Origin of the sequence: Pusillimonas sp. T2 (genome assembly GCF_002236805.1) — a bacterium.
Classification (GTDB): domain Bacteria; phylum Pseudomonadota; class Gammaproteobacteria; order Burkholderiales; family Burkholderiaceae_B; genus Neopusillimonas.
This window is the reverse complement of the sequence record NZ_NIQA01000009.1, coordinates 1-115,343: the sequence shown is the minus strand read 5'-3', so window position 1 is coordinate 115,343 and position 115,343 is coordinate 1. Positions and strand designations below refer to the sequence as shown.

At 56.6% G+C, this 115,343-nt stretch carries 107 protein-coding genes, 2 tRNA genes, 1 pseudogene and 1 riboswitch (1 of these 111 running past the window's edge); of the genes and pseudogenes, 47 read left to right on the top strand and 63 right to left on the bottom strand.

Annotated elements, in window-relative coordinates:
• From PuT2_RS13270 to PuT2_RS13255, 4 genes are all read left to right on the top strand, one after another.
• On the top strand, positions 1-862 hold the 3' portion of the coding sequence (locus PuT2_RS13270) for a TrkH family potassium uptake protein (RefSeq protein WP_093971468.1). It extends 506 nt beyond the left edge of the window; 862 of the gene's 1,368 nt are visible here — the last part of the coding sequence; the start codon falls outside the window, past its left edge; its stop codon occupies positions 860-862.
• Positions 863-934: 72 nt separating this feature from the next.
• Entirely contained in the window at positions 935-3,262 is a 2,328-nt protein-coding gene (locus tag PuT2_RS13265) for an EAL domain-containing protein (RefSeq protein ID WP_216820820.1), read from the top strand.
• A complete protein-coding gene (locus PuT2_RS13260; RefSeq protein WP_093971467.1) occupies positions 3,262-4,131 on the top strand; it encodes a phosphate/phosphite/phosphonate ABC transporter substrate-binding protein in 870 nt (289 codons plus the stop codon). The genes PuT2_RS13265 and PuT2_RS13260 overlap by 1 nt, the downstream gene beginning before the upstream one ends.
• 80 nt (positions 4,132-4,211) lie before the next feature.
• Positions 4,212-6,308: a CocE/NonD family hydrolase gene (locus PuT2_RS13255; protein ID WP_093971466.1), complete on the top strand. Its 2,097-nt coding sequence runs from the start codon at positions 4,212-4,214 to the stop codon at positions 6,306-6,308.
• Between the two features lie 152 nt (positions 6,309-6,460).
• On the opposite strand, the gene PuT2_RS13250 is transcribed toward PuT2_RS13255, so the two are convergent.
• Positions 6,461-6,537, bottom strand: a tRNA-Pro gene (locus tag PuT2_RS13250).
• A gap of 200 nt (positions 6,538-6,737) precedes the next feature.
• On the opposite strand from PuT2_RS13250, the gene pgaA reads away from it, so the two are divergent.
• From pgaA to PuT2_RS13200, 10 genes are all read left to right on the top strand, one after another.
• Positions 6,738-8,756, top strand: a complete 2,019-nt coding sequence (gene pgaA, locus PuT2_RS13245) for a poly-beta-1,6 N-acetyl-D-glucosamine export porin PgaA (protein ID WP_093971465.1) — start codon at positions 6,738-6,740, stop codon at positions 8,754-8,756.
• A gap of 9 nt (positions 8,757-8,765) precedes the next feature.
• Positions 8,766-10,550: a poly-beta-1,6-N-acetyl-D-glucosamine N-deacetylase PgaB gene (pgaB, locus tag PuT2_RS13240; protein ID WP_093971464.1), complete on the top strand. Its 1,785-nt coding sequence runs from the start codon at positions 8,766-8,768 to the stop codon at positions 10,548-10,550.
• The gene (gene pgaC, locus PuT2_RS13235) at positions 10,547-11,878 is read left to right on the top strand and encodes a poly-beta-1,6-N-acetyl-D-glucosamine synthase (RefSeq protein ID WP_093971463.1); all 1,332 of its coding nucleotides are present in this window, start codon (positions 10,547-10,549) and stop codon (positions 11,876-11,878) included. Before pgaB ends, pgaC begins: the two co-directional genes overlap by 4 nt.
• Positions 11,875-12,321, top strand: coding sequence for a poly-beta-1,6-N-acetyl-D-glucosamine biosynthesis protein PgaD (gene pgaD / locus PuT2_RS13230; RefSeq protein WP_093971462.1), 447 nt, complete (start codon positions 11,875-11,877; stop codon positions 12,319-12,321). The genes pgaC and pgaD overlap by 4 nt, the downstream gene beginning before the upstream one ends.
• 198 nt (positions 12,322-12,519) lie before the next feature.
• Positions 12,520-13,134 (top strand): curli production assembly/transport protein CsgE, encoded by a 615-nt coding sequence (locus PuT2_RS13225; RefSeq protein ID WP_254047006.1) that lies wholly within the window; start codon positions 12,520-12,522, stop codon positions 13,132-13,134.
• 14 nt (positions 13,135-13,148) lie between these two features.
• A complete protein-coding gene (locus PuT2_RS13220) occupies positions 13,149-13,601 on the top strand; it encodes a curli assembly protein CsgF (protein WP_093971461.1) in 453 nt (150 codons plus the stop codon).
• The gene (locus PuT2_RS13215; RefSeq protein WP_093971460.1) at positions 13,598-14,575 is read left to right on the top strand and encodes a CsgG/HfaB family protein; all 978 of its coding nucleotides are present in this window, start codon (positions 13,598-13,600) and stop codon (positions 14,573-14,575) included. Before PuT2_RS13220 ends, PuT2_RS13215 begins: the two co-directional genes overlap by 4 nt.
• Before the next feature lie 116 nt (positions 14,576-14,691).
• Positions 14,692-15,450 carry a hypothetical protein gene (locus PuT2_RS13210; RefSeq protein ID WP_093971459.1) on the top strand — a complete coding sequence of 253 codons (759 nt, stop codon included), beginning with the start codon at positions 14,692-14,694 and terminating at the stop codon, positions 15,448-15,450.
• Positions 15,451-15,558: 108 nt separating this feature from the next.
• Positions 15,559-15,882, top strand: coding sequence for a curli-like amyloid fiber formation chaperone CsgH (gene csgH, locus PuT2_RS13205; protein ID WP_093971458.1), 324 nt, complete (start codon positions 15,559-15,561; stop codon positions 15,880-15,882).
• Between the two features lie 144 nt (positions 15,883-16,026).
• On the top strand, positions 16,027-16,839 hold the full coding sequence (locus tag PuT2_RS13200) for a response regulator transcription factor (RefSeq protein WP_093971457.1): 813 nt from the start codon (positions 16,027-16,029) through the stop codon (positions 16,837-16,839).
• Positions 16,840-16,845: 6 nt separating this feature from the next.
• On the opposite strand, the gene PuT2_RS13195 is transcribed toward PuT2_RS13200, so the two are convergent.
• Positions 16,846-18,636, bottom strand: coding sequence for an ABC transporter ATP-binding protein/permease (locus PuT2_RS13195; protein ID WP_093971492.1), 1,791 nt, complete (start codon positions 18,634-18,636; stop codon positions 16,846-16,848).
• A gap of 170 nt (positions 18,637-18,806) precedes the next feature.
• On the opposite strand from PuT2_RS13195, the gene PuT2_RS13190 reads away from it, so the two are divergent.
• Entirely contained in the window at positions 18,807-20,444 is a 1,638-nt protein-coding gene (locus PuT2_RS13190) for a sigma factor (protein ID WP_093971456.1), read from the top strand.
• Here the strand turns inward: PuT2_RS13190 and PuT2_RS13185 are convergent.
• The 10 genes from PuT2_RS13185 to PuT2_RS13140 form a co-directional block, all read right to left on the bottom strand.
• Positions 20,386-21,186: a ferritin-like domain-containing protein gene (locus PuT2_RS13185; protein WP_093971455.1), complete on the bottom strand. Its 801-nt coding sequence runs from the start codon at positions 21,184-21,186 to the stop codon at positions 20,386-20,388. The genes PuT2_RS13190 and PuT2_RS13185 overlap by 59 nt on opposite strands.
• On the bottom strand, positions 21,186-21,578 hold the full coding sequence (locus PuT2_RS13180; RefSeq protein ID WP_093971454.1) for a MerR family transcriptional regulator: 393 nt from the start codon (positions 21,576-21,578) through the stop codon (positions 21,186-21,188). The genes PuT2_RS13185 and PuT2_RS13180 overlap by 1 nt, the downstream gene beginning before the upstream one ends.
• Before the next feature lie 79 nt (positions 21,579-21,657).
• Positions 21,658-21,987 (bottom strand): integration host factor subunit alpha, encoded by a 330-nt coding sequence (locus PuT2_RS13175; RefSeq protein WP_093971453.1) that lies wholly within the window; start codon positions 21,985-21,987, stop codon positions 21,658-21,660.
• A 14-nt stretch (positions 21,988-22,001) separates the two neighbouring features.
• The gene (pheT, locus tag PuT2_RS13170; RefSeq protein WP_093971452.1) at positions 22,002-24,422 is read right to left on the bottom strand and encodes a phenylalanine--tRNA ligase subunit beta; all 2,421 of its coding nucleotides are present in this window, start codon (positions 24,420-24,422) and stop codon (positions 22,002-22,004) included.
• 26 nt (positions 24,423-24,448) lie between these two features.
• Positions 24,449-25,471 carry a phenylalanine--tRNA ligase subunit alpha gene (gene pheS / locus PuT2_RS13165; protein ID WP_093971451.1) on the bottom strand — a complete coding sequence of 341 codons (1,023 nt, stop codon included), beginning with the start codon at positions 25,469-25,471 and terminating at the stop codon, positions 24,449-24,451.
• Between the two features lie 74 nt (positions 25,472-25,545).
• Positions 25,546-25,905 (bottom strand): 50S ribosomal protein L20, encoded by a 360-nt coding sequence (gene rplT / locus PuT2_RS13160; RefSeq protein WP_093971450.1) that lies wholly within the window; start codon positions 25,903-25,905, stop codon positions 25,546-25,548.
• A gap of 17 nt (positions 25,906-25,922) precedes the next feature.
• Entirely contained in the window at positions 25,923-26,120 is a 198-nt protein-coding gene (gene rpmI / locus PuT2_RS13155; protein WP_093971449.1) for a 50S ribosomal protein L35, read from the bottom strand.
• 231 nt (positions 26,121-26,351) lie between these two features.
• Complete coding sequence (locus PuT2_RS13150; protein WP_093971448.1) at positions 26,352-27,869, bottom strand: YifB family Mg chelatase-like AAA ATPase; 1,518 nt, start codon at positions 27,867-27,869, stop codon at positions 26,352-26,354.
• A 118-nt stretch (positions 27,870-27,987) separates the two neighbouring features.
• Complete coding sequence (locus PuT2_RS13145; protein ID WP_093971447.1) at positions 27,988-28,230, bottom strand: accessory factor UbiK family protein; 243 nt, start codon at positions 28,228-28,230, stop codon at positions 27,988-27,990.
• Between the two features lie 96 nt (positions 28,231-28,326).
• Positions 28,327-28,734, bottom strand: coding sequence for a hypothetical protein (locus PuT2_RS13140; RefSeq protein WP_093971446.1), 408 nt, complete (start codon positions 28,732-28,734; stop codon positions 28,327-28,329).
• A 584-nt stretch (positions 28,735-29,318) separates the two neighbouring features.
• Here PuT2_RS13140 and glnK point away from each other — a divergent pair.
• Positions 29,319-29,657, top strand: a complete 339-nt coding sequence (glnK, locus tag PuT2_RS13135; RefSeq protein WP_093971445.1) for a P-II family nitrogen regulator — start codon at positions 29,319-29,321, stop codon at positions 29,655-29,657.
• Positions 29,658-29,668: 11 nt separating this feature from the next.
• Positions 29,669-30,895 (top strand): ammonium transporter, encoded by a 1,227-nt coding sequence (locus tag PuT2_RS13130; RefSeq protein WP_093971444.1) that lies wholly within the window; start codon positions 29,669-29,671, stop codon positions 30,893-30,895.
• A gap of 24 nt (positions 30,896-30,919) precedes the next feature.
• On the opposite strand, the gene ptsP is transcribed toward PuT2_RS13130, so the two are convergent.
• The 6 genes from ptsP to thrS all read right to left on the bottom strand — a co-directional run bounded on the left by ptsP (position 30,920) and on the right by thrS (position 36,962).
• On the bottom strand, positions 30,920-32,674 hold the full coding sequence (gene ptsP, locus PuT2_RS13125; RefSeq protein WP_233574987.1) for a phosphoenolpyruvate--protein phosphotransferase: 1,755 nt from the start codon (positions 32,672-32,674) through the stop codon (positions 30,920-30,922).
• A gap of 19 nt (positions 32,675-32,693) precedes the next feature.
• Positions 32,694-32,966 (bottom strand): HPr family phosphocarrier protein, encoded by a 273-nt coding sequence (locus PuT2_RS13120; RefSeq protein ID WP_093971442.1) that lies wholly within the window; start codon positions 32,964-32,966, stop codon positions 32,694-32,696.
• A gap of 60 nt (positions 32,967-33,026) precedes the next feature.
• Positions 33,027-33,428 (bottom strand): PTS sugar transporter subunit IIA, encoded by a 402-nt coding sequence (locus PuT2_RS13115; RefSeq protein ID WP_093971441.1) that lies wholly within the window; start codon positions 33,426-33,428, stop codon positions 33,027-33,029.
• A 3-nt stretch (positions 33,429-33,431) separates the two neighbouring features.
• Complete coding sequence (gene gshB / locus PuT2_RS13110) at positions 33,432-34,391, bottom strand: glutathione synthase (protein ID WP_093971440.1); 960 nt, start codon at positions 34,389-34,391, stop codon at positions 33,432-33,434.
• Positions 34,392-34,452: 61 nt separating this feature from the next.
• Positions 34,453-35,025 carry a translation initiation factor IF-3 gene (infC, locus tag PuT2_RS13105; RefSeq protein WP_233574992.1) on the bottom strand — a complete coding sequence of 191 codons (573 nt, stop codon included), beginning with the start codon at positions 35,023-35,025 and terminating at the stop codon, positions 34,453-34,455.
• A complete protein-coding gene (gene thrS, locus PuT2_RS13100) occupies positions 35,025-36,962 on the bottom strand; it encodes a threonine--tRNA ligase (RefSeq protein ID WP_093971438.1) in 1,938 nt (645 codons plus the stop codon). The genes infC and thrS overlap by 1 nt, the downstream gene beginning before the upstream one ends.
• A 223-nt stretch (positions 36,963-37,185) precedes the next feature.
• Here thrS and PuT2_RS13095 point away from each other — a divergent pair.
• The 6 genes from PuT2_RS13095 (at position 37,186) to PuT2_RS13070 (ending at position 42,910) form a co-directional block, all read left to right on the top strand.
• A tRNA-Val gene (locus PuT2_RS13095) sits at positions 37,186-37,262 on the top strand.
• A gap of 201 nt (positions 37,263-37,463) precedes the next feature.
• A riboswitch (cobalamin riboswitch) is annotated at positions 37,464-37,668 on the top strand.
• A 123-nt stretch (positions 37,669-37,791) separates the two neighbouring features.
• A complete protein-coding gene (locus PuT2_RS13090; protein WP_093971437.1) occupies positions 37,792-39,759 on the top strand; it encodes a TonB-dependent receptor in 1,968 nt (655 codons plus the stop codon).
• Complete coding sequence (locus PuT2_RS13085; protein ID WP_143516174.1) at positions 39,734-40,594, top strand: ABC transporter substrate-binding protein; 861 nt, start codon at positions 39,734-39,736, stop codon at positions 40,592-40,594. The genes PuT2_RS13090 and PuT2_RS13085 overlap by 26 nt, the downstream gene beginning before the upstream one ends.
• Positions 40,591-41,568, top strand: a complete 978-nt coding sequence (locus PuT2_RS13080) for an iron ABC transporter permease (RefSeq protein ID WP_093971435.1) — start codon at positions 40,591-40,593, stop codon at positions 41,566-41,568. Before PuT2_RS13085 ends, PuT2_RS13080 begins: the two co-directional genes overlap by 4 nt.
• Positions 41,559-42,302: an ABC transporter ATP-binding protein gene (locus tag PuT2_RS13075; protein WP_093971434.1), complete on the top strand. Its 744-nt coding sequence runs from the start codon at positions 41,559-41,561 to the stop codon at positions 42,300-42,302. Before PuT2_RS13080 ends, PuT2_RS13075 begins: the two co-directional genes overlap by 10 nt.
• A gap of 53 nt (positions 42,303-42,355) precedes the next feature.
• Positions 42,356-42,910: an ATP--cob(I)alamin adenosyltransferase gene (locus tag PuT2_RS13070; protein ID WP_158214046.1), complete on the top strand. Its 555-nt coding sequence runs from the start codon at positions 42,356-42,358 to the stop codon at positions 42,908-42,910.
• Here PuT2_RS13070 and PuT2_RS13065 read toward each other — a convergent pair.
• The 13 genes from PuT2_RS13065 to PuT2_RS13005 form a co-directional block, all read right to left on the bottom strand.
• A complete protein-coding gene (locus PuT2_RS13065) occupies positions 42,861-43,535 on the bottom strand; it encodes a phosphoribosylanthranilate isomerase (RefSeq protein ID WP_173862546.1) in 675 nt (224 codons plus the stop codon). The two genes, PuT2_RS13070 and PuT2_RS13065, sit on opposite strands and share 50 nt — an antisense overlap.
• Positions 43,536-43,560: 25 nt before the next feature.
• Positions 43,561-45,240: a TRAP transporter large permease subunit gene (locus tag PuT2_RS13060; protein WP_093971431.1), complete on the bottom strand. Its 1,680-nt coding sequence runs from the start codon at positions 45,238-45,240 to the stop codon at positions 43,561-43,563.
• Positions 45,237-45,833, bottom strand: a complete 597-nt coding sequence (locus tag PuT2_RS13055) for a TRAP transporter small permease subunit (RefSeq protein ID WP_093971430.1) — start codon at positions 45,831-45,833, stop codon at positions 45,237-45,239. The genes PuT2_RS13060 and PuT2_RS13055 overlap by 4 nt, the downstream gene beginning before the upstream one ends.
• 127 nt (positions 45,834-45,960) lie before the next feature.
• Positions 45,961-46,785, bottom strand: a complete 825-nt coding sequence (gene truA, locus PuT2_RS13050; protein ID WP_093971429.1) for a tRNA pseudouridine(38-40) synthase TruA — start codon at positions 46,783-46,785, stop codon at positions 45,961-45,963.
• 5 nt (positions 46,786-46,790) lie between these two features.
• The gene (locus tag PuT2_RS13045) at positions 46,791-48,443 is read right to left on the bottom strand and encodes a FimV family protein (protein WP_093971428.1); all 1,653 of its coding nucleotides are present in this window, start codon (positions 48,441-48,443) and stop codon (positions 46,791-46,793) included.
• A 1-nt stretch (position 48,444) separates the two neighbouring features.
• The gene (asd, locus tag PuT2_RS13040; RefSeq protein WP_093971427.1) at positions 48,445-49,575 is read right to left on the bottom strand and encodes an aspartate-semialdehyde dehydrogenase; all 1,131 of its coding nucleotides are present in this window, start codon (positions 49,573-49,575) and stop codon (positions 48,445-48,447) included.
• A gap of 33 nt (positions 49,576-49,608) precedes the next feature.
• Positions 49,609-50,685, bottom strand: coding sequence for a 3-isopropylmalate dehydrogenase (gene leuB, locus PuT2_RS13035; RefSeq protein WP_093971426.1), 1,077 nt, complete (start codon positions 50,683-50,685; stop codon positions 49,609-49,611).
• Between the two features lie 130 nt (positions 50,686-50,815).
• Positions 50,816-51,466: a 3-isopropylmalate dehydratase small subunit gene (gene leuD, locus PuT2_RS13030; protein ID WP_093971425.1), complete on the bottom strand. Its 651-nt coding sequence runs from the start codon at positions 51,464-51,466 to the stop codon at positions 50,816-50,818.
• Between the two features lie 12 nt (positions 51,467-51,478).
• The gene (leuC, locus tag PuT2_RS13025) at positions 51,479-52,879 is read right to left on the bottom strand and encodes a 3-isopropylmalate dehydratase large subunit (protein ID WP_093971424.1); all 1,401 of its coding nucleotides are present in this window, start codon (positions 52,877-52,879) and stop codon (positions 51,479-51,481) included.
• Between the two features lie 101 nt (positions 52,880-52,980).
• Positions 52,981-53,811: a M48 family metallopeptidase gene (locus tag PuT2_RS13020; protein ID WP_093971423.1), complete on the bottom strand. Its 831-nt coding sequence runs from the start codon at positions 53,809-53,811 to the stop codon at positions 52,981-52,983.
• 43 nt (positions 53,812-53,854) lie between these two features.
• Entirely contained in the window at positions 53,855-54,913 is a 1,059-nt protein-coding gene (gene aroC, locus PuT2_RS13015; protein WP_093971422.1) for a chorismate synthase, read from the bottom strand.
• Positions 54,914-54,996: 83 nt separating this feature from the next.
• The gene (locus PuT2_RS13010; protein WP_093971421.1) at positions 54,997-56,499 is read right to left on the bottom strand and encodes a YdiU family protein; all 1,503 of its coding nucleotides are present in this window, start codon (positions 56,497-56,499) and stop codon (positions 54,997-54,999) included.
• Complete coding sequence (locus PuT2_RS13005) at positions 56,496-56,927, bottom strand: DUF2069 domain-containing protein (RefSeq protein WP_093971420.1); 432 nt, start codon at positions 56,925-56,927, stop codon at positions 56,496-56,498. Before PuT2_RS13005 ends, PuT2_RS13010 begins: the two co-directional genes overlap by 4 nt.
• A gap of 50 nt (positions 56,928-56,977) precedes the next feature.
• On the opposite strand from PuT2_RS13005, the gene PuT2_RS13000 reads away from it, so the two are divergent.
• Both PuT2_RS13000 and PuT2_RS12995 read left to right on the top strand, forming a co-directional pair.
• The gene (locus tag PuT2_RS13000; protein WP_254047005.1) at positions 56,978-58,318 is read left to right on the top strand and encodes a YihY family inner membrane protein; all 1,341 of its coding nucleotides are present in this window, start codon (positions 56,978-56,980) and stop codon (positions 58,316-58,318) included.
• On the top strand, positions 58,311-58,778 hold the full coding sequence (locus PuT2_RS12995) for a CBS domain-containing protein (protein ID WP_093971419.1): 468 nt from the start codon (positions 58,311-58,313) through the stop codon (positions 58,776-58,778). The genes PuT2_RS13000 and PuT2_RS12995 overlap by 8 nt, the downstream gene beginning before the upstream one ends.
• 100 nt (positions 58,779-58,878) lie before the next feature.
• On the opposite strand, the gene dusA is transcribed toward PuT2_RS12995, so the two are convergent.
• Positions 58,879-59,823, bottom strand: a complete 945-nt coding sequence (gene dusA, locus PuT2_RS12990; protein WP_093971418.1) for a tRNA dihydrouridine(20/20a) synthase DusA — start codon at positions 59,821-59,823, stop codon at positions 58,879-58,881.
• Between the two features lie 179 nt (positions 59,824-60,002).
• Between dusA and PuT2_RS12985 the strand changes: the two genes are divergently transcribed.
• Both PuT2_RS12985 and PuT2_RS12980 read left to right on the top strand, forming a co-directional pair.
• Positions 60,003-60,971, top strand: a complete 969-nt coding sequence (locus tag PuT2_RS12985; RefSeq protein WP_093971417.1) for a homoserine kinase — start codon at positions 60,003-60,005, stop codon at positions 60,969-60,971.
• A gap of 87 nt (positions 60,972-61,058) precedes the next feature.
• On the top strand, positions 61,059-61,874 hold the full coding sequence (locus PuT2_RS12980; protein WP_173862545.1) for a BPSS1780 family membrane protein: 816 nt from the start codon (positions 61,059-61,061) through the stop codon (positions 61,872-61,874).
• A gap of 27 nt (positions 61,875-61,901) precedes the next feature.
• On the opposite strand, the gene PuT2_RS12975 is transcribed toward PuT2_RS12980, so the two are convergent.
• The gene (locus tag PuT2_RS12975) at positions 61,902-62,750 is read right to left on the bottom strand and encodes a PHP domain-containing protein (RefSeq protein WP_093971416.1); all 849 of its coding nucleotides are present in this window, start codon (positions 62,748-62,750) and stop codon (positions 61,902-61,904) included.
• 36 nt (positions 62,751-62,786) lie between these two features.
• Here PuT2_RS12975 and PuT2_RS16175 point away from each other — a divergent pair, with 36 nt between their 5' ends.
• On the top strand, positions 62,787-62,918 hold the full coding sequence (locus PuT2_RS16175; RefSeq protein ID WP_256387485.1) for a hypothetical protein: 132 nt from the start codon (positions 62,787-62,789) through the stop codon (positions 62,916-62,918).
• Between the two features lie 295 nt (positions 62,919-63,213).
• Here the strand turns inward: PuT2_RS16175 and PuT2_RS12970 are convergent, their stop codons facing one another.
• On the bottom strand, positions 63,214-64,008 hold the full coding sequence (locus PuT2_RS12970) for a GntR family transcriptional regulator (RefSeq protein WP_093971415.1): 795 nt from the start codon (positions 64,006-64,008) through the stop codon (positions 63,214-63,216).
• 195 nt (positions 64,009-64,203) lie between these two features.
• On the opposite strand from PuT2_RS12970, the gene PuT2_RS12965 reads away from it, so the two are divergent.
• The 5 genes from PuT2_RS12965 (at position 64,204) to PuT2_RS12945 (ending at position 68,404) form a co-directional block, all read left to right on the top strand.
• Positions 64,204-64,818 carry a DUF1989 domain-containing protein gene (locus PuT2_RS12965; RefSeq protein ID WP_158214045.1) on the top strand — a complete coding sequence of 205 codons (615 nt, stop codon included), beginning with the start codon at positions 64,204-64,206 and terminating at the stop codon, positions 64,816-64,818.
• Between the two features lie 31 nt (positions 64,819-64,849).
• On the top strand, positions 64,850-65,239 hold the full coding sequence (locus PuT2_RS12960) for a RidA family protein (protein WP_093971413.1): 390 nt from the start codon (positions 64,850-64,852) through the stop codon (positions 65,237-65,239).
• A 71-nt stretch (positions 65,240-65,310) separates the two neighbouring features.
• A complete protein-coding gene (locus PuT2_RS12955) occupies positions 65,311-66,414 on the top strand; it encodes a TRAP transporter substrate-binding protein (protein ID WP_254047008.1) in 1,104 nt (367 codons plus the stop codon).
• Between the two features lie 143 nt (positions 66,415-66,557).
• Complete coding sequence (locus PuT2_RS12950; RefSeq protein WP_093971411.1) at positions 66,558-67,076, top strand: TRAP transporter small permease subunit; 519 nt, start codon at positions 66,558-66,560, stop codon at positions 67,074-67,076.
• Entirely contained in the window at positions 67,073-68,404 is a 1,332-nt protein-coding gene (locus PuT2_RS12945; RefSeq protein WP_093971410.1) for a TRAP transporter large permease subunit, read from the top strand. The genes PuT2_RS12950 and PuT2_RS12945 overlap by 4 nt, the downstream gene beginning before the upstream one ends.
• A gap of 442 nt (positions 68,405-68,846) precedes the next feature.
• On the opposite strand, the gene PuT2_RS12940 is transcribed toward PuT2_RS12945, so the two are convergent.
• On the bottom strand, positions 68,847-71,315 hold the full coding sequence (locus tag PuT2_RS12940) for a DNA internalization-related competence protein ComEC/Rec2 (RefSeq protein ID WP_173862544.1): 2,469 nt from the start codon (positions 71,313-71,315) through the stop codon (positions 68,847-68,849).
• 197 nt (positions 71,316-71,512) lie between these two features.
• On the opposite strand from PuT2_RS12940, the gene PuT2_RS12935 reads away from it, so the two are divergent.
• Complete coding sequence (locus tag PuT2_RS12935) at positions 71,513-72,763, top strand: flavin-dependent oxidoreductase (RefSeq protein WP_093971408.1); 1,251 nt, start codon at positions 71,513-71,515, stop codon at positions 72,761-72,763.
• A gap of 10 nt (positions 72,764-72,773) precedes the next feature.
• Here PuT2_RS12935 and PuT2_RS12930 read toward each other — a convergent pair whose 3' ends face one another.
• The 3 genes from PuT2_RS12930 to PuT2_RS12920 are packed head-to-tail and all read right to left on the bottom strand — an operon-like array spanning position 72,774 to position 75,599.
• Complete coding sequence (locus tag PuT2_RS12930; protein ID WP_093971407.1) at positions 72,774-73,592, bottom strand: TatD family hydrolase; 819 nt, start codon at positions 73,590-73,592, stop codon at positions 72,774-72,776.
• A 23-nt stretch (positions 73,593-73,615) separates the two neighbouring features.
• Positions 73,616-74,332 (bottom strand): ABC transporter ATP-binding protein, encoded by a 717-nt coding sequence (locus PuT2_RS12925; protein ID WP_093971406.1) that lies wholly within the window; start codon positions 74,330-74,332, stop codon positions 73,616-73,618.
• Complete coding sequence (locus PuT2_RS12920) at positions 74,325-75,599, bottom strand: lipoprotein-releasing ABC transporter permease subunit (protein ID WP_093971405.1); 1,275 nt, start codon at positions 75,597-75,599, stop codon at positions 74,325-74,327. The genes PuT2_RS12925 and PuT2_RS12920 overlap by 8 nt, the downstream gene beginning before the upstream one ends.
• Before the next feature lie 41 nt (positions 75,600-75,640).
• Between PuT2_RS12920 and PuT2_RS12915 the strand changes: the two genes are divergently transcribed.
• The 4 genes from PuT2_RS12915 to lon (PuT2_RS12900) all read left to right on the top strand — a co-directional run bounded on the left by PuT2_RS12915 (position 75,641) and on the right by lon (PuT2_RS12900) (position 81,391).
• Positions 75,641-76,570: a hypothetical protein gene (locus PuT2_RS12915; protein ID WP_093971404.1), complete on the top strand. Its 930-nt coding sequence runs from the start codon at positions 75,641-75,643 to the stop codon at positions 76,568-76,570.
• Positions 76,549-78,267 (top strand): single-stranded-DNA-specific exonuclease RecJ, encoded by a 1,719-nt coding sequence (recJ, locus tag PuT2_RS12910; protein ID WP_093971403.1) that lies wholly within the window; start codon positions 76,549-76,551, stop codon positions 78,265-78,267. Before PuT2_RS12915 ends, recJ begins: the two co-directional genes overlap by 22 nt.
• A gap of 221 nt (positions 78,268-78,488) precedes the next feature.
• Positions 78,489-78,893, top strand: a complete 405-nt coding sequence (locus PuT2_RS12905) for an Hsp20/alpha crystallin family protein (protein WP_093971402.1) — start codon at positions 78,489-78,491, stop codon at positions 78,891-78,893.
• Positions 78,894-78,907: 14 nt separating this feature from the next.
• A complete protein-coding gene (gene lon / locus PuT2_RS12900; RefSeq protein WP_093971401.1) occupies positions 78,908-81,391 on the top strand; it encodes an endopeptidase La in 2,484 nt (827 codons plus the stop codon).
• A gap of 71 nt (positions 81,392-81,462) precedes the next feature.
• Here the strand turns inward: lon (PuT2_RS12900) and PuT2_RS12895 are convergent, their stop codons facing one another.
• From PuT2_RS12895 to PuT2_RS12885, 3 genes are read right to left on the bottom strand one after another with little or no spacing between them, the layout of a single operon-like run.
• The gene (locus PuT2_RS12895) at positions 81,463-82,413 is read right to left on the bottom strand and encodes a 3-hydroxyacyl-CoA dehydrogenase NAD-binding domain-containing protein (protein WP_093971400.1); all 951 of its coding nucleotides are present in this window, start codon (positions 82,411-82,413) and stop codon (positions 81,463-81,465) included.
• Entirely contained in the window at positions 82,410-83,324 is a 915-nt protein-coding gene (locus PuT2_RS12890; protein WP_093971399.1) for a helix-turn-helix transcriptional regulator, read from the bottom strand. Before PuT2_RS12890 ends, PuT2_RS12895 begins: the two co-directional genes overlap by 4 nt.
• 13 nt (positions 83,325-83,337) lie before the next feature.
• Positions 83,338-85,188: a feruloyl-CoA synthase gene (locus PuT2_RS12885; protein ID WP_093971398.1), complete on the bottom strand. Its 1,851-nt coding sequence runs from the start codon at positions 85,186-85,188 to the stop codon at positions 83,338-83,340.
• 260 nt (positions 85,189-85,448) lie between these two features.
• On the opposite strand from PuT2_RS12885, the gene PuT2_RS12880 reads away from it, so the two are divergent.
• Positions 85,449-86,063 (top strand): LON peptidase substrate-binding domain-containing protein, encoded by a 615-nt coding sequence (locus PuT2_RS12880; protein ID WP_093971489.1) that lies wholly within the window; start codon positions 85,449-85,451, stop codon positions 86,061-86,063.
• On the top strand, positions 86,060-87,004 hold the full coding sequence (gene rssA, locus PuT2_RS12875) for a patatin-like phospholipase RssA (RefSeq protein ID WP_093971397.1): 945 nt from the start codon (positions 86,060-86,062) through the stop codon (positions 87,002-87,004). The genes PuT2_RS12880 and rssA overlap by 4 nt, the downstream gene beginning before the upstream one ends.
• Here rssA and PuT2_RS12870 read toward each other — a convergent pair.
• Complete coding sequence (locus PuT2_RS12870) at positions 87,001-87,825, bottom strand: ferritin-like domain-containing protein (RefSeq protein WP_093971396.1); 825 nt, start codon at positions 87,823-87,825, stop codon at positions 87,001-87,003. The two genes, rssA and PuT2_RS12870, sit on opposite strands and share 4 nt — an antisense overlap.
• Positions 87,826-88,100: 275 nt before the next feature.
• On the opposite strand from PuT2_RS12870, the gene PuT2_RS12865 reads away from it, so the two are divergent.
• The gene (locus PuT2_RS12865) at positions 88,101-88,640 is read left to right on the top strand and encodes a cytochrome b (protein WP_093971488.1); all 540 of its coding nucleotides are present in this window, start codon (positions 88,101-88,103) and stop codon (positions 88,638-88,640) included.
• A 285-nt stretch (positions 88,641-88,925) separates the two neighbouring features.
• Positions 88,926-89,186: a translation initiation factor IF-1 gene (gene infA / locus PuT2_RS12860; RefSeq protein ID WP_093971395.1), complete on the top strand. Its 261-nt coding sequence runs from the start codon at positions 88,926-88,928 to the stop codon at positions 89,184-89,186.
• Positions 89,187-89,195: 9 nt separating this feature from the next.
• Here infA and PuT2_RS12855 read toward each other — a convergent pair whose 3' ends face one another.
• The 4 genes from PuT2_RS12855 to ahpC all read right to left on the bottom strand — a co-directional run bounded on the left by PuT2_RS12855 (position 89,196) and on the right by ahpC (position 92,549).
• Entirely contained in the window at positions 89,196-89,720 is a 525-nt protein-coding gene (locus PuT2_RS12855) for a histidine phosphatase family protein (protein WP_093971394.1), read from the bottom strand.
• 21 nt (positions 89,721-89,741) lie between these two features.
• Positions 89,742-90,236, bottom strand: coding sequence for an RNA 2',3'-cyclic phosphodiesterase (gene thpR, locus PuT2_RS12850; RefSeq protein ID WP_093971393.1), 495 nt, complete (start codon positions 90,234-90,236; stop codon positions 89,742-89,744).
• A gap of 35 nt (positions 90,237-90,271) precedes the next feature.
• On the bottom strand, positions 90,272-91,858 hold the full coding sequence (gene ahpF, locus PuT2_RS12845) for an alkyl hydroperoxide reductase subunit F (RefSeq protein ID WP_093971392.1): 1,587 nt from the start codon (positions 91,856-91,858) through the stop codon (positions 90,272-90,274).
• Positions 91,859-91,985: 127 nt separating this feature from the next.
• Positions 91,986-92,549, bottom strand: coding sequence for an alkyl hydroperoxide reductase subunit C (gene ahpC, locus PuT2_RS12840; protein ID WP_093971391.1), 564 nt, complete (start codon positions 92,547-92,549; stop codon positions 91,986-91,988).
• Positions 92,550-92,794: 245 nt separating this feature from the next.
• Between ahpC and prfB the strand changes: the two genes are divergently transcribed.
• Together prfB and lysS are read left to right on the top strand one after the other, a co-directional pair.
• A protein-coding gene (gene prfB, locus PuT2_RS12835) for a peptide chain release factor 2 (RefSeq protein WP_143516169.1) occupies positions 92,795-93,899 on the top strand; the annotation gives its coding sequence in 2 pieces (ribosomal slippage) (positions 92,795-92,875 and positions 92,877-93,899; 1,104 coding nt in all).
• A gap of 81 nt (positions 93,900-93,980) precedes the next feature.
• Entirely contained in the window at positions 93,981-95,501 is a 1,521-nt protein-coding gene (gene lysS / locus PuT2_RS12830) for a lysine--tRNA ligase (protein ID WP_093971390.1), read from the top strand.
• 108 nt (positions 95,502-95,609) lie between these two features.
• On the opposite strand, the gene iscX is transcribed toward lysS, so the two are convergent.
• From iscX to uvrB, 10 genes are all read right to left on the bottom strand, one after another.
• Complete coding sequence (gene iscX, locus PuT2_RS12825) at positions 95,610-95,801, bottom strand: Fe-S cluster assembly protein IscX (protein ID WP_093971389.1); 192 nt, start codon at positions 95,799-95,801, stop codon at positions 95,610-95,612.
• On the bottom strand, positions 95,801-96,142 hold the full coding sequence (gene fdx / locus PuT2_RS12820; RefSeq protein WP_093971388.1) for an ISC system 2Fe-2S type ferredoxin: 342 nt from the start codon (positions 96,140-96,142) through the stop codon (positions 95,801-95,803). Before fdx ends, iscX begins: the two co-directional genes overlap by 1 nt.
• A gap of 20 nt (positions 96,143-96,162) precedes the next feature.
• Positions 96,163-98,061, bottom strand: a complete 1,899-nt coding sequence (gene hscA, locus PuT2_RS12815) for a Fe-S protein assembly chaperone HscA (protein ID WP_093971387.1) — start codon at positions 98,059-98,061, stop codon at positions 96,163-96,165.
• A 46-nt stretch (positions 98,062-98,107) separates the two neighbouring features.
• Positions 98,108-98,638 carry a Fe-S protein assembly co-chaperone HscB gene (hscB, locus tag PuT2_RS12810; protein ID WP_093971386.1) on the bottom strand — a complete coding sequence of 177 codons (531 nt, stop codon included), beginning with the start codon at positions 98,636-98,638 and terminating at the stop codon, positions 98,108-98,110.
• Position 98,639: 1 nt separating this feature from the next.
• Positions 98,640-98,963 (bottom strand): iron-sulfur cluster assembly protein IscA, encoded by a 324-nt coding sequence (gene iscA, locus PuT2_RS12805; RefSeq protein WP_093971385.1) that lies wholly within the window; start codon positions 98,961-98,963, stop codon positions 98,640-98,642.
• Positions 98,964-98,973: 10 nt separating this feature from the next.
• Positions 98,974-99,357 (bottom strand): Fe-S cluster assembly scaffold IscU, encoded by a 384-nt coding sequence (gene iscU, locus PuT2_RS12800; protein ID WP_093971384.1) that lies wholly within the window; start codon positions 99,355-99,357, stop codon positions 98,974-98,976.
• 36 nt (positions 99,358-99,393) lie between these two features.
• Complete coding sequence (locus PuT2_RS12795) at positions 99,394-100,605, bottom strand: IscS subfamily cysteine desulfurase (protein WP_093971383.1); 1,212 nt, start codon at positions 100,603-100,605, stop codon at positions 99,394-99,396.
• Positions 100,606-100,626: 21 nt separating this feature from the next.
• Positions 100,627-101,133 carry a Fe-S cluster assembly transcriptional regulator IscR gene (gene iscR / locus PuT2_RS12790; RefSeq protein ID WP_093971382.1) on the bottom strand — a complete coding sequence of 169 codons (507 nt, stop codon included), beginning with the start codon at positions 101,131-101,133 and terminating at the stop codon, positions 100,627-100,629.
• A 141-nt stretch (positions 101,134-101,274) separates the two neighbouring features.
• The gene (locus tag PuT2_RS12785) at positions 101,275-101,766 is read right to left on the bottom strand and encodes a low molecular weight protein-tyrosine-phosphatase (protein WP_093971381.1); all 492 of its coding nucleotides are present in this window, start codon (positions 101,764-101,766) and stop codon (positions 101,275-101,277) included.
• 348 nt (positions 101,767-102,114) lie between these two features.
• Positions 102,115-104,157, bottom strand: a complete 2,043-nt coding sequence (gene uvrB / locus PuT2_RS12780; RefSeq protein ID WP_093971380.1) for an excinuclease ABC subunit UvrB — start codon at positions 104,155-104,157, stop codon at positions 102,115-102,117.
• A gap of 87 nt (positions 104,158-104,244) precedes the next feature.
• On the opposite strand from uvrB, the gene PuT2_RS12775 reads away from it, so the two are divergent.
• Both PuT2_RS12775 and lexA read left to right on the top strand, forming a co-directional pair.
• Positions 104,245-105,447: an amino acid aminotransferase gene (locus tag PuT2_RS12775; protein ID WP_093971379.1), complete on the top strand. Its 1,203-nt coding sequence runs from the start codon at positions 104,245-104,247 to the stop codon at positions 105,445-105,447.
• Positions 105,448-105,516: 69 nt separating this feature from the next.
• Positions 105,517-106,287 (top strand): transcriptional repressor LexA, encoded by a 771-nt coding sequence (gene lexA / locus PuT2_RS12770; protein WP_093971378.1) that lies wholly within the window; start codon positions 105,517-105,519, stop codon positions 106,285-106,287.
• A 203-nt stretch (positions 106,288-106,490) separates the two neighbouring features.
• Here lexA and lon (PuT2_RS12765) read toward each other — a convergent pair whose 3' ends face one another.
• The 7 genes and pseudogenes from lon (PuT2_RS12765) to PuT2_RS16140 form a co-directional block, all read right to left on the bottom strand.
• Complete coding sequence (lon, locus tag PuT2_RS12765) at positions 106,491-108,965, bottom strand: endopeptidase La (RefSeq protein WP_093971377.1); 2,475 nt, start codon at positions 108,963-108,965, stop codon at positions 106,491-106,493.
• 114 nt (positions 108,966-109,079) lie between these two features.
• On the bottom strand, positions 109,080-110,390 hold the full coding sequence (gene clpX / locus PuT2_RS12760) for an ATP-dependent Clp protease ATP-binding subunit ClpX (protein WP_093971376.1): 1,311 nt from the start codon (positions 110,388-110,390) through the stop codon (positions 109,080-109,082).
• Between the two features lie 33 nt (positions 110,391-110,423).
• Positions 110,424-111,077, bottom strand: coding sequence for an ATP-dependent Clp endopeptidase proteolytic subunit ClpP (gene clpP, locus PuT2_RS12755; protein WP_093971375.1), 654 nt, complete (start codon positions 111,075-111,077; stop codon positions 110,424-110,426).
• The gene (gene tig, locus PuT2_RS12750; RefSeq protein WP_093971374.1) at positions 111,078-112,388 is read right to left on the bottom strand and encodes a trigger factor; all 1,311 of its coding nucleotides are present in this window, start codon (positions 112,386-112,388) and stop codon (positions 111,078-111,080) included. It abuts the gene before it with no gap.
• A gap of 135 nt (positions 112,389-112,523) precedes the next feature.
• Entirely contained in the window at positions 112,524-113,306 is a 783-nt protein-coding gene (locus PuT2_RS12745) for a hypothetical protein (protein ID WP_093971373.1), read from the bottom strand.
• A gap of 145 nt (positions 113,307-113,451) precedes the next feature.
• Positions 113,452-113,760 (bottom strand): methyl-accepting chemotaxis protein, encoded by a 309-nt coding sequence (locus PuT2_RS12740; RefSeq protein ID WP_371596876.1) that lies wholly within the window; start codon positions 113,758-113,760, stop codon positions 113,452-113,454.
• Positions 113,761-113,816: 56 nt separating this feature from the next.
• Positions 113,817-113,981: pseudogene (locus PuT2_RS16140) on the bottom strand (IS3 family transposase); the annotation flags it as partial.
• A 136-nt stretch (positions 113,982-114,117) separates the two neighbouring features.
• Here PuT2_RS16140 and PuT2_RS12730 point away from each other — a divergent pair.
• Complete coding sequence (locus tag PuT2_RS12730; RefSeq protein ID WP_093971370.1) at positions 114,118-115,080, top strand: helix-turn-helix domain-containing protein; 963 nt, start codon at positions 114,118-114,120, stop codon at positions 115,078-115,080.
• Positions 115,081-115,343: the final 263 nt, after the last annotated feature.

The window sequence follows — 115,343 nt, the reverse complement described above, 5'->3', positions numbered from 1 at the left end:
GAGCGCCCTGGGTCACGGCATATTTCATACCCTGGCTGCGTTCAACAACGCCGGCATCTCGTTGACTGCAACCCACCTTTCAAACTATGTCAGTGACCCGGTCGTCATCCTGGGTACTACCGCCCTGATCATTCTGGGCGGCATCGGGTTTCCCGTACTAAACGATATCCGGCAGAAAAAGTCCTGGAAGGCCCTCTCTCCGTATAGCAAAATCGTGCTTATTGGTACGGCCATCATGAACCTGATCGGTTTTGTGATGATCTGGCTGTTTGAATACGACAACCCCTTTACGCTTGGGCCGCTGGATATTGGCGGCCAAGCCTTGGGCGCCTGGCTGCAAAATGTCACGACACGCACTGCCGGCTTCAATAGCGTCGATATTGCCAGCCTTGAAGACAGCACGACCCTGCTGATGATGCTTTACATGTTTATTGGCGGCGGCTCGCTCAGCCTGGCCAGCGGCATCAAGATCGGGACGTTTATCGTGCTGATGGCGGCGGCCTATTCTTATATTTTCCAACGCCCGCAAGTCGTACTGCTCAAGCGCGCCATTTCGGCAGACACCGTGCAAAAATCGCTGGCGCTGCTGCTGATTACCGCAACACTTATCTTTTCGGCCACGCTCATCATGACGATGATCGAAGACGCGCCATTTATCAGCATTCTTTTCGAGGTCGTTTCGGCCGTCAGCACCACGGGCCTCAGCCGCGACCTGACGTCAACATTATCGTGGCCCAGCCAGTTTTTGGTGATCTTGCTCATGTTTGTTGGCCGACTTGGGCCCCTGACCCTCATATATAGCCTGAGTACCCAGCATCGCGGGCGGGTGCGCTACCCCGAGACCAGCTTCCAGATCGGTTAGGCGCGTCATAATCACGTCATCTTAGCGTGACAAAATTTCGGGACATCTGCATTTACCCCCGGAATCAATGCCTTGACCCGCCTCAAATCGTCTGTTTCACCCGGCTTCATTCAAGCGGCCATTGTCATCATGGGGTTGGTGACGATTGCATTTATCTGGCTGCTTGATCACCGGCAATACTCGGCGGCGCATGCCGAAGCATTGGATTCAAAGGCAAACGAGCACCTGAACCTGGCCACCATTGCCGCCGAACACCTGAAGCAGTTGGCAGATCGTTCGTTAGCGGTCAGTGCAGTCGTAAACTCGACCGCAAACACTTTGGGCAACAGCCCATCAGATGCCTCGCGCGCCCTGGCCAAAGACCCGGTATTCAACCGCTTTAGCATCTATGACGCGCGGGGAAACTGGCAATTCCACAGCCACGACAATCTGCCGGCGATCTTGCCGCAGCACTGGCTGGAGCAGGTTTACGCGCAAATCGAGAACCACGGCTTTGTGCCTTTTTTGCCCGTCAGCGACATCAGCGGGCCAAAAATTGCGGCCCCGAAATGGCACTTACCCCTTTTGCTGCCCGTTGCCGATCCGCAAACCCGAGGTCAGTTGGATCGCATTATGTTGGTTGAAATGGACGTCGGGTATTTGGCCAGCCTGTATCAAAACATTGAAATGGGCTATTCCGGTATTATCCAGTTGCTCGATGCTGCTGGTCAGGAACGGCTTCGCGCAGACACCAGCGGCGTTATATTCAATGGCGGTGCACTGATTGCCGGCCCGGAGCAAGCCAAAGATCCGCGGCGAGGCGGATACCGATCGGTGGCCAATGACAAGGTGTATCAAAGTATTTACGTGACTGCGCCTGAACACGGATGGCGCATTGTCGTCAGTCAGCAACTCGACGAGATTCTTACCCCGGTACAAACACGACAAACCAACCAGACGTGGTTGGGCATTATCATGAGCGTCGCCATACTGCTGGCGATTTCATGGTTTTTTACCGTGCTGCGTCGCCAGCAGGCCTCACTGAAAGCCTTACAAAACTCCGAGCAAGAGAAACAGCGTCTGATTGAAAGCCTGGAAACCGCCCATCGGCGTAGCAGCCATGCCGCATCAACCGACCATCTCAGTGGGCTGTTCAATCGCCGAGAATTCATCCGGATTGCATCGGACTGCCTGACGCAACAGCGCGCAAAACGACGCCTGTTGGCGATACTGTTCATTGACCTGGACCGCTTCAAATCCATTAACGACACCCTGGGCCATAAGGTTGGTGACATGCTGCTCCAAGCCGTTGCCGGACGTATCCAGCGCATGCTGGGCCCGGAAGATCAGGCCGCGCGCTTTGGCGGCGACGAATTTGTCGTCATGCTGGCCGACAACCGTAGCGAACAGCAAATTACAGAATGGGTCAAAGCGCTGACCGAAAAGCTGTCGGCAACCTATTCGCTTGAGGGCGTTGAGTTGAACACCAGCCCCAGCGTGGGCATTTCGATTTGCCCGCGCGATGCCCAGGACATCGATGAAATGATTCGTTGCGCTGACGCCGCCATGTACTCGGCCAAACGCGCCGGCCGCGGCCAGTACCGCTTCTTCGACCCGTCGTTGAATACCTCGCGCATCGAAGAATTCCATATCGAGCAGGCCTTGGGCGAGGCTTTGCGCAAACGTCAATTTATCTTGCATTACCAGCCGCAAGTCAGGCTGGATACACTGACCATCAGCGGCTACGAGGCCCTGGTACGCTGGCGCCATCCGGAGTTTGGTCTGGTGTATCCGGACCGCTTCATTGCCATTGCCGAGCGCAGCGGTTTTATCATTGACCTGGGTAAAGAAGTGCTGCGTCTAGCCTGCGAGCAACTTAAAAAATGGAAGGCCCAAGGCATCCGTACTACCGTTAGTGTGAATGTGTCGGCCTTACAGCTAGGGCAAGAAGATTTTGCCGACTCGGTACTTCGCGAGCTGGCCCTGCATGACATTGCCCCGGACCAGCTCGAACTGGAAATTACGGAAACCGCGATTCTAGATCGCGAACAACTGGCGATTGAGCATCTGGAACGGCTGAAAAAGGCCGGTATCACCATTAGCCTGGACGACTTCGGTCTAGGCTATGCCGGGTTTGCGCATCTGTACGCCTTGCCCATCAATAAGCTGAAGATTGATCGTGGTTTGATTGCACAGCTTTCAAACACCCACGATGACAGCCCAATTGTGTCTTCGACTATTGCCCTGGCCAAACGGCTACAGCTGCAAGTCGTTGCCGAGGGGGTCGAAACACGCGAGCAACTGGTTTATTTAAAAATTTCGGGATGCGATTACGGGCAAGGCTATCACTTTAGCCGACCCCTATCGGTTGAACAGCTACCGGAATTTGACGAAGCTTTTAAACTCAAAGAAGTGGCCTGATGCTGCGCTTTATCATGTTGTTAATTGCAGTGTTGGCTGGCCCGATTGCCCAGGCCGATACCACCTGCCGCGATACCGACTTGCGTATCGCCGTGATCCCAAAAAAAAGCATGGATGCACTGATCAAGGACTACGCGCCCTTGCTTCGCCATCTAAGCAAACATCTGGACATGCCCGTCGAAATCATACGGGCCGGCTCGTACGACGCCGTTGCCGATGCGGTTGTTTCGGGTGGGGTGGATATTGCCTGGCTTGGCCCCGCAGGCTACTTAACCGCCCACTTGCGCGACCCAGGCGTTGAGCCCTTTGCTAATCTCGTCCTGGAAAAAGGCGCGTACACACCGGCCGGCAACCATTATCAAGCGCTGTTGGTGGTGCGCGCCGATACCGGCGCCAAAACGCTCAAAGACCTTGCCGGCCAACGGGTCGCCCTGAACGACCCTTTAAGCACTTCGGGCAGCATTTTGCCTAATCGGGCGTTCCCCGACGCGGCGGGCATGCCGCTATCCGAGTTCTTTGAAAGCCAGGTGTACACCGGTTCGCACGACCGTTCACTGGACGCCTTGCTTAACAAGCGCGTCGATGCCGCCTTTGTCGCCAGCGTCAGGGCTGATGACTACATCAAGCACGGCAAAATGAGCCCTGACACGCTGCGCGTGCTGTGGCGTTCTGCGCCGATTTACTACGATCCGTTCGTGTTCAGCCCTATGGTGTGCCCGGCGCTTAAAGGCAAAATTCGCCACTTAATGCTTAACGAACCCACCGCGCTTAGTGGCTTTTTTAAATCACAACAAGCCACCGGTTTGATGCCAGCCAGCCACAGCGACTACGCGCCGCTGATCCCATTGATGGGCGAGACCACGAAATAGGGAAAAAACGTGTTACAACCGCCCCAGAAAAATCAGCATGCCTGGGGCTCGGCACAGAGCTCGCCATTGGAGACACCTTGATGTACGGGATAAAAAACACGTTAAAAAAACTGACGTTTAGCTTTTTGGTTATAGCTGGTGTGGCCGGCTGCACGGCCCAAATAACACAGCCCACAAACAGCCCGCAAAAAGAAACCGCACAAGCAGCAGCTTACGAATTCACGCTCGAGTATGAAACCCTAGAAATGAAAGACGGCGTCAAGCTAGCCGTCACTTTCTACCGGCCTGTTGCCAAAAAGCCCGGCGAAACTTTCCCGGCCCTGATCGAAATGGTGCCCTACCGTAAAGACGACTTCTTTGCCCTGAGCGACTACGGCTATGGCGCATACTTTGCCAAAAATGGCTATGTCGTTGCCCGAGTGGATGTTCGAGGAACGGGCGGCAGCGATGGCCCTGTACCCGTCAGCGAATATTCGGCCGCCGAAATTTCGGATGCCGAACAAATCATTGACCAGCTTTCCAAAAAAGAATGGTCCAACGGCAATGTCGGGATGTATGGCCTGTCATGGAGCGCCTTCAACTCGCTCATGACCGCCCACAGAAAGCCGCCAGCATTGAAAGCCATCATTGCTGCACACGGTTCGATCGACCTGTTTTACAACGACGTCCATTACAACAGCGGTGCGCTGACGCTCGATTACTACAGCCATCAAATCAGCACCGATAACGCCCTGCCCCAGAGCCCCGATTATCGAATTGACGAAACTTACTTCAAGAATCGTTTCGACAAAAAGCCCTGGATCTTTACCTGGATGCGCGAACAGCAAGACAGCGAATTCTGGCGTCAGGAATCGATCAAGTTCAAAGAGCCTCTATCGGTGCCTGCTTATGTGATTGGCGGATTGCTGGATGGTTATCGGGACTTTGTACTCGATGTCAAACAGCACTCGACCGCCCCGGTGATCGCCGAAATCGGGCCATGGAATCACGCATGGCCCGAATATGGTGCGCCCGGACCTAATTACGAATGGCGCCAAAGGGCCCTGCGCTGGTGGGACTATTGGCTCAAGGGCGTAGAAAACAACGTGCTTGATGAGCCCCGCTGGATGGCGTTCATGCGTACAGGGCAACCGCCGACAGCAGACCCGGCTATCGTGCCTGGCTACTGGCGCTGCGAGAAAAACTGGCCTGTTCAAGGAAGCACCGTTCAGCGCCTATACCCGCAAACACAACAGAAACTGACTGGCGCACCGACAAGCAAAACGACCAGCGACTCGCTGAAGTATGTGGCGGGCGCAGGTATGGCAGCGGGTGGCTGGTGGGGCGAACAAACCGGCGACATGTCGACCGACGATCGCAATAGCCTGGTGTATGACTCGGCCCCACTGACGCAAGCCATGGAGATCATGGGCAACCCGCTAGTGCATTTGCGGGTTGCAGCCGACGCACCTTTTTACCAGTGGAGTGTACGCCTTGAAGACGTCGCGCCAGATGGCACGGTGTCTCTGGTCAGTGGCGTGTCCATTAACCCTTCGCAGCGCCATTCGCGACTTTCACCGCAGGCCCTGACACCAGGCGAACCCGCGACCCTGACTGCACCGATTCACTTCACAACCTGGCGCTTCAAGCCTGGGCACCGGATTCGTCTGGCGATTTCTAACGCCCAATTCCCTATGCTTTGGCCTAGCCCGACACCCGGCACTACCCGCCTGATTCTGGGGAAAAACACGTGGTTCGAACTGCCTGTGGTGCCCACGCGCGATGCGACTGATGCTACCTGCCCCCTGCCGGCACCCGAACCCAGTGACGAGGCCCCCTTTGGCAAGACACTGGAAGATACCGGTACTGTGTTTACACGGCAGCGCGACGATGAAAAAGGCGAATCCACCTTTACGACCACTAGCAGTGTGGCGTGGACGCAGTACGACAACGAGTTCCGCTCTGCCGAATCGTATGAGTGGCACGTTAAGGATGCCTCCCCTGCCAATGCCCACTTCAAGGGCAAACGCAGAAATACATTCACGATCGACGGCGTAAAAATCGACCTGCTCGGTGAAATCAAGGTTGAGTCAGATGCCACTCACTTCGACGTGACATTTACCAAAACACTGCACAAAGACGGCACCCTGATCAGGGAAAAGACCTGGATCGAGCGTATTCCGCGACGCTTCCAGTAATACTAGGCTGTTGGCGCTGTTTATTGCAAACAGTGCCCGCCCCCTGGCAGACCCACGTTTGCCAGGGGTGCGCGCCTTACAAGCAAGCCAGACTAGGACCGCAAATAGAAAAAGGGTGACAGCAAAAAATGCTGTCACCCTTTTGAATTTATTGGTCGGGACGGAAGGATTCGAACCTTCGACCCCTTGCACCCCATGCAAGTGCGCTACCAGGCTGCGCTACGCCCCGACTAAAGAACGCTATTCTAGCACGTAAATTTTGCCGTAGTCAAAACGAAAACTAAAAAATATTTAACAGCCTAGACCGGGCGCCGCACGGCCTGCGCCACCCGACTTACGTCATCTCGCGCATATTCGTATTGGCGCGCCGTTTTTATAGTTTGCCCTACCAGCTGTATCTAGCCGTAAAAAAATGGACCGGGGCAAACCATGGGATCGGAAAAAAAGCGCAGTTCAAGTATTTTTCGGGCATCGGTACAGGCCGGCTGCGTGCTCGCGCTAGCCACTTCTGCTGCCCACGGTACAACCCCCGAAATTTACCAGGCGCTGCGACAGGCGCAGAACGCATACCAACTGGCCCCCGACAACACGCAAGCGCGACGTCAATATATCTTTGCGTTGCGCGACGCCCGCTTAAGCAACGCAGCACTGGCAATGGCACAGCGCTACCCGAATGCAGTCAGCAGCGACGAACTGCGTGTCCTCCAAGCCGACGAAGCCGCCGAACTCACGCGCCTGGCCAGCACGCCATCACGCAACCAGGAAGAACGCTACCGTCTGGCAGATCAGGCATTACAGCGCTATGACCAGTACCTGAACGACTGGCAGAAACAGGGACTAAGCGATACCGCTATTTATAGGCGCATTGAGCTGGACCGCCTGCAGGCCTTGCATGCTCGCCAGTCCATGCAGACCCTGGTTGACACCTACGAAGCAATGCAGCGTCGCGGCGTTACGATTCCGTCGTACCTGCTCAATGAAATAGCCTCGGCCTACCTGTACCTGAAACAGCCCGAGAAAGCGACGGCACTATTCCAGGCGGCACTGAACGCCGAGCGCTTGGACAGTGCGGAAGTCAATGACGACGAGCTGGCCTACTACTACGCACTGCAGGAAAGTGGTGAACACGCCGCCGCCCGGGCCCATTTAACCGCCCTATCCAACCGCCAGGGGCCATGGCGTCGGGTTGCCGGCAACCCCCAGCCTTTGCCCAACGAGAACTTTCTGAATACGGCACGCACATCGGCTATCGACCCGATTTATGCTGGACAAGTCGGTAACGCTATAGATCAATTGCAACAATTGGCCGATGAAGCACCTCGTGATGCGGGTCTGCGCATCGCACTGGGCAACGCCCAATACCTGCAAGGCTTTCATCGTCAGGCCGAAGTCACCTTGAAGCAAGCCGAGTCGTTGGAACCGCAGAATCCGGAACTCATCAGTGCGCAAGGCATGAATGCGCTGTCTTTACACGAATGGGAGCAGGCGCGCCTGCTGAAAGACTATGCCGTTACCCACTACCCCGAGTCGCCGGCAACACAGCGTTTAAAAGAAGAGTGGGAGACGCAGCAAAAATACGAGTTGCAGATCAGCGCAGTGCGCGGACACGCTACCGACAGCCCCGTTACGGGCGGCAAGGATTTTCGGACTGAAGCGACGCTTTATACGCCAACCAGTGACAACGGCATGCGCTATTTTAGTGGCGCAGGGTACGCCCAGGGCGACTTTGAAGAAGGTGAGCTCAACCAACGCTGGCTGCGCGCCGGTGCCCAATGGCGGACACGCGACCTCATTATCGAGAGTGATGTGTCGTCTCAGCAGTATGGCTATGGCACCAAAATGGGCGCACGTGCAGCCGTCACGGCGTGGCTGAACGACCAATGGCAAGTCGGTGCGCAAGCCGCATGGCGCCCGGTATCCACCCCCATGCGCGCACTGAAAAACAATATCTGGGGCAAGCGCCTTGACCTTTGGGTGCAGCGCAATGGCAAAGACGACAGCCAATGGTTGCTCGCCTTTGCGCCTACACGATTCAGTGACGGCAATCAGCGGTTTGAAGCCCGGCTGTCAGGCCGTGAGCGGCTATACAGCAGCGCTGAATTCACCGCCCACCTGGAACTGGATGTCAGCGCCTCGCGCAACAGCCGCACCGACGTCCCCTATTTCAGCCCCCGTCAAGACCTGGAGGTATTGCCCGGCCTGGTGCTGACACAAACCCTGTACCAACGCTATGACACCGTCGTCACGCACAGCCTTCAGTTAAGGGCAGGCCTGTACAAGCAGCGCGACTACAGCGCCGGCAGTGTGATGGCCGTGGGCTATGGCGTGCGCTACCAAACCGGCAAAAACGTCGACATTCAAGCCAACGTGCTAGGTGTCAGGCGCCCTTATGACGGCAAGCAAGAGCGCGAACTGCGCTTTCAGCTTGAACTCAATCTGCGCTTCTAGGAGCCCTTCATGCCTCACGCCCACGTCTTGACGCCGTTTGGCGGCAACACCCGACACGCTTACGGCGCAAGCCGGGTTGCCCATGTATTGCGTTTTGCCGCCCTACTGCTTTTTTCGCTGCTCTTGGCGGCTTGCAGCAGTATCGATCGAGGCGTGCCATTTGTGCCGCCGGCGCAAAGACAGGCGTCGCCGGCCACCCTGGCCTGGCCCACAAACCACTACCTGGCGCTGGCCTACCACGATGTCGAAGACGAAAACCCCGACCAGACCTTTGTCAGCGTCGGCACGACGCATCTTCAAGAGCAATTTGCCTGGCTGCACGCGAACGGCTATCAACCCGTCAGCGTTGACCAGATTTTCGCGGCAGCGGACGGTGGCCCCGCATTGCCGTCACGCGCCGTACTGCTGAGCTTCGACGACGGCTACCGCAGCTTCTACGAACGCGTATACCCATTGTTGCGAGCCTATGACTGGCCGGCTGTATTGGCCCCGGTAGGTGTATGGGTCGATCCGCCAGACAATGGCGGCACCGTCAGCTTTGGCGGGAAGCCAGTACCCCGCGAAAAGTTTTTAACTTGGGGGCAGATTACTGAAATGGCCGCATCGGGCCTGGTTGAAGTAGCCGCCCACACCAACAACCTTCACTACGGTATTACGGCCAACCCGCAGGGCAATCAGCAACCGGCCGCCGCTGCGCGCCGGTACGATCCTGCAACCGGCCGATACGAAAACGACGCCGAATTCAGTGTACGGATCAGGGATGATGTTCGGGCAATAAGCCAAAAGATCACTCAGGCGACCGGTAAAGCGCCCCGGGTGTGGGTATGGCCGTATGGCACCACGAGCGGCATGGCCGCAAGCATTATTCAGTCTGAAGGCTATCGGCTACTGCTAACCCTGGACGACGGTCTGGCATCGATGCAGCAAATGGACCGCGCCCCGCGTTTATTGGTATCAAACGACCCGGCACTGACCGGCTTTGCCAACGCGGTCGTGGCCCAAGAGCGCCCCGAAGTCATGCGCGGCGTGCACGTACGCCTGGCAGACCTCTACGACCCTGATCCAGCCAAGACCGATGAGAACCTGGGCGCACTGGTGCAGCGCATTGCCGATCTGCAGATTACGACGGTATTCCTCGAGGCCGCCGACGCAGCAACGCCGGACAACACCCAGCCGGCAGTCTACTTTCCTAATAGCCAACGACCTGTACGCGCTGATTTGTTCAATCGGGTAGCGTGGCAATTAAGAAGTCGTGCGTTTGTGGATGTGTACGCGTATTTGCCGCAACCGACCAACACGGCGCTATACGAAGACCTGGCCCGGTACGCTATTTTTGCCGGCCTGGCGCTGGATGACAGCGCTTCGAACCCGACGGCAGATCAGGCATTGCGCGATCACGACATCATCCAGCGCGTCAAAGCCATCCGGGGCCAGGACACCCGTGTTGCCCGCGTACTGAAAGTGGATGACGGCGCAACCGCCGAGCACATGCAGCGCCGCCTCGACCTGGCGCTGGCATCGGCCGACTGGGTGCTACTGGCGCCAAGCCGCCAAACCGACACCCTTCAACTTAATGTGCTGGCCGATGCCGTCCAGCGCAGCGCTGCGCCTTCTCGCGCAGCCATTACCTTATCTGCCGGCACCGACGACACCCTTCTGGCCGGCCAGATGAAGCACCTTCAAACACGGGGCGTACGCAGCTACACCTATCGCACCGACGACCACAACCCCGACACACCGCGCCTTAGCGTGATCCGGCCGGTCTTGTCCAACGCTTGGTATCCCTTCAAATGATAGACAGACTCATTGCCCTGCTTGCCCTGGCCATGGTTGTGGGCGCCCCCGTTAGTGTAGCCCTGGGCTGGACCAGCACACTGTTGCTGAACTACGTTTTTTATTACCCGCTGGTGATGTCGGCACTGTGGATGAGTGGCGGCGTGTATTTCTGGTGGCGCTGGGAACGTCACTGGCCCTGGGGCCCTAACCAGCCCCCGCCAAATCTCGCGGGTCATCCACGGATCAGCATTTTGATCCCTTGTTACAACGAGGGTCGAAACGCCAATGACACGATCCTGGCTGCGCTGGCGCAAGACTACGACAACCTGGAGGTCATCGTCATCAATGATGGATCGAGCGATGACACCGGCGCGGTATGCGATGCGCTGGCTGAACAACACCCGAACCTGCGCGTACTGCATCTGGCGCACAACCAGGGTAAAGCCATGGCGTTGCGCATGGGTGCCATGGCGGCCAACAGCGAATACCTGGTGTGTATTGATGGCGATGCCATGCTGACGCCCGAAGCATGCCGTTATCTGGTCGCCCCGCTGGTCGACAACCCACGCGTGGGTGCGGTCACCGGCAACCCGCGTATTCGTACCCGCTCAACCCTGATCGGACAAATCCAGGTAGGCGAATTTTCTTCCATTATCGGCCTGATCAAACGCACCCAACGCGTATACGGACGCATCTTCAGCGTGTCCGGCGTCGTGGCTGCCTTCCGGCGCAGCGCCCTGGACGAGGTCGGTTACTGGAGCCTGGACATGATCACCGAGGACATCGATATCACCTGGAAACTGCAGATGAAGCAGTGGCAGGTGTTCTATGAGCCGCGAGCCTTGTGCTGGATCTTGATGCCAGAAACGCTGCGGGGGCTCTGGAAGCAGCGGTCGCGTTGGGCCCAGGGCGGTGCCGAGGTCTTCTTGAAAAACCTGACCGCCATCGTCGCGTGGGATCAGCGTCGCATGTGGCTGTTGATGATCGATTACGCCTTGTCGGTGCTGTGGGCCTTTGCTTTGGCAATTTCTATCTTGCTGTGGGTACTCGGTTCACTGGCCGAGCTGCCCGAACCGGCCCAGGTTGCAGCATTTTTGCCGCCCACATACACCGGCCTGGCGCTGGCCGCAGTATGCCTGCTGCAGTTCACGATCAGCATCTTGATTGACCACCGCTATGAGCCCGGGCTGACGAAATCTTTGTACTGGATCGTCTGGTACCCGTTCTTGTACTGGCTTATCAGTTTCACCACCACGTTGTACAGCTTTCCTAAAGTCATGCTTCGCCTGCGACGCCGACGTGCCCGCTGGACTAGCCCTGACCGCGGGATCAAGGAGCTCACATGACCACACTGATTCATACCCCCTGTTCCCGTATCCACAAAATTATGGACCGAGGCACAACCGCACTGGGCTGGACGGGCTTTGCCTACCTGCTCGCGCCAGACTCTATTGCCTATGCCTCAGTACAGACGCTCGCGCTGGATATGAACGCCGTCAGCCTTTTTTCGGCAACCCTGGTTTGCAGCAGCCTCGGGCTGACGGCCTGGTCGCTCTACAACAAATGGCTATATCAACGTGGCCTGACGGCGGAGGCTGCAGCCTATCACCCGCTCGTTGACGACCGGGTTGTTGCTGATCATTTCCTGATTGCGCCAGAAGACCTGGAAAGTGTTCACGAAAGCCGTCGTACGGTGATTTACCACACCGAAGAAGGCACCATCGTCAGGCTGGAAACCGATGACGACGGACGCGCAAAGCATGCTGGCCATTTGCGCCTTATAGCCTAGCCATACGGGGGAAACCCTTCCCCCTTGCAGCCGAATACGACACGCCAAAGCCTACGTTCAAAAACCTTTCCGGCCTAAGACTTTTATCTCATGTTTGTGACTGTCCCCGTCTCTATCATGGTTTTCAAGGTGTTAGCAAAACGTAGTGATGTTCACGATTGTGTAAAGCATGTTTCAGAAACGCCCGGAGGCGCTGCCATGAGTAACCGTGTTTCAGATCGCAAAACACTGCCGGCCAGAATGCTGACCGCAGTGGTATGCGCCCTGTATGCAACCGTTGCCCAGGTAGCCGCCGCGGCGCCTCTGAAAACTACCGAGAGCGCCAGCCGACCCGTGGGTACGACATCAAAAATCGATAAGCCCGCACGCTCAGGTACATCGAACGGTGCAACAAACGGCAATGGCAACGGCAATGGCAATGGCACGCTGAACGGAAAGCTTAATGGGAGCCTGGATGCAGACCGGGAAAGCCGCAAGCGCCTGGAAGACCCGCTGACCGGAATTGTCATCAACCGCACCATCACCGTGCTGGGCAAAGACTTCTACAACTATTTTGTGACTGCTTGGCGTCATCTGGATGGCGACAACAAATACACCATCACCATATTCGAGCGCCCATCGGCCCGTTGGGGCAGCGAGATCTGGATCGAATTCCGCCGTACCCGAATGTTCCACACTTTTTTATCGCCGGCTCGTCAGGCCGCGCGCGAAGCCAGCGAGCAGGCTGCTGACCTTGTTTACCAGAACATCATGGAAAACGAAGTGCGGCGTGCGTTGTTCAAAAGCCCTGATCTGGGCGAAGAAGAACTGTAATCAAGGAGACCATCATGTCCAGCAAGCCAGGAATTCAGCGTGTCGCTATTGCGGCCCTGATCGCCGCAATCGGAATGTCGCCGCCACTTAAAGCCAGCGAACTGATCTATTACCCCATCAACCCATCTTTTGGGGGCAACCCGCTGAATGGTTCGTGGATGCTGAACTCGGCCCTGGCCACCAACAAACACAAAGACCCTGCCCTGGATGACACCAGCGGCATAGAAAGCACACAGCAAACGCCATTGCAAGCTTTTCAGGAAAGTCTTGAGCGCGCGGTACTGTCGCGCCTGACCTCGGCCGCAACGTCGAACCTGTTTGACCCCGTCACCGGCAAGCTTGTACCCGGTACGGTCGAAACCGGCAACTTCACGATCACGATTGCCGACAGCGGTGGCGGCATCCTGACGATCACCACAATGGACAAAGCCACCGGCGCAGTGACAACTTTCGAGGTCAGCCAATGAACACCGCCCTGACATCCGTGGCGCCTGTGGCCACAAAATCGTATAGCAACCGCTTGGCCAAACTGGGGCCCGTGCTGGCCGTCTGTGCTGCGCTGGCGGCCTGCGCTCCGCTGCAAAAACCCGCCGAAGTCGCCAATCAGGCACAACTGACGCCGGCTACGCCTTCGACGCACGACTTGCTGAAACTGCCGCCGCCTAAAGGCAAGATTGTGGTGGCCGTCTATGGCTTTCGCGACCAGACCGGGCAGTACAAGCCGGCGCCCGACAGCTCGTTTTCGACCTCGGTCACGCAAGGCGCCGCGTCGATGCTGATCAAGGCGCTGAAAGATTCGGGCTGGTTTACCCCGGTTGAGCGCGAAAGCCTGCAAGAACTGCTGACCGAACGCCGTATTGTGCGGGCGCTGGATGGCTCACAAGACAAGAATACGCCGCAGATTTATATCCCCCCGTTGGTGCCGGCTTCCATTCTGATCGATGGCGGGATCATTTCTTACGAAAGCAATGTCCGGACCGGTGGCCTTGGTGCGCGATTCCTGGGAGTTGGCGCTTCGACGCTGTACCGCGTCGACCAGGTCACCATCGGTCTGCGCAGTGTCGACATCCGTACCGGGCAAATCCTGCAAACCGTGTCCACGACAAAAACCATTTTCTCGTACGAAATCAGGCCCAGTGTCTTCAAGTTTGTGAATTTCAAAGACCTGCTTGAAATTGAAGGCGGGATCACGCGTAACGAACCTGCCCAGTTGGCGGTGAAAGAAGCCATTGAGGCGGCGGTGATCTACCTCACGGTTCGTGGGCTGAAAGACGGCCAGTGGGCACTGCGCAATGAGGCCGACTGGAATCAGCCGGTCATCCAGAGCTACCTGCAGGAAGAAACCAATTATGCGGCGGTTGCTGCCGACATGGGTCCGGGAGGCGTAGGCATGGGCGCTGACGCCGGCACCATCGTCAATACCGACACGTCGAACCCATAGCGCGCACTAAACGATTATCGCGATACGAATAAACAGAAGGGACGGGTACCGGGTTCTGAAGGCCGCCAGGTACGCGAGAGAAGCAGTGTTGGCCTTCATCAACGAGGAGAAGCAAAATGAGTATCAAACTTACTGCAGTCGCATTGGGCGTCACACTGGCCTTTGGCGCCGCTTCAGGCGCCATGGCGGCCAACAACGCCACCATTTACCAGAACGGCTGGGGCAACGATTCGTCGATCGAGCAGTACGGCAATATCAATGCCACCGCCACGGTGAACACCTACGGCAACATGAACGACAACGTCGTGGTGCAACAGGATACGATGGCCACAACGGCGACCATCAACACCAACTGGGGCAACAACAATGACAACTACATCAGCCAACGTGACGTCACCGGCTCGAGTGCCACCGTTTATCAGGCTGCCAGCTTCAGCGATGTCGTCATTGAACAAGGTGGCACCACGTCGACGGTTGGTGGTGGGTGCAACTGGTTCGGCTGCTGGCCCGGTCATCCGGTTACCGTTGACGGCACGAACCAGGTGGCTGCGGTCAACCAGTTAAGCGGCTGGGGCCATGACGCCTATATTGGCCAAACCGGCCATAACGTAACCGGCACCATCAATCAGAGCGGCCACAAAAATGAAGCTGTCATCCTTCAGCGCGGCACAGGCGGCGACCCCGACAGTGCCATCATTACGCAATCCGGCGGCCACAACAAGGCCTCGGTTGACCAGTACGGCAAAGGCCTGAACGCCACCGTACTGCAGCAAGGCAGCTACAACGTGGCTACCGTCACCCAGCGTAATTCCGGCCAAAACGCTTCTGTGACACAAGTAGGCAACTTCAACAAAGCCAACGTCGTACAACACTAAACGACGGTTACGCGGCAGGCACGCCCGGCATGCCTGCCGCAAACCGGCCATAAACAACCCAAAGGGCATCGCCGATGCGTTCTGGCATGACGGGTTGAGGAGACAACTGTGAACATCGACGCGGACATTCAAGTGTGGTTAGAGACGGCTCAACGCACGCAACCCCAGATTATTGTGCCGTACGTAAAGAGCTCGACAGAAACGACACTGAAATATGTCGTCGAGGCCCACCGCAGCGCTGCGCAAGGCAATAGCCGCTTACGCCAAGGCGGAACTATTCACCTGACGGCCGACCAGGCCACTGCCCTAGGGACGCTCGCGCTGACACGCAGTGCTCAAGATACGTGTGAGGTGACCCTGACTTTGCGATCGGCCGACAACACCGAGCGAAAGTTTCAATTGCCCTGCCCCGGCTTTACGCCCGAAACATAAAAAAACTATTTAAATCAGAAAATTGAAAGAAATATTTAAACGGAATCTTTATTGACCCTGTCGGCAACCGTTATTACTATTGCAATACGTTGCATACCCCGGGTGCCATAGACAAGCTGCCGACATCATTCGAAGGATGTAGAAATGGCAAACATCATGATCATCGAGCCCCATGCGTTACTCCGGCTTGGCCTGGTACAACTTCTGGCCGACCTGGGCCCTGACGTTACACTGCAAAGCCAAGACTATCCGTTGGTTTCGGCACAGCCGCAAACCCAGTGGGCCACCGATCTGGTCTTGCTGTCACTGTATAACCCCGACGAAATCGCGCGTCAGGTGGCCGCCGTCGAGGCCGCGTTCAAACCGGTCTCCATCATTGCCATGGGCGAAGAGAAAGTTATGCCGGCCCAATTGGCCGCCCTCTCGGGGCGTCTGGCCGGTTATTTATGCATCAGCTGTGCGCCCGAAATGCTTCTGGCGGCAGTTCGCCTGGTATTGGCGGGCGGGAAATGCTTTCCGCCGATATCTGCCCCCCCTATCGCGTCGCAGGCAACCACGCCGGCAGCCGTATCCAATACCCTGCCTGCCAGCGCCGCGACAACCGACGACCTGATGCGCCCATATACGCCGCCACGCTGGCCGCCGGTGGCCGAAACCTCACCACCACCCAAAGCACCACCCAAAAAAGAAATGGCCGAACACGAAATGTTGGGTCTGACGCCCCGCCAATACGAAGTGCTCGTTTTGCTAGCCCGTGGGTACCCCATGAAAACCGTTGGGCGGTGCCTGAATATTTCGGTGGCCACGGCCAAAGCGCACACCGAAACCCTGTATCAGCGGCTTGATGTCCACAATCGCAACGCGGCGGTGTATGCCGCTGTGTCGCGTGGCGCAAAGCTGGGCTGGGCCTGCATGGGGGGCGATGCCGACCCCGGGTCGGTCAACTGTAACCGATGACAACAATCAAATGGGGGCCTCCGGGCTTTCAGCCTGCTGCAGCGCCCACATTTGCGCATAACGCCCGTTCTGCGCCAATAGTTGTCGGTGTGTTCCCTGCTCAATTACCCGACCATGATCCATCACCAGTATTTCATCGGCGTCGGCAACTGTCGACAAGCGATGAGCAATAATCAGCGTGGTGCGATCACGCGAAATTTCGCCTAGTTCGTCCTGAATGGCCTTTTCGGTCTGGGTGTCGAGCGCACTGGTGGCTTCGTCGAGAATAAGAATTGGCGGGTTTTTAAGCAGCGTACGTGCAATCGCCACCCGCTGCTTTTCGCCGCCCGACAACTTCAGGCCGCGCTCACCCACCTGGGTGTCGTAACCATCGGGCAATCGCGAAACAAAATCGTGTATGCGGGCGGCCTTGGCAGCCTGCACAATTTGTTCCTGCGTGGCATTGGGGTTGCCGTAAGCAATGTTGTAGCCAATGGTGTCATTGAACAGCACGGTATCTTGCGGCACGATACCGATATGCTGGCGCAGGCTGTCTTGCGTCAGTTGGCGGATATCGGTGCCATTGACCTTAATAACGCCGCCGGTTACGTCATAAAACCTGAAAAGCAATCGGGACAGCGTTGACTTACCTGCGCCCGAGGCGCCCACAACCGCTAATGTTTTGCCCGCTGGAATAGTAAACGAGACCCCAAACAAAATTTGCCGGTTCGATTCGTACGAAAAATCCACGTTCTCGAAACGAATTTCGGCCTGACGCGTACTCAGGGGCCTGGCATCGGGCGCGTCGGCCACTTCGCGATCTTGCGCCATCAGACCAAACATGCGCTCCATATCGGCCAGAGCATGCTTGATTTCACGATAGACAAAGCCCAGAAAATTAAGCGGTGCATAAAGCTGGGTTAAATACGCCGACACCAGAACCACATCGCCTACTGTCATGGTTTGCGCCACCACGCCCTTGGCCGACAACCACAGTAACAGGGTAATGCCCACCGTGATGATGACGCCCTGCCCCATGTTCAGGAAATTGAGCGACACCTGATTCTTTACGGCCGAATCAACCCACTTGCCCAGATTGCTGTCGTAGCGATTAAGCTCGTAGCGCTCGTTGCCAAAGTACTTAACAGTTTCATAGTTGATGAGCGCATCGATAGCCTTACTGTTGGCCTTGCTGTCCAGATCGTTCATGCTGCGCCGATACACCATACGCTTCTCGGTGACCACCAGCGTAAAGATGATGTAGGCCGCGATGGTGCCCAGGGTAATGACGGCAAACCAGAAGTCATAACGCCAGAACAAAATGATCGCCACCATGCCGATTTCAAGCAAGGTCGGCAAAATATTGAAGACCGTGAAATTGAGTAAGAAACCAATGCCTTTGGTACCACGCTCGATATCTCGACTCAGCCCGCCTGTTTGGCGTTGCAAATGAAATCGCATCGACAAGGTAAACAGATGCTGATAAAGCCGGGTCGCAATGGTGCGGATCGAGCCTTGGGTTACCCGCGCAAACAGTGCATCGCGCAGTTCGCCAAACACACTGGTGGCCAACCGGGCAAACCCATACCCCAGCAATGCCGCGACCGGCAGCACCATAAGCGTTTGCGGCACGCTGAGCTGATCAACCAGATCTTTCAGGTAGAGCGGCAACGTAACGCTGGCCACCTTGGCGGCCACCAGGCAACCCATGGCCAGCAACACCCGCCATTTAAACTGCCATACATAGGGCAGCAGCGACTTGAGGGTCTGGATGTCGTTACGGTCGGCAGGCGCCGGGCCTCGGGCAGAAAATCTCATGGCATGGAGTACGGCGTATAAAGACGCCTGATAGACGGGGCCCCATTTTACGCCGGGGCGAAAGTCCTTGCCTGTTTGTACAGAACGCATGCCGCAGGCTCATTTTTTATGCCAAGCCCGCATACAATTATCAACTGCACATTCTTGAACCCGAAACAAACAGAGGTCTCATGGCGGTCAGCCACTTCAATTACAACCACACGCTGATACAGTGCGGGCAGGGTAATGCCCAGGCATTGTCTTCGTTGTACCAGCAGGAAGCAGCCGTCATGCTGGCGCTTGCCGATCAGGTGCTTGAAGACCACGGCAAAGCGCAACAAGCCCTTCACGATGTTTGCGTCATGGTCTGGAAACATGCCGACCAGTTCGACCCGTCGGCAGGCAGCGCGCGCGCCTGGATATACAGCATCTTGCGTTACCGCCTGATGCGTGAACTACGGCACAACCCAGTACCGATCGACACGGCACGCATCAATCAGTTGCATACCTGGCTCGACGACAACACCCGACTGATGCACGAAGACTTGCACGACGGGCTTGAACGCGTCGAACCCCTAGCCGCAGATGCTCTGGGCCTGGCCTACTACAAAGGACTGCACACCGCACAAATAACGCGCGTGCTCGAACAGCCCGAGCATGAAATCAGGCAGCTCCTGAATCAGGCCTTGCAGTATCTGGAAAAAAAGACGGCCTATGGGGGGCCCCTTCCCCAGGCCCAGCGTCTTGCCATTGCGCAATACACCCTGGGCACTTTGCAAGATCACGAAGAACAAAACGCCCGGGAGCTTATCAGTAAAAATGACGACGCCGTGCAGCAGGCGCTGCATTGGGAAACTGTCTTGCTGGCGCTGGCCGATCGGTTGACGCCGGTCATCCCGGATCCGGTCATCTATGGGCGTGTTCAAAAAACACTTGGCCTGCCCCGTATTGACCCCGACATACAACCTTTGGCCCGCCCCGAAACACCGGCACCGGCAGCCTCCGCAGCCACTGCATCTGCCGCCAGTACACCGGGCGCATCGGCCGCTAAAACAGGCGCCTTTGCCACGACGGCCTCGCCCAAAGGCGCAAGCCACACCATCACGTCAGCAAACACAGCGCCCGCGTCCAGCCGGGGCAATGCCCCAGCGCAAACACCAAACTTGTCTTCTGACGCCAATACCTCGCATGCGCCGGCAAATGCTTCGGCAGCGTCATCTGCCGCAGCGTCTAACGCGGTAGCCGGTACGCTTAAAACGACCGGACCAGGTGCAGGCATTCAGCGAAGCGCACGCAATAAGCCTCGTAGCAAACCCGCTATTTTGCTTGCAACCTTACTGATTGGCGCGGCGCTGGGTTACGTTTCGGCCAGCACCGGCATCTTCATGACGGCATCCACACCCGAACCCACTGTACCTGCTGCCCCACCCCAACCCGAAACGCTGTTCATCGCCATACTCCAACCCCCCGGCAGCACCTCGACCCCTGGCTGGGTAGTCACCCGTCCGGCTAGCCATACACTCAAACTTGAGTCTCTGATCAGCAGCGACAACGAGGCAGGTAAAGGCCTGGCACTCTGGACACGCGCCCCGGCACAAGCCGAAGCGACGTTTTTAGGGTGGTTGAATGACGGCACCAAAAATAACGTTACCCTGCCGGCAAACACAATGCTGACCAACAATCAATTGTTTGAAATTACGCTGGAAGACACCAGCCGAAGCAGCAACGCCCAGCCCGACGGTACCGTTTTGTTTATTGGTCAGGCGGTTATTACGACGTTGCCGGGGCCTGATCTTGCGCCTGCAGCGCCTCAAGCTCAGCCTGGGTGAACCCGGCAGCACGACGTGCGTCCAGATTAAATGGCCCTTTAAGCCGGGGCGCACGATACTGTTTAGCCAAAACAGCGTAATGCGCCACGGGGTCTAACCCGCGCTGGTCGCACAAATAGCGGTACCACTGGTTGCCAATGGCTACGTGGGTAATTTCGTCGCGCAAAATAATGTCGATGATGCCGGCCCCGGTAGCGTCACCGGCAGCCTGCAACTTGGCGCGTACTGGCGGCGACGCGTCCAGCCCTCGCGCCTCTAGGGTGCGGGGAACCAGAGCCAGACGCCCCAGCAAATCGGCCGACGTTCGTTCGGCCATATCCCACAACCCGTCATGGGCCGGAAAGTCGCCATAGGCGTACCCCATCGACTGCAAGTGGGCACTCAACAACCCAAAGTGGTAGGCCTCTTCGCGCGCGACCCTTAACCAATCCACATAGAACGCAACCGGCATCCCGGCAAATCGCCAGATGATGTCTAGCGCCAGATTGATAGCGTTGAATTCGATATGGGCCAGGGCGTGAATAAGCGCTGCCAAGCCTTGCGGGCTGTGCGGCGAACGCTGTTTAACCTTGAATGGACCGACCAGCTCGGGCTTGGCCGGCCGCCCCGGAATAGCGGCCGTGGCCGCCAGTTGAACCTGGGTATCGATGCCTTGGGCAAGCGCCGCCTGAAGGGTTTGTACTGCAGCAACTTTTTGCGTTGGGTCGTCTAGACAAAGTGCGTGCAGCGCCTGCAAGCGCATTATCGGCTGGTGCCGTCGAGCGCCTCGGCCAGGGCGTCGCGGATATCGGAAAGCTCGGACCGCAGCGCCTGAAACTCGGCACCTGTCAGCCGGACGGCCGCATCTTGGTCGTGGGGTACGTCGCGGGCGTCACCCAAACGATTGCGCGCACCGCTAATGGTGAAACCTTGCTCGTAGAGCAAGTCGCGAATGCGACGAATGAGCAAAACTTCGTGGTGCTGGTAATAGCGACGGTTACCGCGTCGCTTGACCGGCTTGAGTTGTGTGAACTCTTGCTCCCAGTAACGCAAAACATGGGGTTTGACGCAACACAGGTCGCTGACCTCACCAATCGTGAAGTAACGCTTGGCGGGGATCGGCGGCAAAATGACGGACGGTTCGTTCGTAGTCATGGGCGAGGGTCTGACCTATTGGGAAAGGTAAACTCAATTCAGGCGTTCGATAATAACAAACGCAGGACAGAACTCAAATTCAATTGGACGAGACGTCGGCCGGCACCGGTACGGCCTGCTCGACGGCGCTTTTAAGCTTCTGGCTGGCATGAAACGTCACCACGCGCCGGGCCTCGATCGGAATCACCTCGCCGGTTTTCGGGTTGCGCCCCGGGCGCGGCGGCTTGTCGCGCACCTGGAAATTACCAAAGCCCGACAATTTGACCTCGACGCCGCGCGCCAGCGCATCGCGGATTTCTTCAAAAAAAGTATCGACTAGATCTTTGGCTTCGCGCTTGTTCAACCCTACGCGGTCGAACAGAAGTTCGGCAAGTTCTGCTTTGGTCAGCGTACGTGTTTCCTGGACCATATGGGTACCCCTAATTAAGCGCGTTGACGAACGCCGTGAACCTTGACCAATGCGTCGAGCAACGTGGCCATACATGCCTCGACCTGTGCGTCGTCGAGCGTGACATCGGCATCTTGCAACCAGAAACGCAAAGCCAGACTGGTTTCGGGCGACTGCCCGGCCTGTACTGCGTTTTTATCACGCCAGACGTCAAACAGGCGAATGTCTTTGACAATAGCCAGTTTTGGATCGGCCGAAATAGCTTGACGCAAGGTGTGCAACAAGTCGCCGTAAGCCACGCCGGCCCCAATCCAAACGGCCAGATCGCGAATGACGATAGGCTGACGCGACAGCTCAGTCGGCGCGGGCATGGGACTTACTGAAATGGCCTCGACATCGACCTCAAAGACTACAGGCGCGTGCGCCAGTTCGAGCTGTTGAACCCAGCGAGGATGCACCTCACCCAACCAGCCGATGGGCTTGCCGTCGAGTACCAACCGGGCTGCCCGACCAGGGTGAAGCGCGGGGTGTTCGGCGGCCTCGCAAACCAGCGTCGCGGCACGAGTGCCCAGCAAAGCTTCGAGATCGCTTTTTACGTCGTAGAAATCGACCTGCCGAACCGGCACGCCCCACTGCTCGGGCGCGGCCGGGCCCCAAGCAGCGACTGCCAGACGCTGCGGCTGGTTCACACCCTTGACGGTGAGGTCGCCGTCGGACACGGCGGCGTCGCGCGCAAAAACCCGGCCCAGCTCGAACACTCGGACGCGCGACTGCTTACGATTGGCGTTATGGCGGATATTGGCCAACAAGCCCCCGATCAGACTGGAGCGCATCACGGCCAACTGACTGGCGATCGGATTCAGCAATCGAATAGGATCGGTATTACCCGCGTAGTTGTGTTCCCACGTCTCTTCAACAAATGAAAAGTTGATGACTTCCTGGTAGTCGCGCGCCGCAATACGCTCGCGCAACAAATGCGGGCCGTGGCGGGCCTCGGGGGCGGCCGTCATGACGGCAGGCGCCATCGGGGCAACATCTGGAATTTGCTCGAAACCGTAGACACGCGCAACTTCTTCGATCAGATCTTCTTCAATGGAGAGATCGAAACGATAGGACGGTGGCGACACACGGAATACATTACCGCTGACTTCGAAAGGCAAGTTCAGTCGCGAGAAAATATCTTCAACTTGCGATTGGGACACGTCGATGCCCAGCACGCGCCGGCAGCGATCGAGACGCAACTCGACGGGGTTGCGCGAAGGCAGGTTCAGAATCTGATCGTCGAGCGGGCCAACCTCACCGCCGCAAATATCGACGATCATGCGTGTCATGACCTCGAGATCTTCAGGAATATTGGCAAAGTCGACGCCACGCTCGAAACGATGGCTGGCTTCGGAACTGAACTTGAACCGGCGGGCGCGGCCCATGATGGCCTCGGGCCACCAGAAAGCGCCTTCCAGATAAATGTCGGTGGTGTCGAGCGTTACGGCGCTGGCATCACCGCCCATAATCCCGGCCAGACTTTCAAGCTGGTCGCCACTGGCAATCACACCCACGTCCGGTTGTAGGCTAACAGTTTGCTCGTTCAGCAACTTAAGGGTTTCACCCTCGCGTGCCCAACGTACGGTCAGCCCCTGACTGATGGTTTTAAGATCGAACACGTGGGTTGGGCGCCCCAGTTCAAGCATGATGTAGTTCGAAATGTCGACCAATGCCGAAATAGAACGCTGACCCGCACGTTCGAGACGAGACTTCATCCAGGCCGGCGTTTGGGCGCGCGCGTTGACACCGCGAATAACGCGACCGGCAAAGCGACCACACAAGTCGGCGGCCTGAACATCGACCGGCAAGCGATCGGCCAGCGTAACGGGAACAGGTGTTACCTGCGGACGACGCAACGGGGCGCCGGTAAGTGCCGCCACTTCGCGCGCCACGCCCAAAATAGACAAGCAGTCGGCACGGTTAGGCGTCAGCTTAAGCGTGAACAATGTATCGTCGAGGTCGAGCAAGTCGCGCAGCGACTGACCCGGCTGCGCATCAGCCGCCAGTTCGAGCAAGCCCGCATGATCTTGCGACAGACCCAGTTCGCGTGCCGAACACAACATGCCGAACGACTCGACGCCGCGCATTTTGGCCTTGCCGATTTTCATGCCGCCAGGCAAGACGGCGCCAATGCGGGCCAGCGGTACCTTGAGGCCGGCGGCTGCGTTAGGGGCGCCGCACACAATTTGCAACGGCGTGCCCGAACCATCGTCGACCTGGCACACGCGCAACTTGTCGGCGTCGGGATGAGGTGCAATATCGGTGATATGGGCAACCACAATACCGCTGAACGGCGGCGCTACCGGCTGAGTCTCTTCGACCTCGAGGCCGGCCATGGTCAGTTGGTGCGACAGTGCGTCGGTCGTCAGGTCAGGGTCGGTGAACGAACGCAGCCAAGATTCTGGGAATAGCATGATAAAAAACCTGATCCGTATTCGGGTTAGCGATTGAACTGACGCAGGAAGCGCAGGTCACCTTCGTAAAACTGACGCAAATCGTTTACGCCATAGCGCAGCATGGTCAGACGCTCAAGACCAGAACCGAAAGCAAAGCCGATGTATTGCTCGGGGTCGAGACCGAAGTTGCGAATAACCTGCGGATGCACCTGCCCGGAACCCGAGATTTCGAGCCAGCGGCCCTGATTGGGGCCGGACGTGAACATCATGTCGATCTCGGCTGAAGGTTCGGTAAAGGGGAAAAACGAGGGGCGAAAGCGAACACAAAGGTCGTCGGTTTCGAAGAAGGCACGCAAAAAATTGGTGTACACGCCTTTGAGATCGGCGAACGAGATGTTCTCGGCAACCCATAACCCTTCGACTTGATGAAACATAGGCGAATGGGTAGCGTCACTGTCGACACGATACGTACGGCCAGGCGCAATCACCTTGATAGGCGGCTTGTTCATGCGCGCGTAACGCACCTGCATGGGGCTGGTATGCGTGCGCAACAAGAACGGCAACCCTTGTTCGTCGTTCATGTCGACATAAAAGGTGTCTTGCATGGAACGCGCTGGGTGATTTTCGGGGTTATTAAGCGCGGTGAAGTTGGTCCAGTCGTTTTCGATTTCGGGGCCGTCGGCCACTTCGAAACCAATCGAACGGAAAATAGCTTCGACACGCTGCCAGGTTTGAATAACCGGGTGTATACCACCCACCGAGGCACCACGGCCGGGTAAAGAGACATCGATGGTTTCTGCGGCCAGACGCTTGTCGAGCTCGGCTTGTGCCAGTTCGGCGCGCCGGGCGGCAAGCAGGCTTTCGACCTGTTGCTTTAGCTGATTAATACGCGCCCCTTCGGCACGTTTCTGCTCGGGCTCGAGCTGGGCCAGGCTTTTCATCATGGCCGTCAGCGCGCCCTGCTTACCTAAAAAGCGGGCTTTGGCGTTTTCAAGCGCGGTCACATCAGCGGACTGCGCAAATGCTTCTTGGGCCTGAACAATCAGGTCATCAACCGGGGAAGTCATGGATATCGCTTTTCCAAATACAAACGGAGCCCAGAACGAGCCCCGTTTTTGTCACAACACAGTCGGTATACCGATCAGGAAGCTAGTGCAGCTTGAGCCTGAGCGACGACAGCGGCAAAACCTGCCTTGTCGTTAACAGCCATGTCGGCCAATACCTTGCGATCGAGTTCGATCGATGCCTTTTTCGTACCGGCAATGAAGACGCTGTAAGTAACGCCCAATTCGCGGCAAGCGGCATTGATACGAGTGATCCAGAGCGCACGGAAAGTACGCTTTTTGTTGCGACGGTCGCGGTAGGCGTATTGGCCTGCACGCATGACCGCCTGTTTGGCTATCCGGAATACATTACCGCGGCGACCGCGATAACCTTTGGCAGCTTTAAGGACTTTTTTATGACGGGCGCGGGCGGTAACGCCGCGTTTTACGCGTGGCATATTAGATCTCCGTTAAATCAAGCGTAAGGCATCATGCTGCGTACAGACGCAACATCAGACTTGTGAACCGCTGCAGAACCGCGCAACTGACGCTTGCTCTTGGTGGTTTTTTTGGTGAGGATGTGACGCTTGAACGCCTGACCCCGCTTGATCGACCCGCTACCGCGGACCTGGAAACGCTTGGCTGCGCCCCGTTTGGTCTTCATTTTTGGCATGATATAAAACCTGTGATTAACGCCAGCAGGTGGCCACCCCTAAGTAAGGCAACACTTTACAACCTGCAAAACGTAAAAATAAGCCCGCCTGGCTAACAGGGGCCAGGCCAAGCTGCTTTTGCGGTTAAACCCCTGCACAACGGTTAAACGAGGCACAGCGGTTAAACCGCAAACTTTTAAGCGGGCAAACCGCGAAAAGCCCTTGATTATATGATGATTTGGCAAAGAAGTCTACCAACCCGGTCGGTATTGTGCAGCCTCGGCAATGTGGTCGCGCCCCACGTCGGCGCACGCCGCCAGGTCGGCCAGCGTGCGCGCAACCCGCAACACTCGGTGCACCACCCTACCCGACCAGCACTGCTGATGCGCAATGTGGTCGAGCAAGCCCAACGCTTCGGTGGTCGCCTGGACGGCCCCAGGTAACTGCGACGGCAGCAACGCTGCGTTGGTACAGCCTTGCCTGGCCATCTGTCGCTCGCGGCACATCATTACGCGCGCCCTGACCACGGCCGACGGTTCGCCTGCCGGCAAATCGGACCACCCTTTGTCAATAGCGCCCAGCATCACCTGCAGATCTATGCGATCGAGCAAAGGACCCGACAGCCGAGCACGATACCGATCAATGCGCTCGGGCGTGCACTGACACGGCTTGCGACTGTGCCCCAGCCAGCCACAGGGGCAAGGGTTCATGGCCGCCACCAGCTGAAAACCTGCCGGAAACACGACCGACTGCGCCGCCCGCGCAATGCAGACCGAGCCGGTTTCCAGCGGTTCGCGCAGCGACTCGAGAACGCGCCGGTCGAACTCGGGCAATTCGTCGAGAAACAAGACACCATGGTGCGCCAGACTGATTTCGCCTGGCCTTGGAACAACGCCACCCCCAACCAGCGCCGCCACCGAACTGGAATGGTGCGGCGCCCGAAATGGCGGCGTCAGGCAAACACTCGCAGGCTGACCGCCCAAGCTGGCCAAAGCGACGACCTCCAGGGCTTGGGCCGTACATAAATCGGGCAGTAAAGTCGGCAACCTTTGTGCCAGCATGCTTTTGCCGGCACCAGGCGGACCCGACATTAGAAGACTATGGGCGCCTGCCGCGGCCACTTCAAGCACCCGCCGAGCCATCGCCTGGCCCTTGACCTCGGACAGACAGACTTGCGCGGGGGCCAGCGCAGTAGCCACGTGTGCCTGAGCAACCGGCATGGTCACTTCGCCAGACAAGTGCGCCACTACGTCTTGCAGCGTGCCGGCCGAAAATACCGTCAGACCCGGCACGGCGGCAGCCGTTGCAGCAGAGTGACGTGGCAACACCAACTGCAACGACGCGGCATCTTGCGCCACGCCCAACGCAATGGCTAAGGCGGCATCTATTGCCACTACAGCACCTGTCAGGGACAGTTCACCAGCAAAAACCAACGACGACACATCGACAGCCGCCGACCCGCCGCGCGCGCCGGTAGCGGCAATTTGGCCGGAGGCCAGCAAAACGCCCAGGGCGATGGGTAAATCGAACCGGCCAGACGACTTGGGTAAATCGGCCGGCGCAAGATTGACCGTCACACGCCCTGCCGGAAACGCGTAGCCGCTGCTGACAATGGCAGACCGCACACGATCGCGACTCTCGCGCACGCCAGTGCCAGGCAAACCGACCAGATTAAAAGCCGGCAACCCCGAACCGACATGCACTTCGACCCTGACCGGCACAGCCTGCAGGCCACGCAAGGCACGGGTTGCCACGACTGCCAGCGACATAACAGGCCCCTTTGGGATGAATGAACAGCCCCAAAGGTTATCGCTATCTATTACAGAATGGCGGCAAACAGGACAGTTCAGGCCACGCCGGAAAGCCCCTGATCAAGCCGCCTAGAAATCAAGAACCTTGACGCTCTTCCAGTGCTTTGACGCGCGCTTCTAGCGCGGCCAGACGGGCCAGTGCCTTTTCAAGCACGGCGGCTTGCACATCGAACTCTTCGCGCGTGACCAGATCGAGACGTGAAAACGTCTGGGTCATCATCGCCTTGACGTTGCGTTCGATATCGGCGGCCGGGCTGTTCTTGATCAGCTCCGACACATTTTTCTGCATGTCTTCAAACCAATCGGTACGGCTTTTCATAAAAACTCCTGATTATCGATAAACAACACCAGTGTAATTAAAAACATAAAAAACGGGCGCCGAAGCGCCCGAAATTGCTGGAGAACCAACGTTGACTTAGTTAGTGGCCGGCGTAGGCTGTGTGGGCGTAGTGGCCGGCTCGGTGGCGGGCGCTTGTTGGCCATTGCCAATCGCGTTCTGGATGGCTTTGTCGGCGTCGGCAGCGCCCTGCTTGATGGCATCGCCCACTTTATTGGCGGCGGCGGCAGCCTCGTCACGCACCTCTGCAGCCTTCTCGACAATAGCGTCTTGTGTTGACTGCGCGCTGCCGGTGGTTGATTCTGGCGCAGGCGTAGGTGCAACCGGTGTAGGCTCGGTGACGGGCGCAGCAGACGTGGGCGCGGGCTGCTCAACGGCGGGCGCGGCTACAGGCGCGGGCGCCTCTTCTTCTTTCGAGCAAGCGGCAAGTACGCCCATAGAAGCAACTAAAGCGACGATAGCGAGTTGTTTACGTTGAGTTTTCATGCGTTTCCTTCGAGGGGTTATTGGAGACAGTTACAATTCTAGCGAGACAGCTAAAACTGTCGACCCACCTAGTGTAAGCCCTAATTACAAAAATAATAAAAATAGACTCCGAAAAAACAAAAATATGCCGGAATCTCAATGGCTTCCGGACGGCAAGCCGCTTAATGTGATGTACATCACGACACATCTCACCCTGTCAGCACGCGGTTTGTTACAAATTTACCCCGGCATAACCGACCACGCTACCTGAAACCGCTTTGGTCAATGCTGCAGGTGCATAGCGTGACGCCCACCCCGCCATAACATCCACAGCCCAGCCCGTCTCGAAACGGTGCGGCGCGATGCACCGCGATAACGCCGACGCCATGACACCCACCCAATAACGCACACCTCTGGTGCGCACCTTCGTCGACGCACCAGTTTTGGGCGGAAGAACTGGCGAATGCGGCCAACGCCCACTGTTTTACCCGCGTGTCGTTGTGACTTTCTGACTTTTTTATGCCAACTCGCGCAACCCGCATCACAAAAGTTGGCACGCTAATTGCTTTGTATCGGTCGATCGCCCTCTACATAGGAAGCACATCATGAAATTGATCACCGCAATCATCAAGCCCTTCAAACTGGATGAAGTCCGCGAAGCGCTAGCCGAAGTTGGCATTCAGGGTATGACCGTGACCGAAGTCAAAGGCTTTGGTCGACAAAAAGGCCATACCGAGCTCTACCGGGGCGCTGAATACACCGTCGATTTCTTGCCCAAGTTGCGCATTGAGCTGGCCGTGTCCGATGCGCAGGTTGAAACCGCTATAGAAAGCCTGTGTGCCGCAGCACACACAGGAAAAATCGGTGACGGCAAGATATTTGTTATGCCACTTGAACAAGTCATCCGTATTCGCACCGGCGAAGACGGCGAAGCCGCTATCTAGGAGCACAAAACATGAATGCAGCTGATTTCGTCTGGGTAAGCGTCTCTACCCTGCTTGTATTAATGATGGTCGTCCCGGGCCTGGCCCTGTTTTACGGCGGCCTGGTGCGATCCAAAAACGTCCTGTCGGTGCTCATTCAAGTACTGGCCACGTTCTCGCTCGCGATCGTCGTCTGGTTTGTTTATGGCTATTCGATTGCCTTTACTGAAGGCAACGCCTTCTTCGGCGGATTCTCACGTGTGTTTTTCAATGGCATCGCCAATTTGTCCAACGGCGAATTCGCATTGTCGGGCTCGATTCCGGAAATAAGCTTTGCCGCATTCCAGGCTACTTTCGCCGGCATTACGTGCGCGCTGATCGTCGGCGGGCTCGCCGAACGCGTGCGCTTTTCGGCAGTACTGCTGTTCACGCTCATCTGGGTCACATTTGCCTATCTGCCCATTGCGCACATGGTCTGGTCGCCCGGCGGCTGGCTGTTCGAAAAAGGCGCCCTTGATTTTGCCGGGGGCACGGTGGTGCACATCAATGCCGGTGTCGCTGGACTCGTCGGCGCCTACTACCTTGGCCCGCGCCTGGGCTATGGCCGCGAAGCCATGCCCCCGCACAACCTGCCCATGACGATGATTGGCGGCGCCCTGCTGTGGGTGGGCTGGTTTGGCTTTAACGCTGGTTCTGCGCTCGGCGCCAACGAAATAGCTGCACTGGCGTTCTTCAATACGCTTGTTGCCACTGCGGGTGCAGTGCTGGCCTGGTTGTTCGTCGAATGGGCCGTCAAAGGCAAGCCATCTTTGCTGGGTGCCGTATCGGGCGCAGTCGCTGGTCTGGTAGGTATTACCCCCGCCGCCGGTCTGGTTGGTCCCTTGGGAGCGCTGGTGATTGGTGTGGTGACGGGTGCCGCATGCGTCTGGGGTGTCAATGGCCTTAAGCGTATGTTACGTGCCGATGACTCGCTGGACGTATTCGGTATTCATGCCCTGGGCGGGATTGTCGGCGCCATCCTGACCGGTATTCTGAATGCCAAGGCGCTGGGCGGCCCCGGCCTTGAAAGCGCCGCTGACATCTTGCCCCAGCTGTGGGTACAGATCGAAGGTATTTTGATTACCTTTGTCTGGACAGGTGTGGTTGCCGTCGTCGCTTATTTCATTGCCGACAAAGTGTGCGGGCTGCGTGTCAGCGCCGAAGCTGAACGCGAGGGCTTGGACATCAGCACTCACGGTGAATCGGCCTACTCAAGGTAAATGAAACGGCCGGCGGGGTGTTATTTACCCCGCCAGTACCGATAAATCGATGCGCTCGGCCCGATTCAGGGCTGATGCCACCTTGACCCGAAGTGCGTTAGTGTGAGACTGACGCACTTCTTTTTTGATGTCGAGCAATTGCTGGGGATGCATGGAGAACTCTTTCAGCCCCAACCCCAGCAACATGCGAGTCACACGACTGTCGCCGGCCATTTCGCCGCACACCGCCACCGACTTGCCGGCACGATCAGCCGCGTTGATGGTATGCGCAATAAGACGCAACACAGCCGGATGCATCGGATCATACAGGTCGGCAACTGCATTGTCGGCGCGATCGATAGCCAGCGTGTACTGAATCAGGTCGTTGGTGCCAATCGACAAAAAATCGAGCTGCTCGATAAAAGGTTCGATGGCAATGGCAATGGCTGGAATTTCCACCATGGCACCAATTTCTACGCTGTTACCGTAGGCCTTACCCTTGGCATCAAGCTCGCGACGCGCCGTCTCGAGCGCCCGTTTGACCGCATGCACCTCGTGCATGTGCGAAATCATCGGCACCAGAATACGTACCCGCCCATGCGCCGACGCGCGTAACAAGGCACGTAGCTGCGTGTGGAACAAGTCGGGATTGGCCAGGCAATACCGTATGGCCCGCAAGCCAAGCGCCGGGTTTGTGGCCACGGTCGTTTCGCCATCAAGGGTTTTGTCAGAGCCGATATCGAGCGTTCGAATGGTGACAGGCTTGCCCTGCATGGCTTTAACCACAGCAGCGTAGGCCTCATACTGCTCTTCCTCATCGGGCAAATTGCTGCGCCCCATGAACAAAAACTCGCTGCGAAACAAGCCAATACCATCGGCACCAGCAGCTACAGCCGCGTGGGCCTCTTCCGGCAGTTCGATATTGGCTTCAAGCAAGATACGAACGCCATCAAGCGTGACGGCATCGGCGTCACGCAACAAGCCGAGCTCAGCGCGATCGTCGGCATACGCTGCCTGCCGGCGACGATATTCTTCGAGAACGAAATCGGGCGGGTTGATCAGTACGCTGCCGCTCATACCATCGACGATAAGCAAATCGCCGTCACGTACCAGCGAACGCACGTTGCCCATACCCACCACGGCAGGCACATTCATGCTGCGGGCTACGATAGCCGTGTGAGATGTCGGGCCGCCCAGGTCTGTTAGAAATGCACCGAAGCGCGCACCGCGCAAACGCAGCATGTCGGCAGGCGAAATATCGCGGGCCACGACAATAAGCTCTTCCGACAAACCTTCGTCGAAGCTGGGTAGTACCACGGGCCGCCCCGACAGCACACGCAGCACGCGCTCTATGACCTGACGGATATCGGCCCCGCGCTCACGCAAATACTCGTCTTCCATGGCGGCAAATTGCTCGGCCAAAGACTGCCCTTGCGTGGTTAGCGCCCATTCGGCGTTGTAATGTCGCTCGGCGATCAGCTCGCAGGCATGGTCAGACAACATCGGGTCGTCGAGCAGCATGCAATGCACGGTAAGCAAGGGCCCCATTTCGCGAGGCGCGTCTTCGGGTAAGTGATCGACCATGTGCTGAAGTTCGTCGCGCGCCTGTATCACGGCCTCTTTCAGGCGAGTACATTCTGACGCAACGTCTTCGGGCTGAATACGGTAGTGGACGACTTCGAGGGCCGCCGCACCCATGACAACAGCACGGCCAATAGCGTAACCCTTGACTACCCCCTGCCCCCGCAGAGACAGCATGGCACTGTAGTGGTGTGGAACCAATGGAGCAGATTGGGTCATACGCACCCGGAAAATAAAATTATTCGGGTTCGCCGAACTTGTTGTCGAAAAGTGCCTTGATTTCGGTCAGGGCTGCATCGGCATCGGCGCCTTCGGCGTCGACAGTTACCGTTACCCCCAGACCGGCCGCCAACATCATGACCCCCATAATGCTTTTGGCGTTTACTCGCTGGGCGCCCCGGGCGATAAACACTTCAGTTTGGCCAAAACGCGAGGCCAATTGGGTAAGTTTGGCGGCTGCTCGAGCATGCAAGCCCAGTTTGTTGCTGATGACGATATCGATAGAAGGCATATAGTATTTTTGTGTTGTCGGAGCCGGTACGCGACAGGGCGCACACTATTTTATTAAATATTACGGTGCCTCACCTGCCCGCACAATACCCCGCTCTGCACTGGCACGCACCGACCGCACCAAAGCGCGAAAATCGTCACGCGGCCCAGTAAGCGCCTTCAATACCATGCATAAATTTGCGCCGGTCAGCAGCTCGACGTCATAGCCTTGCGAGCGCGCCATATCAAGCGCCTTGCGCGCCGTATTGTAGGGCGTCGCCCCATAAATATCGGCAAGCATGAGGGTTTGGGCCGGTGGCGCGGCACACACCGCAGCAAGAATGTCGGGCAGACGTTTCTCGGGCGTGTCAGTGGGCTTGATGTCAAATAGTGTCAGCTCGGGTTCCTGGCCAAGCACGTGGCGAGCGCAAGATACCAACGCGGCACCCAGCGGCTCGTGCATGACCAGAATGATCCGGATCACGGCTCAGACTCCAACCGCTTTTTCAAGCGCCTGCGCAAAACAATCGGCCACATCGAAGCCCGTTTGCTCGGTAATTTCGACAAAGCAGGTTGGACTGGTCACATTGACTTCGGTCAGGTAGTCGCCAATGACGTCGAGGCCGACCAACAACAAGCCGCGAGCGCGCAAGACCGGGCCGATGGTCTCGGCGATGGCGCGATCGCGCTCGGACAGGGGCTGCGCGACACCACGACCGCCGGCCGCCAGGTTGCCGCGGGTTTCGCCTGCCAATGGAATGCGTGCCAAGGCGTACGGAACAGGCTTGCCGTCGATGATCAGAATACGTTTATCGCCCTTGACGATATCGGGGATATAACGCTGCGCCATAATGGTGCGCTCGCCGTTGAGCGTCAGCGTCTCAAGAATGGCGCCCAAATTCGGCTCTTCGGGCTGCAGCCTGAAAATACCTGTACCGCCCATACCGTCGAGGGGTTTGACGATGACATCTTTGTACTTGGCATGAAACGCACGCAAACGAGCATTGTTGCCTGTCACGATGGTGGGCGAAGTAAATTGCGCGAACTCGGTAATCGTGAGTTTCTCGGGGTGATTACGAATAGCCGCACCCGAGTTGAACACTTTCGCGCCCTGCTTCTCGGCGTACTCAAGCAAGTGCGTGGAATAGACATATTCCATATCGAACGGCGGATCTTTGCGCATGACCACCGCATCGAAATGCGTCAGCGGCTGTGCCACCTTGACACCATTAGCTTTCCACCAGTCTTTACCATGCAGGTCAGCATCGTCGACCAGCGTAATTGACGAGCTGTCGGCCATGACGACGCCCTCGTCTATGAAAAGATCATCTTGCAAGGCAACACTGATGTCATGCCCCCGCGCTTTAAGCGCGCGCATCATGGCGACAGAGGAGTCTTTGTAGGCCTTGAGCGAAGGCAGCGGATCGATAATGAAAAGGACGTGCATGATGTACCTGCGAAAACAATCCCCACCAGACTAGGCCTGATGGGGATGCGAATGGGTAAGATCAGGAGGCCGAGTCGCCTTTTTGGGGTACCTTCTTGCGAGGCGCCAGCACCATGACCATCTGGCGACCTTCAAGTTTAGGCATGGCCTCGACCTGACAGAGCTCGGACAGATCGTCGCGAACGCGTTCGAGGACGCGCATGCCTAGCTCTTGGTGCGCCATTTCGCGGCCACGGAACCGCAGCGTTACCTTGGCTTTGTCGCCATCTTCGATGAAGCGGCGCAAGTTACGCAGCTTGACCTGGTAGTCGCCTTCGTCGGTACCCGGACGGAACTTGACTTCTTTGACCTGAATGACTTTTTGCTTGGCCTTGGCTTCGGCCTGGCGTTTTTGTTCTTGGTACTTGAACTTGCCGTAGTCCATCAGGCGGCAAACCGGCGGATCGGCGTTGGGCGCAATCTCGACCAGGTCTACTTCGTGATCTTCAGCCAATTGCAATGCATCGGCTACTTTTACGATGCCTAACTGCTCACCGTCTACGCCAATAAGTCGCACCTCGGGGACACGAATTTCGCCGTTGATGCGATTGTTTTTATCGGTTGCGATATCTAGAACTCCTTGATAATTAACAATTATTCCTGCCCGGCCTGACGCCGGGAGGTGATATCTTCTTGCAGGCGCTGAGCGAAATCGGAAAGGGGCATCACGCCCAGATCGACATTGCCGCGACTGCGTACTGCCACCGTACCGTTGTCGCGCTCTTTTTCGCCAACGACAAGAATGTACGGAATTTTCTGCATACTGTGCTCTCTGATTTTACGAGTGATTTTTTCACCACGCAAATCTGCAGAGGCCCTGAAGCCTTGTTTTTTAAGCTGTTGAGCGATTTCGGCGGCATAATCGGCGAAATTCTCGGAAATACAACAGACCACGACTTGCTCGGGCGCCAGCCACGGCGGCATAGCACCAGCATGGTTTTCGATGAGAATACCGATAAAACGCTCGAAAGAGCCCAGAATAGCCCGGTGCAACATAACCGGTGTTCGACGCTGGTCGGACGCATCGACGTATTCGGCGCCCAGACGCGCAGGCATGGAAAAATCGACCTGGATCGTGCCGCACTGCCAGTGACGGCCAATCGCGTCTTTCAGGGTGTATTCGATTTTAGGGCCGTAGAACGCACCATCGCCTTCGCTGACTTCGTATTGGCAACCCGTACGGTTCAGACTTTCCATCAGCGCCTGTTCGGCCTTGTCCCAGACCTCGTCACTGCCAATACGCTTCTCGGGGCGTGTAGCCACTTTGTACAAAATTTCGGTAAAGCCAAAGTCGGCATAGACCTTTTGCAGCAATGCGGTAAACGCAGCGCACTCGTCTTGCAATTGGTCTTCGGTACAAAATATGTGGCCGTCGTCTTGCGTAAAACCACGAACGCGCATCATGCCGTGCAACGAACCCGACGGTTCGTTTCGGTGACACTGGCCGAATTCGCCATAACGAATGGGTAGCTCACGATAGGAGTGCAAGCCGGCATTGAAAATTTGCACGTGACCTGGGCAGTTCATGGGCTTCAAGCCGTAGACACGGTTCTCGGACTCGGTCGTGAACATGTTCTCGGAATAGTTGTCCCAGTGACCGGTTTTCTTCCAGAGCGACAGATCGAGAATTTGTGGCGCCTTGATCTCTTGGTAACCGTTATCACGATACACGCCACGCATGTATTGCTCGACCTGCTGCCAGAGTGTCCAGCCTTTGGGGTGCCAGAAAATAAGACCGGGTGCTTCGTCTTGAAAGTGGAACAAGCCCAGCTCGCGGCCTAGTTTGCGATGGTCGCGTTTTTCGGCCTCTTCTAACATGGTCAGGTAGGCCTGCTGGTCGTCTTTGGTGGCCCAGGCTGTCCCGTAGATGCGTTGAAGCATTTCGTTGTTGCTGTCGCCGCGCCAGTAGGCGCCAGCCACCTTCATGAGCTTGAATACTTTCAGCTTGCCGGTTGACGGCACGTGAGGGCCGCGGCACAAGTCGATAAAGTCGCCTTCACGATAAAGGCTGATAGGCTCGTTTGAAGGGATGGACGCGATGATCTCGGCTTTGTAGGTTTCGCCGATGCTCTTGAAAAACGCTACTGCGTCGTCGCGCAACCACTCTTCACGCGTCACCGTCTCGTCTTTGCGGACCAGTTCGGCCATTTTCTTTTCGATGGCGGCCAAGTCGTCGGGGGTGAACGGACGCTTGTACGAAAAGTCGTAGTAAAAACCGTTGTCGATCACCGGCCCAATTGTTACCTGGGCATCAGGAAACAGGCTTTTTACGGCGTAGGCCAGCAAATGCGCCGTCGAGTGACGGATAAGGTCAAGACCGTCGGCATCTTTGGCGGTAACGATAGCGAGCTTCGCATCGCGTTCAATGACGTAACTGGTGTCAACCAGTTTGCCCTCGTCGTTGTCGAACGACACACGCCCGGCCAATGCGGCTTTACCTAGCCCCGTACCAATAGAGTACGCAACATCGTTAACAGAAACGGGACCGGGGAATTCGCGCTGCGAACCATCGGGCAACGTAATTTGAACCATAAAAACCTATCCTGAAAAAACCCGGCACACGCCGCGTTTTTGATTATGCTTGCCAGGTACCGCAGCTAAAAAACCTTGCACGCGCAATAATACCGAGCTTATCGACCCCTAGTGTAACATTGCAGGCAATCCACTCGACGACAGATATTTTTAAAAAAACACACACGCAACAGCGCTTTTGGCTTGACAAGCCATTTTTTAATGCGCTATAGTAGCGTTCTTTAGGCGGTTAGCTCAGTTGGTTAGAGCGCTACGTTGACATCGTAGAGGTCGCTGGTTCGAATCCAGTACTGCCTACCATTTTTATGTTGCCGATATTTTTTAATCGGTGGCCACACTAAAAACCCGCAGCCAGTTTGGCTCTGCGGGTTTTTTGTTGTCTGCAACAATGTTGGCTCGTTCCCATTAACGGGGCTGGGCTCTACCCCATTTTCGGGATACACACGCTTTAACCAAGCCTCACTTCCCGACACAATATCGGGACAACCCTGGCAAAGATGTATAATTCGCCCCGTTTCAGGTGCCGTTGTCAGTCTTGATGATGGTTAAACGGGAAAGCGGTGCGTCTTTTAATCAGACAAACCCGCTGCTGCCCCCGCAACGGTAAGCAAGTGCGGGCGTACCACAATGCCACTGGGTTCTACCCGGGAAGGCGGTACGTCAAAACTTGTGAGCCCGGATACCGGCCTGCTACGCCCAGCGATATGCCACGGGGACCTGGCACCGGCTGTTGCGGCCCGTGCGGTCGCCATGGTCTGCGCACATTTCCCTTTGGTATTGTCATTTCATTACACCGACATGCGGGGTCGCTTGTCGCAAAGGGAACACCATGCAAACTCGTCTTACCCCCCTGGCAGCCTTGCTGTCAGCGGCCATCTTTACGCCCGTTCACGCCGAACGCCTGCTCGAACCCGTTGTTGTTACGGCTTCGCGTTTTGAGTCCGCCCAGCAAGACCGCCCTATCGCAGCCCAGGTCATTACCGCCCAGGAAATCCGCGACAGCTCGGCCACTAATGTGTCCGAAGTGCTGAGTAAACTGGGTGGGGTTTACACTCGCACGAATCTTGCGGGCTTACCCGACGCCAATCTGGATTTGCGCGGCTTTGGCATGACAGGCGACCAAAACACGCTGGTACTGCTCAACGGTCAGCGCATTTCAGAAAATGAAAATGCACCGGCACGCCTTTCGTCCATCCCCATCGAAACCATTGAACGCATCGAAATTTTGCGAGGTTCGGGCGCGGTGCAGTATGGCGGCGGCGCCAGCGCCGGCACCATCAATATCATCACTAAATCTCCTGTTGGCACACCGCTATCCGGGTATGTGTTTACCCAAGCCGGTAGTCATAAGTCACGCGATGTACGAGGCGGCTTGCAAGTCGGCGGCGAGCATTGGGGCGGGCGTTTGGATGCTCAACGCTACGAATCGGATAACTACCGCGCCAACAACCGCGCCACAAGTAACAACGTCAATGGCGAAGCCCGTTTCGGCAATCAAAATGATTTTGTGGCCTTGTCGTTCATGGCCGACGAGCAGAAGTCGGGTTTGGCCGGCGACCGCACCGAAGCACAACTTGACTCCGACCGGCGAGGTACAAAATCGCCTGATGACTACTTGAACAGCCGAAGCCACATGTTTGCCTTGCGTGGCGAAAAAGCGCTGGGTGCGGTCACGCTAGCGATGGACACCAGCTATCGCGAGAAAAAAACCCGTTTTATGTACACCGGCTGGGATTACAAGTCTGAAGACGATATCGACGTGTTCAGCATCTCACCGCGCGCAATCTGGCAAACCGAATTCAACACCATCAAGAACAGCCTTAGCGTCGGACTCGACTGGAGTGACTGGTCTGCCAAAAAGAATACTTTCACAGCGTCGACCGGCACACAAAGCGGCGACGAACGTGGCAAGCAGACCAACAAAGCGGTGTATTTACGCAACGAAATGGATTTTGCGACAGGAACACGTGTCAGTCTCGGCGTGCGTCGTGAAGCTGTCGAGCAGCATCAATGGCAAAAAATCGGCACGCGCTCAGACCGCCGCGCCAATCACCATTTGACGGCACACGAAATTGCGATCCAGCAAACCCTAGGCGCAGGCCTCTCGGCCTACGCCAGAACGGGGCGTAGCTTCCGGGTTGCAAACATCAATGACAACAACTGTTTTTCAGCCCCGTGCGCCGACTTGCTCAGGCCGCAGCAGTCGCGAGACACTGAAGTTGGTATTGAGTGGCAAAATGCCGTGGCTGGCCTGCGCGTTGGGCTCTTCAATATGGATGTGACCGACGAAATCCATTACAACGCGCTAACCTTCACCAACATGAACTTATCGCCTACCCGCCACCGCGGCCTTGAGCTGGAAGGTCGCGTCGCCTTATGGGATAGCGTCGATGTTGCCGTCAACTACACCCGGACACAAGCGACCTTCCGTGAAGGCACCTACAACGGTATTAATGTGGCAGGCAACCGGGTACCGCTCGTACCCAAAGACCGCATTGGCGTCAACCTGGGCTGGCAAGTGACGGCCGCGACCCGGGCCACGCTGTACGTGCAGTATGTTGGCAGCCAACGCTACGACAATGACCAGGCCAATCGCTTCAGAAGCATGCCCTCTTATACGATTACCGACTTCAAAATCAGCCACCAGATCAACAACTGGCGACTGGCGGCGGGCGTAAACAATTTGTTTGACGAAAAATACTATTCATACGGTATCGTGAATGGTTCAAACACTTCATTCAATGCCTACCCCGAAGACCGGCGCAACTTCTATGCCAGTGCCGAGTATCGTTTCTAAGCGAATACTTTCAGCCGCCTTGTGCTTCGGGGTGTGCCTGGGCAGCTTGCTGCCCGGGCTGGCCACCGCTCAAGCAGCGGCACAAGCCTTGCCGGCGGCCGTACCGCCGCAGCGTATTGTGTCGCTCGACCTGTGCACTGACTGGATTTTGGCGCGTCATGCCGATGCAGCACAGGTCGCGGCATTGTCACCCGTCAACCCACCCTATCAGCCCAAAGGGCTACAGCGCGACTGGCCGCGCCACGACGGCACACTCGAACGCATTATTGAACTCAAGCCCGACCTGATCATTACCGGCGAATACAACGCTATTACGCTGCGCAACCGCTTGAAAACCCTGGGCTTCAGGGTCGAAATACTGCCCTTGCCAACCAGTCTGGACGGCATTCGAACCTACGAACACCTTGCGCTTTCCTTACTGAATAAACCTGCCGGGCGTGCACATCCCGGCGCAGCGCCGCATCCCCAACCTGAAAAAAACGCAGAAGCCGAGACCAACACGGCACCACGACTGCTGTTACTGGGTGCCAACGGAGTCGGGACTGGCACAAACACATTCGAACACGATGTGCTGACGCAGGCCGGCTGGCGCAATTATCTGGACGCGCCCGGCTACCAACAACTTGATTTGGAACGCGTTGTCACCGACCCGCCCGAGGCCATACTGTGGGCGTCTACCGAGGGAAATGCTTTGGCCAACGCTTTCTCGGCGCACCCCGCACTGCGCAACGCCCTGCCGCCAAACCGATGGCTGTCGACCGATTACTGGCGCTGGCAGTGTCCTGGCCCCTGGACGTGGGAATTGATAGACGACTTGCACAGGTGGCTTGAATGACGACATTAGTCTGTCTGGCCGTCATGCTGGCAGCGGCAATCACATCGCTGACAGTGGGGTCTACACCCGTTGGCGTGGTAAGCGGACTGCTCGACTGGATACGAGGAGACGCCACGCCGGCAGCCGTGATTATTGGCGACATTCGTTTGCCACGGACCCTGCTGGCGCTTGCTGTGGGCGCAGCCCTTGGTCTGAGCGGCGCCGCCCTGCAAGGGCTGTTGCGCAACCCGCTTGCTGACCCCAGCATTACCGGAGCCAGTCAGGGCGCTGCGCTGGGCGCGGCCGCCGTCTTTTATTTTGGCCTGCTGCCCCAATTGGGGGGACTCGCTCCGGCGGTAGCCGGACTGGCCGGGGCCGGGCTGGCGCTGATGCTCATGCTATGGCTTGCCGGCACAGCACAAGCGGCCACTGTTATTCTGGCTGGGCTAGCGGTATCGACCCTGGCCGGAGCTGCCCTGGCCGCTGTGCTTAATTTCGCGCCCAACCCCTACGCCATGCAAGAGTTGGTCTTCTGGCTGCTGGGCTCAGTGTCCGAACGCGGCATGAGTCATTTAGCCATATTGATTCCTGCATTGGCTGCGGGCACCCTCTTGATCTGGCGGCAACGCCAACTGCTGTCGGCATTGAGTCTGGGCGAGCAAGTGGCACAAAGTATGGGGCTGAGTTTTGCACAAGGCAGCCGCCATATCGTGTTGGGTGCCGCATTGCTGGTGGGGTCTTCCGTCGCGGTGGCAGGCAATATCGGCTTCGTGGGCCTGCTGGTGCCGCACATTGTGCGCCCGTTCGTCGCGCATCGGCCCGACCGGCTGCTGATTCCTTCCGCACTGGCCGGTGCCGCACTGGTCTGCATCGCCGATATTTTTGTACGCTTGATGCCAGCCGGCCGAGAAATAAAGATCGGTGTTTTGACGGCCTTATTAGGCGCCCCGCTACTGCTGTGGCTGATCTGGAGAGGACGCAAGCAATGGCAGTGATCGATGTCCGTCATTTATCGCTTCCCGATCGGCTAAATGACATCAATTTCTCGGCCCATGCCGGCCAATTAATCGGTGTCATTGGCCCCAACGGGGCAGGTAAATCAACACTGCTTCACTGCCTTGCCGGCTTGCTGCCTTACCACGGCAAAAACCTTTTCAACGGGACCAATATAGCCGCCATGGCGCCGCGTGAACGCGCACGCCGCATTGGCCTGCTTCCTCAACAAGGCGATAGCGTCTGGCCATTATCGGTGCAAGACATCGTGGCCATGGGTCGTTTACCCTGGGGCGACAACGATGCCGCTGCCATTACCGAAGCAATGACGGCGGCGGGCATCGCACACATGCGCCGTCGACGTATCGACAAACTGTCAGGTGGCGAACGCGCCCGTGTTTGGCTCGCACGTGTCCTGGCAGGCCGCCCCGATGTGCTAATTGCCGACGAGCCCACCGCAAGCCTTGATTTGTTCTACCAACGCAGCGTAATGAACAGCTTGCGCACCTACGCCAACCAAGGGCATGTCGTCATTATTGCCTTGCACGACTTCGCCTTAGCCGCCCATTACTGCGACCAGATTTGCCTGATGCACGAGGGCCAAAGCGAATGCGTAGGCACACCGGCCGAAGTCCTGACACAAGAGCAGCTCAGCCGCGTGTTTCGTACCTCTATTCGCGTGGACCTGGACGCCGACCCACCCGTAATTGCGGCATGCTATGCCGCGTCGCGTTAACGGGTACGACCCGACCCAGACCCCTGGCTTTAGATCAAACGCACATAGAACCTATGAAACCCGGCCAAAATATTGACGAGCTCTGTTACCCGTTCATTTACGAAACATCGGTATTGTGTGATTTTGAAGTCGTGACCGATGAGCTGTGCGGGCATATTGGCGCGGCGCTGTCTTATATGCCGACCGACATGCCCGACCTGATCGCCGACCTCGACCGTCTGCAACCGCTGGCCTTTCATGTCAATGGCTCAATTCGAGGCCGGCTGGCAGTCGACGACCTCGATATTGCGTGGTTGCAATCCAGGTTGACCCACTATCGGGCGCAGATAAAAGACCGCGTCAACGGCTTTGTATTGCCACGTGGCATTGCGCCCATCCCCCAGCTTCATCTGGCGCGATCAGCCGCCAAAAAAGCTATCAGGGCCATGGTGCGTGTAGAACAAGAAGGTAGGGATGTACCCATGATTTTGCCGCGCTTGTGCAACCTGATGTGCAACTTCTTTTTTACATTGACGTTAGTCATTAACCAAAGACGAGGGGTTGAAGAAGTAGCCTTCGTCAGCAAGAGCTACGGGCCCCCGCGTCGGCCTGCCCCACGGCAGCAATAAACTCAGCCACACGTTCAGGTGCTTTAACGCCTGGCGAGACCTCTACCCCGCTACTGACGTCTACAGCAAACGGGCGCACACTTGCCATGGCGTCGGCCACTGACTGTGCGTTTAGCCCGCCGGCCAGGACCAGGGGTCGAGCGTTTGGATCCGCGCGCAAGGCATCGAGCAAAGAAAAGTCGAAACTGCGCCCACTACCGCCATAGCCGGCGCTGTAGCTGTCGAAAAGCCACGCCGATGCGTCCGCGAACTCAAAGCACGCCGCGTGAACTTTTTGCGGAGTTTCTAGCCCGGGGCCGCCCACGCGAAAAGCACGCATATAACGCCGCCCGAATTGGCGACAGTATTCAGGAGACTCGTCGCCATGAAACTGAAGGACATCGGGCTGAACCTGATCGATCACCTGGTTGACATGATCGGCATCGGCGTTGACAAACAAGGCAACGACATCAACCAGCGCGGGTACGGCCAAACGCAGGGCACGTGCCTGATCAATGGAAACACAACGTGCGCTTTTTGGATAGAACACCAGGCCAATGGCATCGGCACCCGCCGCCACGGTGGCGTGAACATCTTCGCTACGCGTTAACCCGCAAACTTTAATCCGGGTTCGATACTGCATCATAAAAAGCCTTTAAAACAAAGCGGCATTACTGAAAAGCGGCGGCCGCATCCGGCGTGCCTTCAGCGTTGTACCCACCATAATCGGTGCCATAGTTGGCGCCTTGCAGGTCGACGGTAGCGGCGTCTTGCACAGGCGCATTTGACTTGTAATGCGTCACCATGCCCGGGAACACCAATACAGCCGCCACCATCAGCAACTGAATTACGATGAACGGGATGGAGCCCCAATAAATTTCGCCGGTGGTGACCTTGGCCACCCGCTGCCCGGTGACGCGGTCGATATAGTCGGACTTAGGCGCGACCGACCGCAGATAGAACAAGGCAAAACCAAACGGCGGGTGCACAAACGACGTTTGCATATTGACGGCCAACAATACACCGAACCAGATCAGGTCTATGCCCATTTTGTCGGCGACAGGCCCCAGAAGCGGCACAATAATAAAGGCCAACTCGAAAAAGTCGAGAAAGAACGCCAGCACGAACGTCAAAACACTAACAACGATAAGAAAGCCCCACTGGCCGCCGGGTAACCCGGCCAGCAAGTGCTCAACCCACAAGTCGCCGTTAATGCCGCGGAAGCTCAAACTGAAGATAGTCGAACCGACCAGTATGAACACCACAAAACACGACAGGCGCGTGGTGGTTTCCATCGCTTGCTTCAATAGCTTTAGCGTAAGGCGGCGGCGCGCAAGCGCCATGAGTAAAGCCCCCACGGCCCCCATGGCGCCGCCTTCGGTTGGCGTGGCCAAGCCAATAAAAATTGTGCCCAACACCAAAAAAATAAGAAACAGCGGCGGGATCATGACAAACGTGACCCGCTCGGCGATTTGCGATAACCAGCCCAGCTTGAGCCCTTTATTAAGCAGCGCAATTACCCAGGCCGTCAGCCCGCCCGCCAACAACACAATGACAACCTTCTCGTCAAAGGGCACGTCGGTACGGTCGGCAAAATAATGCTGCGTGGCAAAGTAAGCGGCCGCTGCCGATAACAGCACAAGAACAGACAGCGACCGCAAACCGCGTCGCCCGTTGGGTTCGACATACACCCTGGCCTCGGGCGGCAAGGCAGGCGCGGCTGAAGGCTTGAGCAAACTGACAATAATGACGTAAGCAATATAGGCACCGGTAAGCAACAAGCCGGGCAACATGGCGCCACGGTACATGTCGCCGATAGAGCGACCCAATTGATCGGCCAGAATAATCAACACGAGCGATGGCGGAATAATTTGCGACAACGTACCCGAAGCGGCAATGACGCCGGTGGCCAGCCGCCTGTCGTACCCGTAGCGCAACATAATGGGCAGAGAAATAAGGCCCATTGAAATGACGGAAGCCGACACCACACCGGTTGTCGCGGCCAGCATCGCACCCACCAGCACCACAGCGATGGCCAAACCGCCACGAATCGGACCGAACAACTGGCCGATGGTTTCGAGCAAGTCTTCAGCCATGCCGGATCGTTCGAGGATCAGCCCCATCAGGGTGAAAAATGGTACCGCCAGCAGGGTATCGTTGGCCACAATACCAAAAACGCGCTGGGGCAAGGCCTGAAACAAAGCGGGCTGAATCATACCCAACTCGACCGCCAACAAACCGTACAAAATGCCGATAGCCGCAAGCCCGAACGCGACGGGAAACCCCAGCAGCAAAAACACCACCAAGTTAAAGAACATGATGGGCGCGAGGTTCTCAACCAGAAACATCATGGTTTGACTCCGGTGCCATTCAGGTTTTCGGCATGCACACCGTCTACCAGCGTCATGTCATCGTCTTTTTGTACCAGCATGGGGTCATCGCACTGGCCACGCAAGAAACCCACGCATTTAATTAAATGCGATACGCCTGCAAGCGCAAGCAGGCCAAAACCCACCGGTATCAACAGCTTCGCCGGCCAACGGATCAATCCACCTGTGTTTGACGATTGTTCGTTGAGCACGAACGAATCGACAAACATGGGAATGGACAACAAGAAAATAAGCAGGCAGGCGGGCAGCATGAAAAACAGAACGCCGAAAATATCAATTTTGACTTGGGTGCGACGGGATAATTTTTGCGACAAGATGTCAACGCGAACGTGCTCGTTGCACAAAAAGGTGTACCCGGCCGCCAGCAAAAAAATGGCGCCAAACAAATACCACTGCAACTCGAGCCAGGCGTTGGAACTGACATGAAACGCCTTTCGCACCACGGCGTTACCCGCGCTGATGATCACCACGACCAATGTCAGCCAGATAACGACCCGCCCTACCAGGCGATTAAGCGCATCGATTGCGCGCGCCACTGAGAGTAAAAAGGTCATGGAATTGACTTGAAAAAGAAATATTCGGGAAACGCTGAGACAGATTCTAACGCGCCGGACGTAGTCGCGGCATTATCCCGGCGTGCTTGCCTTACGGCCTGCTCCATGAACAGCACGCCTGCAACTGTTAAAAAAGGGGCTGTAAACCCGAGCCCGCCAGCCCCAGATGATCGATAAAATTTTTGTGCGCATCGACAATTGGCAACCCGAAATGAGCCGGATAATCGACACGCGCAAAATACAAGCCATTGGCGGCAAACGTAGGCGCGGCCAAACGACGATCACGCTCGGCAAGCAATGTATCGACCCATGACGCAGGCTGTCGGCCTAAACCCACGTAAAGCAAGGTCCCCATCAGGTTGCGCACCATATGATGCAAGAACGCATTCGCCTTGAAGGTAAAGATGAAAAACTCGCCATGCTGCTGGATGTCGGCGATTTCAAGGGTACGCACAGGGCTGGCCGCCTGGCACTGAGAAGACCTGAAACTGCTGAAATCGTGCTCGCCCAAAAGACGGGCTGCGGCATTGCGCATGGCGTGAAGATCTAGCGGCTGATAAGCCCAACCCGCCCGGGACCGGGTCAATGGTGAGCGTACACGGCTGTTACGAAGCACGTATACATAGGTTCGAGCCGTAGCAGAAAAGCGCGCATGGAAATCGTCGGGCACATGAGCGGCCCACTGCACTGCGATGCTGTCGGGCAGCAACGTGTTCAACCCCCTCACCCAAGATTCAAGCTTGCGCTCTACCGAGGTATCGAGGTGAACAACCTGTCCAACCGCATGCACGCCCGCATCGGTTCGGCCCGCGCAGACGGTTTCTATAGGCTGGGTAGTAAACGACAGCAGTGCCTTATGCAGCTCGTCTTGTATGGTCTGTCCGTCGGGTTGTGTTTGCCAACCGCGCCAGGGCGCACCATCGTAGGCCAGGCCCAATGCAATACGAGGCATAAGACTTACGTACGCGTTCCGGGTTTCTGGTTGTCGTCGTCGAGATCAAGGTTGATGCCCTGAAGACGCTCACGCACCATGTCTTCGGTAATACCGGAGTCGGTCGAGTCGTCGGCGCGACCCACGCGACGCAACAACCACGCAACAACAAGCACAATAATTGCCAGGATGCCGGTAATGATGACCAGCAAATTATCTTGAAACCACGACACAGGAGTGACAGCCTTGGAAGGTGAGGAAGACGCCGATGAGGCATCGGATGAAGCACTGTTTGCGCCCGGCGACGACGCGCCCGGCATTGAGGTTGAACCGGCCGACGCAGCGGTTACGGACACGCCCGAACCTGTTGCGCCCGCCGTTGATGCGCCAGCGACGGTTTCGGTGGCAGCACCACCGGCGGCCGTAGCCCCGGTGGCGCCGTTAGCGGCGGTTGTTGCTCCGGCCCCTGTCGTTGCAGACGATGCGGAACCCGCTTGCGCGGATGCACCGGCGGTCGTTGCAGCTGCACCGGTATCGGCGCCAGATGCAAGATTAGACGCCGTTTGCGCCACTTGCCCAACAGCTTCTGCTAAAGCCGAGACGCCATCGGCGACAGCTTCAGTCGCCGCCGGCCCCTGCTGTTGCAAAGCTTGGTTCAGGGTTTTAACGTTTTCTTCGAGGTCGGCGATACGCTCACGAGCCTCTTCAGTGTTTTTCTGAGTAGCCACGCGCGCGTCGTCGGCGGCGGGTGCGCCAGACGCCGTTTGCGCCGAAGCCAAAACGAGCTTGTCGGCCGCACTTTGCGGCGTGCTTGACATTGAGGACGACGTATTGGCCGCTGGTGAAACGCCACCGCGGTCGGTTGCACCAGACTGCAACGACGCGCCGGTTTGACGTGCCAGCCGTTGCCGATATTGTGCAAATGCCGCCGCATGTTGCTGGAACACGCGACGCGCCTGCGCGTCGGTAAGTGCGGTTAGTGCGGCTTGGTCGGGTACGACGAGCGACGCACCTGCCTTGACCAGGTTGACGTTATCGCTGATGAATGCATTGGGGTTAGCCAACTGCACCGCGACCATCCATTGATACAACGACACGCCAGGCACGGCGTGACGACGCGCCAGCGAGAACAGGGTGTCGCCCTGACGCACCTGGATAGCCGGGCGGCTTTCGCCCTGCACTTGCGGCGGGCTGCCAACACCCGATGACGACATGATAGGCGCCTGAGACTGTGCAGCGCGAACCACTTGCATGTCGGTAGGCGCCAGCAAGCTGACCTGATGTTGCTGCTGGCCGGACGCAGAACGCACGACGAGCAGGAGGTCGGCCACATTGGCCGACAAAGGTTGCGCCGAGCTAACCGTGATGGTGCGAGACCCGGCCCGCATACCGTCGACCAACCCCACTTGCATGGAGGATAAATCGACGGGCGGCGTCAAACCGGCCTGCTGCCAGGCTGACGCCGGCGCCACCACAACCGATAACGACTGGATATCGTCGGGCGTAAGGTTGTGCACCGGCACCTGGACACGTAAGGGCTGGCCTGTTGACGACAACAGGCGCGAATGCCCGAAACTCATCGCATGAACTGAAGTGCTGAACGACGCGGCGGCCAAAATAACCGCAGACACCACACGTAAAGACAACTTGTTTACAGCCCAGCGATGAGATTTGTGCATATTAGAGTTCGCCCAAAGTGATGCGCAGCATGCGACGCAGCGGCTCGGCAGCACCCCACAACAGCTGATCGCCAACGGTGAAGGCGCTAAGGTACTGCGGCCCCATCGACATCTTGCGCAGACGGCCTACAGGAATGTCGAGTGTACCTGTAACAGCCACAGGCGTCAGCCCCTGCATGGTGGCTTCGCGCTCGTTAGGAATGACCTTGGCCCATTTGGAACCCTCGCGAATGATGTCGGTGATTTCGTCGAGCGGGACATCACGCTTGAGGTGCAGCGTAAGCGCCTGGCTATGGCAGCGCATGGCGCCGATACGCACGCACAGACCGTCGATGCGCGTTGGCTCGGTGCCAAAAGCCTCGCCGCGACCCAAAATTTTATTGGTCTCGGCTTCGGCTTTCCATTCTTCACGCGACACGCCGTTACCCAGATCTTTGTCGATCCAGGGAATGAGGCTGCCCGCCAGCGGCACACCGAAATGGTCACGAGGCAAGTCGGCGTCTTTTTGTGTTTGCAGAACGCCACGATCGATTTCGAGAATGGCCGATGCGGGATCGTCGAGCAAGGATTTGACCGACTGGTTAATGATGCCGAACTGGGTGAGCAGTTCGCGCATGTGCTGCGCACCGCCACCAGACGCCGCCTGGTAGGTCATGCTGGTCATCCAGTCGACCAGGTCGTTGTTGAACAAACCTGCCAGACCCATCAGCATGCAGCTGACCGTGCAGTTACCGCCCACAAAGTTTTTAACACCACGCTGCAACGCAGCATCGATGACCGCCCGGTTGACCGGGTCGAGCACAATGATTGCGTCGTCTTTCATGCGCAAGGTGCTGGCCGCGTCGATCCAGACGCCATCCCAGCCTGCAGCACGCAGTTTAGGATAGACCTCGGTGGTGTAGTCACCGCCTTGGGCCGTCACAATAATGGGCAGCTTTTTCAGGGTTTCAATGTCGTAGGCATTTTGCAGCGGGCCCGCGCCATCGGCCCAGGCGGGTGCTTTGCCACCGGCATTGCTGGTGGAAAAGAAAACGGGCTGGAACAAAGAGAAGTCGTTTTCGTCGCGCATGCGCTGCATGAGCACCGAACCAACCATGCCGCGCCAGCCGACCAAACCTACTGATTGAGTCATAAAAAATTCACCTGAAAGTTAAAAATAAACGTTCTATTCTAACGCTTTAAGTACGGCGTCGCCCATTTCAGAGGTTGAAACGCGTGTCGTACCTGCCTCGTAGATGTCGGCTGTACGCAAACCTTGCTGCAAGACTTTCTGCACGGCCGCTTCGATGCGATCGGCCTGAGGTGCCGCGTCGAGCGAGTAACGCAGCATCATGGCGGCCGACAAAATAGTTGCCAGCGGGTTGGCGATGTTTTTGCCAGCAATATCGGGAGCCGAACCATGGCTGGGCTCGTACAAGCCCTGGTTAGACGCATTCAGCGAAGCTGAGGGCAACATACCAATGGAACCCGTCAGCATGGCCGCTTCGTCGGACAAAATATCACCAAACAGGTTACCGGTGACGATGACGTCGAATGCCTTGGGCGCACGCACCAATTGCATGGCGGCATTATCAACATACATATGTGTCAGCTCGACATCGGGGTATTCTTTGGCGACGTCGATCATGATGTCGCGCCAGAACTGGGAGGTTTCGAGCACATTGGCTTTGTCGACGCTGCACAGCTTTTTGCCGCGCTTGCGTGCTGCCTGGAAAGCCACATGGCCAATACGGCGCACTTCGGTCTCGGCGTAGTGCATCGTGTCGAACCCTTGACGGTCGCCCTTGAAGGGGCCATCGGACAATTCGCGTACACCGCGGGGCTGACCAAAATAGATGTCACCGGTCAGCTCGCGCACGATCAGGATGTCCAGCCCGGCCACGACTTCGGGCTTAAGCGACGAGGCGTTAGCCAGTTCGGGGTACAAAATGGCAGGACGCAAGTTGGCAAACAACCCCAAGGCACGGCGCAGGCCCAAAATAGCTTGTTCTGGGCGGTGTTCACGCGGCAGATTGTCATATTTCCAGTCGCCGACAGCACCAAACAAAATGGCATCGGCCTTCTTGGCCAGCTCGAGGGTAACCGGCGGCAAGGGGTGACCATACTGATCGTAAGCTGCACCACCCACTGGCTGGGTTTCAAGATCCAGATCCAGCTTCAGGGCGCCCAACACGCGCACGGCCTGCTCAATAATTTCTGTACCAATCCCGTCACCGGGCAACACCGCAATTTTCTTAGTCATAACGTATCTATAAAAATAATTGTCAGAAACAGCGTGGCCCGCAATAGCGGGCCGCTGCGTGCTGCGGCCAAACCGGCGACAACACAAACAAAGCTTGCACACGCATGCGCGTGCAAGCTGAGAGGACGGATCAGGCCCCGGGCTGACCCACAAGCCAGGGATGACGTGCCAGACGTTCAGCTTCGAACGCCTTGATTTTGTCGGCCTTTTGCAAGGTCATGCCGATGTCATCCAAGCCGCTCAACAAGCAATGCTTACGGAAAGGCTCGATATCGAAAGACAGTTCACGCCCGTCGTCAGTGACGATTTTTTGCGCGTCCAGGTCGATGCTTAAACGATAACCCGGCTTGGCGTTGACGTCGTCAAACAGGCGGGAAATTTCGGCTTCGGGCAAGACGATGGGCAGCAAGCCGTTCTTGAAGCAGTTATTGAAGAAAATATCTGCAAACGAAGGGGCCAAAATCGCCCTGAAGCCAAACTGCAGCAAGGCCCAGGGAGCATGCTCGCGGCTGGAGCCGCAACCAAAGTTTTTACGCGCCAGCAAAACTGAAGCGCCCTGATAACGTTCTTGATTAAGCACGAAATCGGGATTTAAAGGCCGCTTGCTGTTGTCCATGCCGGGTTCGCCATGGTCAAGATAACGCAAGGTATCGAACAAGTTCGGGCCAAAACCCGTACGCTTGATCGACTTGAGAAACTGCTTGGGCATGATCAAGTCGGTATCGACGTTTTCGCGGTCGAGAGGTGCCACCAGACCTTGATGAGTAGTAAATGCTTGCATGGATAACCTCTTTTAAATAGCGCGAACGTCGACGAAATGGCCGGCTACCGCCGCAGCAGCTGCCATGGCCGGGCTGACCAGGTGGGTACGACCGCCCTGCCCCTGACGCCCTTCGAAGTTACGGTTTGAAGTTGACGCACAACGCTCGCCCGGCTCGAGACGGTCGGCATTCATGGCCAGACACATCGAGCAACCCGGGTCGCGCCATTCGAAGCCGGCTTCGATAAAAATTTTATCGAGGCCTTCTTGTTCGGCCTGGGCTTTGACCAGCCCCGAACCTGGCACCACCAGCGCCTGCTTGATGTTGGCGGCAACACGCTTGCCGCGCACAACCGCCGCCGCTTCGCGCATGTCTTCGATGCGCGAGTTGGTGCACGACCCGATGAAGACGACATCGGGGCGAATTTCGGTGATGGGCGTATTAGGTTCGAGCCCCATATACTTAAGCGCACCCTCGATACCGCTGCGACGCACAGGATCGGACTCGAGCGCCGGATCGGGGACGCGGCCGTCGACGGGCAACACCATTTCTGGCGACGTACCCCAGGTTACCTGGGGCTGAATATCAGCCGCTTTCAATTCAACCACGCGATCGAAATGCGCGCCTTCATCGCTGTGCAATGTTTTCCAGTAGGTAACGGCCTGATCCCACTGTTCGCCTTTGGGGGCATAAGGACGGCCACGGAAATATTCGATGGTTTTGTCGTCGACAGCGACCATACCCGAACGGGCACCGGCCTCGATGGCCATATTACAGACTGTCATGCGGCCTTCGATAGACAGGCTGCGCACGGCGCTACCACCGAACTCGATGGCATAACCCGTAGCACCGGCCGTACCGATTTGCCCAATGACATACAGCACGAGGTCTTTGGCGGTACAGCCGCGCGGCAATTCGCCCTCGACCTTGATCAGCATGTTCTTGCTCTTTTTCATGAGCAAGGTTTGCGTGGCCAGCACGTGCTCGACTTCTGACGTACCAATACCAAACGCCAGGGCGCCAATCGCGCCGTGCGTGCTGGTGTGTGAGTCGCCACAGACCACCGTCATGCCGGGCAACGTGGCACCCTGCTCGGGTCCAATCACGTGCACGATACCCTGGCGCAGGTCAGTCATGCGAAATTCAGTAATGCCAAAGGTTTCGCAGTTTTTGTCCAGCGTCTCGACTTGCAGACGAGAAATGTCGTCTTTAATACCCTGGTCGCGCCCGGCAGTGGGCACGTTGTGGTCGGCCACGGCCAAGTTGGCGCTGATACGCCAAGGTTTGCGGCTGGTCAGTTCCAGGCCTTCGAAAGCCTGGGGACTGGTGACTTCGTGCAACAACTGTCGGTCGATGTACAGCAGACAGGTGCCGTCGGTTTCTTCGTGCACAACGTGTGCAGACCATAATTTGTCGTACAGTGTTTGGGCCATGACTAGACTCTTGAGTAATTTGAAGAAGGCTACGCGTTTATTATGACAGCGCAGAAAGCTAGTACAAGTGCAGTAGATATACTGGTATAAGCAGTACCAGCCTAGCGGCGGCTTTGCTGATACAACGGCATCATTTGCGCAGCAATGTTTTGCAAATCGGCGATGCGCGTGTCGGCCGACGGGTGCGTTGATAAGAATTCAGGCTGCCCCGCCCCGCCGCTTACCACCGACATTTTTTGCCACAAGGTAACCGCTGCATATGGGTCGTAGCCGGCACGCGCGGCCAGCTCAACGCCCATACGGTCAGCCTCGATTTCGTGGGTACGGCTGTTGGGCAAAGTAAACATGACATTGGTAAGTGCCCCGCCCAGGTCGGCCGAGGCCTGACTACCGGTAACTGCCGCCAGTACCGACAACCCAATATTGGCAGCCATTTGCTGCGACACCTGCTCGCGAGCATGCTCACGCAAGGCATGGGCAATTTCGTGGCCGATGACTGCGGCCAGTTCGGCGTCGGACGCATTTAATTTGTCGATCAGGCCGGTATAAACGGCGATTTTGCCGCCTGGCATGCACCAGGCATTCACTTCATTTGATTTGAGCACATGAACTTGCCAGTTCCATTGCGCAGCATCGGGGCGAAACACACCGACCTGGGCAATCAGCCGCTGGGCAATGGCCTGTACACGGCGGGTTTGCGCCGCGTTGACATCAAGCGCCCCTTGCGCGCGCGCCTGAGAAATAAGCGTGCTGTACTGCGAGGCAGCCTCTTGTTGCAACTGCTGTTCGGACACCAGGCTGGACATATACTGCTGCCGCTGGATGCCCACGGCACCCGAATTGGTGGTTTGAACAGCGGCACAACCGGCAAGCGTCAGCGCAAGCACGGCTGCCCCAGCAGAAAGAAAACGACGGATGGCAACAGACTTCATTTTCAATCTCCTTCACACCAATACAAACAGCAACAGTAGCCCGCTAACCGCACTGGGCGCGATGGCGCAGCGCGTGATCCATAAGAATAATAGCCAGCAAGGCCTCGGCAATGGGGGTTGCGCGAATGCCTACGCACGGGTCGTGGCGGCCCAACGTTTGAACTTGCACAGGCTCGTTGGCGCGATTAACCGAACGACGCTCGACACGGATGCTGGACGTAGGTTTGATGGCCAACGACACCAGCAAGGGCTGACCCGACGAAATACCGCCCAACACACCACCTGCGTGATTAGTTTCGAAACCATCGGGTGTGATTTCGTCGCCGTGCTCGGAACCGCGTTGCGTGATACAACCGAAACCAGCCCCGATTGATACCCCTTTAACCGCGTTCAGGCCCATCATGGCATGCGCAATATCGGCGTCGAGACGGTCGTACAACGGCTCGCCCCACCCTGCAGGCACACCTTCGGCAACGACCTCGATGCGCGCACCGATCGAGTCTCCGTCGCGACGCAGCTGATCCATGAACGCTTCGAGCTCGGGGATGATGTCGGCGTTGGGCGCAAAAAACGGGTTGTTCTCAACGTGCGACCAATCTTGAAATGGAATGGAAACCGGGCCCAACTGGCTCATGTAGCCGCGAACCTTGATACCGTAAGTTTGCGCCAACCACTTTTTGGCAATAGCCCCTGCAGCGACGGTAGGCGCCGTCAGGCGCGCCGACGACCGGCCCCCACCGCGCGGATCACGATGTTCGTATTTTTTCCAGTAGGCGTAGTCGGCGTGGCCAGGGCGGAAAGTATCGGCAATATTGCTGTAGTCTTTGCTGCGGGCGTCGGTGTTACGGATAAGCAAACCAATCGGTGTTCCCGTCGTCACCCCCTCGTACAGACCCGACAAAATCTCAACCTGATCGGCCTCCTGGCGCTGTGTCACATGACGCGATGTGCCCGGACGACGGCGATCGAGCTCGGCCTGGATGTCATTGACCGACAGGGCCAGCCCAGGGGGGCAGCCATCGACGACAGCGCCAATGGCGGGGCCGTGCGATTCGCCAAAATTAGAAACACAGAACAACTTGCCTAGAGTATTGCCGGACATGATTAGCGGTATTTTTGAATAGGGTCAACGGTATATGAGCGAGCCACGCAGAGGCCACCCAGGAACAGAACATGATTATTGCATTATGACGAACAACTTACCGCCAGACCGCGCGCCCAATCGGGCGCCGGGGCCGCGTACGCCTCGAAACCGGGCCGCTCGGTAAACGGGTCTTGCAACAGCATCAGCAAGGTTTCGATTTCGGTAGCGTCGTCGCGCAGCGCGGCGTCGATGGCCTGCTGAGCCAAATGGTTACGCAGCACATACAACGGGTTGGCCGCGTTCATGCGGGCTACACGGGCCTCGGGGTTTTGGTCGTCGGTCGCCAGCCTTGCGGTGTACTGTGCGAGCCAGGCCTGGGCGGCATCGGGTTGGGTAAACAAGGACAAAAACAATGCCGGGTCTTGCGGGGCCTGTGCCAAATATCTAAATGACAAGGTGAAGTCGGCAGACTGGGTGTGCAGCAAGCGCCACCAGTCGTCAACCAATTGCGCATCGGTGTCTTCGTCCCAGTAGGTCAAGCCAAACTTGCGCACCAGGTTCGCCCGGTAGGCCTGCAAAAACACCGGTTCGAACTCTTGCAGCTGCGCCTTAAGGGCGTCAGGTTCGATGTCCAGCCCCGTCAGGGCGCTGGCCAAGCGGTAAAGATTCCAGTTCATGACCGATGGCTGCACATTCCAGGCGTACCGGCCATGGGTGTCGGTGTGGTTGCAAATATGGTTGACCTGGAAGGCATCCATAAACCCATAGGGCCCATAGTCGAGCGTCAGGCCAAGCACCGACATGTTGTCGGTATTCATGACGCCATGGCAAAAACCAACGGTTTGCCAATCGGCCACCAAACGAGCCGAACGACGCACAACCTCGCCCAGAAACTTGAGCGCCATATTTTGCAGTGGGTTGGCCCCACCCAGCGCGTCGTCGGTAGGCAATGCTTTAGCGCATTGCGGGTAAAACCGCTGAACGACGTACTCGAACAGCGCTTTTAAATGTTCGGGATGATTGGCCCAATGCTCGAACGAGCCAAACCTGACAAAGCTGGGCGACACCCGGGCAACAACTGCAGCCGTTTCGACGGATTCGCGATAGATTGGATCATCGGCAACAACGAGAGCCAGCGAGCGTGTCGTCGGGATACCCAGACCGGCCATGGCCTCGGCCGCCAGGTACTCGCGTACCGACGAACGCACCACCGCCCGGCCGTCACCGCGCCTTGAGTAAGGCGTCATACCCGAACCTTTCAGTTGCAGCTCGAAAGGGCCCTGATCTGTGATGATTTCACCCAGCAAATGCGCCCGACCGTCGCCCAATTGGCCGGCCCACACGCCAAATTGATGCCCGCTGTACACCGCCGCCAGGGTCATGCCCCCCGGCAAGGGTTGATTGCCCGCGACCACATCAAGGAAGCCGGGCGAGGCCAGGTCGGCTGTAGACAAGCCCAGCATTTGAGCCACTTGAGGATTAGCATGCAGCAACCGCGGGCGTACCAGCGGTTGTGTTGGCAACGCGGTGTAAAAATCGCCCGGCAAATTAGCGAACGAATTACCGACATTTAACCGGCCAAACGGCGAGCTGGAAGTATTCATTTGACGCCCGATGCCGAATTGCCTGAGTTATTGGCGCCCTGCCCAGCCGCGGCCTGAGCCTTTTTAGCGGCCTTGACAGCCTTTTTGGCCGGCATGACATACAAAATGGCGCACAGGTAGAACACCAGCGACAACACGATTTCGACACCGCCCAGCATGGCCGACAATGGGGACGGATCGGAATAAGCCCGGACAACCCCCTCCATGAAGTACAGCAAAATCAGCATGGACGCCCATTGCAGCGTGTACACACTACCCTTCAACACACCGCGCAAGGGCAATAATAAAGGCAATACTTTAAGCACCAGCAAAGAGCCGCCCGGGCGCAACGGGGCCAGGCCAAGCTCCCAAACCAGACACAATACGATGAGGCCCACCAACGACGCAATGGCACCGTAGCGGTAAACAGGATTAAGTTGGGGTTTCATACTGGTATTATTACCCGAATGCCGATCTTCGTCATGAACGCAATCACCGAATGACAAAACCAGAAGCCGAATCCCGTAGCGCTGCCGACCCGCTTTCAAAAAGGTTGGGCCAATGGTGCTGCGATGCCCGGCAAGTGTTGCACTACGCCATGCAACGCGCCGCCGAAAAAAAATTGACGCAGGTGGCATCCAGCCTGACATTCACTACGGTGCTGGCCATTGTGCCCATGCTGGCCGTAATTTTGGCCCTGTTCACCGCGTTCCCGCTGTTTGCCGACTTTCGCGAAGCCCTTGAAAACTTCCTGGTCAACAGCCTGATGCCGCCCACGGTGTCTGACACTGTCATGCGCTACCTTAACCAGTTTGCCGCGCAGGCCTCGGGGCTAACAGCCGTGGGCACTGTGTTTTTGCTGGTGGTTTCGGTCATGCTGATCATGACCATCGATACCGCGTTAAACGACATCTGGCAGGTAGAGCAACAGCGCCCATTACCGCAGCGCATACTGGTGTACTGGGCCATTATTACGCTGGGGCCGGTGCTGGCCGGGGCCAGCCTTTGGGTCACGTCGTATCTTGCCCAACAGGCCGTATTCAACGTTGGGCATATCACGTCGAGCGTGCGCTTCTGGCTGTCGTTTATACCCATGTTCATTACAGGGCTGGCCTTTACCGCCTTGTTTGTCTGCGTCCCCAACCGACATGTATTCTGGCGCGATGCGCTGGCCGGCGGCTTTGGTACCGCGATCGTCCTCGAAGCCATGAAGTCGGGGTTTGCGCTCTACATTACCAAGTTTCCGTCGTACACCATTATTTACGGGGCTTTCGCCACCCTGCCTATTTTCCTGCTCTGGATTTATCTGTCGTGGCTGGCCATTTTGTTTGGCGCAACGGTTGCCGCCACCTTGCCCAGCTTGCGCCTTCGCCGCTGGGCCGAACAACGCCGGCCCGGGGCCACGTTCATCGACGCCATACGTATCATCCGTCTGCTGCGCAGTACACAGGCAAGTGGCGAACCCGGCCGCAGCACCCGTTTTCTGGGGGCCCATTTACGTTTGCACTACAACGAACTTTCTAACGTATTGGCCACCCTCAAGCAGTTGGGGTTTGTCGTGCCCACGCAAAAGAAAGGCCAAGATTGCTGGGTGCTGGCCTGCGACTTGCGCGAAGCCCAGTTAGGCACCCTGATTGACGCACTACTGATAGAGCGCGGCCAAAACGGCCTGGCCGACGACCCAAGCCTGGCCGCTGCAGTATCGATCGCTCTGGCGGCCCAACAAAAAATAAGTATTGAAGACGTACTGAACGGGGAAATCGCTATACCCGAAAGCCCCGGAATAGTGCAGAATAATTCAACAAAACCAGAAAAGCCCACGGAGGCAAGCCATGCTTAAAGTCAGTGAAATTCTACGCGTTAAAGGCAATACCCTTTACACGGCCACCCCCGACACCCCTATCAACCAGGCGCTGGCCACCATGGCCGAACAAGACATCGGTTCGCTGGTCATAATGGAACACGGTGAACTGGTCGGCATGCTCACCTTTCGCGAAATCATTCGTCACCTCACCAAAAACAACGGCCTGATTGGCGATTTCACCATTCGCAGCGTCATGGACGACGCTCCCGTCAGCGTAACGCCCAACACCAGCGCCGACGAAGTCCAGCGGCTCATGCTCGACAAGCACGCGCGCTACATGCCCGTCATGGACGGCCCGGTGCTGCTGGGGGTGATTTCGTTTTACGATATGGCCCAAGCCATTGTGGCCGCGCAAAAGTTTGAAAACAAAATGCTCAAGGCTTACATACGCGACTGGCCCGAAGGCCAGGAAGACCCGGAAGACGATAAGGTATGAAAACGGGGGCAACATGCCCCCGTTTGCTTTAAGGCATTGTGATGCCTGCCACTACACGAAAATACGCTGTATATCTTGTCACCGTGCATTGCGTGCGTTACTACTGCCCGCTGGGTACCTCGACCTGAGCCAACGCGGTTGCAATAACGGCCGGGTCGTTTGCACGCAACAGGTTAGGGTCAGACAGCATACGGCGCCACCGACGCGCCCCATAAAGCCCTGTCATCCATCCCAGCATCGGCCTGACCACCACCCGTAGCGGCACCCCCCTGGCCACCTGCTGGGCGGCGTAATTCATCATGGCCGAAACAACGGCCTGTCGCGTACCCACTGGGGTTTCGGGCCAACATTGCCGACTGATGTCAGACAACACCCCCGGGTCGTGCCAAGCGGCACGCCCCAGCATCACGCCATCGAATTGATCCAGCAAACCCACAGCCTGTTCGGCTTGCGCAATGCCCCCGTTAAGCACCACGACGGCATCGGGAAAATCGGCGCCCAGTCGCGTCGCCACCTCGTAACGTAACGGCGGAATTTCGCGATTATCTTTCGGGCTTAACCCCTTAAGCACGGCATTACGCGCATGCACAATAAACACTCGACATCCGGTGTTGTAGATTTCGCCCACAAAGTCGCGCACGAAATCATACGATTCGTTGTAATCAAGGCCAAGACGATGCTTGACAGTAACGGGTACCGACACTGCATCTTGCATGGCCTTGATGCCGTCGGCCACCAAGCGGGGTTCGGCCATCAAACAAGCACCAAACGCCCCTTTTTGCACCCGTTCTGAAGGGCAACCGCAGTTCAGGTTGATCTCGTCGTAGCCCCACTGCTCGCCAATGCGGGCAGCGCGCGCCAGCGCATCGGGTTCACTACCGCCAAGCTGCAGGGCCACCGGGTGTTCGGCCGGGTCGAAATCCAGCAGGCGCGGCAACTGCCCGTTTTCAATCGCACCCGTCGTAATCATCTCGGTGTACAAACGGGCATGCGGCGCCAGCAACCGATGAAAGAACCGGCAATGGCGATCGGTTACGTCGATCATAGGGGCGACGCACAAGCGCCAGCCCGGGTGCCCGCGCCGAATGGCGCCTGAAAAATCCGTCACAACAAGACCTGTTTGAAGAGAATGCCTAAAATTTTAACGCCTGCGGGTCACAGGCTGCAGCGGGTAGACTAAAATCGGCCCTTTGACGACGCAACCTTAAATTTTTTATTCGCGCCATGGCCGTTTTTACCCCCGTTTCCGACTCCGACGCACAACACCTGCTTTCCCGTTATTCGCTGGGCGAACTGGTCTCGTTGCGCGGCATCACCGCCGGTATCGAAAACACCAATTATTTTTTAACGACCACACAGGGCGAATATGTCTTGACCATTTTCGAGGTCTTGACCTTTGAACAGTTGCCGTTCTATATCGAACTGATGCACCACCTGGCCGAACAGGGCATACCCGTGCCCGAACCGCAAACCGATTGCGACGGCCTGCGTATTGGCAAACTGCATGGCAAACCCTGCGCCATTGTTACCCGCCTGAATGGCGGCTACGAGCCCGACCCCAGCGCACGCCACTGCGCGCTGGCTGGCGAAACCCTCGCCCGCACACACCTGGCCGGGCAGTCGTTCGGTATTCACCAGCCCAACCTGCGTGGGCTGGCCTGGTGGCAAGCCACTATTCCCCAGGTGCTGCCGTTTTTAAACGGCGAACAGACCGAGCTTATCCAGGCAGTATTGCGCGAACAAACAGAATTCTCGCAAACCAGCACCTACCAGCAACTGCCCTCGGGCCCGGCCCATTGCGACCTGTTCCGCGACAACGTTTTGTTCGACGGCACGTTCGAAAGCCCCCGCATGGGCGGTTTTATTGACTTTTACTTTGCCGGCTGCGACACCTGGCTGTTCGACGTAGCCGTCAGCGTCAACGATTGGTGCATCAACCGCCACGACGGCAGTTTCAACACCGAAAAGCTCAACGCCTGGCTATCGGCTTATGCGGCTGTCCGCCCCTTTACCGATGCCGAAAAAGCCGCCTGGCCGTTTATGCTGCAAGCCGCTGCCCTGCGGTTCTGGGTATCGCGCCTGTACGATTTTTTCTTGCCCCGGCCTGCCCAAACCCTAAAGCCGCACGACCCCACCCACTTCGAGCGCGTACTTGTTGCTCGCCGTGCCCACGCCCCTGCACTGACAGGTTAAACGGCAACGCGCTCTGGGTTAAAACAGCGCATTGGCGTTTTTGCCCGGGCACCGACAATTTTTACCGTAACTGGAAACTTACCGCGCATGCAAGCCGCCATTCTTCCTTACTCCGCCGGTTGGCAATGGATCAACGACGGTATCCAGCTGTTCAAGCGCCAGCCCATGGCCATGTTCTTCTGGAGCCTGGTTACGGGGCTGCTGATTACCATCACCTACCTTATTCCCCTGTTCGGCCAGATGGCGCTTATTGCCGCTATGCCGTCGCTGACCTTTATTACCTTGAACGCGTGCCGTCACATCGAAGCCGGACGGCAAATAATGCCCGGCATGTGGCTGGCCCCCATGCGCGACGCCGTCGCCCGCAAGGGGCTGTTTCGGCTAGGGCTAGCCTACTTGGCTTGCTGCCTGCTGGGCGGCCTGATCGCCACCGTACCCTTTTTAGACAGCCTGATGGCGGCCGTTAATACCGACGGTCGCATCGACGAAGCGGCATTACTGCAGGCCGTACAGGGGCCATTTATTACATTTGCTGTTATTTATGTACTGATTTCGGCCTTCTTCTGGCATGCCCCGGCGCTAGTGGGCTGGCATCATATTCGCATGACGCAAGCGCTGTTCTTTTCGATGGTAGCCTGCTGGCGCAATAAATGGCCGTTTTTGCTGTATGGCGTCAGTTGGGCCGTAATATTCTTGGGCGCCCAGTTTGCTGATGGCTTTTTGATGCAGTTGGGCTTGTCGGCCGCCACCGCACAACTGCTCATGACCCCCGTCAATCTGTTGATTGCCGCCGTGCTGTACTGTAGCTTTTACCCAACCTACATGAGTGTTTTCGGCAATAATTACGCCCGTCAGAACGACCTGACCCCTACCGACGAGCACACCCCGCCTAACGCGGGTTAGGCCCAGGCCACAGGCCATGCCTGCGCCCTACACCCAGTCGGCCCATACCGGCTTTAAACCCTGCGGCAACGGGGGCAAAGCGCCCAGGTCGACCGGGCTTTCGTCTGGCGAATGGAAGTCGGACCCGCGCGACGCCTTGAAGCCATAGTGCTTTGCTATTTGCGCGTAAGTGGCGTACTGGTCGGGCCGGTGGCTGCCCGTGACCACTTCAATACCCTGCCCCCCAGCGTCACGAAACACCCCGTACAAGGCATCGAACTGGGTGTCGTCAAACTTGTAGCGGCCCGGGTGCGCAATAACCGCCATCCCGCCCGCTGCCTGTATCCAGCCAACGGCGTCTTCAAGCGAGGCCCAACGGGTAGGTACATTACCCGGTTTACCATCGCCCAGATAGCGGTCGAACACCTCTTGCATGGTCTTGAACCAGCCCCGGCTTACCATGTAGCGCGCAAAATGCGTACGGCTCAGCAATTGCGGGTTGTCGGCATAGGTCAAGGCGCCTTCATAGCAGCCGTCAAACCCCAAAGTAGCCAATTTGTCGCCCATGTCGCGGGCACGGCTTTCGCGCCAGCCGCGCAACTCGTTCAAAGCATTGACCAGACCGGCGTTTTCCGGGTCGATATTCAGCCCCACAATGTGCACGGTTTGACGCGCCCACGACACCGAAATTTCTACCCCAGGGATGAACAGTAAGCCATGGTCGGCCGCTGCTTTGGCCGCCGGCCCCAATCCACCCAGTTCGTCGTGATCGGTTAAAGACCACACCTGCACCCCCTGCTTGCACGCGCGCTGCGCCAGCGCCTCGGGCGCGAGCACGCCGTCGGAAAACGATGAGTGACAGTGAAGGTCGACGTTAAGGGGTGCGGCTACAGCCATTGAAGGTGTCCTGGGGCAATTGAAAATTCATTTTATATGAGTTCTTTTCTATATTTATACAGGCCGGGTTCAGTCACCATGGGGCAAAGCGACATTGCGCTGCCAGTAGCGGTGATGCTGGAAGCGCTCGGCATTCAAGACGGCATTGGAGTAAAGAAAAACGAATAACATGCCACCGTACATAATCCGTCACGTTCAGGACCAGTCTTGCCGTGAAGCATCACACCAATTCCATTAATCGTCCGTAGGGATGGGACTTTCCTAACCAGTGCAATATCCCCGGGAACCTCGTGATTCTGCCTAACTAGTAGCCAGGTTAAATACGTCGCTGGCCGTGACGCGGCAAAAGTTTTTTAATTCAGGTTAGTGCGGGAGATTGCTTTGAGCAATACACATGGCGCATTTGGGCAAACCGCACCTAGTCACGAGCTTCAACTTCCAAACCCAATCTCGTGAGATCTACTTATTTCGCGCTGGCGGAGACCCTCAGCAGACGGTCACGCGTATGCGTGGAATGGTTTTTGGTGAGTTCTACGAATTTGTCGACAAGCCCCAATGCGAACGCTTGTGCCAACTGTATGTGCTCGTCTTGCGGCTGGTTAACGTTGCCGGTGAGCCGGCTTTCAGTGCGCGTGTAAAGCTCAACTAGATTATACGAATGCCGCCAAGCTTCCAAGTGCCGTGGGCATTTGGACGGCTCAAATAAAGCAGAGTGAAAACTGGTGTGAATATCGTGCCAATGCGCAAAGCTGTCTGGGTCAGCAACTTGCGGAAGCGCCGACATTTCGTGCGCGATTTGATAAACCTTGCCGATATCGGCTTCCGTACGTTTAACAATAGCGCGACGCGCGAGTTCTGTTTCAAGCAAACAACGTAAATCAAACACCTCTTCAATTTGTTCGGCTTCGAGCGAGATAACCGCATAGCCGCGATTCGGGCGCGACCTCACAATGCCATCAGCCTCCAGCCGCGACAGGGCTTCACGCAGGGGGCTGCGGCTGACACCCAGGTAGGCCGCAATATCTTCCTGACGTAACGCCTGCCCAGGCTTGAAAAGCCCGTTAAAAATTGCAGACTGCAGTTTTTTATAGATAACGGTAGGTAATGTTGCGTTGCTTTTGACGTTCGGCTTGGTCATTAGGCTAAAGGCGGCAAAAGCACGCCCGACACGATGTTTGGTCGTTCGTGATTGTAAGTCGATCGCCAGCAGCTTGTATACCGAAGGGTGTTTCGACCGACTTATGCCGTTGGATTCCATCCTCTAATGTTGATTTTTAAATCGTATACAAAGTTTAGCCGTTAATTTACGACTTAATCAATACCGAAAAATCTACATTTATATATAAATATCAACAACTTAATGAAAAAAAAATTAAAGACTAGGGTTAATGCCTATTTCTACCTTCCTGTAATTTGCAAAGAATGTATACATTTTCAGACTTTAGGGATTGTGATGAAAGAAGGCACAAAATTAATTTCGGAAATTGTGGTTCCTGGTGGGCATGCCCGAGCATTCGAGGTGAAAAAAGGCCAGTTTTTAGAGGTGATAGATCTTGAAGGCGGGCAAGTGGCCGATTTCTTTGCGTTTAACCAGCACGATCACAAAGAACGGCTGTCACCACCTCACACCCTTATTTCCCTGAAATCACTGGCTATTCGGGTAGGCGATGAGCTTCGCAGCTCAAGGCGTCATCCCATGCTGAAAGTTATCGAAGACATCTCGCCATCACATGATTTGTTGATTCCTGCTTGTGATGAGCAACGTTATCTCGTTGACTATGGTGTCGCTAATCACCGCAGCTGTGTTGCCAACTTTGAGGAAGCTTTGCAACCTTATGGAATTGGTCGAGACCTTTTTCTCGAGCCGTTTAATTTATTCCAAAGTACGGAAATAAAGCCGGACGGTACGTTGACTCAAAAGCCATGCTTAACCAAAGCGGGTGACTATATATTGTTAGAGGCACTGCAAGACATTATTGGGGCGATCTCGGCATGTCCAATGGACTTAAATCCAATCGGCGGCTCCCAAATTACCGATATCAAAGTGCAAATCTATCAATCCGTTTGAAGCATAACGTTGTTTTTTATAATGAGGTCTTATGTCTTATAAATCATACAACCCTAAAAACCTACCGCCACCCCCAGTTCATACCTGGACCAACATCAAGGTACACAACAACGGTCATTTTTATGTATCTGGCATTATTGCCGAGGGCAACAGCATGTATGAGCAAGCCACAACGGTATTCGGCGTTATTAAATCGTTGATTGAGGAAGCCGGCGGGCGAATGGACGACATTATGGCCATGCAGATATTTGTTAATAATTTGGATGAAAACACTGAGGTCTGGCGGGCTCGGCGTGAATTTTTCACCGGAGATTTCCCATGCTCAACGCTTATTGAAGTGTCGCGCGTAGGTTCTCCTAATGTGTATCCACCGATGCGAATTGAGATCAATTGCAGCGGCTATATAGGCGGGAGCCAATAAGTATCAAAGGTGTGGTTTAACTCGTTGTTTTTTTCAACACAGTGCATGGCGCAGTAGGACTGCTGTGTTTGGTGCAGGTTACGGTTAATTCTCTAAAGGGGGAAAGTATTATGTTAAGAGCACACATCAAAAAAGTAGTCTGTGGTGCGTTTCTCAGCGCGTTTGCCCTAACCGGGTCGGCGTTTGCTCAACAGCAATCCGACAAGGTAATACGCTGGAACATGCAGTCAACCTGGGTGCCTGGGCTTGAAATCCAGCGGCAAGCCGACGAGTTCGCCAAGAAAGTCGAACGGATGAGTAATGGTCGCCTGATAATCCGAAGCTTGCCATCAGGTTCGATTGTTAACGGCTTGCAAGTGTTCGATGCAACCGAAGACGGCGTGATCGACGCATCATTTTCGGCCGCCTTTTATTGGGTTGGTAACCAACCCGTCTCGCCTTTCTTTGCAGCAGTACCAGCTGGCCTGACAGCTATTGAATACATTATGTGGTTGTACAACGGGCCAGGCCAAGAGCTTTGGAAAGAAGCCTACGCCGATTACAACTTTGGCTATGTAGGTGCGGCAGGTATTAACAACACAGAAATTTTTGCCTGGACAAACAAACCAATCAATAGTCTGGATGACTTCAAAGGCCTGAAATTCCGAACCGTGGGTTATTGGGGCGAAATTCTAACGCGCCTCGGTGCATCAGTAGTGACCTTGCCAGGGTCTGAAATTTACGGTGCGTTAGAGCGTGGCGTGATCGACGCAGCTGAGTTTGCCAATCCAGAGTCAGACTATGTGTCGGGTATGCATGAAGTGGCCAAGTACGCTTATGTGCCTGGTATTCACCAACCCACTTCTTTAATGGAGCTTTTAATTAACAAAGAATCGTGGGAAGCGTTGCCAGATGACTTAAAAGCCATTGTTGAAGAGGCTGCGAAGTCTTCGGTTCTGGAGGGTTTGGGCAATGCGCTTGTTAAGGACGTTGAAGCATTAGAAAAGTTCAAAGCCCACGGTACCAAAATTGAGCGACTGTCGCCAGAGATCATGCAGCAAATTGCGAAACTGGCACACGGGCTTTACGAAGAGAAGAGCGCACAGAATCCGTTGTTCAAGAAAATTTATGAGTCGCAAATGGAATACAAGAAGATGTATGAAGAGCTGCAAAAGTACATGGAGATTAAGTACTAAGTTTCTTTGAAGAACGTATGCCGGCAAAAGATAGGAAGCTCCCGGGCGTCGTACCTGAGGGCTTCCTTCTCTGCAACAGGACAAAATGGTGCAACTAAAGTTGCCCTAATTGCTCACCAAATGACCCAAAGGAGTGCTCTTACGTGCTCACCGCCATATCTCGAACCATCGACGCACTGAACAGTGGTGTGGCAAGCATTGTTAAATGGCTTGTCTTGCTGTTAGCTTTTATAAATTGTTATGAAGTGGCGATGCGTTATATCTTTAACCAGCCCACCATCTGGGCATTCGACATGAGTTATATGTTAGGTGGTTCGTTCTTTGCTTTAGGCATGGGGTATACCTTACTAACTAAAACACATGTGCGAGTTGATGTGCTCTACGTTCGTTGGAGTAAAAAAACTCGAGCTTTAGTTGATATCGTGCTCTCACTGCTCGTGTTTTTCCCCGCTTTTGGTATCTTGCTGTATAAGTTGGTTCCATGGGTGATTCGATCTTGGGAGCGTTCGGAAAGAGCAAGTGGCAGTTTCTGGTTGCCGCCTATTTATCCGTTCAAAACAATTATTCTGATTGCTGTTGCCCTACTTATATTGCAAGTGATCTCCGAGCTCTGTAAGGATGTGCAAACATTGCGAACCAAAAAAGTGGAGCTGGCCGAATGAATTTCCTTACTCCGGAAATGACGATTATTTTGATGTTTTTATCTGTCGTCATAGGCATTACGTTAGGTTACTACCTTGCTTTTATCCTCACAGCGGTTGGCTTATTTTTCGGTGTTATTTTATTTGGCGACCGTTATGTTGGCGTACTTATTAACAGTATGTTCAGCACCATGACAAACAATGTATTACTTGCTATTCCATTGTTTATATTAATGGGCAATATCATGCAGCACATTGGGGCGGGTGATCGCGTATTCAGCAGTTTATATGTATTGTTTGGTAGGTTGCGGGGTGGTTTGTTAATTGCAACTAACGCCTTTGCTACTATATTTGCCACGGTAACTGGCGTGGTTGGCGCGTCTGTTGTTACTGTGGGGACCTTGAGCTTACCCTCCTTGCTTGAACGAAAATACGATAAAAAATTAGCTGCTGGTGTCATTTGTGCGGGTGGAGGGCTGGGTGTCTTGATTCCCCCTAGCATAATGATTGTTGTTTATGGACCGGTTGCAGGCGTGTCGGTTGGCAGTCTGTTCATGGCAGCTATTATTCCAGGTTTGCTATTGTCATTGATATATACGATATATGTAGTGGTACGTTGTAGTTTGAACCCTGAGCTAGGTCCACCCATTAGCGCGGAGGATAAGAAGGCAGAAATAAAGCGTGTTGGAATTCCGCGTCTGATCTTTGCCATTATTCCGCCCTTATTAATTGTCATGGCAGTCCTCGGAACCATTTTTTTCGGTATGGCTACACCCACAGAAGCGGCGGCGGTAGGCGTAAGTGCGGCACTTGTATTAGGCCTTGGTTATCGCAGCCTTACCCTTCCGAAGTTGTCTGATGCACTCGTTTCCACGCTTAAAACCACCTGCATGATTTTGACAATGACAGTTGGTGCGGTGACGTTCATTTCAACATTCGCATCAATTGGCGGAAATGAGGTAGTTGAAAATTTTGTGATGAGTATGCCGTTTGGTCCCTGGGGCATACTATTGTTAATGTTGCTAACCGTGACTGTCTTGGGCATGTTCCTTGACTGGATCGGTATTGTGTATTTGGTGGTGCCTTTATTTACGCCAATTGCGATGGCACTGGGTTTTGATGCCATTTGGTTTGCCATGTTGGTTATTTTGTTTTTGCAGCTAGGCTACATTACCCCTCCATTTGCGTTGTCTATTTTCTATTTCAGAGCCGTGGCACCGCCTGATTTATCAATGATGGATCTTTACAAGAGTGTGATTCCTTTCTTAGTATTACAGTTGCTGGTTTTTGCGGCTGTTATGTTGTTTCCGCCGATCGTCACTTGGTTACCGAGCCTCATGATGGGGTAGTCATGGTATTGGGCTGACAGATTTAAGTTTGTCCTAAGACTTGCTTTTCTCGTTATCAAATGTTGCTTTGATGTTTCTTGGGGGCACCATCATGACGCCACAGCCGAATGGTGGTATTGCCCCCAGTTTAACTAGCCAGCCAATTTGCTTAGAGTAGCGCTCGTCGCCTCTTATTCAAGCCCTTCATAGTTAGGCACTTTGGGCGTTTGAGCAATAAAACTTATGCAGCCCGCTTTGTTCAGACACTATTTAATCGCACCCGTATTTGTTACTACGGTTACTTAAGCGCTATTACGCCTCGTGAACGACTTTGACTAACAACAAGAGCGGATAGATGCTCCGAAAATCAATAATTTGAAGCACTTCGCGCACCCGAGGCTAGCAGTAATTTTTGGGAATACATATGCTAATTGCCCATTTAAATGGCGAATATGAGTTCTTTTCAATCGCCATCGGGCAGCGCCACGTTGCGCTGCCAGTAGCGACGATACTGCACGCGTTCAGCCTTAACACGCAGGCCCTCAGCCGTTGAGTCGACTGTCAAGGCACCATGCCAATCGGTTCGCCAAAACTGTGCGCCTGCAGCTTCCCAGCGCTGCTGTACAGACGGCGCGGGGTGACCGTACCGATTCTGCCAACCATTTTGTGAAATGACATGCAATGGACGCGTCGCCTGGACAAAAGCCTGCGACGATGAAAACCGCGACCCATGATGCGGAGCAACCACGACATCGGTCGGCCCCAAGCCTCGCGCCAGTAAACGACGCTCTTCTGCGGCACCGATGTCCCCGGTCAACAACACACTATGATGCTGGCCCTGAATCTGCAGTACACAGGCGTTTCGGTTACGCTGGCCTGAAGTCGAACGCACATTCTTGTCAGCCGACGGCCTGGGCGCCTCTGGTGCCGCACGCCGTCGCTCTGGCTGCTGTTCGGGCAAGGGCCACAAAAACGAAAATGTCACGCCGTCAACGCGCCAGCTAGCCCCGTACGCACAGGTCGTCAGCGCCAGCGGCATATTGACCCCCTGACTGTCACCCAGAAGGCGCTGCGATTGGGCTAAATAGGCATCCAACGCAAAAGAGGTGTACGACTGCCCTACAGAAACGGCTTTGAGCAACGACAACGCACCGCCGGCGTGGTCGATGTCTGCATGCGACACCACCAGCACATCGATGGATCGAACACCAGCAGAGCGCAAATAAGGCACCACGGTACGCGCCCCTTCGTCGGCGTCGGGCCCATGCCGCACGCCGGTGTCAAAAACCAGCGTACGAGTCGCGGTTTTTACCACCAGGGCACTACCCTGCCCTACGTCAAGCGCCACTAAAGACCAATTGCCAGGCGCCGGCCGGGCAGGCACCCAAAACAATGCCGGCGCCATGAACGCCCAACCCAATGCCCTGAGCGGTAGCCCATAGGGCGCGATCGCCACCAATAAGCCGACAACTGCCAACACCGTCAGTATCTTAGGCCCAGACGCTACCGAGACGCTGGCCCATGACCACTGCGCCAACATCTCGGTGGGCATCATCATTAACTGCATCGCACCATGTGCCACCCATACCAGCAGTCCCGCGATAGCTTCCAGACCCGGCGCTATAGATACCGCAGCGGCCACCAACGCTAAGGGCGTTACGATAAAACTAACCACCGGAATCGCATAAGCATTCACCAGTGGCGACACCAACGATACATCGTTGAATAACAAGGCCAGCAAAGGCATTAGCCCCGCCGTAATGGCCAGTTGCAGTCCCGTTGCCATATACACAGCAGACCAAACCGTGGCCCTGCGCCCCTGGGAAAAGCCGGCCGCACGGCGCCCCCACCATTGGGCGCTGGCCATCAGCACATACACTGCGCCAAAAGACAGCCAAAAGCCCGTAGCAAAAAGCGCCCAAGGGTCTAGCATCACGACGATCACGGCGACCAGCGCCAACAAACGCGACAGGGACAATGGCACCCGAAGAATTTGAGTTGCTGCAACCACTGCCAGCATCAGAAAAGTTCGCCGAGCAGGTACCCCCCAACCGGCCAAAAGACAATACAGCCAGGCGACAATCAGTGCGGCAACGGCTGCAGCCACCTGTGCAGGCACCCGCTCAGCCCAACCACGTCCCCGCCAATGCGCACGCCTCCATAGGGCCAGCACCACTAAGCCGCCTATGGCAGCAATCATGGTGATGTGACTTCCGCTGATTGAAATTAAATGCGTCAGACCTGCGCGGTTATAAATCATCCAGTCGGCAGGCCCAATACTGGCCTGGTCGCCGATCGTTAACGCCAACAACACCCCGCCATACCGAAGGCCATCAACATACGGCCTCATGGCCTCGCGTACGTAATGCCGCGCACGCTGCGCGCTGCCCGGAATGCCCACCCAGCCGTCGTCGCGCATGTAGGCCGGCCGGCCACGTACCGCCCCCAACGCCCTTATTCCGTGGCTGAACACATAAGCTTCATAATCAAAGGCCGATGGGTTACGGGCGCCCGACGGCGACTTCAAGGTCAGTGCCATACGCCACACCTGCCCCGGTATCAGGTCCGGAAACTCGGCTGGCGGCGCGCTACTTCGGCCATAAACACCAGCGTATCCCGGCGCGTTCCATGTCACCATAATGTGTCGCGGTACGCCTTCAGGCTGCGACGACAGCACCTCGGCCTCGAACTGTCGGCCGTCAGCCGACAGTTTCGGCAAGCCAGCAATGCGCAACACAACGCGCGACACCCTGTTTTCGTTGGCGGCCGCCAGTCGATCGCCCAACCGGTATTCGACACGCACGACTGTGATACCCACTGCGAAGATGCCAGTCCACAGTACCCATAGCAGCCAACGCCATCGCGTCGGCACGACGCGACCGGTAAGCAGGCACATCAACACGAGCGTGCCCCATTCGGCCAACGTCGGCATACGGGGCAACAAATGTGCCGCTGCCGTTCCCCCCAGTACTGCTAGCGCACACAACCGCCCTCTCACCCTGTCGTACTCCAAATTGCACAGGCTAACCGCCGGCAGGCATGACAAGGCGCACCAACGCGCTCATTTGCCCACCCCGGCAAACCCGCCGGCTTTTGTTATGATTTCGCCGTCATTTACGGAGAACAAAATTGAAAGTCATCATCACGGGTGCGGGGATTGGCGGGTTGTCACTGGCACTGATGCTGCATGCCCGCGGCATTGAGTGCGAGATTTACGAAAGCGTTCCCGAGCTTAAACCTTTGGGTGTGGGCATTAATTTGCTGCCCCACGCCGCCAACGAAATGGACCAGTTGGGACTGCTGGAGACACTAAGTAACAACGCGGTGGCCACGTCGGCGCTGCACTACTACAACTGCCACGGACAAAAAATTTGGCAAGAACCACGTGGCCTGGCTGCCGGCTACCCAGTACCCCAGTTGTCCATTCATCGGGGCAAACTGCAAATACTGCTGGCCCAAGCCGTTATCGAACGCCTTGGCGCCGACCGACTACATACCGGCATGACGTTTGAATCGGTTCAGGATAATGAAGACGGCGTCACCGCCTGCTTCGTCAACCGCGAAGCCAACACACGCCACACCGTGAAAGCCGATGTACTCATCGGGGCCGACGGCATTCATTCGGCGGTGCGCAAACAGTTTTACCCCGCCAATGACGACTTCCAGTTTTCGGGCCGTATTTTGTGGCGTGCAGTCACCTACACGACACCGTTTCTGGATGGCAAGACCATGTTCATGGCGGGCCACCCCGACGTCAAATTTGTGGCCTACCCCATTTTGGACGACCAGACGCCGGCCGGTAAGACGGCCATTAACTGGATCGCGGAACTGACCGTACCCGACTACGACCTGAGTAAAACCGACTGGAATCGCGGCGTCGATAAAAGCGTGTTCGAGGGCCCGTTCCAAAGCTGGAAGTGGGACTGGATCGATATTCCTGCCCTGATCGCCGGTACACATGCCGTGTACGAGTTCCCGCTGGTCGACAAGAACCCCTTGCCGCGCTGGTCATTTGGGCACACGACGTTAATAGGCGATGCGGCGCACCCGTTGTACCCCATTGGTTCTAATGGTTCGGCGCAAGCCATTCTCGACGCCCGTTGCCTGGCCGACCACCTGCAAAAGGTGGTTTCGGGCAAACATCGCAGCGTGCCTGCTGCGCTAAAAGAGTACGAGGCCGACCGTGTTCCACCCACTACAGGCCTGATCCTGCGTAACCGCCTGAATGGGCCAGAGCAAGTTATGCAGATGGCGCATGAACGCGCGCCCGAGGGCTTTACACACATTCACGATGTTGTGTCACCCGACGAACTGGAAGAGGTATCTACACGCTACAAGCGCATTGCCGGGTTCGACCCGAAAGCACTGAAGCGCGCCTGAACGGGCTGCATTAACGCCCTGGCAATGCCGCCAGCCGGGGCAGCACACGACACGCCGTGTGCCAGGTGGTTTCAATGACTTGCGCGACCGGCATGTCGCGCAAGTCGGCCAGTGTTTGTGCAATATGCGCAACCTCGGCCGGTTCGTTTCGGGCAGGCGGCCCGCCGGGCGTGCCCAACCATGCCGGCGCAATATCCGGTGCATCGGTTTCAAGCACCAGGCTGTCTAAAGGCAACTGTGTTGCCAAGCGGCGGATTTGCAATGCGCGGGTAAATGTCATGGCACCGCCTATGCCCAACGCAAAACCTTGGTCTATAAACTGTCCCGCCTGCTGAAAGCTGCCATTGAAGGCGTGCGCAATACCGCCGATGCACCCGCGCTTACGCAGCCCCTGCAGCAACAAGTCTTGTGACTTGCGCACATGCAACAGCACCGGCAAACCAAACCGATGCGCCAGATCGAGCTGGGCTTCGTAAAACCGTTGTTGCTTCGCCCGCATGGCGGGCTCGCACAATTCGGGCACAAAAAAATCAAGGCCGATTTCTCCCACGGCGACCAGACGCGGGTCGTTGATATGCGCACTCAACCAATGCGCCAGCGTGTCGAGGTCGTGCGCTTGCGCGCGCGGCACGTACATAGGATGAATACCCAGGGCGTACGCCCCACCCTTCAACTCACGGGCCAATGCTTGCACGGCAGCGAAATTGGCCACTTCGACTGCCGGTAACACAATACCTTGAACGCCCTGCTGCTGAGCCCGCGCAATAACGGCCTGGCGGTCGCTATCGAACTCGGCTGCGTCAAGATGACAATGGGTGTCGATCAGCATGACCAGAGTATGCCTACAGTCTGTTAATGCGTGGCGTGGTATTGCTCGGCCTCGACCAGACGGCCATCGACCATGTACAGTTGCCGGTGCGCTAGTGCGGCCAACGCAGGGTCATGAGTCACTATGGCAAAGGCGGTGCCCGATTCGCGGTTGACGCGTACCAGCAGGTCGAACATAGACTGCGCGGTATGCCTGTCGAGGTTACCGGTAGGCTCGTCGGCCAGCACGCAAGCCGGCCGGGTAACCAAGGCGCGCGCCAAAGCAACGCGTTGGCGTTCGCCGCCCGACAGCTGACCGGGGAAGTGGGCCACGCGGTGCGACAACCCCACCTGCTCTAGCACGGCCGCAGCTTGCTCGCGTGCGTGCGGGCGCTTTTCTCCGCGAACAATCAATGGCATGGCTACGTTGTCGAGCGCCGAAAACTCGGGCAGCAAATGGTGAAACTGATACACAAAACCTAAAGCCTGGTTGCGCAAAGCACTGCGCCGTGCCTCTGACAAGCCCGCGGTAGGTTCGTTATTAACGCGCACTTCGCCGCCCGAGGGTTGATCGAGCAAACCCAAGGCGTGCAATAAGGTGCTTTTACCCGAACCCGAAGCGCCGACAATGGCCACCATTTCGCCTGGCGCCACATGCAAGCTGACGCCGCGCAAAACGTCGATACGGCTGCCGCCCTCTTCGTAATACTTGGTCAAGTTTTCGGCATCGAGCACATTGGCTTGTTGAACAACATCAGTCATGACGCAACACCTGTGCAGGTTGAAGACGCGAAGCGCGCCAGCTGGGGTATAGGGTGGCCAATAAAGACATCACCAAAGATGTCAGCCCAATAATCAGCATATCGCTTAGCTGCGGGTTGGAAGGCAATTCGCTGATGAAATAAATTTGCTGGGGCAAAAACTCAATACCCATGAGGTTTTCAATAAAGGGCACGATCACGTCGATGTTGTAGGCCACCAAGGCGCCCAGGCCTACGCCAACCGCAGTACCCACCACACCAATCAAGGCCCCCTGAATAAGAAAAATTCGGGCAATGTCGCCCGGCGTCGCGCCTATGGTGCGCAAAATGGCAATATCAGATTGCTTGTCTTTAACCGCCATCACTAATGACGACAACAAATTGAAGGCCGCCACGGCCACAATCAGCGCCAAAATCAAAAACATCATGCGCTTTTCGGTCTGGACGGCAGCGAACCAGGTTCGGTTGTTTTGCGTCCAGTCGCTGGCCCGCACATACGGCGGCAACGCCTGCATAAGCTCGCGCGCCACCACCGGCGCCTGTTGCATATCTGTAATGCGAAGCCTTACTCCGCTGATACCGCTGTCGCGAAACACCCGAGCGGCATCTTCGACGTTAACGAAGGCCAACGAGACGTCGTACTCGTAATAGCCCGAGGAGTACACGCCACCCACCGTAAACTGCCGCATGCGCGGCGTAAAGCCAGCCGGCGATACGGCCCCCTGAGGCGCCAAAACCATAACCGTGTCGCCTACAGTGACCCCGAGCGAACGGGCCAACTGGTTGCCCAGCACAATATTGAAAGCGCCGGGCGTCAGGCTGTCGAGTGAACCAGCAACCATTTGGCCGCGCAGGTCGGACACCGCGGCTTCGGCCCCCGGGTCGACGCCGCGAATTTGCGCACCGTTCAAAGACTCGCCGCGCGCGACCATGGCCTGAGCCGACACAAACGGCGCCTCACCGGTGATAGCGCTATTAGCGGACGCGGCCTGATCGGCAATAGACCGCCACTGTTCGAGCACCTGCATGGGCGACGCACTCGGCACAAATAACTCGATGTGCGGCAACACCGACAACATGCGGTCGCGCACCTGAGTTTGGAAACCGTTCATGACCGACAGCACAATAATAAGTGCCGCTACCCCCAAGGCAATGCCCGCCATCGACGTGCCCGCAATAAACGAGACAAAGCGGTCGCGCTTACGAGCTCGCCCGCGGGCACGTGCCAGGCCCGCATACCGGGCCCCTATCCAGAAAACATACGACATCAGTCAGATCACCACGTTGTCATTAACACTACAATACGACCATGCAGATCGTTATCCCCGGCGCACTGCCCAACTCGGGCACCGCGCGCGAACTCACACCGCACCTTGTAAAAACAGCGCCTAACCTTGTGCGCCGTTTTGAGGGCAGCCACGCCCGCAGCACAAACATTAACCTGCTGGACACCGCCTGCACCAGCCTGGAATACTGGCTGCTGCAGCGCCACGGTTTTTTACCCGAAAACAGCCAGAACATGTCGGCCGGTTTAGGGCCCTTATGGGCGCAAGCTCCTGTCGCCCCCGAGCAAGCCGTGTGGCTTGCCGAACTGGTACATGTCTCGCCGTCGCGAGACGGCGCCGGTTTATTGCCTGCTGCGCAACTGGCGATTACGCCAGAGCAGAGTTTAGCCTTATTCCAGGCCGCCAAACCTTTGTTCGATGCCCCCGGTTTCGAACTGACACACACCGGTGCCGCACGTTGGCGCATTACTTTGCCTGCCGACATTTTGCCGGCCAGCGTCAGCCCGCAACTGGTCAGCGCCACGCGTGTCAACGACTGGTGGCCACAAGACACGGCCACCCGGCCATTACGGCGCCTGGTTAACGAATTGCAAATGACGTGGTACGAACACCCGGTCAATCAAGAACGCGCCCAAATGGGGTTGGCGCCCATCAACAGCCTTTGGGTTTTTGGCGGCGCATCTCCTGCGCAGCTGACCCGGCCCGATGCAGGGGGCTTCGAGATCTGGCACGAGGCAGAAGCCGCCTTTGCGCAATCAGACTGGGCCGCGTGGCTGCAGGCTATGGCCGCCTTCAATACCCGAGTTGCCGGCCTGGGGCCTGATGCGCACCTGGTATTGCTGGGCGAAGACCGTATCGTTACCCTTGAACCCCCAAGCCTGGGGCGGCGCCTGTTGCGCCTGCTGCCAGGCCGCACCAACTGGAGTCACTGGTGGTCACCCCGAAACTCGTAACACGTCCGGCCAACGACAAAGCCGCAGAACAACTCGCTGCCGCCGGCGTACACCCTTTGCTGGCACGACTTTGGGCTGCAAGAGGCGTGAGCAGCCCGGACGAAACCGGACAGCAATGGGCCAACCTGATTCCGCCGCGCACCCTGACCCATGTCGACACGGCGGCTCAATGGCTGGCCGACGCTATCGATCAGCGCAAGAAGCTGTTGGTCATTGCCGACTACGACTGCGATGGCGCCACCGCCTGCGCAGTCGCCGTGCGTGCGCTGCGCAGCATGGGTGCCCTGGTCAACTACCTGGTGCCCAACCGTTTTGAAACGGGCTATGGGTTGTCACCCGAAGTGGTCGCCCTGGCCGAACGCCACCCCTCGGGCAAGCCCGATATCCTGATTACCGTCGACAATGGCATTGCCAGCGTTGACGGCGTCGAGGCGGCGCTGGCCGCCGGTATCGAGGTATTGGTAACCGACCACCATTTGCCGGGTGACGTTCTGCCTCGTGCCCAGGCTATCGTCAATCCCAATCAACCGGGCTGTGGCTTTCCGTCAAAGAACCTGGCGGGCGTGGGGGTTATTTTTTACTTAATGCTGGCCCTGCGAGCCGAACTGCGCTCACGCGGCGTCTACCCGGCCAATGGCGGCCCCAGGCTCGACCAACTGGCCGACCTGGTTGCGCTGGGCACGGTCGCCGACGTCGTCAAGCTCGACGGCAACAACCGGCTGCTGGTCACGCAGGGGCTCGACAAAATGCGCAGGGGTCAAATGCAGCCCGGCCTTCGCGCGCTTTTTGCCGTGGCCGGCCGCAACCCGGCACAAGCCAGTGCATTCGACCTTGGCTTTGCCTTGGGCCCGCGTATCAACGCAGCGGGTCGTCTGGCTGACATGAGCCTGGGCATCGAATGCCTGATTACCGACGACGAAAACTACGCCTTAAAGCTGGCCCGCGAACTTGACGGCATTAACCAGCAGCGTCGTGGCATTGAAACCGAAATGCAAGAACAGGCCCTGTCGAACCTGGAGACCGAACACCAACCTGAACGCGCCAGCGTATGCGTGTATCACCCCGACTGGCATCAGGGCGTTGTGGGCCTGGTTGCATCCCGACTTAAAGAGGCCTACTGGCGCCCTACCCTGGCGTTCGCCCGTTCCGGCGATGACGAGCTGCGTGGCTCCGGCAGGTCTATTCCCGACGTCCATCTGCGCGACGTGCTCGACCTGGTGTCCAAACGTTTGCCGGGTGCCATCCTGAAATTTGGCGGGCACGCCATGGCTGCCGGCCTGACCTTGCGTGAATCGGCCTATGCTCAGTTTCAAGAGGCGTTTGACGACGCGGTACGCACGTTGTCGGGTAAATCATTCTTCGAACCCATCATCGAAACCGACGGCTCGCTGGAAACCGGTTACGCCAACGCCGATGTTGCCGGGCTGTTGCAACAGCAGGTATGGGGCGCCGGCTTCCCCGCGCCTGTGTTTCGCGATACGTTCTGGGTCAGGCATCAACGCCTTCTAAAAGACAAGCACCTGAAACTGAGCCTGGAGCGCGGCCACCAGCGCTTCGACGCCATTTGGTTCAATCACCCCGAAACCCTGCCCGAGTGCATTGACGCGGCGTATCGGCTTGATCAGAACGTCTGGAACGGTATGGTCAGCGCACAATTGATCATCGAGTACGCCGGCCCCGCGCAAGATCTGGCGTAACCCGCCCTACGTTAAGTAGCCAGCGCCCGCAGCAGATCTCGTCGGCTTTTGCAACAGAACGTTGCGGCGCCGCCAGCAACCGGCCGCACAGCGCATTGCAACCCGTGCCGAATGGGCCTATATTTTTAGCATCGGCCCGGGTCTGCCCCCCACCACACGACATGGCCCGGGGGCCGGCCCTTCGGGTCCGTTCAGTCGCTGACTTTGCCCAGGACGTCGCCATGGCCCATCGTAAAACCGTCAACACCATGTGGCTCGACGCGGTCAACATGCTCGACCGCGCCGACCAGTTGCATCGCCAGTTCTTCCGATTGGGTAGCGGCCAAAGCCGTGGGCCGTCGTGGGAGCCGCCTGCCGATATTTTCGAGACGCCCGATACGCTTTCGGTCATGGTCGCGCTACCGGGCATAGCACCCGATAACCTGCAAGTGACCATCGAGCACGATGTCCTGCATATTCATGCCCATCGACCCATGCCTGGCCCGCGCGGCGCGCACCTTAAACGGCTGGAAATCCCCTACGGCCACTTCGAACGCCATATTCGGCTGCCCTCTGGTCACTTCCAGATCCAGGACTCCAGCCTGAGCCAGGGCTGCCTGACCCTGACCCTGAAAAAACTGCGTTAAATCAGGAGGTTTCCATGACAAGCCCCGACCGCAGCGCCGCCCCCGATACCCCCCCTTCGTTGTCTGTCACCAATCCCGCTGTCGAACATGCCACCGCATCACCCCAGGCCGTCGACGACCTGCACATCCCTGAAGACGCCCTGATCCTGATCCCGGTGCGCAATTTTGTGCTGTTTCCCGAGCTGGTCGTCCCCATCGGCATCGGACGCGAAACCTCGATTGCAGCCGCCCAAGCCGCGGCACGCAGCAATCGGCCGGTCGGGATCATCCAGCAAAAAGACCCTGAAGTCGATGAACCCGGGCAAGACGACCTGTACAGCGTGGGCACCAGCGCCAGCATCTTGCGCTACATCACCACCCCCGACAACAACCATCATGTGATCTGTCAGGGCGAACAACGCTTTCGCATCATCAAACTACTGGACGGCTTCCCGTTCAAGGTCGCACAGGTCGAACGCTACACCGAGCCCAACATCGATTCGCCCGACATCGATGCACGCATGCTGCAGCTTAAAACGCGTACCGACGCCGTCATCGCCCTATTGCCCGACGCCCCCGAGGCCTTGTCCAGCATCGCCCAGAACATCACTTCGCCAGCCATTTTTGCCGATTTCGTCGCCGGCATGATCGACATCAAGCCAGCAGAAAAACAAGAGATTCTGGACACGCTCGACCTAAAAGCGCGGCTTGACAAGGTCCTCGCTCACCTCGAGCGCCTAGACCAGGTGCTTCGTATACGGCAAGCCATCGCCGAAGAAACCAAAGAACGGGTTGACGACAGGCAACGCGAGTACCTGCTGCGCGAACAACTGAAAACCATCCGCGAGCAATTGGGGGAAGACGACGAACAAGGTGCCGATGTTGCCGAACTGCGTGAAAAAATTGAACAGGCCAAACTGCCAGAGGCTGCCGATGCAGCCGCACGTAAAGCCCTGAAGCGACTGGAGCAAATGTCAGATGCCTCGGCCGAATACAGCATGCAGCGCACCTACATCGAGTGGCTGATCGAGCTGCCCTGGCACGTCGAGACCGAAACACCGATTGATATTGCCAAAGCGCGCGACATCCTTGATGCCGACCACTACGGACTGGCCAAAATCAAAAAGAGAATTCTTGAATACCTGGCTGTACGCAAACTCAACCCCGACGGCCGCAGTCCCATACTGTGTTTTACGGGGCCACCGGGTGTGGGCAAAACATCGTTAGGCCAAAGCATTGCGCGAGCGACCGGCCGCAAATTTGCACGACTGGGGCTGGGCGGCGTACACGACGAGGCCGAAATCCGCGGGCATCGGCGCACCTATATTGGCGCACTTCCCGGCAACATTATCCAGGCCATTCATAAGGCGGGCGCTCGCAACTGCGTACTGATGCTCGACGAAATCGACAAGCTGGCGGCTAGCGCCCACGGCGACCCCGCGGCGGCACTGCTTGAGGTACTCGATCCCGAGCAAAACAACGAGTTTCGCGATAACTATCTGGGCATTGGTTTTGATCTTTCGAAGGTCTTGTTCATTACAACGGCCAACGTGCTCGACAACATTCCAGGCCCGTTGCGCGACCGAATGGAGGTCATTTCGCTGCAAGGGTATACGCCAGACGAAAAGCACCAGATTGCCTTACGCTATCTGCTTGACCGCCAGCTTAAAGCCAACGGTTTAACCCAGGCGCAGTGCCAGGTCGACGATGACGTCATCGACGCCATTATCCAGGGCTACACCCGCGAAGCCGGGGTGCGCAATCTTGAGCGAGCACTGGGCGGTGTCTGCCGTTACGCCGCCATGGCCATAGCCGAAAACCGCCAAAGTCAGGTGCACGTCACAGCCGCATTGCTCCCCGACATTCTTGGCCCCGTCAAGTTTGAAAACGAAGTAGCCATGCGTACTAGCTTGCCAGGCGTTGCCACAGGCCTGGCCTGGACGCCCATAGGCGGCGATATCCTGTTCATAGAGGCCAGCCGCACGCCAGGCAGCGGCCGACTCATTCTGACCGGGCAACTGGGCGACGTCATGAAAGAAAGCGCCCAGGCCGCGCTCACCTTGGTCAAGGCTCACTTCGAGGCCTTTGGCTTGCCACGAGACTACTTCGACAAACACGACATTCATGTGCACGTGCCGGCCGGCGCGATTCCCAAAGACGGCCCCAGCGCCGGGGTCGCCATGTATACCGCTCTGGCCTCGCTCATCAGTGATCGTGCGGTTTACGCCAACCTGGCCATGACCGGCGAAATCAGCTTGCGCGGCCTGGTGCTACCAGTGGGCGGTATCAAAGAAAAACTGCTGGCCGCGCTTCAGGCCGGCATTAAACGCGTCATGCTGCCAGCCCGTAATGCCAAAGACCTTGACGACCTGCCCGCGCAGGCGCGCGAACAGCTGGACATTGTGTTGCTGGACAACGTTGATCAAGCCATAGAAACCGCGCTTGAAGCGCCGGTAGTGCCCGTCAATGAAGACGACCCGGCCCATCCCAAACGCATCTGGCGCTGGTCTCCGCCCTGAACGCACCAGCCAAGCCCAAATGACACCGGCTTGGCTGTGCGGCTTCAGCCTTAACAAGGCACGGCAGGGTCTTAAGGTAACTGGCCGCTATCGGTTTTTGCTGCCAGCAAATCGACCAGCAGCCGGTCGCGCTCGGGCACGAAGTCTTGCTCGGCATGCGTTTGCAGCATTTCGCGTACGCCTTGGGCAACTTTCTTCTTGAGCTCGGGTGTCATCGACGGGTCACCCAAATCGTGCCACCAGTCCTCAATCGGCCCGCCCAGGTGATCCAGCAGATGTTCAATACCGGCACCGCCGCCCGACAAATGCAGATTCATGAACGGCCCAAGCAACGCCCAGCGCAAACCCGGTCCGTGAGCAATGGCCGCGTCGATATCGCTGACACTGGCTACGCCCTGGTCAACCAGGTTAAAGGCTTCGCGCCACAACGCCGCCTGCAAGCGATTGGCAATATGCCCTTTGACTTCTTTACGCGGATGAATCGGGCGCTTGCCGATGTCGGCATAAAAGCGCATGGTGCGCTCAACCACTTCGGGTGACGTTTGCGCCCCCCCTATCACTTCAACCAGCGGAATCAAATGCGGCGGATTAAAGGGATGCCCTAAAACAACGCGTTCGGGAAATCGACAGGCGCTCTGGATACGGCTCATCAACAGACCCGATGAGCTGGACGCCAACACAATGTCGGCATCAAGCACAGCGTCCATGCGTTTGAACAAATCAATTTTCAGATCTTCTTTTTCAGGCCCGTTTTCCTGAACAAAGTCTACGCCGGACAATGCGGTTTCGAGATCGGCAAAAAATTCAATACGCTGCTTGTCGGCGCCGGGCGCCAGGCCAATGCGTTCAAGACTGGGCCACAACGCATCAATGGTCGCCAGCAGCCGTTCGTGTGCGCCGGCGCTGGGGTCGGTTGCACGTACCGCCAACCCTTGGGCCAGAAAATAGGCCGCCCAGCTGGCGCCGATAACCCCTGTACCTACTACGCCAACAGTTTTGATGACCCGTGTAGAAACACTCATGAAGCAACCCCTTTGTTGGTAGAAAAAATATGTTGGTCGATTAAGGCCAACGCCCGAGCGAGGACCGCCTGTGTTGTCAAACCCGTCGTGTCGATATCGGCGTTAGCCAGTGCATACAAGGCGCTGCGCGCCGCCAGCGCACTGACAATATTGGCCATCGCTTCGTCACGCAACTGAGGTGTGGCAATGCGAGCGTCATGCTGCGCCATGACACGGCGAAAATGCTCTTCGGGTCGGGCATGCAACCACACGGTGTAGAACGAGTGCAAAAGCACTTCGTAGGTCGCCGGTTCGGACACAATACCCCCGCCCGTAGCCAGCACGACCTGCGGACGACCCGCAATCACGGCGTCGAGACACTGCCGTTCAAGACGACGATAGCCGGCCTGCCCATAAATGGAGAACACTTCGTTGAGCGACATACCCGCCATTTGGGCCACCTGGGCATTCAGTTCGATAAACGGCGTACCCAACTGCTGCGCCAGCGCCGGGCCCAGGGTAGATTTTCCCGCACCCCGCAAGCCAATCAAAGCAATGCGCTTGACACCGCCCTGCTGCGACGACTGCTCATCAAGGTGACTAACCAACCAGCTACGAATACTGCGCAAGCTGTCGGGTGACTGACGCTTGAGCATTTCGACAATCAGCGCGTAATCCGCGCCAAATCGGTCGTGATCGGACAACAACGCGTCGGTTGAAACGCTCAGCGCACACGCCAACCGATGCAATACGGCTATCGAGACATTGCCATCGCCCCGCTCGACCCGCGACAGATACGGTAATGAAATGCCCGATTCAGTCGCCAGTTGCTTCATGGTCATGGCTCGGGCGGCGCGAGCAGAACGCACGCGCAAGCCCAGGCGCTGAGACAAGGCAGCCGTATCGTCGGGCGCGTCAGTCAGACTGTTCATTGCGTTACCGGCATTACAGGTAGATGACGTCGCCGGTTGCTTCGTCTGCGTACAAGGCATCTACCAGTGCAGCGCGTTGCTTTAGCACCGCCGACTGATTGATATAACCCTTATCGGTAATCTCACCCGCATCAACCGACGATGGGTCGGCCATGAGTAAGGCCCGATCGGCGTAGGTAGAGCTGGCCTGGCTAGCCGCGTGCAAAGCACGCAAACCAGCGCTTACCCGATCGCGCACGGCCTGATGCGCAAGAACGTCTGCCACAGGGGCGTCTTCGGCCAAACCCGCCAGACGTCGGCATGCCGCGATGTTCGGGAAAATCAGAAAACCCACTGAATTGCGGTCATGTCCGGTCACGACAATGTCTTGCGCCACCGGCGTCATGGCCTCGATGCCTTTGACGCGCAAATTGCCCACGCTGACCCAGGTCCCCGTCATCAATTTGAAGTCTTCGGACACCCGCCCGTCAAACACCAGACCTGCTTCGGGGCGAGCGGGATCTGCAAATTTGGCCGCATCACCAATCAGATAAAACCCCTCGTCATCGAACGCTTTGGCGGTGACATCGGGCTGGTTGAAGTAACCAGGCGTCACGTTTGGCCCCTTGACACGTACTTCCAGCTTGTCACCACTGGGCACCAATTTAAGCGACACGCCCGGCACGGGCACACCAATCACGCCGGAGCGATCGGCCTGGAAATGACAGTCAGTCGCCAACGGCGAGGTTTCGGTCGAACCCCAGGCCGTCACCATGGGCACCGCATAACCCAGTTCCTGAATAGACAACTCGATAAGACCGTCCCACAGGTGTTGTGGCAGCGCAGCCGCCGCATAAAAGATCACCTGCAATTTCGAAAAGAAGTTCCGACGCAGATCGGCGTCTTCGCGTAAGGCGGGAACCAGCATATCGAAGGCTTTGGGCACATTCAGGTACAGCGTCGGCGCAACTTCGCGCAAGTTGTTCAGGGTGGTGTCAAACAAACCCGGTACCGGCTTGCCGCCGTCAAGGTAGAACGTGCCGCCGTTGGCCAGAATCAGATTCAGATTATGGTTGCCGCCAAAGGTGTGATTCCAAGGCAACCAGTCGAGCAAGACGGGCGGCTGCTCAGTTAAAAACGGCCATACCTGCCGTTTGGCCTGCTGACTGGCGCACAACATGCGCTGGGTGTTGATCACCCCTTTCGGATAACCGGTCGAGCCCGAGGTAAACAATATTTTTGCCACTGTATCTGGCGTAACGGCCGCATAGGCGCGATGCACGGCGGCCAGGTCGACCTTTTCAAGCAAGTCTGAAAAATGCAATGCCGCTTCGGTCGGCAAGACATCTTCATCTGCCACTACCACCTGGGCATGATGCAAACCTTCGATGGCCGCGAGCGCGGTCTGAAACTTGCCGGCTCCACCCACGTAGATAAGCGCAGGGTCAAGACGTTGCACCAGATTCTTGAGCTTGGCATGATCTTTGGACAGCAGAGAATACGCCGGCGAAACACCGGCATAAGGAATACCGACATGCATGGCCGCCAGCATCAACAACCCATGGTTGACTTCGTTGTCAGACAACACACACACCGGACGACCCGGCCCGTAGCCACGCTCAAGCAACCACGACGCAATACGCTGGACTTTATCGAGCGCTTGGCGATACGTCACGCCAGCCCACAGCCCGGCCGGGCTGCGTTCGGCCAGAAACAAGCGTTCGGGCGCCTCGTCCGCCCAATAGTCAAGATACTCGCCTACGCATCGGGCATAAGGTTCTAGCGCAACGGGGTTCTCGACAAGCGTGGTGCCATCGGCACGACGGGTCACTGTAATGGCGGGCGCAGCAAACAGCGCGCCCAGGGGGGCCTGGGGCTGGTTCATGGTTGTCTCCTGATGCTTGTTTCTAATGTATTTTCAGCGACTATACGAAAATATAGTTTTCAATGCAATCTATAGTTTATTTTTAGGTGTACGAAGCGAACGCGGTCTAGCGGGATGCATACATTTTGATTTTGAGGCGCTTCAGACCTGAAGAGGTTTTGAATGGTGCGCGCGTTTGGCACCTTAAAATTTTTGGGGTAAGTAAAGCAAACGGCTGCCTGCCTGGCTGCGCGCTTTCGCTTTGTGGCATTATTCAACTCATGACTTCGCTGCCCCTCTTTCCGCTTGCCCGCGCGCTGTTTCCCGATGGCGTCATTCATCTGCGTATTTTCGAAGTACGTTACCTCGACCTGGTCCGGCGCTGCCTTGAGAATGACACTGGCTTTGGCGTTGTGGCGCTGACCAGCGGCACCGAGGTCCGCCAGCCGACCTCGCGCGAAACCTTTGTTTCGTCGGGCACACTGGTCACGATTGAAGAAGCCGTCACGCCAATGACCGGTCTGATGCAAATACGAGCCCGGGGCACTCAACGCTTCACACTGAACACATTTGAACAAAAGCCCGGCGGGTTATGGACAGGCAACGCCACGCTCCACGAGCCTGACCCTGCCGTCAGCATCCCGCAAGACCTGCAAGATTGCGCCGAAGCTCTGGGCCGCGTCATTGCCGACCTGCAACGCGAAGGCGTACCGCCCGAAGCAATGCCAGTGTCCGCCCCCTACCGGCTTGAAGACTGCGGCTGGGTAGCCAACCGATGGGCCGAATTGCTGCCGCTGCCGCCTACGCAAAAAGCACTGCTGCTCAATACGGCCGACCCGACAGAGCGTCTGGATATGCTGCGCGAAGTGCTTATCGTTAAAGGCGTACTGCCATGACAGCGCGCCGTCACTTCCGCCCCAAAGTCGGCCTCATTCTGGGCAGCGGCTCGGCGCGCGGCTGGGCACATATCGGTGTTATCCAGGCCTTGCGCGAAGCCGGCCTGAAGCCCGACATCATCTGTGGTACATCCATCGGTGCGCTGGTCGGCGCCGTACATGCTTCGGGTGGGCTCGACGAGCTCGACACGTGGGTACGCGAACTGGGTCTGCGCGACGTCGTCTCGTTCATGGACTTAACCCTCTCAGGGGGAATGCTCAAAGGCGAACGCCTGATGGGCTTCTTTAAACGCAAGTTTCAAGATCGCGACATCGAGGACCTCGACACCCCTTTTGGTGCGGTGGCCACCTCGCTACACAACGGGGCCGAAATCTGGCTGCGTTCGGGCAGCACCCTGGGCGCCGTACGGGCCTCCATCGCATTACCCGCCTTGTTTGCGCCGGTTAGACACAACGGGCAAATTCTTGTCGATGGCGGGTTAGTCAACCCGGTACCGGTATCGCTGGCCCGGGCCATGGGAGCCGACATCCTGATCGCAGTTGATCTGAATTCTGACCTGCTGGGGCGGCACCTGCGCCGCGGCCCTACCCCCCAGGCCGAATCAGAATCCCCACCCGCTCAAGAAGACGACTGGTTCAGCAAGCTACAAAATAATTTAACCGCTCTTCTGCCCGAATCGTCTGAGCGCGATCGCAACAAGCCAGAAGAGCCCGAGATCCCCTCGGTGCTCGATGTGGTGGCATCGAGCATCAACATCATGCAAGAGCGCATCACCCGTAGCCGCATGGTGGGCGAACCGCCGCATATCGTCATTGCGCCCCGGCTCGCGCATTTGGGGCTCATGGATTTTCATCGGGCAACCGAAGCCATCGAAGAAGGCCGGCGCGCAGCAAAAGAGTGCATTCCGGCGATTAAAGCCTTCGACATTGATTTGTCTTAGCGCAGCAACCAGGCCGACGCTTTTGAAAGCGGCGCCAACAGCATCCGCCCGACCACCGTCGGCAAATCGAGTGGCTTGACCACCATTTTTACCGCCATTTCGACCGGGTAGTGGCGTTGCAAGCCGCGACCCAAGCGACGACACAACAGCTTGAAACGGGCACGATCGGGTGTCTGCCCCCCTTCGTGCAATTGATACACATGCCACAACGCACAGTCGGCATCAGAGGCCCGCGCCTCGAGTACACGCCGCTTGAGCGCCTGGAATATTTTCCAGCGACCGGGCGGCTGAGCTTGCTGATACTTGCGAAAATACCGATAAAAATGCTTGTAGTGGTTGACCTCGTCGGCACGAATTCGCTGTGCAATACCTGCCAGCACCGGCTCGGTCGCCTGACGCGACAGCGCTGTGTAAAACGTTGCAGTGCCTGTTTCAACCACGCACCGAGCCACCATCTCAAGCCCCTGGGTAGGCTCAAACTCGTCGACGGTACACATTTGCGAGTATTCGGCATAAAACGCATCGTAAGCACGCTGCCAGTCGAACTCAGGCCACACATGCTGGGCATAAGCCCGCAACACACGGCCATGGCGCACCTCTTCGTGTTGCCATTGCTGCGTCAGCCATTCGGCTACTTCAGGGTCGTTGCCAAAGTAATCGATCAAATTCTGGGTGTATAAATCGGCGGCAATCTCGACAAACGAGGCGCCAATCACCATATAGAACAAGTCTTCGTTATCGCGCACGAGATCAACATCAACGTGCGCCAGTGGCACGCTGTCCAGCGTCCATTCGGTAGGTAGGGGCAGTACTGCAGACATAAGTTCAACCTGTGACATAAGCGCGCAGTTAAAAGATTACGGGAAGCGCGCATGGCGATCAAGAGCCAAACCCTCGACCTGTCCCGAACAACATCACGCCGCAACGGCGCTGTGCGATTGTGTCACGAAAAATTAGCTGGACGAAAAACCATGAATTTATTATGGTTATCGCCGACGTGTTGTACGGTAAATCCGGCAACACCAGGCCAGGCATCAGCGCCACCACAACACGCCTGTGCCGGCACAATGTATTAACCACCAAGAAGGAATCGACTATGCAACAAGTACCCGCTTGTGACTCCACCGAACGCTACGGCCGTGTGACGCGCATTTTGCACTGGATTATGGCCATTTTGCTGGCCTGGCAATTTACGTCAGCACTCGCCCATTTTCTGGCTGAGGACAGCGCCTTAGACGAGCTGTTATGGGGTACGCACAAAGCGGTAGGCTTTTTGCTGATGCTGCTGATTGTTATTCGTGTGTTGTGGGCGCTGCTCAATCTGCGTCACCGCCCGCCCGCAATCAGCGCCGCCGCCCGAGTTGGCCACGTTGTGCTTTACCTGTTGATGCTACTGGTACCCCTTGTGGCCTTAATGCGCCAATACGGCTCGGGCCGCGAATTCTCGCCCTTTGGCATCCCCCTGATGCCCGGCTTTGATGAAAGCCTGAAAATCAAATGGATGACCGACCTGGGCAGTAATTTCCATAGTCTGCTGGGCTACGTTTTGCTGGTACTGGCGCTGGGTCATATTGCCTTTGCGCTAAAGCACTATTTTGCCGGCGAACGGCAGATCACCGACCGCATGCTGAAATAAGCTGTTTTATTAGGGTTTTCCTTGACACCCCGCCACGGGCACGTTACCCTAAAAAGGTGCTTGCCCTTGTGGTTAAAGGGCATCGTTCAATCGGCAAGGCGCATTACCCATCGCGGTGGCCTTGCTGTCAATTTGGGTGCCACACCGCGTGCACCTGCGCTACGTAGCCTCAGCTACGCTTTTTGTTCCGTTTTACGGCGGCTGCCCCACCCCGGGGGCTCATAATTTTGCTGCAATGCGCAACGCATTGCGGCCAAGGTTTGTTTTTACAAAGGAAAACGTCCCATGGCAAAAGAAGAACTACTTGAAATGAATGGCTCGGTCACTGAAGTCTTGCCCGATTCCCGCTTTCGCGTCACCCTCGAAAACGGACACCCTGTTGTCGCCTATACCGGCGGCAAAATGCGCAAACACCACATCCGTATTCTGGCTGGCGACAAAGTTAAGCTAGAAATGTCGCCCTACGACCTGAGCAAGGCCCGTATTATTTTCCGCCATATCGAAGGCCGCCCCCCAGTTACCGGCGCACCGCGTCGCCGTCGCTAAGCCAACGGCTTAATCGGTAACGGGCGTTGCAAAGCGCTCGAGCACCCCTGAATGATCGGAAATGTCGGCCCACGACGCCGCATCGGGGAAATCGATGACCGCCAGCCCTGCCGGCGGAAACTCATGGCGTAACCTCACCACGGCATTTTTGCTGCCGCGCCCGATCAGGCGCATGGCCAACGCAGAAATGCCGGGGTTATGCCCCACCAGCACCACACTTTCATATTTGTCGGGCGCCGCCTGCACAACGTCAAGCAGTGCCTGTACCGAAGCCTCGTAAATTTTTGGCTCGAATACCGCCGGGACTTGACCCGGCAGTTGACGCTGCACAACCGACCAGGTATCGCGCGTGCGCTGTGCCACCGAGACAATAGCCCGCTGCGGCATCACACCCTCTTGTGCCATGTAGGCCCCCATCTCCAGGGCTTCGCTAAGGCCTCGCTCAGATAACGTACGCTCGATGTCGGGCTGCCCCGATCCATGTCCTGAATGTGCATGACGTAACAACACCAGACGACGCGGAGCAACTGACATACGTTTCAACCTTAGAAATATTCATATAAGACCGTATTTTGCCCCATTCGGCTGCGGGTGTGAATGCGCCAGGACAATTCGGTCAGCCCACCATATCACTGGCGCGCCCAATAGGCGCGGCGCGACAATAACCTTGCGCGCCAAGGTAACGTGCGGACAAAATGAAAACTGCTTGTCGTACCAGATACCTTCTTGATCAAGCAAACGCCCTAAACGGTCACGCAATGCCAGTAACCCGACCGGCACCTCCGACGGCCCCACCCACGCCAGCTTTAGCCGCTCAAAAGTATCGACCTGGTCTAGCCTCAGCTCGAAAGCCAGGCGCGGCAGCGTCTGCGCAATATGGCGTAATGCGGCGTGTTGATCAGGGCGTGGGTGCCCCAGAAAGGCCAGCGTCAGGTGAAAATCGGCCTGATGCGTTAAGCGCCCGCCTGCGAACGACGCCTGCAAAGCCGTCAACTGGCGCGCCACCACCGGGTTGGGCCAAAGGGCAAAAAAATAGCGCGATGTTTCCATCGCGCTATTTTCAGGCTTTACCCAGGCTGAGGCAATCAGGCCGTTGTAGCCTCGGCTTCGGCCGGTACGTCAACCGAACTGCGAATCAAGTGATCGAAGGCACCCAAAGCCGCTTTGGCGCCATCGCCGCAAGCAATGATAATTTGCTTGTACGGCACGGTGGTTACGTCGCCGGCAGCAAATACGCCGGGGATGGACGTTTGACCTTTGGCATCGACTTCGATCTCGCCATATCGCGTAAGCGATACGGTATCTTTAAGCCATTCGGTATTAGGCACCAGACCAATCTGGATGAACACGCCTTCAAGTTCCACCTTGCGTGATTCACCCGATTTACGATCGGTGTAGCTGAGACCGTTGACCTTCTTGCCATCGCCGTGGATTTCGGTAGTTTGCGCCGACACGATAATGTCGACGTTAGGCATGCTGCGCAATTTACGCTGCAACACTGCATCGGCACGCAGCTCGTCGCCAAATTCGATCAAGGTGACATGAGCCACGACACCGGCCAAGTCGATCGCGGCTTCAACGCCCGAGTTGCCACCACCAATAACGGCAACGCGCTTACCCTTGAACAGCGGGCCGTCGCAGTGCGGGCAGTAGGCCACACCGGCATTGCGATACTGTTGCTCGCCGGGCACGTTAATTTCGCGCCAACGCGCACCGGTTGCCAAAATCACCGTTTTGCCCTTCAGGGTTGCACCGCTTTCAAGCTGAACTTCGACCAACTTGCCGCCTGTGACCAACTTGGTGGCACGTTGTACGTTCATGATGTCGACATCGTAAGCCTTGACATGCTCTTCGAGGGCGGCCGCAAAACGTGGGCCTTCGGTTTCTTTGACCGAAATGAAGTTCTCGATAGCCATGGTGTCGAGTACCTGACCACCGAAGCGCTCGGCCACGACGCCCGTGCGAATGCCTTTACGCGCTGCATACACGGCAGCCGCTGCGCCGGCCGGGCCACCGCCCACAATCAGCACATCGAAAGGCTCTTTGGCGCTCAAGGCTTCAGCCTTGCGTGCGCCGGCGCCCGAATCAAGCTGCGCAAGGATTTCCTCGACGCTGGAACGACCCTGGCCAAACTTCTCGCCATTCAGGTACATGGTGGGCACAGACATGATCTGGCGCTCGTCGACTTCAGACTGGTACAGTGCGCCGTCGATGGCCACGTGACGGATGCGCGGGTTGATGATCGACATCACGTTAAGCGCCTGAACAACGTCGGGGCAGTTCTGGCACGACAGCGAGAAATAGGTTTCAAAGTTGTAGTCACCATCAAGATTGCGGATCTGTTCGATGACCGCTTCGTCGAGCTTGATGGGATGGCCGCCGACCTGGAGCAATGCCAGGACGAGCGACGTGAATTCGTGCCCCATGGGGATACCGGCAAACGTGACGCTGATGTCGGTACCGGTGCGGGCGATGGTAAACGAAGGCTTGCGCTGTGCGTCGTCGCTGCTCTCAACCAGCGTAATCCGGTCGGACATTGCGGCGATTTCCTGCAACAGCTCGCGCAGTTCTTGCGACTTCGCGCCACTGTCGAGATTCGCAGTGATCTCGATGGGCTGGGAAATCCGCTCCATGTAGGATTGCATCTGAGTTTTAAGGCTGGCTTCTAACATAACAGTGACCTTCTATAAAAATTATTCTTCGGTATAGCCGCAGCCCGGTTTGTGACCAGACTGCGGCTTGCAATAGCGGGGCCCGTTTTGGCAGGCCGGCGCCATTTAATGCACGCTAAAACTGAATTTAGATCTTGCCGACCAGGTCAAGCGAAGGCTTCAGTGTTTCGGCGCCTTCTTCCCACTTGGCGGGGCAAACTTCACCGGGGTGAGCGGCGATGTACTGAGCGGCTTTAACTTTGCGCAGCAGTTCGGAGGCTTTACGGCCGATGCCGTTGTCGTGTACTTCCATGACCTTGATTTCGCCTTCGGGGTTAATTACGAAGGTACCGCGCAGCGCCATGCCTTCTTCTTCGATGAGGACTTCGAAGTTACGGGCCAGCACTTGTGTTGGGTCGCCCAGCATGGGGTACTGAACTTTCTTGATGGCGGCCGAGGTGTCGTGCCATGCTTTGTGCGAGAAGTGGGTGTCGCACGAAACAGCGTAGACTTCAACGCCCAGTTTCTGGAATTCGGGGTACAGATCAGCCAGGTCTTCGAGTTCAGTCGGGCAAACGAACGTGAAATCGGCAGGGTAAAAAACAAAAACGGACCATTTACCTTTTACGGCCTCGTCGGTGACGTCAAAGAATTTGCCGTTTTGGAAAGCTGTGCTTTTGAATGGTTTGATTTTGGTATTAATCAGGGACATTTTTGTTTCCTCTGTTGTGGTTGAAAAGTGAAAGTGATGTCAGTATAGGAAAGCCAGGGGCATTTGTAAAATTGATTGATTTAATGACTTCAGTAAATTTTACCTATTGCATGGCTGTGCGCTACGACAACATGCCCGGCTTTAGTTTATATGCGGCCGTTACAGCGCAATTCAAGTCCGCATAGGCCAAACAACCTGCGTTAAAATAAAAAGTTATCTTAAAGATTAAAGATTTCAGGAACATTATGGAAGCCGAACGCCAGAACCAGATCATTGCCCGCATCGAAGACTACGCCGAGCGCCAAACCGCCCTACGGGGGTATCTTTGACTACGCTGGCAAAGCTGAGCGCCTGCAAGTTGTAAACGCCGAACTCGAAAGCCCCGACGTCTGGAACGACCCTAAACACGCGCAAGATCTTGGTCGCGAGAAAAAAAGCCTTGAAACAGTAGTTGAAACACTGACAGAAATAGGCAACGGGGTTGAAGAAGCCCGCGAACTGTTCGAGCTCGCCGCCGACGACAACGACGATGCCACACTCGAGGCCATTGAGCAAGACTGCGAAGCCATTGGCGCCAAACTCGAAGACCTTGAATTTCGCCGGATGTTCAATAACCCGGCCGACCCGCTTAATTGCTTTGTTGACATCCAGGCCGGCGCTGGCGGCACCGAAGCACAAGACTGGGCCTCAATTTTGCTGCGTCAGTATCTGCGCTACTGCGAACGCAAAGGCTTCAAAACCGAAATCCTCGAAGAATCTCCCGGAGACGTCGCCGGCATCAAGTCGGCCAGCATCAAGGTCGAAGGCGATTACGCCTTCGGGTTCCTGCGTACCGAATCCGGCGTGCACCGACTAGTTCGCAAAAGTCCCTTCGACTCGGCCAACGGGCGCCATACATCGTTCGCCAGCGTTTTTGTGTACCCCGAAGTCGACGATTCGATCGAAATCGATGTCAACCCGGCCGACCTTCGCGTCGATACCTACCGTGCCAGTGGTGCGGGCGGCCAGCACATCAACAAAACCGATTCGGCCGTGCGTATCACGCACATGCCCACAGGTATTGTCGTGCAATGTCAAAACGACCGCTCACAACACCGCAACCGTGCCGAAGCCATGCAAATGCTTAAATCGCGCTTGTACGAGCTTGAAATGCGCCAACGCATGGCCGAACAGCAAAAAATGGAAGACGCCAAAACAGATGTAGGCTGGGGACACCAGATCCGTTCATATGTGCTCGACCAAAGCCGCATCAAAGACCTGCGTACCAGTGTTGAAATCTCCAACACACATAAAGTCCTCGACGGCGACCTCGACCCGTTCATTCAGGCCAGCCTGAAACAAGGGGTTTAACCGGGCAAGGGGCAAGCCTGCCCCGCCCTGCTACGACCTGTTTTGCCGACCTCGGCTTCGATACCTCAACGTATATCACTCATGACCACTACGCCCAACCCCGCTGCTGCCACCGACGAAAACCACCTGATCGCGGAGCGCCGCGGCAAATTGGCCCGGCTGCGCACCGAAGGCGTTGCCTACCCGAACGACTTCACGCCCAAAGACAAGGCCGACGAACTGCACGCCGCCTGCGAGGCACTCGATAAAGAAGCCCTCGAGGCCCTGGCCAAACCTGCAGTAGTTGCTGGCCGCATGATGCTCAAGCGCGTCATGGGCAAAGCCAGTTTCGCCACCTTGCAAGACAGCACCGGTCGAATTCAAATCTACCTCGACAAAAACGGCGTGGGCGAGTCGGTTTACGAGCATTTCAAAACCTGGGATATCGGCGATATCCTGGCGGTCGAAGGCACAATCTTCAAAACCAATAAGGGCGAACTCTCCATTCGTGCAGCGCAAATCCGTTTGCTGTCAAAGTCGCTGCGCCCGCTGCCCGACAAATTCCACGGGGTCACCGACCAGGAATTGCGCTACCGTCAGCGCTACGTCGACCTCATCATGAACGAAGAAACACGGCATACTTTTGTGGCACGCAGCAAGGCCATTTCACGTATGCGCCAGTTCATGGTCGATGCCGGCTTCATGGAAGTCGAAACCCCCATGCTTCACCCCATACCCGGCGGCGCGGCAGCCAAGCCTTTTGTGACGCATCACAATGCGCTCGACATGGAAATGTACCTACGCATTGCGCCCGAGCTTTATCTGAAGCGGTTAATCGTGGGTGGCTTTGAGCGTGTATTCGAGCTGAACCGTAACTTCCGCAACGAAGGCGTCAGCCCGCGTCATAACCCCGAATTCACCATGATGGAGTTCTACGCGGCCTATACCAACTACCACTGGCTGATGGACTTCACCGAAAACCTCATCCGCCAGGCTGCCGTCGCAGCAACCGGCAGTGCTGTCTTGTCCTATCAAGACCGCCCCCTCGACTTGGGCCAACCTTTCGACCGCCTGACAATTGTCCAGGCCATCTTGAAATACGCGCCCGGCTACACCGAGGCACAGCTTAACGACCACGATTTCCTGCGTGCCGAACTCAAAAAGCTGCGCGTCGACGTCAACGGCCCCACGCTGGCGCGTGCCGGCACTGGCGCCCTGCAGTTGGCCTTGTTCGAAGAAACTGCCGAAGCTAAGCTCTGGAACCCGACCTTCATTATCGATTACCCTATCGAGGTCTCGCCATTAGCGCGCGCCTCCGACTCCCGCCCTGACATCACCGAGCGCTTTGAACTGTTTATTACGGGCCGGGAAATCGCCAACGGCTTCTCCGAGCTGAACGATCCTGAAGACCAGGCCGCACGTTTCCACGCCCAGGTCGAAGCCAAAGATGCTGGTGACGAAGAGGCCATGTTCTTCGATGCAGACTACATCCGCGCACTGGAATACGGCATGCCTCCTACCGGCGGTTGCGGTATTGGCATCGACCGGCTGATCATGCTGCTGACCGACAGCCACACCATTCGCGATGTGCTGTTGTTCCCCCATCTGCGCCGCGAAGACTAGGCATAATCGGCACTCACCTCGTCGGGTAATCAGCCCGGCAGCAAAAAGCCCTGCACACCATGTGCAGGGCTTTTTTATTCCTGGCCTAAATCGCAATCAGGACTACTTTTACTTTTCGTCGATCCAGGTCATTTGAATGGCTTCAAGAATGCGCTCGCCGCATCGGGCCGGGTCGTCGTCGAAACCTGGCAATGCCATCACCCAATCACGCAAGTCGGTAAAACGAACCTGCGCAGGGTCAACGTCGGGGTGAGCCTCTAGCAGCGCCTCGACAATTTCGTAGGTGTCCGTCCAGCGCATCAGTGGTTTTCCTTTGCGTGGTTGATGGTGTATTTAGGGATCTCGATGGTCAGGTCTTGATTAGCGATTTTTGCCTGACAAGACAAACGCGATGTGGGCGTCAGCCCCCAGGCGCGATCGAGATAGTCTTCTTCGTTGTCAGAAGCCTCTTCAAGCGAATCAAAACCCTCGCGAACAATCACATGGCATGTAGTACAGGCACACGACAGTTCGCAGGCGTGTTCGATCTCGACATGGTTATCGAGCAACACGCGGCAAATCGACTCGCCCATTGGTGCGTTTTCGATAACAGCACCTTCGGGACAAACATCGGGGTGAGGCAATACAGTAATTTTAGGCATGGTCAAACCAGAACAAAGAATCAGTTATCGGCAATTTCGTCGACGGTGCGGCCCGACAAGGCAGCGCGAATACTGCGGTCCATACGGCGTGCAGCAAAGTCGTCGGTAGCCTGGCTGAAGCGAGCCACCTGCTGTCGCACCGCATCGGCATCGAGAGGCGCCGCGCTCTGCCCTTGACCCTCGCCCGACAAGGCCAGCAACATCTGCTCGGTGTCGAGCATGATCTGGTCGATGTTGGCGCGCTCATTGTCGCTGAGCAAGTCGCCATCGGCCGCTACAGCCGCACGCACAGATTCGAGCAACTGTTGCAATTCGACCTGTTGCTCGCGCAGCGCACGTGCCTGGGCGTCGGCCGAAGCATGGGTCATGCCTTCGGTCAGCATCCGGGCGACTTCGTCATCGGACAAGCCGTAAGACGGTTTAACCGTCACGCCGGCTTCGACACCTGTGCTCTCTTCGCGGGCGCTGACATTAAGCAAGCCGTCGGCGTCAACCTGGAACGTGACACGGATACGAGCGGCACCGGCAACCATCGGCGGAATGCCACGCAGCTCGAAACGCGCCAGCGAACGGCAGTCGGCGACAAGATCACGCTCGCCCTGCACCACATGGATACCCATGGCCGTCTGGCCGTCTTTGAAGGTCGTAAATTCTTGGGCACGCGCCACAGGAATAGTGCTGTTACGCGGAATGACCCGCTCGACCAGACCACCCATGGTTTCAAGCCCCAACGACAGCGGTGTGACATCAAGCAACAACCAGTCTTCGCCGGCCGAGCGATTGCCGACCAACAAATTGGCCTGAAGCGCTGCGCCCAACGCAACAACTTGGTCAGGGTCAAGGTCAGTGAGCGGTGTGGTGTTGAACAAACGGCCCACTTCGCGCTGAATGATCGGCATGCGCGTTGCACCGCCCACCATGACCACGCCCTTGACGTCGGCGACATCGAGGCCGGCGTCACGCAGCGTAACTTTGGCACGTTCGAGCGTTTTATTTACCAGGGGCTGCGCCCAAGACTCGAAATCTTGACGACTGAGCAAGACGCGCACGGCTTGATTCGATAGTTCGGCCTCGAAGACGGCCTCGGCAACCGTAGACAAGGCCTCGCGGGCGGCACGGGCGGCGACATAGAGCGCCCGCAAATCGCCTTTAGGCAAGTCGGCCAGATGCTGTGAACGGCAGATTTCATCGACGATGCAACGGTCGAAGTCGTCGCCACCCAACTGGGTGTCGCCACCTGTAGAAACGACCTCGAACACGCCTTTGGTTAGGCGCAAGATGGAAATATCAAAGGTACCGCCGCCTAAATCGTAGACTGCATAAATACCCTCGGCGCCATGGTCTAGACCATAAGCAATAGCGGCTGCCGTAGGTTCGTTGAGCAGGCGCAGCACTGTCAGGCCCGCCAAACGTCCGGCGTCGCGTGTTGCCTGGCGCTGCGCATCGTCGAAATAAGCAGGAACGGTGATGACCGCACCCACCAGTTCGCCACCCAGTGTGGCCTCAGCGCGCTCGCGCAAGGTACGCAAAATCTGACTGGACACCTCGACAGGACTGAAATCACCACGACGGGTTTTCAGGCGGACCATATCTTCGCCGTCGGCGAATTCGTAGGCAACACCTTCGCTGCGCGCTTCGTTCAGAGAACGCCCCATGAAGCGCTTGACTGACGCAATGGTATTGAGCGAGTCGGCCGCCTGATGGGCACGGGCGTCGTGCCCGACCTGAATAGCATCGGGCGCATAACGCACGATAGAAGGCAACAATGCGCGGCCTTCCTCGTCGAGCAGGACTTCGGGCACGCTGCTGCGCACAGACGCGACCAATGAGTGCGTAGTGCCCAGGTCGATACCTACCGCCAGCTTACGCTGATGAGGGACCGGCGACTCACCGGGCTCGGATATTTGCAATAAAGCCATAAGTTCTGTTATTTACGGACGGGTGCCCAAGGCACGCCGGCCGCCCTTAATGTTGACGGTCGGCCAACGCATGCTGCGCCTGCTGAACTTCGGTGGCCAGCTTCTCGATGAACATCCATTCACGCACTTTACCGGCGGCGCCCGAAAAATCGTGCTGGCGATCGATCAGCGCTTCGACTGTCGTTTCAAGTTCGGTACGGGCCCGGGCGATATCATTACCAAGCAGTTCGAATTGGGCCGGGTCAGCACTTTCGCGCGCCTCGTCGAGCGCCTCGCGCCACTCCATCTGGCGCATCAGGAACGCGCCATCCATGCGGGTGTTGCTTTCGGTTTGCAAGTCGCAACCTGCTTGCTCGCACAAATAGCGAGCCCGCAGCAACGGACTCTTGAGAATCCGATAGCCCTCGTTGATGGTGGACGCCCATTGCATGGCGACCCGCCGCTCGGCCGGCGCCGCCGTAGCAAAACGGTCGGGATGGACACGCGCAGCCATCTGGCGCCAGCGCGCTTCAAGCGCGCTGGCGTCGATGGCGAAGCCTTGCGGTAATTCAAACAGCTGGAAATAGTTTTCGGCCACGCTACACCGTGAAGGATTCGCCGCAACCGCAGGTGGCCTTTTCGTTCGGGTTGCTGAACTTAAAGCCTTCGTTCAGCCCTTCGCGGCCATAGTCTAGTTGCGTACCATCGAGGTACGGCAGGCTTTTGGCGTCGATAAACACCTTTACACCATGCTGTTCGAAAACCTGGTCGTCTGCGTTGGGCTCGTCGACGTACTCGAGCTTGTAGGCCATGCCGGAACAACCCGTGGTACGGACACCCAAACGCAGACCCAGCCCCTTGCCTCGTTTGGCAAGATAACGACTGACGTGGTCAGCAGCTTGTGGAGTCAACGTAATAGACATATCAACCCTGTTATTTCTGGTGCTTTTCTTTGTAATTCTGGACAGCCGCCTTGATCGCGTCTTCGGCCAGAATTGAGCAGTGAATTTTTACTGGAGGCAACGCCAGCTCTTCGGCGATCTGCGTATTGCGAATATCGAGTGCTTCGTCGAGTGTTTTACCCTTGACCCATTCGGTAACCAGCGAGCTGGACGCAATGGCCGAGCCACAACCATAGGTTTTAAAACGAGCATCTTCGATGACGCCGGTTTCGCTGACCTTGATCTGCAGCTTCATGACGTCGCCACAGGCGGGCGCACCCACCATGCCAGTGCCGATACTTTCGTCGGATTTGTCGAACGAACCCACGTTACGCGGGTTTTCGTAGTGATCGAGAACTTTTTCGCTGTATGCCATGATTGAACTCCTGTTCTTTGATTCGTTAGACGACCGTTAATGCGCAGCCCATTGGACCGAGTTGAGGTCGATACCGTCTTGGGCCATTTCCCAGAGCGGCGACATGTCGCGCAGCTTGGCGACACGCGTTTTAAGCAATTCGATCGCGAAATCGACTTCTTGTTCTGTGGTGAAACGACCCAGCGTGAAACGTATGGAGCTGTGTGCCAGCTCGTCGTTGCGGCCCAGCGCCCGCAGCACATAAGAAGGCTCGAGACTAGCCGACGTACATGCCGAGCCACTGGATACGGCCAATTCTTTGATAGCCATGATCAAGGACTCGCCTTCGACGTAATTGAAGCTGACATTAAGGTTGTGCGGTACCCGACGATCCATGTCGCCGTTGAGGTAAACCTCTTCAACCTGTGACAAGCCCTTCCAGAGGCGGTCGCGCAGCGCGCGGATGCGCTCGCTTTCGGCAGCCATTTCGAGGCGTGCGATACGGAATGCTTCGCCCATACCCACGATTTGGTGTGTTGCCAATGTGCCGGAGCGGAAACCACGTTCGTGGCCACCGCCATGAATTTGCGCTTCGATGCGAATACGTGGCTTGCGACGGATGAACAGAGCACCAACGCCCTTAGGCCCATATGTTTTGTGCGCCGAAAACGACATCAGGTCGACCTTGAGTGTTTGCAGATCGATGGCCACCTTGCCCGTGGCCTGTGCTGCGTCGACGTGAAACACGATGCCCTTTTCGCGACAGATGTCGCCAATGGCCGCGATGTCTTGGATAACACCGATTTCGTTGTTCACCATAAGAACCGACACCACGCTGGTGTCGGGGCGCAGCGCTGCTTTGAAGACGTCGAGGTCGAGCAAGCCGTTATCCTGGACATCGAGGTAGGTGACTTCGAAACCCTGACGCTCGAGCTCGCGACAGGTGTCAAGCGTCGCTTTGTGTTCGGTTTTTAGCGTAATAAGATGCTTGCCGCGCTGCGCGTAAAAGTGCGCCGCCCCTTTTACCGCAAGGTTAATGGACTCGGTGGCGCCGGATGTCCAGACGATTTCACGCGGGTCGGCATTGACCAACTGCGCAACTTCGGCGCGCGCCTGCTCGACGGCCTCTTCGGCTTCCCAGCCAAACGCGTGACTGCGCGACGCCGGGTTGCCGAAATGCTCGTACAACCAAGGCACCATTTTGTCGACAACACGGGGATCGACCGGGGTTGTCGCTGAGTAATCTAAATAAACGGGACGTGTAGACATCGACCAACTCCTAAGTAACTTTCAAGCGGGCAGCGAGGACGCGATTTTAGCGCCGGGCACTTGCCCCACACGCACAGCACTTTGACCTTTCGAGGCCTCGAGCAAGCGCATGCGCTGTTTATCGACCAGGTCTTGCAAAGAGACCGAGTCGAGGTATTCGACCATTTTATGATTTAGCGTTGTCCAGAGCTCGTGCGTCATGCACTGGCTGGACTCGCCGGTACGACCCACGTTGCAATCTTCTTTGCCGCCACAACTGGTGGCATCGAGGGGCTCGTCGACCGCAAAAACGATGTCGGCAACGGTGATTTCACGGGCCAGGCGCGCAAGCGAATAACCGCCACCAGGACCGCGCACACTATCGACCAGCTCGTGACGGCGTAACTTGCCGAATAATTGCTCGAGATAAGACAGCGAGATGTTTTGGCGCTGACTGATAGCCGCCAAGGTGACAGGACCACTTTGCTGACGCAACGCCAGATCGATCATGGCCGTAACCGCGAAGCGCCCTTTTGTCGTTAAACGCATAGTTTTTTCCTTAACCCAAGGGGGTTACCCTTTTAATACCTGACTAATTAACTCAAGTATAACCAATACCCGACTGAATTGCTAGGGAAATGGCCCAAAAAAAACCGAGCCATGCGGCCCGGTTGAGGGAATTTGATTGAACTATGCGGCTTGGTATTGGGTAGCGCGCTTGCGAACAACTTCGAGCACCCCCTGACAGGCGTCTTCGAGGCAGTCGAGTACTTTATTGAAGCCATCGGGACCACCGTAATAAGGGTCGGCGATGGTGGCCTCTTCGAATTCGTTGGCGAAGCGCATGAGCAACATGAGCTTGTGCTGATAAATCTTCGGACACTGTTGTTGCAGTGCAGAAAGATTCTCCCAGTCCATGACCAGGATGAAATCGAAGTCGCGGAAGTCGTCGGCCGTGATTTGCCGAGCCACGCATTGAGAAATGTCGTAGCCACGCTTGCGAGCAGCCGCCTGGGCGCGCGCATCGGGGCTTTCGCCAACGTGGAAGCCGTGGGTGGCGGCTGAATCGACTCCAACGACACCGGACAACCCCGCCTCGGTAATGAGATGGCGGAACACACCCTCGGCGCTGGGAGAGCGACAGATATTACCCGTGCAAACGAAAAGTACCTTAGTCATCATGGGTGAGATTGTGAGGGAAAACCCGGAATAAGGCAATAGATTTCACGAACACGAATAGCAAGCCAATGTGACGCCAATTCGAAAATTATCCGCACTACTTGAGGGGTTATTCGGAGAAAATAGGTGAACTTAGTCGCGGCGGGGCCAAGGCCCGAACCACGTAGCTCAGGCGTCATGCACCGCAACATTTATGGATGTTTCAGCGCATACTAATTTGCAATAAACAACACCAGCTCGTACCTGAATACGCAAAAATCAGCCGTCAAACAACTGCTGACCACAAGCAAGCGCAGCGAAAACTCTTGATAACGACGCTTCGATGTGTTGCCTTGTAACAACACACTACGATCAACCCGCTGAACCCAACAGCGCCTTTTCTTTAAGACGATTCAACGCATCCCTCGCCGCAGCGGCCTGCTCGAACTCCAGATTCTTGGCGTGATCCATCATTTGCTTTTCGAGGCGGCGAATTTCTTTGGCGAGCCACTTTTCGTCGGCCAACAGCTCGGGCGACACATCAGCTGCAGCAGCCGCGGCCGCCGAAGCCGCCGCATGACTCTCGACCCCGTCGATCATTTCACGCACGGCCTTGTTCACACCGCGCGGCACAATCCCGTGCTCGGTATTGAACGTCACTTGCTTGGCACGACGACGCTCGGTTTCGTCCATGGCCCGGCGCATAGAGTCGGTAATACGGTCAGCATACAAAATAGCACGGCCATTCAGGTTACGCGCAGCGCGACCAATGGTCTGAATCAGACTGCGCTCGGAGCGCAAGAAACCCTCTTTGTCAGCGTCAAGAATCGCCACCAAAGACACCTCAGGAATATCCAACCCCTCACGCAGCAGGTTGATCCCCACCAGGACATCAAACACACCCAAACGCAGATCCCGAATAATCTCGACTCGCTCAACCGTATCGATGTCTGAGTGCAGGTACCGGACCTTCAATCCGCTTTCGGTCAAGTACTCAGTAAGATCTTCGGCCATACGCTTTGTCAGCGTGGTGACCAGCACACGCTCGCCTGCGGCAACACGCAATTTGGCTTCACCCAGCAGATCGTCGACCTGTGTTGTCGCCGACCTGACCTCGACGATAGGGTCGACCAGACCGGTCGGCCGAACCACTTGCTCGACCACATTGTCGGTATGTTCGTTTTCATAGTTGGACGGTGTCGCCGATACGAAGACCGTCTGGCGCATGCGCGCCTCGAACTCTTCCATCTTGAGCGGGCGGTTATCCATGGCAGAAGGCAAGCGAAACCCGAAGGTCACCAACGTCTCTTTACGGGAGCGATCACCCTTGTACATTGCACCTAACTGGCCCATGGTGACATGGCTCTCGTCGATGAACATCAACGCGTCGGCCGGCAGGTAGTCGATCAGAGTGGGCGGTGGTTCGCCGGGCGCCGCCCCAGACAGGTGACGGGAGTAGTTTTCGATACCTTTGCAAAAACCCAACTCTTGCAGCATTTCAAGATCGAAACGCGTGCGTTGCTCCAGTCGCTGAGCCTCGACCAGCTTGTGGTCATCGAGCAGGACCTTGACCCGGTCGCGCAACTCGGCTTTGATGCTTTCGATGGCCCGCAGAACAGTTTCGCGCGGCGTCACGTAATGCGAGCGTGGAAACACCGTGAAACGCGGCACACTTTGTCGCACCTTGCCGGTTAACGGATCAAACAGCTCCAAGGTTTCGACCTCGTCGTCGAACAGAGAAATCCGAACCGCCAGCTCGGCGTTTTCTGCCGGGAAGACGTCTATGGTCTCGCCCCGGGCCCGAAATGTGCCGCGAACAAAATCGACGTCGTTGCGCTCGTACTGCATAGCAACCAGCCGACCCAGCAGCTCTTGGCGAGGAATGCGATCGCCCGCGCGAAGGGTAAGCACCATGGCGTGATAGTCGCCCGGGTTACCAATACCGTAAATGCACGACACCGAACCCACGATAATGGTGTCTCGACGTTCGAGCAGACTCTTTGTCGCCGACAACCGCATCTGCTCGATATGCTCGTTGATCGACGAATCTTTTTCGATGAAGAGATCACGCGCCGCGACATAGGCTTCGGGCTGGTAGTAGTCGTAATACGACACAAAGTATTCGACTGCATTCTTTGGAAAAAACTCGCGGAACTCGGCATATAGCTGGGCGGCCAGCGTTTTGTTTGGCGCCAAGACAATGGCCGGGCGACCGGTGCGCGCAATAACATTGGCCATGGTGTATGTCTTGCCCGAGCCCGTTACCCCCAGCAAAGTCTGGAACATCAACCCGTCTTCAACCCCCTCGACCAGCGCATCAATAGCAGCCGGCTGGTCACCCGCGGGCGGGTACGGCTGGTACAGCTGAAACGGGCTATTCGGGTACTGGACGAAACCGGGTTTTGTTGCGGCCATGCTAGACACCTAAGGGTAAACCCCTTATTATCTCACTATTAAGCGATTCATATTTCTTCCTTATTTCTCACCCAACCAACAGGTAATATGACCTCTATCTTCGAAGCCGTCGAACTGGCACCGCGCGACCCCATCCTTGGCCTGACCGAACAGTACAACGCCGATACTCGCACAGAAAAAGTCAATCTGGGCGTTGGTGTTTACTACGATGATCAAGGTCGAATTCCGTTGCTCAAGGCCGTACAACAAGCCGAAGCTCAGCGCGCGCAGGCCGCCGCCCCGCGCGGCTACCTGCCCATCGAGGGGCTGGCCGCCTACAACAAGGGTGCTCAAACCCTGTTGCTGGGTAAAGATTCGGGCATTATTGCCGACGGCCGTGCACTTACCGTACAAACCATCGGCGGCACCGGCGCACTTAAAATCGGCGCCGACTTCCTCAAGCAGTTGTCACCCAACGCCAAGGTCGTCATCAGCAACCCCAGTTGGGAAAACCACCGCGCCATCTTCGAGCGCGCCGGCTTCGTCGTTGAAAACTACCCCTACTACAACCCCGAAACCCACGGCCTCGATTTCGACGGCATGGTCGGCGCGCTTAAAGCATTGCCCAAAGGTACGGTTGTCGTGTTGCACGCTTGCTGCCACAACCCCACAGGCGTCGACCCCACCGCAGCGCAATGGCAAGAAATCGCCAACACGGTCAAAAACGCTGGCTTGGTCCCCTTCCTCGACATCGCTTACCAGGGCTTTGGCGACGGGCTCGAGCAAGACGCATCGGTCGTTCGCCTGTTTGCCGATCTGGGCATGACCATGCTGGTCAGCTCCTCGTTCTCGAAATCGTTCTCGCTGTACGGCGAACGTGTTGGCGCCCTGACCCTGATTTGCGGTTCGAAAGACGAAAACGCGCGCGTCCTCAGTCAGGTCAAGCGGGTGATTCGTACCAACTACTCGAACCCGCCCACACACGGCGGCACCGTTGTCGCGTCGGTGCTTAACAACCCCGAACTTTACAGCCTGTGGGTTGACGAACTGGGCGAAATGCGCAACCGCATTCGCAGCATGCGCGAACAATTCGTCACCAAACTTAAAGACCACGGCGTCAAACAAAACTTTGACTTCGTTAAAACGCAGCGCGGCATGTTCTCTTATTCAGGCCTCACGGCCGCCCAGGTCGATGTCCTGCGCAACGAACACGGCGTATACGCTGTCAGCAGCGGCCGGATTTGCGTCGCTGCACTGAACAGCCGCAACATCGATTACGTCGTCAATGCCATCGCCAAAGTTATAGGCTAAGCCTACACTTGCCAAGCTAGGCCGACTAAGGCACAATAGGGCTGTATTTATATACAGCCCTATTTTATTATGGCCTTAAAACTCACCGCCCGTCAGCAGCAAATCCTCGACCTCATCCGTCAGCAAATCGGGCGTACCGGGTTCCCCCCCACGCGCGCCGAAATCGCACGCGAACTGGGTTTCCGCTCGGCCAATGCCGCCGAAGATCACCTTAAAGCATTGGCACGCAAAGGCGCCATCGCACTTACAGCCGGCGCATCGCGGGGCATCCGACTGCTTACGCCTGTCCCAGGCCAACAACCTGGCGTTGCCAGCCCTGCGCCCGATGCGGCCGGTACGCTGCAACCCCACACGGTCAGCACACCTCACGCCTACGCGGCAGGTGCGCCTCACCCCGTTACACAATCGCACGACAAGTCGGCGTCAACCGCCTATACCAGCACCCCATTCCTAGAGCGTCTGCTCTTACCGGTCATTGGGCGCGTTGCAGCGGGCAGCCCCATATTGGCCACCCCCCACATCGAGCGAGAAATCGCCGTCGAGCCGGCCTTGTTCACCCAAGTGCCCGACTACCTGCTTAAAGTACGTGGTCTTAGCATGCGCGATGCCGGCATCCTCGATGGCGACCTGCTTGCCGTAAAAAAAGTCACCGAAGCACGCAACGGCCAAATTGTTGTCGCCCGGCTAGGCGACGACGTCACGGTCAAACGCCTCGAACGCCAGGGCCGACACATCCGCTTGCTGCCCGAAAACCCCGACTTTTCCCCCATTGAAGTCCAAGCCCACGACGAGTTCGCCCTCGAGGGTATCGCCGTTGGCCTGATACGCACCATGCAGTAAAGCCACCGGGCAACATTGCGCTTGGCGCGGCCAGGCAGCCTAACGGCCCAGCCCGCTGCACCACCCACAAAAAAACCCAAAGTTTGCCCCAACAGGCAACAAACTTTGGGTTTTTAAAACGGCCAAGCCAGACCAGAGCTCACTTGACCGGCCCGGCCCTGAAAAACCGGCATTATTTACCGGTTTTCAGGCCAAAACAGCGTTTAATGCTTCATCACGGCGTCCGAAGCCGTGTCGGTACCCGACGCTTTCGCGCTAGCCACCGCCTCGGCCGTCAAACGGGCAACTTCTTCATCAGACAAAGGCTCGGGCATACTTTGCAGAGCGACTTCCAAAACACGGTCAATCCAGCGCACAGGGATAATCTCAAGATGGTTCTTGACGTTATCCGGAATGTCGGCTAGATCTTTCACGTTCTCTTCGGGGATCAGCACGGTTTTGATCCCGCCCCGATGAGCGGCCAACAGCTTCTCTTTCAGGCCGCCAATAGGCAAGACTTCGCCGCGAAGGGTAATTTCACCCGTCATGGCTACGTCGGCACGCACCGGGATACCGGTTAAGGCGGACACCATGGCCGTCGTCACCGCAATACCCGCCGACGGACCGTCTTTGGGCGTGGCGCCTTCGGGGAAGTGAATGTGCAGATCACGCTTCTCGAAGACCGACGACAAAATGCCCCACTTCTGGGCCCGCGACCGAACTACCGTACGCGCTGCTTCGACCGACTCTTTCATGACATCGCCCAGCGAACCGGTACGAATCACATTGCCCTTACCCGGCATATCGGCCACTTCGATGGTGAGCAAATCACCGCCGACTTCTGTCCAGGCCAGCCCGGTAACCTGTCCGACCTTGTTTTCTTTCTCGGCCATACCGTAGTTATAACGGCGCACACCAAGGAAATCGCTTAAGTTGTCGGCGGTAATTACGACTTTTTCGACAGCAGTAGCGGCACCCTTCTTGGCTGGCTTGACGGCCTCGGGGTGTTTCTCGAGGGTCTTTTTGACGACCTTACGGCACAGCTTGCTGATTTCGCGTTCAAGGGCACGTACACCGGCTTCACGGGTGTAGTAGCGCACGATATCGCGTACGGCCGACTCGTCGACCTGCATCTCACCTTCGCGCACGCCATTGTTTTTCATGAGCTTGGGCAACAAATGGTCGAAGGCAATATGGACTTTTTCGTCTTCGGTGTAACCCGACAGGCGAATGACTTCCATGCGATCGAGCAGCGCAGGCGGAATGTTCAGGGTGTTGCTGGTCGCCACGAACATAACATCTGACAAGTCGAAATCGACTTCGATGTAGTGATCCTGGAAAGTGTGGTTTTGTTCAGGGTCGAGCACCTCAAGCAAAGCCGACGAAGGATCCCCACGGAAATCCGCGCCCATTTTGTCGATTTCATCGAGCAGGAACAAGGGGTTGCGCACCGCAACCTTAGACATGTTCTGCAGAATTTTGCCCGGCATGGAGCCGATATATGTGCGACGGTGGCCGCGAATTTCGGCTTCGTCGCGCACACCGCCCAGGGCCATGCGCACAAACTTACGATTAGTGGCGCGCGCAATCGACTGACCCAGCGACGTTTTACCCACACCAGGTGGCCCAACGAGACAAAGAATAGGCGCTTTGAGTTTGTCGACGCGTTGCTGAACAGCAAGATATTCGATGATGCGCTCTTTGACCTTTTCGAGGCCATAGTGATCCGCATCGAGCACGCTCTCGGCATTAGGAATGGAACTGTTGATGCGGCTCTTCTTGCGCCATGGCAACCCCACCAGCGTTTCGATGTAGTTGCGCACCACAGTCGCTTCGGCCGACATGGGCGACATCAGTTTAAGCTTTTTAAGCTCGGCCTCGGCCTTTTTCTGCGCTTCTTTAGGCAACTGCGCCGCAGCAATTTTCTTTTCAAGCTCTTCGATATCGGCGCCGTCTTCACCCTCGCCGAGCTCTTTCTGAATAGCTTTGACCTGCTCATTCAGATAATAGTCGCGTTGGCTCTTTTCCATCTGCTTTTTGACACGGCCGCGGATACGCTTTTCGACCTGAAGAATGTCGATTTCGGATTCGAGCTGCGACAGCAGGCTTTCGAGACGCTCTGACGTGCCAACGAGTTCGAGCATGCTTTGCTTTTGCTCGAGTTTGAGCGGCAAATGAGCCGCTACTGTATCGGCAAGACGGCCGGCCTCGTCAATACCCGTAAGCGATGTAAGAATTTCTTGGGGAATTTTTTTGTTGAGTTTGACGTACTGCTCGAATTGCGCGACCACGGCACGACGCAAGGCCTCGGCTTCGGCATTCTGGCCGTCTTCAAGAGGCAACACCTGGACATTGGAGGTGAAATGCGTTTCGGCATCGGAAACAGTGTTGATTTTTGCGCGTTGCAGACCCTCAACCAGCACCTTGACAGTACCGTCAGGCAGCTTGAGCATTTGCAAAATACTGGCGACGCAACCAATAGCGTGCAGGTCATCGGGGGTCGGGTCGTCTTTGCTGGCCGACTTCTGCGCCACCAGCATGATGTTATTGCCCGATTCCATCGCCATTTCGAGGGCCTTGATAGAACGCGGACGCCCGACAAACAGCGGAATCACCATATGAGGAAATACCACCACGTCCCGCAAAGGCAAGAGGGGCAAGTCCATAGGTTCTGAAGAGAGAATAGGGCTCGCAGACATAGTAATTTCCTTAAAAAATGCTGCATCAGAAACAAAAGGGAAGCCTGCGCCTCCCTTTTGTAGTACTACACATACTTCATATGTGGCGACAATCGCGAACTTTTCAAGACCCCGTCAGGCGGCAGCATTTTTTAGCTTTTGCGAATCTGGTTTTTTGTCTTTGGAAGCCGTTGGTTCGGCGTCATCGGCGTAGATCAATAGAGGCGCTGCGCCGCCAACAACCGCGTTTTCGTCGAGTATGACTTTTTTGACGTTTTTGCTGGACGGAAGTTCATACATGGTGCCCAACAAAGCCTGTTCAACAATTGACCGCAAACCCCGCGCGCCGGTACGACGCTTGAGCGCCCTCTGCGCAATGGCGCGCAAGGCCTCGGGGCGTACTTCCAGCTCGACCTCTTCCATTTCGAACAGCTTTTGAAACTGCTTGATGATGGCGTTTTTAGGTTCGGTAAGAATCTGCACCAGGGTGTCTTCTTGCAGCTCTTCGAGGGTGGCCACAACCGGCAGACGCCCGACGAGTTCGGGGATCAGGCCGAATTTGACCAAGTCGGAAGGTTCGACCTCGGAGAAGAGCTCGCCGACGCCACGCTCGGACTTGCTGCGCACTGCCGCCGAGAAACCAATACCTGATTTTTCGGTACGGTCTTGAATGACCTTTTCGAGACCGTCGAAAGCGCCACCAACAATAAACAGAATATTGGTGGTGTCGACCTGCACGAAATCTTGGTTAGGATGCTTGCGCCCGCCCTGGGGGGGTACCGACGCCACCGTACCTTCGATAATTTTCAGCAAGGCCTGCTGCACGCCCTCGCCCGAAACGTCGCGGGTAATAGACGGGTTGTCGGACTTGCGAGAAATCTTGTCGATTTCGTCGATGTAGATAATGGCGCGCTGCGCCTTTTCTACGTCGTAGTTGCAGTTTTGAAGCAGCTTCTGAATGATGTTTTCGACGTCTTCGCCCACATAACCAGCTTCGGTCAGCGTGGTGGCGTCAGCCATGACGAAGGGGACGTCGAGCATGCGCGCCAAAGTCTGCGCAAGCAAGGTTTTGCCCGAACCCGTAGGCCCGATCAGCAAAATATTGCTTTTGGACAGCTCGACGTCGTCGCCCTTGACCTCGCCATAACGAATGCGCTTGTAGTGGTTGTAAACAGCCACAGCCAGGCTTCGTTTGGGGATGTCTTGCCCGATGACGTAGCCGTCGAGGAACGCCTTGATTTCTTGAGGCGTAGGCAGCTCGTTGCGTACAGCCTTGCGTGCTGCCTCTTTGGTTTCTTCACGAATGATGTCGGTGCACAGATCGATACATTCGTCGCAAATGAATACCGACGGGCCCGCAATAAGTTTGCGCACCTCGTGCTGGCTTTTATTGCAAAACGAACAGTGCAAGACTTTTTCGTCCGGCGATCCTTTTTTATCGGGCATATAACTCTTTGACTAACGGTTTTAACACTGGGCCTATTCTTCGGAACGGGACACCAGAACTTTGTCGATAAGGCCATAAGCCCTTGCATCGTCGGCCGACATAAAGTTATCACGCTCTGTGTCTACTTCGATACGCTCGACAGGCTGGCCCGTATTGTTCGCCAGAATGTTGTTCAGGCGTTCGCGCAAGCTGAGAATTTCGCGAGCTTGAATCTGGATATCGGAAGCCTGGCCCTGCGCACCACCCGAAGGCTGGTGAATCATGATACGCGAGTTGGGCAAGGCATACCGTTTGCCTTTGGTGCCAGCGGCCAGCAAAAACGCACCCATGCTTGCAGCAATGCCCGTGCACAATGTAGACACATCGGGCTTGATGAAGTTCATGGTGTCGTAGATGGCCATACCGGCATACACTGACCCACCCGGCGAATTGATGTAGAGCGAAATATCTTTGCCCGGGTTCTCGGACTCGAGAAAGAGCAATTGCGCCACCACCAGATTGGCGGAATGGTCGTTGACCGGACCGACAAAAAAGATGACCCGCTCGCGCAACAAGCGCGAGTAAATATCGTAAGAACGCTCGCCGCGTCCGGACTGCTCTACTACGATGGGCACATAGCCCAGCCCAGTAGGCACGACCGAATCGCCGCCATGCATCGCCGCGTAGAAATCAGTGAATCGCTGCATTTATGCAGTCCCCATCAGTTCGTCGAAATCGACGTTTTCGTCAGTGACCTGGGCTTTTTCAAGCACGTGATTGACAACGTTGTCTTCGAGCACGATAGCTTCGATTTCGGAGCGACGTTGACGATCGGCCAGGTAGTAGGCAACCACTTGTGCGGGCTGCTCGTAGTTTTGCGCCAGCTCTTCGATGCGGGCGCGAACCTGCTCGGGTTTGGCCTGGAGGTCGGCGCTGCTGACCAGCTCGGATACCAGAAGGCCCAGACGAACACGACGCTCGGATTCGGCGCTGAACGCTTCTGCAGGAATTGGGATACTGTCGGCGTTAGGCACACCGCGTTGTTTGAGGTCGGCGCGGGCTGCTGCAACACGGCTTTCGGTGTCGCTTTGAACCAGTGCTTTAGGTACGTCGAAGGTGCATGCGGCGGCCAGAGCGTCGAGGACGCTAGCTTTGGTGCGCGACATGGCACGTGCTTTGACTTCGCGTTCGATGTTGCTGCGGATGTCGGCCAAGAGCTTTTCAACGTCGCCTTCGGGCTGACCCAACGACTTGGCGAACTCGGCATCGACTTCAGGCAGAACGGCTTCGGCGACTTCAGTTACTTTGATTTCGAAGTCGGCTTTTTTACCAGCCACTTCTTTACCTGCGTAGTCGGCGGGGAATTCGAGGGGGAAAGTTTTGGTATCGCCGGCTTTCATGCCGCGAACAGCCTCTTCGAATTCGGGCAACATGCGGCCCTGGCCCAAGACGAACGAGAAGCCTTCAGCCGAGCCGCCGTCGAATGCAACGCCGTCGATTGTGCCGACGAAATCAAGCGTGATGCGATCGTCGTCTTGTGCCTCACGACCTTCGCGGCCTTCGTAAGCAGCACGCTGCTTGCGCAGGATGTCGATAGTGCGTTGGACTTCGGCGTCGCCCACTTCGACGCTTGAACGCGTCACTTTAAGCGCGGCCAAGTCGGGCAACTGAACTTCGGGATAGACTTCGAAAGTAGCCGAAAAGGCCATCGTGCCGTCTTCTACGCCTTCGGTTTTGGGTTCAAGATTAGGCGTACCCGCAACACGCAACTGTGTTTCTTTCAGGACGTTATCGAGCGCACGACCGACTTCAGTGTTGATAACGTCGTAGCGAATGCCGGGGCCATGGCTGCGTTCGACGATCGACAACGGAGCTTTACCTGGGCGAAAGCCCTGGACTTTTGCGGTACGTGCGACGCGCTTGAGCTGGGACTGGACTTCTTTTTCGACGTCGGCCATCGAAACGACCAGATCAACACGGCGCTCAAGGCCGGACAGAGTTTCAACCACGGGCTGCATTAGGAACCTATATAAATGAAATTGAGTAAAAGACAAGTAAACGAGATGAACCGACCATTTTACCGGAAAGTCTGGGGTACCGCTAAAGGTGCGCCCCACTCCTGAATGGCCCTCTTTTCATCTATTTTTAACACATTAGACCACTGCCCACAGGAGCAGCATCAGTCCGGACAGCGTGAGCACTGAAGGGGCAGCATAAGGATACCGGTTTGCGAAATGATCCATGGCCCACTTGAAGGGCCGCGCCTGGCTGTCACGAATGACCTGCTGCTGGAAGTCTATGTTGGCATGCAACTTCTGGATATCGCGCAGCAGCTTTACCTTTTCGGCCGAGTGCCGACGCAGGTAATCGATCAGGTCGTACTCTTTAATTGATTTACGCCAAACGTCGGGCGAGACAGGTGTCAGATCGCCGGCACACAAACCCTGTGATACGCCGCTACTGCATTCGGGCCCAGAATAATCGAACACTATACCGAACTGCTCGTAATAACGATTGCGCCGGCTTTTATTTTCTTCGTACGCATCGATATCCGACAAAACAATGGGTTGAACCTTCGCGTTCGGCCACTGAGTAGCCCAGCGTACAATTTCGTCCTGCAAATAAGTGCCCAACCGGTGACCACGCAAATATGCCGAACTTAGCCCCACCGAACCGCCTGTCAGGCTGACGCTTTCGGCACCATCGTCCAAACGACAGTACATGCCCGTGAAAGGGTGCACAGCCATCCCGCCCGATCCCGCCTCAAGCTCGAAGTAGCGTAATGTGATGGACTCACCTTCTGGACTGACGGAGTGCTCACGCATCACCAACAAGCGAAACAACACGTTGTCCTGCCCGCAACCCGGGTCAAGAATTTCGATGATACGCAGGCCCGGTGGCTGCGTATCATCGCCCCGCAATCGCCAATCAGTCACCTCAACGCCTCGTCAACAATAATGAAAACACTATTTTTGACCAGAATGTGGCAGCGCTAAGGCTAGAACAATGGCCTATTCCGTAACTAATGAACGAGAATTGACCCGTTTTTTTTGTGTCGGTTGCCCCACCCAAGCGGCGCTTTCAGGCCGTAGTCTTTAACGTGTCGGACACCTCGCCGACAGCCTGCAAAACTCTTGATGAGTCCTGCCGAATAGTTTGCATCAAGATACGGGTTTGATTGGCGAGTTTTGCCCCCTGTTTGACACGCTCGCGATTCCGCGCGACCTCGTGAACGGCGTTAATCGCTAGCGCACGGTTCTCTTGCACTACATCGTTAATCTGAAGTGTCGCTTGATGGCTGCGCGCCGCCAGATTCCTGACTTCACCGGCCACCACGGCAAACCCTCGGCCTTGATGGCCCGCTCGGGCCGCTTCAATGGAGGCGTTCAAAGAAAGTAAATTCGTCTGTGCCGCAATATCCTGAATGAAATGAATCGGCCAGACTTTTATAGACAGTTCGTTGCCTCAGAAAAATATTGCCGTTCGTAGTTTACCGGCGAAAGGTTGGCTGCATAACCATGCCGCCGAATCGGGTTGTAAAACATTTCTATATAGTCAAAGATACCCTGACGTGCCAATTCCCTACTGCTATAAATTTTGCGTTTGATGCGTGGCGAAAAGGTGTAGTATCGTTTACTGAATTGTCTCAGCACACTCAAAGCCGGGGCGCTACTTGTAGCGGCAAACACCGCATCGCCATGCCAACCCGCATAACCAAGCCGGGCTTCCAGAGCGAGGAGATTCCTCATGGATACACATGTCCTTTACCGTTCCAAAGAATTGGCCCCTCGCGACCGTATCTCGATATGGAACGACGTGGTGTGGCGCAATTATGTGCCACTAAGCATACAGATTGCTCCGCACGATAACTTTGTCGGTAGGGTAGCGCTTAGCCAGCTTGGAAACGTACGGATCGTGACGTCAGGCTCTAGGCCCCAACGCATTTCTCGCACACCCAAGCTCATCGCTCAAGATGACGACGACTACCTGATGCTTGGCCTGCAACTACAAGGCTCATCAGTGATCGAGCAACATGATCGGCAGGCGCTGTTGCGCCGTGGCGACTTTGTACTCTGGGACACCAGGCGGCCCTATGACATCGTCTTTCCCAATGATTGGGAAATGGCTGTCTTCCAATTCCCGCGCGATATGTTTACGCTGACTAATCGAGCAATCGATTCCATAACGGCGACGACATTGATGGGACGAACCGGCGTCACGCACATCGCGGCGGCGCTGCTGATGAGTATCGCCAACGAGGCGCGTCACCATTCTTTTGAGCATAGAGCCTCGCTGCTTGACCATACCTTGGGCTTGTTGAGCTTGTGCATCGACGATCAGTTAATCAGTTGCAACGTACCGCCTGCTTATGACGAAGTATTGTTTCGGCGAATCAATAACTATATTTCGTCCAGCTTGGCGGACCCTGAGCTTTGTGTAGCAGACATAGCGGGTGAGCATGGGCTGTCAGTGCGCCAACTTTATAGAATTTTTAAGGAGTACCACTGCACAGTTGTCGATGTGATTCGACGCCAACGCCTTGAGCGTATTAAAGAAGACATTATTAGCCCAAGGTCGCGTCATATAACAATTGCTGCGATCGCCCGTAAATGGGGTTTTCTTGATATCCCCCACTTTAATCGGGTGTTCAAAAGTCACTATAAAACCACGCCGCGGGAATTACGGCGGCAGGTCACGCCGAATTTGTGACCTCTATCAACGGAAAGCTGATACATGTTCGGGTGAGTCGATGATTTCTTGAGCCGGGCAGAGTCTGCTGCCCGGTCTTCTGTGCGTGCTACTGCGTTGCAGGCATTTATTTAGCTGGCGCGTGTGTCCGCCAAGGCCGTTGGCGAGGCGTTAGCCAGTACATCGTCTTTGCTTGTCATGATCCGACAATGTTACCTGTAAAAAACGACAACTGATCTTCGGCAGTTCCGTCTAAATTGAAGGTAAGCGTGTGGCCAACCCCA

Coding starts and splice junctions, on each gene's coding strand:
- pheT (WP_093971452.1), bottom strand. CDS start 24,422: ATGCTATTCCCAGAATCTTGGCTGCGTTCGTTCACCGACCCTGACCTG.
- PuT2_RS12980 (WP_173862545.1), top strand. CDS start 61,059: ATGCAAGCCGCCATTCTTCCTTACTCCGCCGGTTGGCAATGGATCAAC.
- truA (WP_093971429.1), bottom strand. CDS start 46,785: ATGCCTCGTATTGCATTGGGCCTGGCCTACGATGGTGCGCCCTGGCGC.
- PuT2_RS13085 (WP_143516174.1), top strand. CDS start 39,734: ATGCCAGTGCCGAGTATCGTTTCTAAGCGAATACTTTCAGCCGCCTTG.
- PuT2_RS13195 (WP_093971492.1), bottom strand. CDS start 18,636: ATGAGATTTTCTGCCCGAGGCCCGGCGCCTGCCGACCGTAACGACATC.
- uvrB (WP_093971380.1), bottom strand. CDS start 104,157: ATGGCCGCAACAAAACCCGGTTTCGTCCAGTACCCGAATAGCCCGTTT.
- PuT2_RS13130 (WP_093971444.1), top strand. CDS start 29,669: ATGAATGCAGCTGATTTCGTCTGGGTAAGCGTCTCTACCCTGCTTGTA.
- PuT2_RS13220 (WP_093971461.1), top strand. CDS start 13,149: ATGTCCAGCAAGCCAGGAATTCAGCGTGTCGCTATTGCGGCCCTGATC.
- PuT2_RS12970 (WP_093971415.1), bottom strand. CDS start 64,008: ATGGAATCCAACGGCATAAGTCGGTCGAAACACCCTTCGGTATACAAG.
- glnK (WP_093971445.1), top strand. CDS start 29,319: ATGAAATTGATCACCGCAATCATCAAGCCCTTCAAACTGGATGAAGTC.
- PuT2_RS12885 (WP_093971398.1), bottom strand. CDS start 85,188: ATGAACCAGCCCCAGGCCCCCCTGGGCGCGCTGTTTGCTGCGCCCGCC.
- ptsP (WP_233574987.1), bottom strand. CDS start 32,674: ATGACCCAATCTGCTCCATTGGTTCCACACCACTACAGTGCCATGCTG.
- lysS (WP_093971390.1), top strand. CDS start 93,981: ATGACCACTACGCCCAACCCCGCTGCTGCCACCGACGAAAACCACCTG.
- PuT2_RS12905 (WP_093971402.1), top strand. CDS start 78,489: ATGGCCCATCGTAAAACCGTCAACACCATGTGGCTCGACGCGGTCAAC.
- pgaA (WP_093971465.1), top strand. CDS start 6,738: ATGGGATCGGAAAAAAAGCGCAGTTCAAGTATTTTTCGGGCATCGGTA.
- PuT2_RS13055 (WP_093971430.1), bottom strand. CDS start 45,833: ATGACCTTTTTACTCTCAGTGGCGCGCGCAATCGATGCGCTTAATCGC.
- PuT2_RS12795 (WP_093971383.1), bottom strand. CDS start 100,605: ATGTCTACACGTCCCGTTTATTTAGATTACTCAGCGACAACCCCGGTC.
- dusA (WP_093971418.1), bottom strand. CDS start 59,823: ATGATCGACGTAACCGATCGCCATTGCCGGTTCTTTCATCGGTTGCTG.
- aroC (WP_093971422.1), bottom strand. CDS start 54,913: ATGTCCGGCAATACTCTAGGCAAGTTGTTCTGTGTTTCTAATTTTGGC.
- PuT2_RS12915 (WP_093971404.1), top strand. CDS start 75,641: ATGCAGATCGTTATCCCCGGCGCACTGCCCAACTCGGGCACCGCGCGC.
- asd (WP_093971427.1), bottom strand. CDS start 49,575: ATGACTCAATCAGTAGGTTTGGTCGGCTGGCGCGGCATGGTTGGTTCG.
- clpP (WP_093971375.1), bottom strand. CDS start 111,077: ATGCAGCGATTCACTGATTTCTACGCGGCGATGCATGGCGGCGATTCG.
- PuT2_RS12870 (WP_093971396.1), bottom strand. CDS start 87,825: ATGTCTGCAGTACTGCCCCTACCTACCGAATGGACGCTGGACAGCGTG.
- PuT2_RS12855 (WP_093971394.1), bottom strand. CDS start 89,720: ATGTCAGTTGCTCCGCGTCGTCTGGTGTTGTTACGTCATGCACATTCA.
- lon (WP_093971377.1), bottom strand. CDS start 108,965: ATGTCTGCGAGCCCTATTCTCTCTTCAGAACCTATGGACTTGCCCCTC.
- hscA (WP_093971387.1), bottom strand. CDS start 98,061: ATGGCTTTATTGCAAATATCCGAGCCCGGTGAGTCGCCGGTCCCTCAT.
- PuT2_RS13045 (WP_093971428.1), bottom strand. CDS start 48,443: ATGCACAAATCTCATCGCTGGGCTGTAAACAAGTTGTCTTTACGTGTG.
- PuT2_RS13225 (WP_254047006.1), top strand. CDS start 12,520: ATGAGTAACCGTGTTTCAGATCGCAAAACACTGCCGGCCAGAATGCTG.
- PuT2_RS13065 (WP_173862546.1), bottom strand. CDS start 43,535: ATGATGCAGTATCGAACCCGGATTAAAGTTTGCGGGTTAACGCGTAGC.
- iscA (WP_093971385.1), bottom strand. CDS start 98,963: ATGTCTATTACGTTGACTCCACAAGCTGCTGACCACGTCAGTCGTTAT.
- tig (WP_093971374.1), bottom strand. CDS start 112,388: ATGCAGCCCGTGGTTGAAACTCTGTCCGGCCTTGAGCGCCGTGTTGAT.
- PuT2_RS12775 (WP_093971379.1), top strand. CDS start 104,245: ATGACCTCTATCTTCGAAGCCGTCGAACTGGCACCGCGCGACCCCATC.
- iscR (WP_093971382.1), bottom strand. CDS start 101,133: ATGCGTTTAACGACAAAAGGGCGCTTCGCGGTTACGGCCATGATCGAT.
- PuT2_RS13255 (WP_093971466.1), top strand. CDS start 4,212: ATGTACGGGATAAAAAACACGTTAAAAAAACTGACGTTTAGCTTTTTG.
- PuT2_RS12730 (WP_093971370.1), top strand. CDS start 114,118: ATGGATACACATGTCCTTTACCGTTCCAAAGAATTGGCCCCTCGCGAC.
- PuT2_RS12985 (WP_093971417.1), top strand. CDS start 60,003: ATGGCCGTTTTTACCCCCGTTTCCGACTCCGACGCACAACACCTGCTT.
- PuT2_RS16175 (WP_256387485.1), top strand. CDS start 62,787: ATGAGTTCTTTTCTATATTTATACAGGCCGGGTTCAGTCACCATGGGG.
- PuT2_RS12920 (WP_093971405.1), bottom strand. CDS start 75,599: ATGTCGTATGTTTTCTGGATAGGGGCCCGGTATGCGGGCCTGGCACGT.
- PuT2_RS12975 (WP_093971416.1), bottom strand. CDS start 62,750: ATGGCTGTAGCCGCACCCCTTAACGTCGACCTTCACTGTCACTCATCG.
- PuT2_RS12865 (WP_093971488.1), top strand. CDS start 88,101: ATGCAACAAGTACCCGCTTGTGACTCCACCGAACGCTACGGCCGTGTG.
- PuT2_RS13145 (WP_093971447.1), bottom strand. CDS start 28,230: ATGAAAAGCCGTACCGATTGGTTTGAAGACATGCAGAAAAATGTGTCG.
- leuD (WP_093971425.1), bottom strand. CDS start 51,466: ATGCAAGCATTTACTACTCATCAAGGTCTGGTGGCACCTCTCGACCGC.
- PuT2_RS12930 (WP_093971407.1), bottom strand. CDS start 73,592: ATGCTGATCGACACCCATTGTCATCTTGACGCAGCCGAGTTCGATAGC.
- PuT2_RS12895 (WP_093971400.1), bottom strand. CDS start 82,413: ATGAGTGTTTCTACACGGGTCATCAAAACTGTTGGCGTAGTAGGTACA.
- PuT2_RS12965 (WP_158214045.1), top strand. CDS start 64,204: ATGAAAGAAGGCACAAAATTAATTTCGGAAATTGTGGTTCCTGGTGGG.
- pgaC (WP_093971463.1), top strand. CDS start 10,547: ATGATAGACAGACTCATTGCCCTGCTTGCCCTGGCCATGGTTGTGGGC.
- PuT2_RS12880 (WP_093971489.1), top strand. CDS start 85,449: ATGACTTCGCTGCCCCTCTTTCCGCTTGCCCGCGCGCTGTTTCCCGAT.
- PuT2_RS13210 (WP_093971459.1), top strand. CDS start 14,692: ATGAGTATCAAACTTACTGCAGTCGCATTGGGCGTCACACTGGCCTTT.
- PuT2_RS13175 (WP_093971453.1), bottom strand. CDS start 21,987: ATGGTCCAGGAAACACGTACGCTGACCAAAGCAGAACTTGCCGAACTT.
- clpX (WP_093971376.1), bottom strand. CDS start 110,390: ATGCCCGATAAAAAAGGATCGCCGGACGAAAAAGTCTTGCACTGTTCG.
- pheS (WP_093971451.1), bottom strand. CDS start 25,471: ATGACTTCCCCGGTTGATGACCTGATTGTTCAGGCCCAAGAAGCATTT.
- ahpC (WP_093971391.1), bottom strand. CDS start 92,549: ATGTCCCTGATTAATACCAAAATCAAACCATTCAAAAGCACAGCTTTC.
- PuT2_RS13075 (WP_093971434.1), top strand. CDS start 41,559: ATGGCAGTGATCGATGTCCGTCATTTATCGCTTCCCGATCGGCTAAAT.
- PuT2_RS13000 (WP_254047005.1), top strand. CDS start 56,978: ATGACAAAACCAGAAGCCGAATCCCGTAGCGCTGCCGACCCGCTTTCA.
- thrS (WP_093971438.1), bottom strand. CDS start 36,962: ATGGTTCAAATTACGTTGCCCGATGGTTCGCAGCGCGAATTCCCCGGT.
- PuT2_RS13260 (WP_093971467.1), top strand. CDS start 3,262: ATGCTGCGCTTTATCATGTTGTTAATTGCAGTGTTGGCTGGCCCGATT.
- PuT2_RS13180 (WP_093971454.1), bottom strand. CDS start 21,578: ATGACTACGAACGAACCGTCCGTCATTTTGCCGCCGATCCCCGCCAAG.
- PuT2_RS13140 (WP_093971446.1), bottom strand. CDS start 28,734: ATGAAAACTCAACGTAAACAACTCGCTATCGTCGCTTTAGTTGCTTCT.
- fdx (WP_093971388.1), bottom strand. CDS start 96,142: ATGCCTAAAATTACTGTATTGCCTCACCCCGATGTTTGTCCCGAAGGT.
- PuT2_RS13185 (WP_093971455.1), bottom strand. CDS start 21,186: ATGCGCTTGCAGGCGCTGCACGCACTTTGTCTAGACGACCCAACGCAA.
- PuT2_RS13060 (WP_093971431.1), bottom strand. CDS start 45,240: ATGATGTTTCTGGTTGAGAACCTCGCGCCCATCATGTTCTTTAACTTG.
- PuT2_RS13070 (WP_158214046.1), top strand. CDS start 42,356: ATGAAACCCGGCCAAAATATTGACGAGCTCTGTTACCCGTTCATTTAC.
- gshB (WP_093971440.1), bottom strand. CDS start 34,391: ATGCACGTCCTTTTCATTATCGATCCGCTGCCTTCGCTCAAGGCCTAC.
- iscU (WP_093971384.1), bottom strand. CDS start 99,357: ATGGCATACAGCGAAAAAGTTCTCGATCACTACGAAAACCCGCGTAAC.
- thpR (WP_093971393.1), bottom strand. CDS start 90,236: ATGGAAACATCGCGCTATTTTTTTGCCCTTTGGCCCAACCCGGTGGTG.
- lexA (WP_093971378.1), top strand. CDS start 105,517: ATGGCCTTAAAACTCACCGCCCGTCAGCAGCAAATCCTCGACCTCATC.
- iscX (WP_093971389.1), bottom strand. CDS start 95,801: ATGCGCTGGACGGACACCTACGAAATTGTCGAGGCGCTGCTAGAGGCT.
- pgaB (WP_093971464.1), top strand. CDS start 8,766: ATGCCTCACGCCCACGTCTTGACGCCGTTTGGCGGCAACACCCGACAC.
- leuB (WP_093971426.1), bottom strand. CDS start 50,685: ATGACTAAGAAAATTGCGGTGTTGCCCGGTGACGGGATTGGTACAGAA.
- PuT2_RS13010 (WP_093971421.1), bottom strand. CDS start 56,499: ATGAATACTTCCAGCTCGCCGTTTGGCCGGTTAAATGTCGGTAATTCG.
- PuT2_RS12940 (WP_173862544.1), bottom strand. CDS start 71,315: ATGCCGACGTTGGCCGAATGGGGCACGCTCGTGTTGATGTGCCTGCTT.
- PuT2_RS12785 (WP_093971381.1), bottom strand. CDS start 101,766: ATGATGACTAAGGTACTTTTCGTTTGCACGGGTAATATCTGTCGCTCT.
- infA (WP_093971395.1), top strand. CDS start 88,926: ATGGCAAAAGAAGAACTACTTGAAATGAATGGCTCGGTCACTGAAGTC.
- lon (WP_093971401.1), top strand. CDS start 78,908: ATGACAAGCCCCGACCGCAGCGCCGCCCCCGATACCCCCCCTTCGTTG.
- rpmI (WP_093971449.1), bottom strand. CDS start 26,120: ATGCCAAAAATGAAGACCAAACGGGGCGCAGCCAAGCGTTTCCAGGTC.
- PuT2_RS13080 (WP_093971435.1), top strand. CDS start 40,591: ATGACGACATTAGTCTGTCTGGCCGTCATGCTGGCAGCGGCAATCACA.
- rplT (WP_093971450.1), bottom strand. CDS start 25,905: ATGCCACGCGTAAAACGCGGCGTTACCGCCCGCGCCCGTCATAAAAAA.
- PuT2_RS12890 (WP_093971399.1), bottom strand. CDS start 83,324: ATGAACAGTCTGACTGACGCGCCCGACGATACGGCTGCCTTGTCTCAG.
- PuT2_RS13020 (WP_093971423.1), bottom strand. CDS start 53,811: ATGAAGTCTGTTGCCATCCGTCGTTTTCTTTCTGCTGGGGCAGCCGTG.
- PuT2_RS13120 (WP_093971442.1), bottom strand. CDS start 32,966: ATGCCTTCTATCGATATCGTCATCAGCAACAAACTGGGCTTGCATGCT.
- PuT2_RS12995 (WP_093971419.1), top strand. CDS start 58,311: ATGCTTAAAGTCAGTGAAATTCTACGCGTTAAAGGCAATACCCTTTAC.
- PuT2_RS12945 (WP_093971410.1), top strand. CDS start 67,073: ATGAATTTCCTTACTCCGGAAATGACGATTATTTTGATGTTTTTATCT.
- rssA (WP_093971397.1), top strand. CDS start 86,060: ATGACAGCGCGCCGTCACTTCCGCCCCAAAGTCGGCCTCATTCTGGGC.
- PuT2_RS13090 (WP_093971437.1), top strand. CDS start 37,792: ATGCAAACTCGTCTTACCCCCCTGGCAGCCTTGCTGTCAGCGGCCATC.
- ahpF (WP_093971392.1), bottom strand. CDS start 91,858: ATGTTAGAAGCCAGCCTTAAAACTCAGATGCAATCCTACATGGAGCGG.
- PuT2_RS13190 (WP_093971456.1), top strand. CDS start 18,807: ATGGCGGTCAGCCACTTCAATTACAACCACACGCTGATACAGTGCGGG.
- PuT2_RS12960 (WP_093971413.1), top strand. CDS start 64,850: ATGTCTTATAAATCATACAACCCTAAAAACCTACCGCCACCCCCAGTT.
- PuT2_RS12925 (WP_093971406.1), bottom strand. CDS start 74,332: ATGACTGATGTTGTTCAACAAGCCAATGTGCTCGATGCCGAAAACTTG.
- leuC (WP_093971424.1), bottom strand. CDS start 52,879: ATGGCCCAAACACTGTACGACAAATTATGGTCTGCACACGTTGTGCAC.
- PuT2_RS13215 (WP_093971460.1), top strand. CDS start 13,598: ATGAACACCGCCCTGACATCCGTGGCGCCTGTGGCCACAAAATCGTAT.
- PuT2_RS13200 (WP_093971457.1), top strand. CDS start 16,027: ATGGCAAACATCATGATCATCGAGCCCCATGCGTTACTCCGGCTTGGC.
- PuT2_RS13150 (WP_093971448.1), bottom strand. CDS start 27,869: ATGTCGCTGGCAGTCGTGGCAACCCGTGCCTTGCGTGGCCTGCAGGCT.
- PuT2_RS13005 (WP_093971420.1), bottom strand. CDS start 56,927: ATGAAACCCCAACTTAATCCTGTTTACCGCTACGGTGCCATTGCGTCG.
- pgaD (WP_093971462.1), top strand. CDS start 11,875: ATGACCACACTGATTCATACCCCCTGTTCCCGTATCCACAAAATTATG.